Genomic DNA, 115,343 nt, shown 5'->3' on the forward strand with positions numbered 1-115,343 from the left:
TCAGGTTTCAGGTTTCAGGTTTCAGGTTTCAGGTTTCAGGTTTCAGGTTTCACTGTGCGGGGCTTCGACTTCGCTCAGCCTGACAAACGAGAACTAGACTAATAATAAATGTCATCCTGAGCGTAGTCGAAGGATAATCTCATTTCAAACTTGAAACCTGAAACCTGAAACTTGAAACAAATTTATTAACTTTACGAAATGAAAATAGAAATTTGGTCGGACATCATGTGTCCGTTTTGTTATATCGGAAAAAGACAGTTGGAATCGGCTTTGGCAGAATTTCCAAATGATGAGTTTGCAATTGAGTGGAAAAGTTTTCAGCTTGATCCAACTATTACGCCACAGTCTGGAAAAGACGTTTATACTTTTTTGGCTGAACGAAAAGGGATTTCAGTTGAAGAATCAAAAGAAATGCACAAAGGTGTCGTAGAACGCGCCAAAAGCGTTGGTTTAGAATATCATTTTGATAAAGCTGTTATTTCAAATTCGTTAGAAGCACATAGAATCATTCAATTCGCTAAAACTAAAAAGTTGGGCGATGCAATGGAAGAGATTTTCTTTAAAGCTTATTTTACAGAAGGAAGAGATTTAAATGACGGACCAACTTTAATAGAATTGGCTGTAAAAGCAGGTTTAGATCAAAATCAGGTTCTGGAAGTTTTAAAAGACGAGAATTTATTTTTACAACAAGTTCAGGACGATATTACCGAGGCACAGCAAATTGGTGTACAAGGAGTTCCGTTTTTTGTTTTTGATCGTAAATATGCCGTTTCTGGCGCACAGCCTATAGAAGCTTTTGTACAGACTATTAACGAAGTCAAAAAATAATTTTTAATGATATCGTTTCGATTTTAGATTCTCAGAAAAGTCAATTCTGAGAATCTAAAATCTTTTTTATTTATAAAATATACCCTAAATTACTACATTTTTCGATAGGCAACGATATATCGTTGCTAATCAAATTTTAACATTTTTAAATTAACTGCGCAATTATCAATACCTTCGTATAGCCAGTTTATTTACAAAATGAAATTTCCAAACAAATATCAAATTTCTCTCCTGTTTTTTCTTTTGCTTGCAATAGGAAAATTAAACGCGTTTACTGATTTTACTAACTTCGAAGAAGTAGTATTAGCAGAAAAAAATCTTTATTATCAGGAAGAAAATGCTGAAAAAGTAAAAACACTTTTAAATCTAAGTTATTGGTATTATCAGCACAATAAAAAGGCTGCCCCATCAGACAAAAAATCGCTCTTCTTTGCCTATAAAGCACTTTCTCTCAGCAAAAAAATAAAATACGATGAAGGCATTGCTGAAAGTTACTTTAAACTTTCTGTTATTTTACAAAGGGCAACAGATTATCAAAAAGCAAAAATCTGCGCCGCACAAGCCGTAAACCGATATTCGAAATTAAATTTTCAGGATCAGCTTGGAGAAGCCTGGGTCATGTATTGGTCAACAAGTTTTCTCACCGGAACATCGTATGAGGATAGAATACCTTTATTACAAAAGGCGGCAGATGCTTTTCATAAATCAGGCAATAAAGAACGCGAAGGCGACTGCTATAAAGAAAATGGTGATGTTTATCTCTTATTAGGAAATGCACCCGAAGCTGTTGGGGCACTAAAAAAAGCTTTGTCATTATACAAAAGTTCACTAACCGGCAGAAGATTATACGACAAAATTTATGCTGTTTATGATCTTCTTGGATCTTCTTACTTGTACATGGGTGACCATAAAACTGCCATTCAATACGGATTAAAAGCTGCCCAGTTAGGGGAAAAATTAGATAAAATAAGCCTTTATTTATGCACTATTTACAACAGGCTTGGAGTAGCATACGATGAATTTGGAGACTACAAAAATGCTCAGAAATATTATTTTAAATCTCTGGCACTGGCTGTATGGCACAAAAGTGATGATGCAATTATAGAGCTAACTTATAATTATACCAATGTTTTATTAAAACAAAACCAAACAGCGCACGCTTTGTCTTTTTTAAACTCAATGAAAAAGAAGTATCCGAAGCTTTATCAAATAAAATCAACATTAATAAACTGTCAGTATATTGAAATTTATATTCGTATGAAACAATATCAGAAAGCACAGTCGTATATAACAACCATCAAAGAAAATATAAAAAACACTCCTGATTATACTGATAAAATGATCGCTTATGATGTGATCATAAAACTCGCATTAATACAAAAGAATTATGCAGAAGCTGATCTTTATTCGTTGTATTATGAAAGCATGGCAAAAAAACTCAATAGCAAGAAATTTTTTGCTGCTTCTAAATTATTAAAATACAGCATTGATTCGGCGAAAGGAAACAATCTTTCTGCAATGAATAATTATCGGGAGTATGTAGAATACCTGAAAAATCTCTATGACGAAAATAAAACAAAGCAGATTAATCAGATGAATATTCTGTATGAAACAGAAAAAAGAAATAAAAATATTGCTGATCTTAAAACCAAGTCAATTGTACAAAGAAACAAGCTTCGTAATGCAAGTTTACTGAGTAATTTGATGATGGTAACTACCATATCATTACTTATAATAGTAATGCTTTTGTACCGTGTTTACCGATTGAAACAACGTACTAATAAAAAACTCAACGAGCAGCAAAACGAAATCTTTCAGAAAAATAATATACTCGAAAATCTGGTTGTCGAGAAAGAATGGCTGCTTCGCGAAATTCATCACAGAGTAAAAAACAATCTGCACATGGTTGTTGGCTTATTGGCGAGTCAGTCTGAATTTCTAAAAAATGCTGAAGCTGTTCAGGCAATAAACGACAGTCAAAACCGAATTCAGGCAATGTCGCTGATCCATCAAAAGTTATATCAATCAGAGAATTTGTCTATGATTAGTATGCCGTCTTATATTTTTGAATTGACCGAATATTTAAAAGATTCTTTCGATCTCAGAAAATCGATTCGTTTTGTTCTCGACATTGATAATTTTGATTTGCCTTTATCACATTCAATTCCGATTGGATTAATTTTTAACGAAGCAGTCACAAATTCTATAAAATATGCTTTTCCTGATAATGCCGAAGGGAAAATTTTTATTTCGCTTAAAGCGGAAAAAGACCAGGAAATAGCCTTAATAATTCAGGATAACGGAATAGGTCTTCCTGAAGAATTTGATCCTTACAATAATCCTTCATTGGGAATAAAATTGATGAACGGACTTTCTGAAGATATTAAAGGAAAGTTTGAAATAAAGAATGATAACGGCACGAAAGTGAGTTTAATATTCGTTTTAAATGAAACTACAATTGATTAATAAAATAAATTAGATAATATGGGAAAACCACTAAAAATTCTCATTGTAGAAGATCAATTTATAGAAGCAAATCACCTGAGATTGATGCTGAAAAAAGCCGGACATTCTATTACCGGAATGGCCAGATCGGTTGCAGATGCCAAATATTATATTGCGCAGGAAAGACCAGAATTGGTCTTGCTGGACATTTTTCTTTCGGGGAAAGAAACCGGTATTGATCTTGCCGAAATCCTTAGACAAGATCATATTCCGTTTATTTATTTATCGGCAAATTCAAACGAAGAAGTACTTAATAAAGCAAAATCTACACATCCGTATGGTTTTTTGGTGAAACCGTTTAGAGAAAAAGATTTATTGGTTACTATTGAAATTGCACAATATCATCAGGAACACGGAGTAGAATCTTCTATTAGAAAAGAACAATTGTTTCAGAAACAGCTCAAAATAATGTCGGGTAAAAACGGCACCTGGGACGAACGGGTACTCAATATTACAACTGCACTTCAATCGCTTATTTCTTTTGATCTGGTTATGGCTGTTTTTTCAGCAGATGATAAAATTCCGCACAGAGCGCTTGGTTATGCTAGAACGGGTTTGCATGAATATCAGAAAATAGGAATGGAAGAACTCCAGAATATCTGTGCGCTCAAAGAATCTGAAGTAAAAGAATTACAGCAAAAAAGCAAAATAGAAACAGAATTTGCATTCTATAACGATCAGGATTTTGAAAAGATCTGCAATAAGTTTCCCATCAAAAAAGTAATTGCAAATGCAATGAATATGAGATCTAATCTCGTATTACCCGTGCCGCTAACGCTGCATGAAAACGGTGGCTTTTATCTTTCCTTTTTTAGCAGACAATCCAATAACTATGGTAAATCTGATATTATTTTATGCGAAAGACTGCAAGAACCTTTAATTTATGCCATTGAAAATGTTTTAACCCGAGATAAAAAGTTAGATCAAGGTATAATTTCTAAAAATGCAGCAATCGAAAAAAACACAAAAGTTTCTGGTTTTGAAGGTATTATTGGTAAAAGTCCTATTTTGCTAAAATTATTCGATCACATAATACAAGTTGCGCCAGCAGATACAACGGTTTTAATTACAGGAGAAAGCGGTACAGGAAAAGAAAGTATTGCCAATAGTATTCGACAGCTTTCTCCAAGAAAAAATGAGCCTTTTGTAAAAATTAACTGTTCTGCCCTACCGCCAAGTCTTATTGAATCGGAACTCTTTGGACACGAAAAAGGATCTTTTACAGGCGCAACAGAAAGACGAATTGGTAAATTTGAATTAGCTAATAATGGTACTTTATTTCTAGACGAAATTGGTGATATGCCATTAGAAATGCAGGCAAAATTACTTCGTGCAATTCAGGAAAAAGAAATCGAGCGCGTGGGTGGCAATCTTCCCATAAAAGTAAATGTTAGAATTATTGCCGCTACAAATTGCAATCTCGAAAAAGAAGTAGCCGAAGGCCGTTTCCGACTCGATTTGTATTACAGGTTAAATGTATTTCCGATCCAGCTTCCTCCGCTAAGAGAAAGAAAAGAAGATATTGGTCTTCTTGCACGACATTTTATAGCAATTTATAGTGCCAGAACGGGTAAAAATGTAACCGAAATTTCTGAAACGGCTCTAAAAAGTCTCTTGTCGTATCAATGGCCCGGAAATATAAGAGAACTCGAAAATCTTATTGAAAGAAGTATTCTTTTGGCAAAAACAGATACTATTGAGCATATTCCGCTTCCGGTTTTAGATGAAATCAAAGTAAACAATACTTCAACTGAATGGTATTTTAAAACTATTCAGGAAAACGAAAGAGAACACATTATAAATGTTCTGGAAAAATGCAACGGAAGAATTAGAGGGACTGGCGGAGCATCAGAAATATTAGGTCTTCCTCCTACTACACTTGCTTCCAGAATGCAGAAATTAGGAATTAAGAGGAGTCATTTTTAGAGTTATTAGTTATGAGTTTAGAGTTATTAGTCCTTAGTTATTAGGGGCTGAGTTTTAGTTTAAACTTTAACCCATGAAAAAATAAACGATATAAAGTCGCCTGTTTTTCGTTTTACAACGAAATATGGTTTGATTCAAAAACCGCATACAATTTCAATTAATTAAAAATCAATAACTTAACTAAAAGGTCTGATTTTCGTTAACAGTTTGGCATAACATTTAAAACATGTAATATGCTATCCGAAAACCCGACTACAATTCTTTTTATCACTGGTGCATTTGTCAGCAATAAATGCTGGGACGAATGGACTGCTTTTTTTGAAAATAAGGGATTTAAAACTCTTGCTCCTGCATGGCCTTACAAAGATGCACCTGCAGAAGTATTGCGCGAGCGCCATCCCGATCCGCAAGTTGCAGGTTTACGTTTATCTCAGTTAATTGAACATTTTTCAACCATCGCAAAAAATCTACCGCAAAAACCAATCATCATTGGACATTCTATAGGCGGACTAATTGCACAAATTCTATTACAGCGCAATCTTGCTTCTGCCGCAATTGCCATACATTCTGTTCCGCCACAAGGAGTTATGACTTTCAAATTTTCATTTTTGAAAGCCGGCTGGGGACCACTTGGTTATTTTACTTCGACTAAAAAAACATTTATGATGAGTTTTAGTCAGTGGCAATATGCTTTTACAAACGGAATGCCCGAAGAATGGCAGGAAAAAGCCTATTACACATCGGCAATTCCAGAATCTAAACTCATCGTTCGAGATACTATAACGTCTGTTGCAAAAGTAGATTTTAGCGCACCTCATAAGCCATTATTACTTATTGCAGGATCAACAGATCATACCATTCCAGAATCGCTCAATTTATCCAATTATAAAAAATACACCGACAAAAATTCTATAACAGATTATAAAGTTTTTACAGGGAGAAATCATTTTGTTTTAAATCAGCCTGGCTGGCAGGAAATTGCTGTTTACATACAGGACTGGATTGCAAAATTACCAACACAAGTATAATAACCAATTATATTTTATTAATCAAGTAACTAAAATTTTAAATTATGAGAACAACCTCCATTTATTCTAAACAATTAAATTTCAAAACAAAAATAGCACAGCTATTCGCTTTTGGACTTTTATTAGTAACCTTACTTTCATGTAATAAAAAAGCAGAAGAAACTACTCCTGCAACAGAAACAAAACCTGCAGAAACAGAAACAACTGCTCAGGTTGCACCGGCAAACCCGCCAGAGAATTTTAAACATGCTACGGCAACTGTAAACGGAATCAAAATTCACTATGTAATTGGCGGAAAAGGAGATCCGTTGGTATTAGTACACGGTTTTGGTCAAAACTGGTACATGTGGAACCGACTTCTGCCAGAATTGTCTAAACATTTTACCGTAATCGCTCCCGATTTAAGAGGAGTTGGAGAATCTGATAAACCAGAAGGCGGTTACGACAAAAAAACTATGGCATCTGATATTCACGAATTAGTAAATCAGCTTGGGTATAAAAAAATCAATTTGGCCGGACACGATATCGGACTTATGGTAGCTTATGCTTATGCTGCACAATACGGAGACAGCGTAAACAAATTAGCACTAATGGATGCACTTTTACCAGGAATTGAACCAGTTTGGTCTTCTGTAAAAGGATCTGCATGGTGGTTTGGATTCTTTGCATGGCCGGCTTCTGGAGATATTGTAAAAGGAAAAGAAAAAGAATTCTTAACTAATTTCTGGCCTGTTGTAGGACACGCAAAAGATCCTTTTACAGCAGAAGAAACGGCTGAATTTATTAGAGCTTACGCTGTTCCGGGTGGTACAACATCTGCTTTTAAATGGTTTGGAGCATTTGACCAAGACGGAAAAGACAACCTGATTTTTATGAAGAAAAAACTAAAAATGCCTTTATTAGCAATGGGCGGCGAATATTTTGCAGCAGCTTTTCTTAAAGATCATTCTAAACTTGTTGCAGAAAATGTAACAGAATCAAAAATTGCAGGTTCTGGACACTGGCTGGTTCAGGAAAATACACCACAAGTTCAAAAAGATTTATTAGCTTTTTTTCTAGCGAAATAAATTAGAGAAATAAAACATGGTTTATTGTCGATGCTTCATTAGCATCGGCAATTAAACCAACTAATTTCTAAAAAATTTATATCATGAAAAAAGTATTTATACTGGCATTATTTTTTGCTGGTCTCATTCTGCACGCCCAGCAAAAAGCAGATTTGATTATTTATAATGGCAAAATTGCTACGATGCAAAAACAAGGAGAATTTGCACAGGCGATTGCCATGAAAGATGGAATTATCCTGGACACTGGAACTGAAAAAAGTATTCTGGCTTCTTATAAATCATCAGAAACAAAATTAATTGATGCTAAAGGAAAAACGGTAATTCCGGGATTGAACGACAGTCATATGCACGTTATTCGCGAAGGTTTAAATTATAATTCTGAATTGCGCTGGGATGGTGTAAAAACCTTAAAACGCGCAATGGAAATGTTGAAAGAACAAGCCGCAAGAACTCCAGACGGTGTTTGGATTAAAGTAATTGGAGGCTGGAACGAATTTCAGTTTGAAGAAAAAAGACAGCCAACAATTGAAGAGATTAATGCTGCCGTTCCTGATAAACCGGTTTTTATAACTTATCTATACGGAAAAGCGTTCCTAAACAAAAAAGGAATTGAAGTTCTGGGCTATACCAAAGATACCAAATACGAAGGAAGTCTTTTGGAACAAGATTCAAAAGGAAATCTGACCGGTTTAATGTACGCCAAAGAAACGCCAAAAGCCATTTACACTACTTTGGGATTAACTACAAAATTAACTCCCGAAGAAAGAATCAACAGTTCGATACAGTTTAATCACGAATTGAATCGTTTCGGATTGACCAGCATAATTGATGCCGCAGGCGGAAGCCAAAATTACCCTGCAGATTATGTTACTTCACTTGATTTGGCAAAGCAAAATAAACTAAGTCTTAGAATTTCGTATTATTTATTTGCACAGAAAAAAGGAACTGAATTACAGGATTATGAGAAATGGGTTGCCGAAACTCAAATCAACAAAAACGACAATCTGATAGTTCCAAATGGTTATGTTGAAGAAGGAGCGGGAGAAAATATCGTCGCTTCGGCTGCAGATTTTGAAAATTTTCTGGAACCAAGAATTGTTCTTTCTGATGAAATGGAAAAAGATTTGGAACCTATTATCAGAGTTTTAGCCAAAAACAAATGGCCGTTTCGTTTGCACGCAACTTACGGAGAATCTATTGACAGAATGCTGAATGTTTTTGAAAAAGTAAACAAAGAAATTCCGTTTAATGGTTTACGCTGGTTTTTTGATCACGCCGAAACCATTACGCCATCAGAATTAGAACGTGTTAAGAAACTAGGCGGTGGTGTTGCGGTGCAATTTAGAATGTATTATCAGGGAGAATTATATACCAAATTGTACGGAACTCCAAAAACACAGTTACCTCCTATCAAGAAAATGTTAGAAATGGGAATTCCTGTTGGCGCCGGAACCGATGCGACACGTATTTCGACTTTTAATCCGTGGATTTCATTGCATTGGCTTCTTACCGGAAAAACAATTGGCGGTATGCAATTCTGGCCAAAAGATCAAATTTTAGACAAATTCACCGCTCTTCAATTGTATACAAACGGAAGCGCTTGGTTTTCAGGAGAAGAAAAAGAAAAAGGAAAACTAATAAAAGGAATGTATGCCGATATGGCGATTTTATCAGACGATTATTTTTCGGCAAAAACAGATGATGTTCGCAAAATAGAATCGGTGATGACGATTGTAAACGGTAAAATTGTTTACGCTTCCGCGGAATATAAAGCGTTGAGTCCAGAAATTCCAGCCGTAATTCCAGATTGGTCGCCTGTGAAATATTTTGGCGGTTATCAAAAATAAAACACTGAATTATGGCACACGGATGATACTGATTTAACGGATAAACACAGATTTTTTATTATTTATTCCTTTAATTATAATCTGCGAAAATCCGTCAAACCTGTTAAATCCGTGTTCCATCTAATAAAAAACAATCATGAAAAATTATAAAAATATACTAATCGCACTGCTGTGTATAATTGCTTTTTTTTCGGCACAGCAAACGTATGCACAAATGCCCATGCCACCCGAAGTTCCGATTTGGGATGCAAATAAAGTAACCTTGCAGTTGCATAAAATCTCTGATAACGTTTATGCTGTTTCGCCATCAACAACAGAAACAGAAACTACAAAAGGGATTCCGCAAGCGACTTCGGCAGGATTTATTGTAGGCGATAAAGGCGTATTATTAATCGAAACGATGTTGAGCAAAAGATTGTACGATCAATTGTATAAACTAATTCGTTCTGTTACGCAAAAGCCAATTGTTTATGCGGTAAATACGAGTGATCACGGCGATCACTGTTTCGGGAATTATTTATTACCTAAAGAAACGATTCTGATTCAAAACGAATTCTGCAAAGCAAACCTTGCTAAGAATTATGAAGGAATCAAACAATTTATGATTATGCTTTTTGGAAAAGACCGCGGGATAGAGCAAAGTGTGTATCGTCCCGCAGATCTTACCATTGCCTTAAATCAAAGTCTAAAAATTGATATGGGAAGCGGAAAAATCGTAGAAATTATCAATACAGGAACAGCTCAGTCTCCAGCAGATTTGTTTGTTTTTCTGAAAGATTCAGACAAAAATGTATTGTGGGCAGGAAATCCTTTTATTGCTGAAAGTCCGGCGATTCCGTGGTTGTTTGACGGTTACTTTTTAGAACCCGTTCAAAACCTTCAAAAAATCTACGACATGGTTGGCGATAATGATGTTGTGGTTCCGGGTCATGGTAGAATTACCAATAAAAAAGGCATCAAATTTACGATTGATTATGTAAACGCTTTGAAGCAAAATGTAGAAGCCGCGGTTAAAAAAGGCGAAACATTAGATCAGGTAAAAGCATCGGTTACGATGAAAGAATTTGATAAAGGATATGTGCTTTTTAACTGGTTGCATTACAACTTTAATATTCCGAACGCTTACAACGACATTAAGAAAAACAGTTTAGGCAAATAGCCATGAAAAAATTTATAATACTATTTCTCAGTTGTTTTGGACTTTATGCCCAGTCGTATCCAGATTTTAAACCGATGCGTTTTGACGAAAATTATTCGGTTCTTCAAAAGGATACTACAAAAAATAACTGGTACAAAAGCATGAAATATATTCCTTTGTCTTCTTCCGGAGAAACTTATCTCAGTTTTGGAGGCGAAATTCGATATCAGTATTTCTATGCCAAAAACGAAAAATGGGGTGATGATCCTATAGACAATGATGGTTACATTCTCAACCGATTTTTGCTTCACGCCGATTTTCATGCAAGCAAATATTTTAGGGCTTTTGTACAATTACAAAGCAGTAATGCGAGTGGCAGAATCGATCCAAGTCCGGTAGAAAACGATCCGCTGGAACTCCATCAGGGATTTATTGATGTGAATATTTTATCAGATAAAAACAGTCAATTGCTTTTTAGAGCCGGACGCCAGGAATTGAGTTACGGTTCACAGCGTTTGGTTGCCGTGCGCGATGGGCCAAATAACCGCCAGTCTTTTGATGGTGTAAAAGCGATTGCAAGTTTTGGAAATTACCGTGCAGATGCTTTCTATAGTCATTATGTGGTAGCCCAAGACGGTATTTTTGATGATTATTCAAACCAAAAAAGACAATTTTGGGGAAGTTATTTCGTTATCAATAAAATTCCGGCAATTAAGAATCTGGACCTTTATTATTTAGGTTACGAAAGAGCTAACGCGAATTTTGACGATGCAGCTGGAAAAGAACTTCGCCATTCTGTTGGAACACGAATCTGGGGAAAATACGACAATTGGCGTTACGATGCCGAAGCCGTTTATCAATTTGGAGACGTTGATACCAAAGACATAAAAGCCTGGACGGTTTCGCTAAATACTGGATATAGAATCACTTCCGTAGTGCTTCATCCTGAAATTGGCTTTAAAGTAGAAGTGATAAGCGGAGATAAAACAAAGGGAGATAATAGTTTGGGGACATTTAATCCTTTATTTCCGCGAGGCGCTTACTTTGGATTGGCTTCTGTAATTGGCCCGTCAAATTTAGTCGATTTTCATCCGTCATTAAACCTTGAACTGGCTAAAAATCTGGAATGGGTTATTGATTACGACATGTTTTGGCGATACAGTAGCCAAGACGGAATTTACGGTCCGAACACAGCCATGATTTATCCCGGAGATGCTACAGATGAAAAAGAAATCGGTAAACAGCTTGAAAGCGAAATTATCTATCAGCCCAATCAATATCTATATTTTCGTGTAGAAGCCACTTGGTTTCAGGCAGGAGATTTTCTAAAAGCATCCAGCGCGGGTAAAAATATGTTTTTTACAGGCGTTACCATGCAGGTTAAATTTTAATTCAAATACTTTTTAAGTGCTTACTGAGGTCTTTTCTATCTATTAGAAAAGACCTCTTTTTATTGTACTAACATTTTAAATCTGCAGTAAAACAGTAAAAAATATTTAAGTAAAAAGCTACTTTAACCCTATCAATATCAAGTAGGTATTTAAATAAAAATCTCATATTCAAATGCTTAAAATAAAACAACAATTTCCTGAATATTTTATTGAGCTGCGAATAAAATTTTTTATTACTTTTCGGTTTTATTTCTAATAACATTACCCCAATGACAGCATTAAGAAATGATTTGACACGCTTTTTAGAAGCACAAAACAAACTTTATCTTAAAGCTCTAACCGAGCTTAAAAAAGGAAAAAAAGAAACACAATGGATGTGGTTTATCTTTCCTCAAATAAAAGGAATAGATGAAAGTGAAATGTCTAAAATGTATGCCATAGAAAATCTGGAACACAGTAAAGAATTTATGGCGCATCCCATTCTTGGAAAACATCTTATTGAAACTGCAGAAGTTCTTTTGACTTTTAAAATGAAATCTGCCGAAGCAATATTTGGAGAATCAGATGCCAACAGCCTTCAGTCTTCTATGACGCTGTTTAGTCTTACAGACAATACAAATCCGATCTTTCAGCAAGTATTAGATGCGTTTTTTTCAGGCAAATTTGATCCCGTTACTTTGTCTATTCTCAACGAAATGATGCATCCCGCTTTGCAATAAATAAATTTTTAAAGAAATAAAAAAGACTGCTTTGTTATATACGAAGCAGTCTTTTTTGTTTTATAATGAAATTATTTTTCCTCACATTGATTAAACGCAAATCTTATTAAAACATCTCTATTCACATAGCTATTCAAACATAGCCCACGGTTTCAACCGTGGGAAACGTATTGTGATGATGTATTGTGGTTACATTGCGTTCCCACGGTTGAAACCGTGGGCTATGTTTATCAAAAAAACGCAAAGCATTTTGTTATAATTTATAACACATCCCTAACATTTTTATGTTCTCGTCTGTATTAATTTTGCATTTTATAAAATGATTTTATTGAAAGTCAGCTGTATAGAAAGGAAATTTTTAGATGAAAAAACAAGAATATGCGATAGTCGATATTGAAACTACTGGAGGAAACGCCAGTGGCAGTCGTATTACAGAAATTGCGATCATCATTCATGACGGAAAAAATGTAATAGACCGCTGGGAAACGCTCATAAATCCCGAACGGGAAATACCGCTTCCTATTTTTGCTTTAACGGGCATTAATAATGAGATGGTTAAGAACGCTCCTATTTTTGATGATGTTTCTGATAAGATTTTAGAAATGCTTACCGACCGTATTTTTGTAGCGCACAATGTAAACTTCGATTATTCTTTTGTACGTCATCAATTACAGCAGGCAGGATTTAAATGGACAGCGAGAAAACTCTGTACCGTTCGCGCTGCGAGAAAAATAAAACCAGGACTTTCGTCGTACAGCTTAGGAAATCTCTGTACTTCACTTGACATATTTGTAAAAGACCGACATCGCGCTGGCGGTGATGCAGATGCAACCACTATCTTATTTTCCCGATTGCTCGAATGGGACGAAGAAGGCGTAATTGCAAAAATGATAAAAATGACTTCGCAGGATCAACGCCTGCCTCCTAACCTTCCGCCCGAAGACTTTGAGCAGTTACCAGAAAAACCCGGCGTGTATTATTTTTATAATGAAGTAAAAAAAGTAATCTATGTTGGCAAAGCGATTAACTTAAAAAAGCGTGTTGCTTCTCATTTTTCGGGGCATAATATAAAATCACAAAGGCAAAATTTCCTGCGTGACATACACGGAATTTCTTTTGAAGTCTGCGCTACAGAGTTAATGGCGCTTTTATTAGAATGTACTGAAATCAGAAAACTTTGGCCGACTTATAATCGAGCTTTAAAACGCTTTGAACCAAAATTCGGACTTTATCAATATGAAGCCCGAAGCGGTTACAAATATCTGGGCATTGGAAAACTGAGCAAATTTCAGGTTTGTATTGAAGTTTTTAATAGTGAATTTGATGCTATAAACCTACTCCGAAGCCTTTCTGAACAATTTGCAATTGATTATCGATTTTGTAAATATACGAAACCAGAAGAAGGAGAATTTGCGCCACAAAAAGAAGTTGCGAGTTTGCCTGATGTTAATACTCATAACGAACAAATAGAAAGTGCCATTGATTTTTTATTAGGTCAAAGATCGAGTTTTGCCATTATAGACAAAGGCAGAACCGCAGAAGAACGCAGCTGTATCTGGGTCGAAAACGGGCATTTTTACGGAATGGGTTATATTATTTTTGATGTTGGTTTTACAGAGCCATCAGATATAAAAGACTATGTTACACCTTACAAAAGCAATAATTATATTATGCATTTAATAGAAAACTATGCAGCAAAATATCCCCGTAAAGTTTTCTTTAGACAAGCTTCTAATAGTTTTTAAAGACTTTCTCAACAAACTAAATTGACGTTTTAAACAAAGTTATTCTTTCCTTATCGCCATAATTTTGCCTCATAACATTTAAATAAATAAAATGGCAACGAATAATTATCAAGGAAAGTTACAACAACCGTTAGGTTCTGGTTTTAACGCAAAATCTACAGCTGAAGAAGTAATTAAAGGTGTAAATCTTACAGGCAAAACAGCTATTGTAACAGGTGGACACACAGGAATTGGTTTAGAAACCACAAAAATGCTTGCATCTGCAGGAGCAACAGTTATTATACCTGCAAGAGATTTTAATAAGGCGACAAAAAATCTGCAAGGCATTGCCAATGTAGAAATTGAAACCATGGATTTAATGAATCCGGAATCTATTGATGCATTTGCACAAAAATTTCTGGATTCTGGCAGAGCACTGCATTTATTAATCAATAATGCAGGAATTATGTGGGTGCCGCTTCGCAGAAATATTCTCGGACACGAATCGCAATTGGCAACTAACTATCTAGGGCAGTTTCAGCTTACGGCTAGATTATGGCCGAGTCTTAAAAAATCGGGTGGCGCAAGAGTCATTAATGTATCTTCTTACGGACATCAAATGGCGCCGTTTAATTTTGATGATCCTAATTTTATTTATCGTGAATATGAAACACTACAGGGTTACGGACAATCGAAAACAGCTTGTAATCTCTTTGCGCTTGAATTAGACAATCGTGCTAAAGATTTTAATGTAAGAGCTTACTCGCTGCATCCCGGCAGTGTTCTGGGCACTGATTTGGGCAGAGAAGAACCTATTGAATTATTCAAACAAATAGGTACTCATGATGCAGACGGCAATATTAAACCCGAAGTTGCCGCTAAACTTAAAAATTTGTCACAAGGAACTGCTACAACTATTTGGTGCGCTACAAATCCTTTATTAAACAATATTGGCGGTGTTTATTGTGAAGATGCAGATGTCGCTGTTTTGGATTTAGGAAATATTGAGCACAGATTTGATGAACCTGCTACAATTTACGGTGTACAGCCCTATTCGCTAGATGAGGTAAATGCAAAACGTTTGTGGGATTTAAGCGAAGAAATGACCGGAATATCTTTTCAGGTTTCGTGATGCAGTTATTATTTAAGCTATTATATTTATAGTATTTAAGAAACTTATTGAATGAAGTAACTTTGTCAAAGTTTGAAACTTTGACAAAGTTACTTTACAACTACATAACTTTACAAAATGGATCATATCTCTAAATATTTGACAAAAGATATCAAGCTTTCTAGTTATGATGACAAACTTTTTAAATCTGATTTGATGTTTGAAGACCATATGCTGATCTGGTTTATTTCTGGAGAAACCAAAATTATACAGGCTAGCTGCACTTCAATCTTTAAAACAGGTGACATCTTTTTAATTCCAAGAAATCAGCTTGCAACAATAATTAATTATCCGAAAAACGGACTCCCACACAAGACTGTCGTCATGCATTTATCGGTAGAAAGACTGAAAAAGTTTTACGACAAAATAGATGTGAAAAGCAATATCAATTCTGAAAAAAAGATTTACAGTTTTAATAATCATCCTTTGCTGGAAAGCTGTCTGGCATCACTGATTCCTTATTTTGATTTGACAGGAGATTTTCCTGAAGATCTTGCTTCTTTAAAAATTACCGAAGCTATAACAATCTTAAGAAAAATCGATCCGAATGTCGATCGCATTCTGGCTAATTTTGACGAACCGGGCAAGATTGATTTAATTGGTTTTATGGAACGCAATTTTATGTTTAATATGCCAATGGAAAAATTGGGATACTTAACAGGCAGAAGTTTATCAACTTTTAATAGAGATTTTAAAAAGCATTTTAATACAACGCCTCAAAAATGGCTGACAGAAAAAAGATTAGAACTCGCGTATTATTATTTGATGCAGAAAAAGAAAAAACCAACAGAAATTTTTCTGGAAGTTGGTTTTGAAGATCTTTCCCATTTTTCTTTTGTTTTTAAAAAGAAATATGGCGTATCTCCAAATCAGCTTCCAAGGCTTACAACTTAAAAGCTATAAAAAGCAAAAGCTCAATTTATAATTGAGCTTTTTTAATTGTTTTTCCTGTACAAATTGGCAAGTTTAATATCTGACTTTTAAACTTTCAATTAACTTCGAAAAACAAAATCTAATCACAAAGAAAACTCACTGCTCCTAATAAAGCGGCAATTTCATTGTCGTTGGAAACAGAAACCTTAATTTCTATTCCAGATTCTTTTATTATTTTGTGGAATGAAGACAAAAACAATTCACTTCCGTTGGCAATTTTACCACCGATAATAATATGATCTGCAGCAAACTTTTTTATCCACGGAATCACAATTGCGGCCAAGTCTTCGCCCATTGTTTCAAATACTTTAATGGCTCGTTCATTGCCACTAATTGCTAAATTATAAAGCTCCAAGCCATTGTTGAGGTTATTACCGCTTAGAGTCTGGTAATGAGATAAAAGACCTCGAACTGACACATAATCTTCGGCAATGCCATTTTTGTATGGAAGGTTGTATATTTCACCATCTGGTGGCACCAGACTTCCAGCACTAATAGAGATTCCTTTATCAATAAAACAAGCACCTAATCCTGTTCCTAAAGTGATTGCAATTACCTTTTTAGTAAGATTTTCTTCTTCTTTAAAAACTTCTCCTTTTCCAAAACAAACAGCATCATTTTCAAAAAGTATCGGAAAGTCTTTCGTAAAATTAAGACTTTCCAAAAGCAGGTCTCGAATATTCAATCCATAAAAATGTTCGTATTTTGACTGCCCTTTTATCCAGCAAATTCCATTTTGATAATCAAACGGGCCGGGCATACAGACAGCCAATCCGGAAACACTTTCTATTTTAGAATTTTTGACAGCGTTGCAGATTACATTTTTCCAAATGCCCATCACCTGATCTACTGGCAGATTCGAATCGAATGACTCTTTGCACAAAGAAAAGTTTACCACTTTCATCTCTGTTCTATTTATAATTGCTGCAGTAATATGTGTTCCTCCAATATCCAGCCCAATGGCATATGATGTATTCATTTTTCCTTCTTTAACTTGCTTAATTCTAAATATTTTTATCTTTTAATACTTGAGGATAATGAATACTGGTATGTACAATCATTTCGCCAAATAATGTATTTGCCCAGGCAAACCATTTACGCGTAAATTTGGTTACATCATCTTTATGAAACGATTCGTGCATAAATCCCGTATCTGCATTTGTTTTTATTAAATTGCTGATACACGAATGAATTTCTTTTTCATCAACACTGGTTATAGCTCTCAAAACAATACTCATCGGCCAAATCGTGTCAACTCCTGTATGCGGGCCTCCTACACCTTCTCCTGCTTTTCCTTTGTAGAAAAATGGATTGTTTTCTGAAAGCACTACTTTTCTGGTATTCAAATAAAGCGGATCATTTGGTGCAATCGCTCCCAAATACGGCAATGACAATAACGAAGGAACATTGGCATCATCCATCATGTGAAAACTTCCATATCCGTTGACTTCAAAAGCTATAATTTTTCCGAATTTCGGGTGATCAATAATTCCGTTTTCTTTTAATCCTTTTTGTACTTGTTCTCTTAATTCTGTTGCTTTTGCTACTAAATCATTGTCTTTTAAAGCTGGCAAAGAGAAAATTTCGATTAAATAACCCAAAATTTCAATCGCAAACATATTACTTGGAATTAAATAGCCAAATAAAGTAGAATCGTCACTTGGTCTAAAAGTCGAAACAATTAAACCGCAAGGTTTTACCGGATAACCGTAACCTCCTAACGGAACGCCATCTGTCGCCCAAGCGGTCTGACGCTGAAAGGTGTAAGGGCCACCTTTTCCGTCCAGTCTTTGTTGTTCTTTAAAAGTCTGCAAAATCAAAAGCATTGCTTCTTTCCATTTTGCGTCGAACATGCTGATATCGCCCGTTTCTTTCCAATATCCGTGCGCCAGTCTTACCGGATAACACAAACTGTCAATTTCCCATTTTCTTTCATGAATTCCGGGTTTCATTTTAGTTAAATCGTGTTTCCATTCGCTTTCTTTGGTAAAATCTTTATAAAAAGCATTCGCATAAGGATCTAAAAGAATACATTTCGCTTGACGATTAATAACTCCTTTTACCAATTCTGCGAGTTTTTTATCTTCTTTTACAAACGGAATATACGGCCAGATCTGCGCTGTACTATCGCGAAGCCACATTGCATCGATATCTCCGGTAATTACATAAGTATCGGGTTTTCCGTCAATGATTTCAAAATCGACTGTAGTGTCTAAAGTGTTCGGAAAACAGTTTTCAAATAACCACGCCAATTCTGGATTTGCGATTTGTTTTTTGATGCGTACAATTGCTGCTTCTACTGCTGTACTGGTAAATTTTCTTTCTGCTAAAGGTGGTCTTTTGCTGATAAAATCTTTTAATGGCAATTGAAAAGCATCTGAATTAAGTCCGAAAACATCGGTTTGAATCGCCAATAATCCTGCTGAAAAAATGCCTGTATTTTTTATAAATTTTCTACGTGACTGCATAAATTTTATTTTGAAGTTGAATAAGAATAAGGAAACGCTTCTGGTTTTGTACCTCTTTGTAAATTTGGTGAACTGTTCATGTCAAAGTTTAACTCACCACCTTTTAATACCTCAAAATAATTGATATAGTTTTTGGTATTGGATGTATTATTCCATTTTAATTCGTTTACATATTTGTTGGTTTCAGAATTATTTGGAGCCGAAATAATAAGCTGTTTTCCGTTTTCTAATTGTAAAGTTGTTTTCTTAAACAATGGCGCGCCAAGAACATATTCGTCGGTTGCCGGACATACCGGATAAAATCCCATTGCAGAGAAAATATACCAAGCCGAAGTTTGTCCGTTATCCTCGTCACCGCAATAACCGTCTGGAGTTGGTTTGTACAAACGATTCATCACTTCTCTCGACCAATATTGTGTTTTCCATGGTTCGCCTGCATAATTGTACAAATAAATCATGTGCTGAATAGGCTGGTTTCCGTGCGCGTATTGTCCCATATTCATGATTTGCATTTCGCGTATTTCGTGAATTACAGAGCCGTAATAACTATCATCAAAAACTGGCGGTGTTGTAAATACGGCATCTAATTTGGCTGTAAATTTCTTCTCGCCGCCCATAAGATTAATTAAACCTTGTATGTCGTGAAAAACACTCCAGCTGTAATGCCAGCTGTTTCCTTCTGTAAATGCATCTCCCCATTTAAACGGATTAAAATTAGCCGGAAAACTACCGTCTTTATTGCGTCCGCTCATCAATCCGATTTCTGGATTGTAGAGATTTTTATAATTCATCATTCGTTTTTCGAATACACTGATTTCTTTTTTCGGACGGTTTAAAGCTTTGGCTAATTTCCAAATCGCAAAATCATCGTACGCATATTCTAAAGTTCGCGCAGCATTTTCGTTGATTTTTACATCATAAGGAACGTAACCCAAAGTGTTGTAATACGAAACGCCTTTTCTTCCCACAGCATCCATCGGGCCTTCATTGTTGGCACCGTGTACCAAAGCTTCGTACAAAGTATTGATGTCATAGCCGCGTAATCCTTTCGCGTAAGCGTCTGAAACTACCGAAGCAGAATTATTCCCAACCATTACATTTCTAAAGCCCGGACTTGACCATTCTGGTAAAAAACCGCCTTCTTTATAATCGTTGATTAATCCTTCCTGCATTTCTGTATTTATAGAAGGATAAACCAGATTTAACAAAGGATATAAAGCGCGGAAAGTATCCCAAAATCCGGTTCCTGCAAACATATATCCCGGCAGCGTTTTGCCATTGTAAGGGCTGTAATGCACAATTTTCCCGTTTGAATCTATTTCATATTGTTTTTGCGGAAAACAAGTCGCACGGTACAAACAAGAATAAAATGTTTTTAATTGATCTTGGTTGGTGTCTTCTACGGCAATTTTTCCTAAGACTTTATTCCATTCTTTTTTAGATTCCTGTACGGTTTCATCAAAAGATTTAGTTCCTAATTCGCTTTTTAAGTTTAATTCTGCTTGTTCAAAACTGATAAAAGACGAAGCTGTTTTTACATTTACTTTTTCTCCTTTTTTAGTTTTAAAGTCAATTATTGCACCTACGTGAATGCCGTTTAATTCTAATTTATCTTTTTCTAAAGTCTTGTCATTCCAAGTAGAATTTGTTGCAAAAGGTTTATCGAATACCAAAACAAAATAGTTTTTGAAATTCTCAGGAACACCGCCGCTGTTGCGTGTAGTATAACCGATAATTTTATTTTCTGATGGAATAATTTTGATGTACGATCCTTTGTTAAATGCATCAATTACAATCGAAGATTGCTCATTTTCCGGAAATGTAATCTGAAAATGTGCCGCTCTTTCTGTTGCTGTAATTTCGGTCGTAACATCGTAATCTGCCAAATAAACGCTGTAATAATATGGTTTTGAAACTTCTGCTTTATGGCTGAACCAACTTGAGCGTTCGTCTTCGGCGAAAGCCAATTTACCAGTAACAGGCATAATCGAAAACTGACCGTAATCGTTCATCCAAGGCGATGGCTGATGGGTTTGTTTAAATCCTCTGATTTTTTCGGCAGTATACGTATAAGCCCATCCGTCGCCCATTTTACCGGTTTGAGGTGTCCAGAAATTCATTCCCCACGGTCTGCAGATTGCAGGATACGTATTTCCGTTAGAAAGATTCGGCAGTGATTGTGTTCCCATTAAAGGATTTACATATTCTACAGGATCTAAGGTTTTTACTTGTGCATTTACAAAAACGCAGCACTGCATTATTCCTAAAAAAATTAAACTCTTTATTTTCATAATTCTTTATTTGTAAAATGTGTTTTTTGTACTCTCCAGCTTCCTGCAAGGTTTCCAAAACCTTGTAGGTATTAATTATACTTTTAGTATATCCAGATTCAATCTAGAGTTTATTTTAAATTACACTTTTAGTATATTGTATTTATACTTTAAATATAACTTACTATTGCTTTGTCTATAACTATACTACAACTACTTTGTCTATAACTATACCTACAAGGTTTTGGAAACCTTGCAGGAACGTGACGATAAAAACTAAAAGATCTAATTCTTCAATCTAAAATCTATCCCGAGGCTTCGGGACTAAAATCATAAATTATTGAGGTCTGTCTTCTTTTTTAACTCCAAAAGTTAAAGACGGTTTAGCTCCCATATATAATTTTAATTCGCCGCCTTTTACAATCATATCGTGTGTGATATAGGATTTTGTATACGGCTTCCCGTTGTATTCTGCTTTTTGAATGTATATATTTTCGGCGCTGTTGTTTACTGCATTTAAGGTAAATGAAATCCCTTCTTTATGATGAATTACAGCATTATTTACCAGCGGACTTCCTAAAACGTAAATTCCGTTTGCCGGATTTACAGAATAAAATCCCATTGAGGAGAAAACATACCACGCCGACATTTGCCCTAAATCTTCATTACCGCACAATCCGTCTGGTTTTGTAGAATAGAATTTCTCATCGATTTCACGGATTAATTTGGCTGTTTTCCACGGCTGTCCGGCAAAAGCATATAAATACGGAATATGATGATTGGGTTCATTTCCCTGCGCATATTGACCGATTAAACCGCTGATATCTGGCGAAACTTCTTCTCCTTCTACTTTATCGGTTAGGAAAAACAATGCGTCTAATTTGGCTAAAAATTTGTCTTCACTTCCAAACAAATCAATTAATCCGTACGGATCTTGTGGAACCAACCATGTATATTGCCATGCATTTCCTTCTACATAATCGTCTTTTCGGTGTGCAGATGAAAGCGGATTAAATGGTGTTCTCCAATTTCCGTTGGTTAATTTACCTCTCATAAAAGTGGTTTCTTTGTCGAAATAAAGTTTGTACAAATTGGCTCTTTTACTGAAATACGTATAATCTTCTGTTTTGTTTAATGATTTTGCCATTTGAGCTATACAATAATCATCGATTGCATATTCTAAAGCATTTCCAACAGATTCTAGCATTTTATCGGCAGGAATATATTCTAGTTTTTGTACATAATCCATTCCGTCGCGGGTTTGCATGGCGGTTTTTTTAATGGCTTCGTATGCCAATGCTGTGTCGTAATCTCTGTATCCTTTTAGGTATGCGTCTACAATAACAGCAATCGAGTGATTTCCGTTCATTGTATTGGTTTCGTTCCCCATTAAATGCCAAACAGGTAATCTGCCTTGTTGCTGATAAATGGCCAAAAATGATTTTACAATATCATTGATTTTATCGGGTTGTGTAATGGTGTATAAAGGGTGCAAACCGCGATACGTATCCCAAAGTGAGAAAGTAGTATAGTTTGTAAAATTGGCTTTTTCGTAAACTTTTTTATCGGTTCCTCTGTAATCTCCGTTGGCATCGTTGAAGATTGACGGCGCAAACATGGTGTGATACAATGAAGTATAAAAAACTTTCATTGTTTTATCGTTTGCTTTGATCTGGATTTTATTCAGTTCTTTGTTCCATTTTGAAGTGGCTTCTTTTACGGTTTTTTCAAAATCCCAAGTTGGAATCTCGGCTTTTATATTCGCTAAAGCGTTTTCTGAACTTACCGGAGAAATCCCCACTTTTACCAGAACTTGCTTGTTTTTTGGATTTTTGAAATCTAAAACAGCTTTCATTTTTAAACCTTCTCCTTCGTTTACTTTCACCGCTGCAATGCTGTCGTATAATGCGATATTGGCAATTGGTTCAGAAAATTCCATTGTAAAATAAACACGTTGATCAGTCGCCCAGCCCGCAGAATAACGGTATCCTGCAATGGTGTTTTCGTTTATTTTTTTAATGAAAGTTTTTACAGGTCTGTCCCATCCTATTCCGTCTGCAAGGTCTAATAAAACGTGATTATCGTTTGCAGATTCGAAGGTATATTTATGAAAACCAACTCTTTCGCTTGACGTTAATTCGGCTTTAATTTTATATTTATCTAAAATAACGCTGTAATAACCTGGCTTGACAACTTCATTTTTATGCGAGAAATAAGAACCGTAACCAGTCGTCATATTTTCTTTTGTGCCTTTGGTCAATGCAGTTTTTCCTGATGTTGGAAGCAACAAAATATCATTTAAATCTCCGATTCCTGTACCGCTTAAATGTGTGTGTGTAAAACCTAAAATGGTGTTACTGGCATAATTATAACCACTGCACCAATCCCAGCCTTCAAAAACATTTACAGGTCCTAACTGCACAGCTCCAAACGGAACATTTGCACCTACAAATACGTGTCCGTGACCCGCAGAACCTATTAAGGGATTTACATATTGAGTGTAATCTACGTTTTGTTTGCTTTTCTTTTGCTGCGAAATTGCATTGCCTGAGAATAATAGGCTGAATGTGAAAATCCCACTGATGATTATTTTATTGTACATTTTTATTTTTTATTAAATGGAACACAGATTAAACGGGTTTAACTGATTTGCACCGATTTTTTATTTTTTTTGTTTTGAATTGGAATTTTTATATATAACCTTTGAGCCTTTGTGTCTTTGTGGCTAAAACCTCAGAACCTCAGTAGCTTAGCTACTGAGTACTTTTTTAAAACTTCATAGAGCGAAACAACCTTAATTTCTGGCTTAGCTACTTTCCCTTCAAACTCAATTATTTTCTCTTCGCCAGCTTTTAAATCTATATAATTATCGCTCCATTTTTGGGTGTAGCCTTTCATGGAAATATAAACATATTTTGCCTGTTTTTCGGCTTTTAGAATGACTTTATTTCCTTTTATCCGCCAGCTTATTTTCGGATCTTCTAGTTTTAAATCTATTGGGCGTGTAAGGTCTATTTCTGGTTTTATGTCGTCTCTGTAAGCTTCTCGCATCGCATACCATGCAGCTTTGGGCTGTCGGTTATCATAATCGGTTACGCTCCAGCTTGCTACCGGCCAGCAGTCGTTGAGCTGCCAGACTAAAGTTCCCATATTATAGGGCGCTTTTGAGCGGTGAATGCCTATGATATTTTTTAGCGAATAATATTGCAGACATTGCGTGAGATAGGTATAATCTTCAACGTTCATCTTTTTGATTTTGGTTGAATCAATAAAATACCGATTTAAATAGGTATCTAATTTTATAAAACCTTTCCCTGCTTTTTGATGTGCCTGCAAAACATCTGAATATAAATAGCGGTCTTCTGGCAGTGTAAATTTTTCTATTGATGAATAATTTGGCATCGCCTGCATTCCGTATTCGCTCACAAAACGTCCGGTTTTTTTCTGTGTGACTTCTATATCTTCTAATCCCCACCAAGTTCCCCAATAATGACTGTCGCCTTGAGTGATACTTTTTTCTCTTGACCAATGAAATAAAGGCGAAGAACTGATATAAGGTCTTTTGCCATCGACTTCATTTACCCATTTTGGAATACTGTCTTGAAATAATCGAACGTAGTCTTTCCATAAACGGGTTGAATCTTGTTTGGAGATTTTAAAGGTTTTTTTCCAGCCCCAGTCTTTAAAAGCTTCGTCGCCTTCGTTATTACCGCACCATAATACAATGCTTTTATGATGACGCAGGCGTTTTACCTGATATTGTACTTCTGCTTTTACATTGTCAAAAAAGGCTTTGTCTCCGGGAATCATTGTTCCGGCAAACATAAAATCCTGCCAGACATTGATACCGTATTTGTCGCATAAATCATAGAAATAATCGTCTTCGTAAACACCACCGCCCCAAACGCGAAGCATATTCATATTGGCATCTTTCGCTAAAGCGATTATTTTTTCGTATTCTTTTTTGGTTACTCTCGACAAGAATGCATCAGACGGAATATAATTGGCGCCTTTCATGTAAACGGGTTTATCATCAATTCTAAAATAAAATGATTTCCCCAGACTATCGGGTTGTTGTACTAATTCTATTTTGCGATTTAAGACATACGGTTTTTCTGGCGCTTTTTTGTCGTAAGCTTCTAATCTTGGTGTTTTCCAAATACCGCAGGTTGTAAATTTTGGTCCCCAATCCCAACCGAAATGATATTGTGCTTTACGAACATACGCACGCGGGTTGTCTGGAATTATAAAAGGCAGCTCTTTTTTGGCTAATGAATCTACCACGTTTTGTGCGGATTGAAATACGATTACCAAATTATTATTTCCTGCTTTTAATGTCTTCTTGACATCTACACGCCACTGACGAAACATATTGTCGGCTTTTAAAACCAATTGATTATTGAGATAAACGGAGGCATACGTATCTAATCCGTCAAAAACCAGTTCTGTATTTTTCTTTTTCAGAGTTGATGCAGTTACCTGAAAAGTGGTTTTATACTCCCAGTTTTTGCGTTCTATCCATAATAGTTTCTTTTCGTTGTCTCTATAAAATGGATCTGGTATCGCTTTATTGTTCAGAAGATCGGTGTGAATTTCTCCCGGAACTGTGGCTGGATACCATTTTTCTGTTTTTTCTTCACGGTAATTCCAATTATTCTTCAAATCGAAATTTTGCGCAATGGCTGAAAAATTTGCAAGACAAATACAGATTAACCAACGAAGGTTTTTTTCATAATTCATTTTACGTTGTAATAAATATTAATGTTTTTTTGAAAAGACTTCAAAATGATTTTTATACAGACAATAATTTTAATTCATTTGGATCGTACTAAATCTATGTATTAATGAAAATATATCGGGAAAATTTTAAACACATAGGAACATAGTTTATAAACCGAAAAAAAGACGTTTCACTTATTGCAAGACACATAGCTATGTGTGAGAAACGAGTTTCTTTTTTGAAATCTTTTTTAAATGAAATCTATGTTTTATGTGTTAAAATATTTCTTTGATTTTAAAGCGCTTTATCTCTTCAACAATTTTTTATGTTTATTGAAAATTAATTCCATCTTTTTCAGCAGAAACGCTCTTTGTTGCTGCGAAAAAAAGGGTATTAAAAATAACCAATTAAATGCTTTGTATAAACTGCTTTTTTATAATTATTAAATAAGATTTAAAAATAAGCCGGGCAAAGGATTACCCGACTTATTTTAACTAACCAACCAAACTCTAAAACTATTGTTTATCCCACCAAACTCTGGTAGTCAATAAATCTAAACCTTGACGCTGAATTGCTTCTTTGTAATTTGCTGCATTAGTAAGAAGTTCAGACTGATCGTAAATTAATCTTCTCGGAATTGTTCCTTGTGTTTCTCCCGTTGGGTCATTTACAGGAACTAAAGTTGGATATCCAGTTCTTCTGTATTCTGACCAAGCTTCAAAACCATTAAACAATAATACTATCCATTTTTGAGTAATAATTTGTTCGATTTTTTGTGCTTCTGTTCCGGCAGTTTTAAAAGGATAAGTTCCAATATACGTGTTGTATTCTGCATCTGTAACGGCAGGTACTTTATCTCCAAAAATGGTTAAAACATTCATGGCGCCTTTTACTCCGTTTTCGTAATATTTCTGTGCTGTAGTTCCGCCTACGTTCCATCCTTTTACTGCTGCTTCTGCCAATAAAAATTGTACTTCTGCATAAGACATGATCAAAGTTGGTGCGTCTAAACGTAATACAGTTGATGTATTAGGATCTGAGAAAAGTTTTTTATCTCCGCCTGCAAACTCTTTGGCATCATTTGCCAAACCTTGCTGATGTGCAGGATTGTTGTCTCCTGTAGCTTCTAGTTTTGCATAGATTCTTAAACGCGGATCGTTTGTGTTTTTCAATAAATCAATATACGTTTTACTGAATTTAATATTTGATTCTCCGCCATTTAAGTCATTTCTAACCCAAGAAGATGTAATTGGGTTTGTTTTTACTCCTGCTGGACCTGCATCGTGTTTTAATACCAAACTATCATCGTTTGAAGCAAAAACGCCTTTTGAATATGCTTTTTCTACATATTCTTTTGCTTTTGCCGGATTTATTTTAGACAAACGCATTGCTACTCTAAGCATCAATGAGTTGGCTAATTTTTTCCATTTTGCAACATCACTTTGGTAATACAAATCGGCAGCGCCTACAAATCCTTTGTTTGCATCTAATGTATTTCCAGCTTCATCCAATTCTTTTAAAAGATCATTGTAGATCGCTTCTTGCGTGTCGTATTTTGGGGCAAAAACGTTTCCGTTGTATCCTTTTCCAGCGTCAAAATAAGGAACTTCACCATAAGTATCCGTTAGTTTTTGAAACAAGAATACTTTCATGATTCTTAAGGATTGAATCATATTTGTATTTTCCGGAGTATCTGGAACAACAGATAATAATTGGAATATTTGATTTAATCCTTTACCGTATGTTTCTCCAAATAATGCTGCAGAATATTCTGAAGCATAAGTATATTTTGAACCTGATCCTCCAAGAGAAGAAAACTGCTGTACAAATTGTGCTGCATAAATATTGTTTCCTCTTGTGTTAGAAAAATCTTGTCCGTCTACATAAATCTCAGCCAATGTAAACATTGATTTTACAGCCGGATCTGTTAAAGCATTTGGATTTGTATTTAAATCTTCGAATCCTTTGTCGCATGATGCTAATGTCATTGCACTAACTATTGCGACACAAAATATTTTTATATATTTATTTTTCATCTTTTTTAGTATTAGAATTTGACATTAAGTGTTACACCATAATTTCTTGTCAAAGGCATAGAAGCTCTTTCAAGACCTTGTGCATTACTATTAGAATAGTTTGACTCAGGGTCGATGTTTGGTACTTTGTCATAAATTGTCCATAAATTATGAGCAGAAAATGCTAAACTGATAGACTGAAATGGCGTTTTGCTTAAATATGATTTTGGGAAATTGTAAGCAAAAGAAATGGCTCTAAGTTTAACAAAATCAGCATCGTAAACAAAATTTGATGTTACATCACTGTAACTTCTCCAATAGTTATAAGCAGAAACAGTTTGGTTTACTGCATTTCCATTAGAATCTGTTCCTGTTACGGCAACACCGCCTTCACGACCCGGAAGTGTAATTTCTGATAATCCGTAACGAGTTCCTAATTGGTTTGTAGCAGAATAAATTTCTCCTCCAAATTTAGCATCTACGAAAACAGAAAGTGTAAAACTTTTATAAGTAAAATCATTTGAAAGTCCCATTGAGGTTGGCGCAACACCTTGTCCTGCAATGATTAAATCTCCTCTCATAAATCTACCGTCTGAACCAATTACAATATTTCCTTTTGCATCTCTTAAATAATCATACGCTTTGATTACACCAAAAGGCTGTCCTTTTTCTAAAACTACAGAAGCTCTTGCATCTCTGTTTCCTTCTAATGATTTGGTTGTAATTTTATCAGAAAGGTTGATAACTTCACTGTTATTATAAGCAAAATTATAGCCTACGCTCCAAGAGAAACTTGGTGTTTTTACTGCTTTTACATTAATAGCAAACTCCACCCCTTTGTTTAGGATTTCACCCACATTAATTTTGGTAGTTTTGTAACCTGAAGACACAGAAACGTCTGCATCTGTAATATCATTCGTAGTTCTTTTGCTATAGAAAGTCAAATCTGTACTCACTCTATTGTTGAAGAATGTGTTTTCAAAACCAAACTCTATTGTACTTACATTATAAGGTTTTAAAGTTCTGTTTGGAATCGTTTCTCCGTTTACACCTAAAATTGGCTGTCCAAGAGAATCTGTTTGTCCGTCTGGAGTTGTGTATGTTAATGCAAGAGCATAAGCTTCTGGTAATGCACCTCCTACGTTACCCCAGCCTGCTCTAATCTTACCGTAAGAAATCCATTCTGGCATACCAATTACTTCAGAATAAATAAAACTTGTACTTACAGATGGGTAAAAAGTACTGTTGTTTGCCGGATCTAAAGTTGAAAACCAATCCTCACGACCAGTTAAACTAAGATATAAGAAATCTTTGTATCCTAAATCTGCAGAATAAAAAAGAGAGTTTACTTCACTTTCAGAAAATAATTTTTCTGTTTTGTCTGGTTGTGTATTTCCGTAGAAATATTTGAACGGAACAATAAAGTTGTTTCCTTTCATTTTTATACCGTTGTATCTGTTATGCTGGCGGTTTGCACCAACAAAAGCATCTAAAGAAAGATCTTTGGCAATATCGCCTTTGTATCCTAAGAAACCAGAAGCATTAACCTCAGAACGAGATTCAATTCTGTTTTCGATAGAACCGCCCGGACTGTAGTTGATTCCTGTTGGCTCAATTTCGTTGTATTGATAGTTGATATCATCAATACCAATTACACCTTTTGCGTAAATTTTATCTGTAATGTTGTAATTTACTTTTGCAGAACCAATAAAACGCTTTCTAAGGTCATCGTTTAAATGTTCTTTTGTTGCAAAATATGGGTTTGTGTGGTAAACGTTTGCTCCTAAAAAGTCTTCTTCTCCTCCGTTTACATCGTACGGATTACTCAAAAGTCTAATATCTGTACCCGGTGTCATAAATGTAGTCGGGAAAGATGGATTTCTTGGTGAATCGTTCAAGTAAGGTCTGTTGTTACTTTTCTCGGTAATATATTGAGCATTTGTTTCAATACTTACTTTTTTGTTTGGAGCCGAATTTAAGCTCAAAGACACGTTATTTCTTCCGAAGTTCGTTCCCGGTAAAATAGATTCGTCTTTAGTATTTCCAAAAGATAATCTGAAATTTGTTGTTTCGTTTCCGCCAGAAATTGCTAAAGTATTACTGAAAGAATATCCAGTTCTGTAGAAATTTTCAACGTTATCTTTTCCGTAAGCTTTATATGGTTTAGTAGTTCCATCAATCGCAAGAGAAGGCGTTCCGTCATATTTATCTCCCCATGCAAAATAGTAAGAATCTCTAAGTTCCTGTAAATCTGTAAATCTCTGTGGCACTCCGTTTGCATCTGGTGCTCCCGCTCCGTATTGATCTTGCCAGTGCAAAAGACTTGCAGGAGTATTAAAAGTAGAATTTGTGCTAAAATCTACTCCAATTCCAGTACCGCTTTTTCCTTTTTTAGTTGTAATCAAGATAACACCGTTTGATCCTCTGTACCCGTAAAGAGCAGAAGCCGCACTACCTTTTAATACTGACATAGAAGCAATATCATCTGGATTAAAAGAAGACATACCGTCTCCTTTATCAGCACCTCCATACATTCCTGCATTTCCCTGCTGCGTATTGTCTATCGGAATTCCGTCTACAACGTACAATGGCTGGTTTAGTCCAGAAGCAGAAGTTGCTCCACGAATTACAACACGGCTCGAACCAGATGGCCCCGTAACCGGTGCAGAAACGTTGACCCCGGCAATTTTACCCTGCAGTGCATTTCCTAAGTTAATTTCTTTGTTTTTTGTCAGGTCATCGCCTTTAAGTTCTCCAACTGCGTAACCCAGACTTTTCTTTTGTTTTTTTACTCCAAATGAAGTGACTACAACATCTTTTAGTTCTTGTGTATTCCCTGTTAATATTACCGAAACTCTTGTTTCGTTTTCCTGAAGTACTACTAATTTTGACTCAAATCCCATTGAAGATACGTTTAATGTAACTTTACCTTCGGGTACATTCATTTTAAATCGCCCTTCAGCGTCTGTAATTGCGCTAAATGGTTTTCCCTGAACTTCTACTGATGCGGCAACAATTGCTTTGTTATCTGCATCTGCCACTACGCCTGTTATTAATCGGTTTTGTGCAGCGGCTCCTAAGCTGCTAAACAATACCATTCCTAACACTGCTAATATTCGTCTCATAAGCATTTTTTTTGGTTAATTTGTTTTGATTTTGTTTTGTTGTTTTAACGTTTTGTTTTTAATAATTAATAATAGTTTCAACTCAATTCTAAATAAGACAAACTTAGCTTTTTTGTGCGATGAATATCCATAAAAACGCAGTTATATCACGGTTTATCTTACATTCGAAATTCTAACACATCACATAATAGTAATGATATTAGATCGTAATTTTACTAAAACGATTTAGTAAAATAACTAAAAAAAAGCCCTCCAACTTTTTCTATCTTTTTAAATTTATTTGTAAAAAATTTATTCTAATTATACGGATTCTCTTAAAATCAATGTTCCTTTTTGAAGCACTTTTTCTATAGTAAAATCACTAAAATTTGTCATCTGACTCATCAATAATTGAATTGATTTTATCGCAATGTTTTCTATCGGCTGCGCTATTACCGAAATGGTCGGTGTATGCAGTTTAAAACTGTCGTGATCATCAAAACTAATTACCGAAATATCTTCCGGGATTTTATATTCCAGCTTTCTAAAAGCCTGAAGTCCGGCAAGTCCCATGTAATTGGCTAAAAATAATACCGCATCGATTTCAGGATGATTTTTAAAAAAACTTATTGTTGCATCAATCCTGGTCTGTTCATTGGTATGATAATCCAAATAAAGAACGCGGTCTTTATCATAAATTCCTTCTTCTTTTAAGGCTTCTGTATAACCTTTCTCTCTTAATTTCATCTGAATCATTCCAGACTTATTATTGACAACTGCTATATTTTTTCTCCCCTGACGGATTAGAAATTTTGTGGCTTCGTAAGAACCATCATAATTATCCATTGCAACATGGCTTACTTTCTGATTTGCAAAATACCTGTCGATCAATACTACTGGTTTATACATTTTTATAAGCATATCAATAGTTTTTTCAAGATTTTTTGTTGGCGTAATAATAAAACCATCTACGTTTGCCTGCAAAAGACTTTGTACCAATTCTTCAGAACGTGCTTCATCATCTCCTGTACTGCAATAAAAAACCCTGTAATCTATATTTTTTGCTTCATCTTCTATTACTCTGGCCAAATCGGCAAAAAACTGATTGGAAATATCTTCTACAATAAGACCAATTGATCTTGTTTTTCCGGTTCGCAGACTGCTGGCAATCATGCTCGGTCTGTAATCTAATTTTTGGGCAACTTCCTGCACCTTTTTTATTACTGCCGGACTTATTGCCATTTTCTCGCCTTTGCCATTAATAACAAAAGATACTGTCGATATAGACACCTCTGCCTTTATTGCAATATCTTTAATTGTAATTCTTTTCATTAAGCGAGTAATTTTATTAAAATGGATATTTAATTACATCACAAATATATAAAACGAAAGTTACAAAATCGTTTTAGTAAAATTTATTTTTAATAAAATGTTATTTTAATGCTAAAATAAAGTGATATAATCAGTAAAAACTTGGTTTTAATCAGTTATTGTCATTTTGACTTTTTACAGTGATTATGCGGTTTTTACGCTAATCTGCTTAATTTTTGAGCTTTAGGCTGCTTAATTTTAAATTTACATTGCATAAAAAAGTTGAAAATTTCTTTTAAAAAACATAAATATGCAAAAAAGCTTTGTCAAAGTTTTAAACTTTGACAAAGCCTCTTAACTTAAAAAAAGCCACACAATATCAAGAATGACATTTGCATGGCTTTTATTATATTATATTCAAAAGCATTGCTTATTTATACTCTTTTTCTTTTTCTGCATACCAATCTTTCATTACATAAAAAGCTTTCTTTTTTATTCCTTCGCTGGAAATTAATCCTTTTCGGTTAAAGAAATCCTGAATGTTTGGCAATTGACGTCTTGGTGATCTAAAGTCAACCAAAATCCACGGAGAAACTCCTGCAAGACCTTCTATACGATTAAACATTTGGGTATTTTGTTTGTATAATTCTTCCTGATATTCTTCTGTCCAGCGTTCTGTTTTGTCGCCGTGTCTTCCTTGCAAAGCTTCACCTCCAAACTCGCTTACAATTACAGGTTTGTTGTACGGAATTATCCATTGCATGTCTTTACAGGATTCGTTTGTCCCTCTGTACCAGCCTAAATATTGATTAAAACTCACGATATCTACATATTCGTTCATGTTATCATGTAAAGTATTTACATTGTTTGGACTTTTGGTAACCTCCATCGCCATACTAATTAAACGAGAATTGTCTTGTGTACGCGCATATTTTGCCAGTTTACTCAGGAAAATATCTCTATCATCGCCATGTGGCGTTTCGTTGGCGATTGACCAGATTACAACACCGCAGCGGTTTTTGTCTCTGTAAATCATATCATGAAGCTGACGTTCTGCATTGGCGTACGTATCTGGATTTGTCCATGAAATGGTCCAGTAAACCGGAACTTCAGACCAAACCATTAATCCCATTTTTTCTGCTTCGCGAACCATATTTTCGTTGTGCGGATAATGCGCCAGACGTACATAATTACAGCCTAATTCTTTTGCCCATGTAAATAATGTTGCAGCATCTTCTTTTGTCCACGCTCTTCCTTGTCTGTACGGCGCTTCTTCGTGGATACTGATTCCTCTTAAAAATACTTTTTTTCCGTTAAGGAGAATTTCTTTTCCGTGTGTTTCTATAGTTCTAAAACCTATTTTATCTGCAATATTTTCTCCTGATTTTTCGATCGTAACATCGTATAATTTCGGATTTTCCGGCGTCCATAAAACAGGATTTGTTTTTACTTCAAAATAAGCCATTCCGCTGGCATCGGTAATAATATCTTTTTTGATTTTTAGTTCCGGAATTTTAACCGAAATAGCTTGATTTGCTGCTGCCGAATTTAATTTTACCCAGCCCGAAATTTTCTTTCTGTCTTTTTTATCCAATTGTACCAAATAATCTTCCACATAAACATTAGGTACTTTTGATAAAATTACATCGCGCGTAATACCGCCGTAATTCCACCAATCCATATTAACTGTTGGTACATTATCTTTGTGGCGTTTGTTGTCTACTTTTACCACAACAAAATTATTCCCGTCGACTAAAACGTCTGTAACATCAAAATTAAAAGGTGTGTAACCGCCAACGTGACTGCCTACAAACTTTCCGTTTACATACACTTTGGCATCATAATTTACGGCTCCAAAATATAAGATTCCTTTTGTGTCTGAAGATTTTTTATAGTTGAAATCTTTTTGAAACCAAACTGTTCCTTCATAAAAAAACAATCTTTCATCTCTGCTGTTCCAGTCCGACGGAATATCCATTTGTGCTGAAGTTGCAAAATTATATTCTACTAAATATTGGGTTGAAAAGGCTTTGTTTTCGAAAAAACCAGTGTCTTTTAAAGGGAGTAAACGATAATCGTAATAACCATTTTCAAGCGGATCTACGATATAACTCCATTTTCCGTTTAAGCTGATGTTGTCACGAGAGAAAATATTGGATACTAAAGGAATTTCCTGTGCTGCGGTTTTCCCGATTACGGAAAACAGGAAACATAACATTATTAATTTTTTCATTTTCAAATTCATTTTATTTATAATTGTAAATCGTACTCACTTTATCTTTTATCAAAATAACGCGTTAATTCAAAAGCATTTTCATTGATAATTTTCATCTCTTTTAATAAATCACCATACGGCTCAAACTTGCTGTTTACGATGCCTTTGTTTGAATCTCTGTTAGAATAATCGGTACTTAAATCTTCGGGATCGTTATCCATATATTTAAACCAATGCCAGCCAACTGAATTCTTGTTTTTAAGGAGTTCCAGCGTAAAGTTCTGGTAAAAAAGCCCTCTTTCTTTCTGCGTGCGTACGAGCCATCCTGCGCCGGTATTATTTGGCAGTCCGGAATCTTCTCCTTTGGTGTACCATTCTGTAATAAGAAACGGTTTTCCCGACCATTCTCCCCAATTGTTCATTAATTCCTGATTGGGTTCCCATTTTCTGTAATGATTTATCGAAACGATATCCATGTACTTTCCAGCAACTTTAAAAATCTCAGGATTTGTTAATTCCTGTTCTTTATCCTGATTAAAACGACAGCCCAAATACATATGGTTTGGATCTGCTTTTCTAAGTGCCGTTGTTACTTTCTTCATGTACGTTTCAAAATAAAAAGCCGTAAACGCCATACGATCTTCCTGAGTTACATCTGAAATCGAAGCATTGAAACCTTTTCTTTGATCCAGCCACTCTTTTGCTGCAATATATCCTTGTTCATCTTTGGCCAATAAAGTTAAATGTTTATCCAAAGCGTCGTTATACCACGGCAGCTCATTATCGGTAAAATAACCCATCAAATACTTATCATTTTTGTATTGAGAAACCTCTTCTACCGCTTTTTCGATGTAAGTATCAAATTCTTTATCAAAAACCATCACCAAATCAAAACGATAATTCTGCCAGCTTGCTTCTTTATATTTGCCTCCAAATTTTTTAATATGATTGGAATGATACATACCCATTGGCGAAATAATTACAGTATAAACCAGCGGATTATCTGATTTTTTTAATAAATCGATATTAGACCACGCGCCTACTCCATTAAAACCATTATTGCGAAGTAATTGTGTTTCTTGTTTTAGCCAATTTTCGGGGCTTCCGTATTTTTTATCAAATGCCTTTTGCTGATTTACAGAACGTCCTGCATTAAAAACGGCTACACCTTTGTAAATAAAAGGATAACCTTCGGGGTCAATAATCCACCATCTGTTGTCTATTTTTTGTGTTCTAAAAAATCCTGTTGCTTCATTTTGCCAAACTTTAAATCCGCCATAAATAGATATTGCTTCTGGTTTTTTGGTTTTAAATCCGGGCAATTTATCAACCGTTTCTGCCTGATACGAAACCCATTTTGGATCTGTCGCATTTTGTCTGGCTTCGACTATTTGATAATTCCCTTTTGGCTGTGCCTGCAAAAAAATCTGACTTATAAAAAAACAGATTAATAGATAAATGGAATGTTTCATTGTGTATTGTTATTTTAAAATGAATGCTGAAAATGAAATTTTGGGACAGCATAACACTGTTCCGATTATTAAAGTATAATAATCCGTAGGTGTGATTATTTTAACACATAGAAACATAGATCATATTTTATAAGAGAAATTTATTTCTCCCACATAGCTATATGTCTTTTTGGAGTTTAGCAGCTTTGTCAAAGTTTTAAACTTTGACAAAGCTTACGCCGTAACTATGTGTTTTTATGCTAAGTGAAACGACTTTTTTAGCGCAAAAAAACTATGTTTCTATGTGTTAAATAATTACACCAACAGATTAAAGCAAACTATTGTTTTGATAAATAAATATGATCGATATTAAATGTATAATTGTTTAAAGCCCTTACGTCTTCTGGATCAACGCTTCTTAGAACCAAAATGTCTTTGATTTTTGTTAAATCTAAAAGCGGGTTTTGCTCTTTGTATTTTGCAATCGGAATTTTTACCATATTCCAGTTTCCGTCTCTTTTTAGTCCGTAAAGATTGCTTGTTGCATCAAACTCAACATAACCCGTGTTTGTGGCATCTTTCATTCTAAATCTGATTTTTCCTGTGCTCGTTGTCTGCACTGCCAGATTAAGATAAGTATAAGACGAAATATCGGTAACAGCTGTAAATTGTAGAATTGCCATTGCCCATTTGGCTTCTGTAGCCGGTGCAGCCGCAGGAAGTGTAAAGCTTTTGTAAGCGCCTTCGTAACCGCCGTCTGCTTTATCAGAAATGACAAACTGATTGCTCGAAACCCAGTTTAGAGTCGCTGCTGTTTTGGTAAAATCCGGACTGTCAGAATAAATTTTAAGTCCGTCTACAGGAACAACAACCGGCGGAATTGCAGGCGCTTCAACCTCAACATTAAATGTTTTTTTTTCTGTTGTATTATCAACATACGTTATTTCTAAAGTGGTGATGTAACTTCCTCCTTTAGCATATTTTACGGCAACTGTTGGTTCTATGGATGAACCTGGAGAACCGCCTTGAAATGTCCATTTTATAGCGCGTACTTTTGTCGAAAAATCGGTATAAGTTACTGTTTCACCCGCTTTTATAGCCGTATTTGTTGATGTTGCTTCTAATGTTCCTTTGTTATAAAGATAAACTTCTCGCACATCGCTTTCGCAGGAAAGTAAACTCATGCAAAGCATTAGAATTAAATATCTAAATTTTAATTGTATCATGTGGTTATTGGTTATGAGTTAATAGTTATGAGTTGTCGATTTTATTTTAATCCTGACAGAAAACCTTGATAGGCAGGTTTCTTATTGAACTCACTATCTAAAAGTAACGGATATTCTTTTGGATGCCAAGCTTCTGTAAGCCACGTAAACTTATCGGTTACGCCCCAAGTGGTGATAGCAAATTTTTGGTTTTGCGGTAACGCTTCATACATTGATGTTATGTATTTATACGTTTCTGACTGCTTTTGCGCTTCGGCATCTGTAAATACATACGAATCTGATTTTGCAGTGTTTACTTTAATGTCTAATTCTGAAATGTGAATTAATAATCCGGTGCTTGCCATGTCTGTAAAACCCGTTTGCATGGTTTGTTTGTTGGTGTCGTTTGCATAATGAAACTGATCTCCTACTCCATCAATTGGATATCCTTTGGCTTTAAACCGGGTTACCATTTTTTTAATGGCGCTTCTTTTACCTGCATCCAAAACCACATTATAATCGTTGTAAAATAATTTTGCATCTGGATCGGCTGCTTTTGCGTATTGAAAACATCTTCCGTAAAAACCTATCGGATCTTTAAAAATCGGCTTGATAATACTTTCTTCTCTCAGTGCGCCGCCATCTGCAAAAACTTCGTTTACTACGTCCCAGCTTTTTACTCTGCCTTTGTAACGTCCGACAACATCGGTAATAAAGACTTTTACTTTTGATTCAAATGCTATCGAATCGTATTTGGCATTTACAAACCAATCCGGAAACGATCTGTACCAAACCAATGTATGTCCGTGTACTTCAAGACTATTGTCTTTGGCAAAATTGACCAGATAATCGGCAGCTGTATAATTGTAAGCGGTAGAAGAAGTCCAGATATTTGCCATTTTCATTTCAAACTCTCCCGTTATCTGGCTGTAATGTTTGATTACGGCATTTTTATAATTAACGTCCTGTAAATCTTTCATCTTGACAGCGGCGCCAATTTTAAATTTTGCTTTTTCTTTTAATGTCTGCGTCGGAACGTTTGGATTTGTTCCGCTTTCGTCAGCATTTATAAAAACCACTTTTTCGTCGTTATTGCAAGACGCAAATATCAAAACGAAGAAGATTCCCCATATTATTTGTTTATTTATCATGTGTTATTTTTTTTAGTGTGATTGTTTTTAGCACATAGTCGTGGAGTAAGCTTTGTCAAAGTTTTAAACTTTGACAAAGCTGCCCAGCGAATTATTAATACCCAACATTAAACCCTGCTGGTTTTCCCATCAAATCAATCTGACTTTGCGGAATCGGCATATTAACCATTGCGGGAGTCATTTTTAATGGTACTTCTCCTGCAAGCGTTCCCGATGGACTTGAACGGAAATATAGATTTTGTCTTTCTACCAAAAGTCCTAACCTTTTTAGCAGAAACCATCTGTTGTTTTCAAAAGCCAGTTCTCTTGCCGATTCATCTAAATAAGTATTTAGTGTCCACACTTTAATATCATAAGTATCTACAGTACTTGTTGGATTTCCTGTGTAGCCTCTTCTTCTTACTTTGTTTAAGTATAAAAGTGCTTTTGTATCATTCCCCAGATTATGATAAGCTTCTGAAGCCAATAAATAAGTTTCGGCCAATCTGTAATACATATAATCTTTATAACTATTGGATGTATTAGGCAGTTTCTCAGAATCGTGATACTTTTTCAAACTCCAATGCCAAGCTCTGTAATTTCCAGCCGGAGCTGTAATTGCCGGATTCGTAATAGGCTGTCCCAGTTTTGGATTATTCGGATTTGTAATTTTATAGTCTAAATAGTTATCGGAATAATAATAGGTTTTAAACCTTAAATCGTTGGCTTGATCGTAAAGTGATTTCAAGTAATTGTTAGGAAAAAACCATCCTAAAGATTGTCCGCCGTAAGCAGCATCCTGAATACTTTCGCTTGCGTTTAATTCGTAAACCCTTTGGTTAAAAACACTGCCTAACCAAGAACCGCCGCCACCAGCCATATTATCATCCGGGCCAAGTAAAAAATCTTTTTGATACGTAAAAAGAGATTCTTTGTTATTGCCGTTTTGTCCCCAAACTTCCGCTAGCGGTACTAAGGCATGCGTTCCATCATTGATAATGGCATCAAATTGTGCGGCAGCTTCTGCATAATCATTCTGCCATAAAGCACTTTTGCCGCGCATGTGTCTCGCTACTCCCTGACCGTAACGTCCCGGATCTACTTTAAAAGGAAGATTGGCAATAGCATAATCAAGATCGCTGTCGATTAATTTATACACATCAGCATCTGTCGCTACTTTGTATTCTACAACATCGTTGATGTTTTCTGGCGTAGTGGGTATCGTATCGATAAGGATGCCGCCGTACATTTGTTTTAAGTCTAAGTACAATTCTCCTCTAATAACTCTGGCTTGTGCTACTAGCTTTTTCTTAGCAGTTTCATCCATAGAAATTGTTCTTGCAGCTGTGATAATCGCAGAACATCTGTCGATAATTTTATAACCCTGAATCCATTTTGAACCCGTAAAAGCAGATGGATTATGTCCTGTGCCGTAAGGTGTATTCCAGGTTCTGTGCAATCCTAAATCTGTGGCAGCCATAAAGAATACATTGGCCCACAAATCACTATTATCGCCAGACGGCACGTTGTAATAACGCATTTGGTTGTAAAGTGCATTTACCCCGACTTCTAAACCTGCGGGAGAATTGTAGATATAATCTACCGAAATCTGATCTTTTACTTCTTCTTCCAGAAAACTTTCGCATGAGGTAAGTCCTAAAGAAAACAGCAATATCAAAACAAATAGAAAATTTATATTTTTCATAATCTTGTTATTTTTAATTTTATTGAATGTCTAAAAAATGCGCTATTAAAAACCAACTTGTAATCCTATAACACAAGTAACTGGTTCTGGATAATCGCCTGCATTTTTTTCCGGACTGTACGACTGAAAATCTGTAATGGTAACCAAATTACTTCCCGTAACGTAAAGTCTTAAGTTTGTTAATCCTAAGGATTGAAGTGTGTTTTCCGGAAGTGTAAAGCCCAGCGATACATTTTGAAGACGTACATAAGACGCATCCTGCAAACCTAAAGTGTACATATAAGGCGGATCATTTCCATCTCTTGGTCTTGGCCAGTTTCCGCCCGGATTTTCTGGTGTCCAATAATCTTGTTTGATACCATTTTTTACACCTCTTAAAGATCCTCCCTGAACATAACCGTATAAATAAGGATTGTCTTTGGTAATACCCTGAACGGTATAAATATCTGCAGAGAAATCAAAACGTTTGTACGTCATATTCAATGAGACTGTCCCAAACCAATCCGGCATTTTTGAAGTAAGAACTCTGTCCTGATCCGGATTTGGAACCGCACCATTTGACGGATCTGCATCATACAATTTAATATCTCCCGGTAATAATGTCGTTCCCGGAACAACCGGAATATTTTCTCCCTGCTGATAAATTCCAACCGCTTTATATTGGTAATACACGTCTATTGGTTTTCCTATAAACCATAAGTTTCCAACAGCATCATCTTCTTTTCCGTCTCCGTTGGCATCTTTACCGTAGATACTTACAATGCTGTTTTTGTTTTTAGTGAAAGTGGCTCCAAGATTTAAACTGAAATCTTTCTTTTTGATCAATTCTGAATTTAAAGTCACTTCAAGACCTTTATTATTCACTTTACCAATGTTTGATAATTTGTTGGTATATCCGGTATTCGCGTTAAGTGTTTCGTAAATCAACAAATCTGAAGTGTCGGTATCGTAAACCTCTACCGTTCCGCTTAATCTGTTTTTAAACAAACCAAAATCTACCGCAAGGTTTAATTGTGTTGAAGTTTCCCATTTTAAATCTGGGTTCGACAATTGTGTTCCCGGTACATATCCAGAAACTTTTACGCCGTTAATAATATAATCTCTTTGGTTGGCAGTTGCCATACTCTGATAAGGATTTTGAGGCTGATTACCCACTTTACCATAACTGGCTCTTAATTTTAAATTGCTGATTACAGGAACACTTTCTTTTATGAAATCTTCTTTGTAAACATTCCAAGCCGCATTTACAGCCGGGAAATAACCCCATTTATTATTTTTTCCAAATACCGAAGAACCATCTGCTCTTCCGGAAACGGTAAAATAATATTTGTTATCAAAATCGTATTCTAATTTTCCTGCAAAAGAAACCAATGATCTTTCGCTTCCTGCAATTGTAGGCGTGTTTAGGAAAGCACTTTCTAAACCATAGATACCCAAAATATCACTTGGAATTCTGCTCGCCACATTTTTGAATTCGTTATACTGCGAAGAAGTAACTTCGTAAACTGCTGTTGCACCAAAATGATTTCTTTCGGCTGCTTTAAAATTATAATTGAAAATATTACTCAACTGATATTCTACATTATCCTTATAAAATATTTGTCCGCTTCCTTGTCCGGAATTGGCAATACCAGATAATGATTTTGATGAGTTATAAGACATTTCTTTATAATTCCATGATCTTCTGCTTGTATTCAACTTATATGTTAATCCTTTTAATAAATTGATATCCAGAAAAACATTCATAATATCATTTCTATTCAGCGCGTTTGTTCTGGTTTCATAAATATCAATAAGCGGATTTGGAGTTTCTTGTACACCTCCTGGCAATTGACGATACGAACCATCATCATTATAGATTCTTCCTAAAGGCGAAGTATTGATTGAATTATTCAAAATATTCCCCACATTCGGATTATTCGATTCTGAAAACTGAAGCGAAGCATTCATTCCGATTTTCAGCCAGTCGTTAACTCTTTGATCCACATTGATTCTCATAGCTACTTTCTCAAAATCAGTTTCCGGAACTACACCTGTGGTATTAATATAATTAAGACTGGTAAAAATGCTGGTTTTATCTGTTCCCGAAGAAACGCTTATACTATGATTGTTGGTTACTCCTGTGTTCAGAATATCTTTTTCCCAATCGATATATTTTCCAGATTGTACAGATTCTAACTCCAAAGGCGTGAAAACCTGATTGTCTGGTCTGTAAACACCATTATTACTAGTTCTGTAAGCTTCTCTTTTTAATTGGGCAAATTCTTCGCCGCTGTAAATATCAAAGTTTCTGTTGATCGTCTGCACTCCGGAGAAACCATTATAGGAAACTTTTGCTTTTCCTGTTTTTCCTCTTTTAGTAGTAATTAAAATTACGCCATTTGATGCTCTTGCTCCGTAAATAGATTGTGCTGCAGCATCTTTTAAGATTTCTAAAGAAGCAATATCATTGGCATTAATATCATTTATACTTCCTATAACTATACCGTCTGCAATTACAATAGGTTCGTTGCTTCCGTTAATGGATTTTTTTCCTCTAATTTGTATGGTAGAAGAACTTCCGGGACCTCCGTCTGCCAAAGTCACTTGTACACCGGCCGCTTTTCCTCTAAGCATCTCACCAACATCTGATGTGGCTACTTTTATCAAATCACCAGCTTTTACAGATGCTACAGAACTGATTACATCACTTTTCTTTTTTGTACCGTAACCCACAACGATAACCTGATCTAATGTTTGTGAACTTGGTTTTAAAGAAATGTTGTAAGTTGTTTTTGTTCCTACAAGTACCGAGACTTCATCCATCCCGATATAAGTAAAGACAAGTGTGCTGTTTGGAGCAGCAGGAATAGTAAAAACCCCGTCAAAGTCGGTTTGGGTGCTTTTATTAGTTCCTTTAATAATTACGTTCGCTCCTGGAAGTGGTATTCCGGCATTGTCAACTACTTTTCCTGTAATTGGATTTTGAGCGTTTATGCTGTTAAATAAGAAGCACATAAACAAAATTAAGCTTAGTCTTAAGTAATTACCACCAAGAAAAAGCAGGTTTGCATTTTTGTTGTTTTTCATTTTAAATGGTTTTCTAATGTTTGGTTAATATTTAGTTAGTTTCATAGATCTATTGAGAAATCTACAAAGCAAAAATCATGATTTGAAGGAGATTGAAAGGGAGGGTTTTATGCTTTTTTAGGGGTATGAACGTCTCTCATCTACTGAAAACGCTGACGTTTCTCACAAAATAAGGTTCTGAGATGCTGAGGCTCAAAGGAACAAAGTTTTTTTAGGAAGATTCAAAGCTTCTGAGGCGCTGAGACTCTAAGGCTTTTAGCTTCATTGGCAGCTTTGTCAAAGTTTTAAACTTTGACAAAGCTTTTCGCAGATGAATTGCCTCCAGCTTTAGCTGGAGGTTAAAATAAACTTATAGTACAGGGCTTTAGCCAAATAATCATTTTTTGAGCAAAAAAAAAGACCCTTTTTTTCAAAGGATCTTTTTTACTATCTATTCGGTTTCTGTTTGTGAACTTTTATACGCTGTGGGAGCATATTTGTAGAGTTTTTTAAATTCTTTACTAAAATGTTTCCTGTCATTAAAACCTACCATATAACTAACTTCTGAAACGGGATAATTGGAGTTTATCAATAAATAGGCAGCTCTTTTTAATCGCATATTTTTTATAAATCCTGCTACGGATTGATTGGTAAGTGTCTGCACTTTTTTATAGAGAACTGTTCTGCTCATTCCGATTTCTTTTACGAGATCATTGACATCAAAATTAGAATTATCAATATTGTCGTTTATGATTTGAGTTAATTTTTTTAAGAAAATGCCTTCTGGTGTTTCAAGGTTTTCGATTTCGGTATTCCCTATAAATTTCTCGCTGTATTTCTGACGCATTATTTCTTTTGCCGACAAAAGATTTATAATATTCAATTTTAAAACTTCAATACTAAAAGGTTTTGAAATATAAGAATCTGCTCCCGTTGATAAGCCTTCTATCCTATTTAAAGTTGAGGATTTTGCCGTTAATAATATCACCGGAATATGATTGGTATTTTGATTGGTTTTTAAAATTTTACACAATTCAAAACCATCCATTTCCGGCATCATTACATCGGTAATAATCAGATCCGGAATTTCTTTTTCCATAAATTCCAAAGCATCTGTAGCTTTTAGGAATTTGAGCACTCTGTAATCTTCGCGTAAAACATCATAAACAAAAGACAAAATATCTTCGTTATCATCTATAATTAAAAGTGTCTTTTTATTGTCTTCGTTTTCGTCGTTTATGATTTCTGCCGTATGCGATACAATTTCTGTTTTTACATCCGAAATTGGGTTTACAAACTCGGTTTCGATATTTTCGGATTCCACAATCTGGGACTTTTTTAAATGGTCTTTTCCTTTTTTCAAAGTAATAATAAAAATGGTCGAAAACGTTGCGTCTTTTTCGGTTTGAACCGTGATTTCGCCTCGATGCAATTCTACAATACTTTTACTTAAGGCCAGACCAATGCCGCTTCCTAAATTACTGCTTCCACGATCGTCCAGCTGAAAAAAGTTTTTGAAGATCTTTTTCTTTCTGTTTTCCGGAATTCCAAGACCATTGTCTTTCACTTTAATTTCGATCGTATCAGAATCTGGGCCTTTTTGTTCTACGGCAACCGTAATACGTCCATTTTTATTAGTGAATTTAAAAGCATTCGAAAGCAGATTGTAGATTACTTTCTCCATTTGGTTTTTATCAAAATAAACCGGAATCGAATTAATGTTAAGCACAAATCTGTAATCGATCATTTTCTCAACGGCAATTCCTCTAAAAGATTCGTAGATTTCAAAACAAAACGGCACAATATCCTGCTGTTCGCAATAGATTTTCATACTGCCTTTTTCTGCTTTTCTAAAATCCATTAACTCATTAACCAATTTTAATAATCGATCAGAGTTATTTTTTATGATTTTTAATTTGCTTTCGAGATTACTTCCTTCTTCAGACGAACGTAATAATTCTTCAACTGGGCCGCTTATCAGAGTTAAAGGCGTTCTAATTTCGTGCGAAACATTGGTAAAGAAATCCAATTTCATTTTGTATAATTCCTGCTGTCTTTCTTTTTCGGCCTGTTCTAAGAAAATCGTTCTTTTTAGTGCTTCCCTGTTTCTCATAAATCTGAAAAATAATACTAAAGAAGTAATAATCAAACTGGTGTAAAACAGATACGCCCACCAGGTTCTCCACCACGGCGGTAAAATGGTAATTCTAAACGTTTTAATCGACGGATTCCAAACGCCGTCTTCGTTAGACGTTTTTATTTTTAAATCATAAGTTCCAGAATACAAATCCGTTAGATTAATATGATGCTGTGAACCGATGTTGTGCCAGTCGTCTTTATCAAAAATACTTTCGAGTTTATACGCATATTCATTATTCTCTGGGTTTACAAAATTCATGGCGCTAAACTCAATCCCGATATAACCCTGACCGTATTTTAAAGTAATCTTTTGAGTTTCTGTAATCGAATTATCCAAAGGCCCGTCTGGATCTCCCGGATTTACCTCTTTATTGTTTATGATTAATTTGGTCAGCATGATTTCGTTGCTGTTCTCGTTTTTAATCATGTTCAGCGGATTAAAAAAAGTTAATCCTTTTGAAGAACCAAATACCAAATTGCCGTTGTTTAATTTTAAACTGCAATTATTTGAAAACTGTTTGGCTTTTAATCCGTCTTTAGAAGAATACGAAATGATTTCAAAATTGGAGGCTTTAAAAGGAACTTCAAACTTTTTTATTTTTATTTTGAATAATAAATCGTTCGCGCTCACCCAAAGATTTCCCTGCGCATCTTCAGAAATACTTTTTATGGTTTCGTCTGTAAAACCTAAGGCATTATTTATGGCATAAAACTTTCCGGTTTTGGGTTCAAGATAATTAAGACCGTCATATTCTGTTCCTATCCAAAGTCGTTTTTTAGAATCAGAAAATAATATGGTAAGGCTGTTGCTCGATAAAGAATTTGGTCCGCCGGATTTGTACACTTTTACAACCTGCTTCTTTTTTTTATCAAATAAGTCTAAACCAAACTGTGTTGCAATCCACAAAAAGTCACCTTCACTTTTTATATCAGTTATAAAATTATCACTGATAGCACCCGTAGCATCATCGTTAGAAAAGTTTTCTACAATTCCCGTTTTATTGACTTTCTTAAGACCGCTTCCATTTGTTCCTACCCAAATATCTTCGTTATCTAATATTAGAGAAGTAATGGGTCTTTCTGGCTTTTTGGAGACCTTTAGCGAAAGCGGAATTTTGGTAAATGTTCTGCTGTTTTTATTAAATCGAAACAATCCGTTGAAAGTACCGCAAAGCAAAGTTGAGGCATTTTGATTTACCATAGCGGTTATGGTATTTACGGAATTTTCAGAATCATTTGGATCTACTAAATACGAATAACTTTTGTTGTTTTTAAAATCCAGATAATTCAATCCTCCCGCATAGGTTCCGACCCACAATGAACCGTCATTTTCTTTAACCAAAGCATTGGCGAGTGTATTGCTTAATCCAAAATACGGACTGATGGTTTCGCCTATATTAATGAAATTCGAATTTGATTTATGAAAAAAGTTAAGTCCGCCACCAACTGTTCCCAGCCAAATACTATTATGTCGGTCTTTTAGAAGACATTTTACATCATTATCAGATAAACTGTAACTCGCCAAAGCACTATGTTTTTGACTAATAAATGCATTTTTATCTTTTTTGAAAATACACAATCCGTTTCTGGTTGCAAACCAAATCGTTTTATTGCCTATTAATAAAATATCACTAATCCAGTTGGATGAAATTGTATTTTTATTTTTCGGATTGTGCAAATAATTAATTAACTGATTCTTTCCTGCATCATACAAAAACACACCGTTTGTCTCGGTTGCAAACCATAAATTGCCGTTACTTTCTTTAACTATCTTAATAATTTTTGCTTTGGTAAAAGAAGAATCAGCGTTCCACACAAAAGGTAAATTACGCATTGCACCCGTTTTCGGATCAAAACAAGTCAATCCTTTTGAAGTTCCTGTCAAAACACCCAATTTCTTATCATAAAATAAAGACAGCACCCTGCTTTTCTTAAACGGTGAATTTGGATTTTTAGAAATATCCAATAATTTTTGATTTTCTCTATCGAGCTTTTTTACACCGCCAAAAGTTCCGACCCAAATATTGTTTTCCGGATCCTGAATAATAGATGAGATATAATTTGAGCCACCTTTTTTTTGAGATAAACCTATGCTGGTAAAATCGGTTTTATTGGTATTAAAAAGATTAAGACCGTGATTTGTCCCGATCCATAATTTTTTGTCATTATCTTCTAAAATTACATTGATATGATTGTTGCTAATACTATTTTTATCTTCTCTATTACGCAAATATCTTAGAAAGTTATAACCATCATAACGCACTAAACCATTTGCAGTACCAATCCAAATAAAACCTTCTTTGGTTTGATGTATACTCGAAATGGAACTCTGTGATAAATTCTGATCGTAATTGATGTGATCAAAATACAAATTGGTAACCTGCGCCTGTAGAAAATACGGACAGATAAAAAGTAAAATAAGGGCAATGTGGTATTTGAAACTCTTACTCATAAAATGAACGGAGATTATTTACTGCAAAAATTAATTTGAATGCAATGTAAAAGAAATGCGCTGAATATGTGCGTGCTTTTGTTCTTTTTATGGGGTGTAGATGTGTTTTTACGCTAAATTTAATAAAACAGCAATTCTATAAATCCTTCAATAATTATTAACTTTACATAGAAATTTAATCTTTCTAATGCAGTCAAAAAAAAACGAACACATTCCGCTTCTTGGTCTTCAGGAATTTCAAACCGACCAAAATAAAAGCAAAGAACAGCTTTTGTTTAATGAACTGCATGGGGAGCGGCATATTCATACACCGCACCAGCATGATTTTTTTATCGTTGTGCTTTTTGATCAGGCAAAAGGTGTTCACAATATTGATTTTGTAGATTATAAAATTGGCAATCACCAGATTCATCTTTTATTTCCCGGTCAGGTTCATAAATGGAATATTGAACCAGATACAACGGGTTATCAATTGATGATTGAACGTGATTTTTTTGAACGTTTTTCATCCAGTTTCCGGTTTTCTTTTGCCGAATATCATAATCACCCTGTTATACAGCTTGATTCGGATTCATTTCAATTAATTCATTATGAATTTGAAGCCATAAAAAATGAGCTTACAGCAAAAGATGCTCTTCATGAATTGATTCTTTCACGCACTGCTGTAATTGCTTCTATAATTAGTAAAACTGCAGCCAAAATATTTACCGATCAGGATGTTTTCCAGACAGAACCTCGAATTGTAAAATTTCAGGAGTTAATTGATGTTTTTTTCAAGGAAGAAAAACTGGTTTCTACTTATGCTGCAAAACTTCATATTTCGGCCAATTATCTCAATATTCTCTGCAAAAAATATTTAAAGATTTCTGCCACACAATTGATTCAGCAAAGAATTGTTTTAGAAGCCAAACGACTTCTAAAATCTACCACACTTTCGGTAAAGGAAATTGCGTTTGATTTGGGTTTTATTGATCATGCTTATTTTTCTAATTTCTTTAAAACCCAAACTGGAACTTCGCCTTCGGATTTTCGCGATCAGTTATAAATTCTTCAAGTCTTGGCATAAATCTTTCACGGTAAATCTTTATTTACAAATTAACTTTGCGTAAATAATAATTAGTATGAAAAACCCTGGTATATCGCGTAAAGATTTTTTAAGAAATTCTGTATTAGGAGCGGCAGGAATGGCTATTGGTTCTGGATTTTTAAATTCGGCTCAGGCTTCTGCATTTGAAACCAATACTGCAATAAATAGTACAACCGGTAAAAATTACACTTTAAAAAATGTAAAACTAGAAACGGGTTTTGAATATGAAAATGGAGAAGTTCTACATACTAAAACTGGATTATTCTGCATAGAAATCAGTGATGGAAAAATCAAATCGGTTTTACCCAATAAACCAAATTCTGAAGCAATTGATGCGAAAGGACTTTTAATGCTTCCTGCTTTTAGAGATATGCACATTCACCTTGATAAAACTTTTTATGATGACTGGCAGGCGGTAAAAAGAAGAACTGGCGGTGTAAAAGGAATGATTGCGCTTGAGCAGCAAATTTTACCTGAAATGCTGCAAACTTCGACACAAAAAGCCGAAAAACTAATTGGGTTACTACAATCTCACGGAACTTCGTTTGCCCGAGGTCATGTAAATATTGAACCTACATCAAAATTACAATCGCTGAAAAATCTTCAGACTGCTTTGGAGAATAAAAAGAAAACTTTTGGTACAGAATTGGTTGCTTTTCCGCAACATGGTGTTTTTTATACTGATTCTGTTCCGTATTTAAAAGAAGCTGCCAAAATGGATATTGATTTTATTGGCGGTCTGGATCCTTTTTCCATCGACGGTGCCATAGAAAAAACAATCGATTTTACAGTACAATTGGCTTTAGACAATAAAAAAGGAATTGATATTCATTTGCATGAATCTGGAGATTCCGGATTAAAAACGGTACAATATCTGATTGATAAAGTCAACGAAAATCCAAACCTTAAAGGAAAAACTTTTTTAAGCCATTGCTTTGTTCTGGGCAAATTAGAAAAAGCAAAACAAGAAGAAATAGCAGAAAAATTAGCAGCTGCACAAGTTGGAATTGTTTCTACAATTCCGTTTGGCGGTTTGATTATGCCTATACCTACTTTAATGCAGCGCGGTGTTACCGTAATGACCGGAAATGACAGTATTATTGATCATTGGAATACGTTTGGAACTGGAAGCGTTTTGCAAAAAGCCAATCTTGCAGCTCAATTATACGGACAAGTAACGGAATTTAATTTGTCGAGAATGCTAAAACTGGCTACAGCTGGTTCAATTCCTCTGGATGATAAAGGTATTCAGCAATGGCCAAAAGCCGGAGATGCTGCAGATTTAGTTTTAATTGATGCTAGTTGTTCTGCAGAAGCGGTATCGAGAATGTCTCCCGTACGCTCCTTAATTCATAACGGAAATATTGTTTACTAAAAAATTATTTAACACATAGAAACATAGTTTTATTGTGATAAAAAAGATGTTTCACTTTACATTAAAACACATAGCCTGAGAAAGCTTTGTCAAAGTTTTAAACTTTGACAAAGCTTAGCTTCTAAACAAACACAAAGCTATGTGTGAGAAACGAGTTTCTTTTTATATTCTTTTTTTTATTCTAAAAGCCTATGTTTCTATGTGTTAAAAATAATATGCTTTTAAATTAGCCACAATCATTATATCCTTAGGATAAATTTTCATTAAAAAATTCAATCGTACGTTTCCAGGCTAGCTCTGCAGCTGTTTTATCATAACGCGGTGTAGAATCGTTATGGAAACCATGATTTACATTTGGATAAATATAAGCCGTATATTTTTTATTATTTGCTTTTAAAGCTTCTTCATAAGCCGGCCAGCCTTCGGTAACTTTGGTGTCGAGTCCAGCATAATGCAGTTGCAAAGGCGCTTTTATGTTGGGCACATCTGTTGCTGCAGGTTGTCCTCCGTAATATGGCACGGCTGCTGCAAGATCAGGGATTCGTACTGCCATCATATTTGAAATCCATCCACCGAAACAAAAACCTACTACTCCAACTTTTCCGTTGCAGGATTTGTCATTTTTTAAATATGCTGCAGCGGCAATGAAATCTTCCAGCATTTCGTTTCTGTCTCTTTTACTCTGCATTTCACGTCCTTTGTCATCATTTCCCGGATAACCTCCAAGCGGACTAAGTGCGTCTGGTGCAAGGCTTATAAATCCTGCCAAAGCGGTTCTTCTTGCTACGTCTTCGATATAAGGGTTGAGCCCTCTGTTTTCGTGAACGACAACTACACCTCCCAATTTCTTTTTATTGTCTTTTGGAACGCACAACAATGCTCTTATGGTTCCTCCGCCTTTTGGTGACGGGTAATTGATATACGTTTCTGTTATTCTCGGGTCGTTTGCTTTTATCTGTATCGTTTCATTATAATCTGGCGTAAGGAAACTCAGCAAAGCTGGAACTGTTAAACTACCAACTGCATAAAGCGATAATTTTTGCACAAAATCACGACGCGAGAGTCTGTTATGCGCATAATCATCATATAAATCAAATACTTCTTGTTTAATCTCTTCTTTTTTTGGAGTACTCATAACATAGAATTTTTAGCTATGTTAAATGTAAAGAAATGATTTAATATACGTGTGATTTTTTTACCGCAAAGAGCGCAAACATTTACGCAAGGGTTCGCAAAGTTTTTTAAAGCTTTACTTATTAAGCCTTGGGTTTTCAATACAGCATATAAAATTAAAACGCGGATAAAACAGATTTGCTTTGCAAAAGCGCGGATTTAGACGGATTTTTTAGATACAATATAAATCTGTTTTTATCCGCGTCTTCGTGATAACGAATCCGTTTAATCTGCGTCAAAATATATGTTTTTGAATTACACTCAACGTATTATTTTACATTATTAGACCATAATACGGCATTACCGGAAACGTCAAGGCTAATATTTTTATTCAGAGCTTTTACTTTTACACTATGAGCACCTTGCGTTAAATTATTAGGGATTTCTATTCGCCATAAATGTGTACTTATAGTTTCTGGTTTTGGAAATTTGGAGATTTTCATACTGTCGTATTTTCCCTGAGTCTGCAAAAGATACTGTTTTTGAATATTAGGAGAAATGCCTTCATATTTTGTCATTTCAATCCAATTCCCTTTATCAATACTGATGTAGGCTTTTGTAAATTCATCGGCTGCGAAAATATTCGCATAAATAAAATTATCGTTTAGAATGTTTAGCGTTTTATCCCATTCGTTTACTTCTGGTACCGTAATATCCATTTGTTTGGTGTTTGGTGCGCCCGAAACTTTATAATCGTATGTATATTCATCAGCATTAATTCCTACTGTCCAATATCCTTTTGGAGTTCCGTCGTACATTATGGCAAAAGGAATTTGATCTCTGTCGTGCGGGCCTTCCCACCAAGAACCGCAAACAGCTCCGGCAACCAGTTCGTGAATCGGCTGTGCTCCTGCTCTGTCAAAATATTTATGATATTGTGTATGCGTATGTCCGGCACTTATCAGCACATTTTTAAAAGGTGCTAAAGTTTGAATAACCCACTCTTTGTCTTCCATTTCTTCTAATGGAATATGCATAAACAGCTGAATCGAATTAAAATTAGCTTTCTTTACTTCGATTAAATTTTTAATAAATTCTTTTTGGGTTTCATCCAATCTTCCAACATATCCTTTTTCGTTTACTGGGTAAATATTATTCAAAACCAGAAATAATTGATCTCCGTATTCAAAAGCATAATAAGACGGGCCAAAAATGTTTTCGAAACTTTTGTCTCTGTCCTCAAAAGCTTTTTTTTTAAAATTTAAATCGTGGTTTCCTATGGTGTAGAAAATCGGCGCTCCAATAAGTCCTAAAGTTTCTGATAAAGGTTTAAAAATTTCCAGATTATCAAAAGAAAGATCGCCAAGCGGTACAATAAAATCAATTTCTTTGTCCATCAATTCTGATGTTACCAATTTACCCACATGATGTATATCATCCATAACATCAACTTGTGTATCTCCTAATAAAACGATTTTCGATTTTTTATTTTCGGTATTTGAAAAGAGCGGAAAATTGTAATTTTTGGCTTCTTTTATTTCATCAAAAGGAACATAAAACTGTACACTATTCTGTTTGTTTTTCTTCGAAATATAGCTTTTTGGTTTAATTACAAAAACAGTATTTCCTTCAATTTTGGCGATGCTGTATTTTCCTTTTAAATCTGTTTTTACAATATCTTTTCCGTTAGAAATTAAAATGTTAGACAGTACTACTTCATCCTTATCATAAACATCATTTTTGTTACTGTCTGCAAAAACAATTCCCGATATTTTTTGTTTGGACTGACCAAAACCTAAAGAAAAACTGAATATTAAAACTAAACTTATAATTGCTTTATGCATACTATTATTTTTATTCTATTGTCTACAATTATTAAACACATAGGAACATAGATTTTATTAAAAAAAAAGGAAAAAAGACAAATTTATTTCTCACACATAGTCCCGAAGCCTCGGGATGTATTCAAACAAGTGAAACGCCTTTTCCTATTTACAATAACTATGTTTCTATGTGTTAAAAATAAAATTATAGGTTATTATTTAGCTGAAATCAACTGCATGATTTTAGTATAAATCTCTGTGTTTTGATAAACGCCCATAAACTTTTCTGCTCCGGGACCGTAAGCAAAAACAGGAACTGTAATTGAGGTATGATCGTTGGTGCTGAAACTTCCGTGTACGTAACCTTTTTCTATACTTCCGTCTATTAAAGAAAGTCCGCCCGTTTCGTGATCGGCTGTAATTATTAATAACGTTTCTGGATTTTTGTCTACAAACTCCATTGCCTGCCCCACTACGCGGTCAAAATCTAGCAATTCTCTCACTACATATTCTACATTATTACTGTGTCCGCCGTAATCAATCTGTGCGCCTTCTGCCATAATAAAAAACGGATTTTTTGATTTTGAAAAAGTAGTTGTTGCTTTCGCTAAAGATTTAGCTAAGAAATCGCCTCTTCCGTCTTTTTTAGAAACTACAGCTTCATTTTCTAATACTACAAAACGAGAATTTGTAATCGTATCTAAACTGCTGAATTTATCCGAAAAAGTATAACCTTTTTTCTTTAATTCTTCTGCTAAATTCTTACCGTCTTTTCTGGTTTTAAATTCGTTTACTCCTCCTCCAATCAAAATATCAGACGGGTTGCTTAAGAAATCTAAAGCAATCGGCTCGTTATAACTTCTTTCTGGCTGATGTGCGTAAAAAGCAGCTGGAGTTGCATCTGTAATATTTCCGGCAGAAATAATGGCGGTTTTATAATTCTTTTTGGCCAATTGTTGTGTAATCAATTCCAGCGGTTTTCCTTTTTCATCAACACTTATAAAACGGTTATTAGTTTTGTGTCCTGTTGCCATTGCGGTTGCGCCGGCAGCAGAATCTGTAATATAACTGTCTGAAGATGCGGTGATAGAAAATCCTTCTGTTGGAATATTAAACATGTTTAATTTTCCTTTATTGGCCGTATAACCTGCATAAATCTGAGCCAATCCCATTCCGTCGCCAATAAGAAGTATCACATTCTTTGGCTTTTTATTTTTAAAGTTATTTTTAGGAGTATAAGCATCATAAAATTCTGTGTTCTGATAAAAATTGGCTTTCAATTTTTTTAGAAAATCGGTTAAGGCCGAAGTATTATCTGTTCCGATAAAATCTACTTTCAGGTTCATCAGCGTCATCCAGGAATTTACATTATCTTGTGTCGCCCAAAATCTAACTTTTTTGTTCTGATCGTGTACTTTTTTAATAATGGCTTGTATTTTTTCTGAATCAGCTTGAGTTAAAACACCTTTACCGTTCCAAACCGTAATTTGGTGTAAATCTTCACTTATCATTTCTACGCGTGCTAATTCTTCTGGCGTGTATGTTTCGTTAAGTCTTCCGTCAAAATAAATAAAATTTGGATATTCATTCCATTTTGAAGGCAAAGGTCTGTTACCGGAAATAACAACTTTTAAGTTTTTGTTTGAGATTAATTCCGGATATGTTTTCAGCTGTTCTGCTATTGCTTTTAGCGTTGTTTCTGCATCAGATTTTATATCAATCATTAAGATTAACGGTTTACCGCTTTTATAAGCTTTTCCATCCAAAGCTTTAAATTTTACTAGAAGTGGATCTAAGTAAAGTGCTTTAAGCCAATTACTTGGTTTAATATCTTTTTCTGCATGAGAAACGATCAAATCATTTTTAACCAAAAAAACATCGGCTTCTATAACACCTGTTTCGTTGGCATAAGCTTCGTAAAAAGGAAGCGGACTTGCATAATCGTTATGCGAATGGATATTGGATGAAGTGTATTCCTGCGCTTGCACGAACAGTCCGATTTGAAGGCAAAAAAGGAGGATTATTTTTTTCATTTGTATTAAATTGTATTCATTACTGAAGCCGTAGGTAACTTTAAAAATGAATGATTGCTATAATTTTTTAAATGCATAAACCAGTCCTTTAAAAAGACTGGTTTTATTAAGTATATATAAATTGCTTCTTTTTCTTTACAACTGCAGACCCACAACAGTCTGCAGCGTAAAAAAAAAAACAAACGAACTAAAATGAATAATTACCAGCCTTGGTTTTGAAACAAAGCTCCTTTACTTACTGCAATCTCGTCTGGCGGTATTGGCCAAACATGGTGAATTGCAGGGTTAAAATTACGGGCAGGATAAATTACCGTTCCGTTATAATGGTGCAAAGGCTGTGCATAAACTGCTTTTGCATCGCCCCAGCGCACTAAATCAAAATGCCGATCTGTCCACTCGCCGGCAAGTTCGCAGCGTCTTTCTCTTTTTAAATTGGCTAAAGTAGCGCCTGTAATACTTGGAAGACCTGCACGATTACGAATCATATTGATTTCTGTATCTGCATTTTGACCTTTCATTAATTTGGCTTCGGCAAGCATCAAAATTACATCTGCATAACGTAAAAGCGGTACGTTTAAAGCTGTAGAAGGTTTATCTCCGTTTGCATTTACAAAACGAATATCGATAGCCCCAGAAGTCGTTTTTGGGTAACCGAATGGCTCCATGTATTTTTTAAACTGATAACCTGTTCTGTTACTAGAACTTACTACATATTTACCTTCGTTGAAAGTCGCTGTTTCTCCAAAATATTGAAATTTATCTCCTTTTTGTAAAATTGTTGCGCTTCTTCTTTTATCAGCAGGATCGTAAGTGTCAAATAATTCTTTGGTTGGATAAAAATTTCCCCAGCCGTTGTAAACTCCCCAGCCTTTATCTTCCAGACAAACTCCCGGAAAAATAGACCCTAAAGAAGTATTTCCTGCACTTGAAGTTACAGACCAAATGTATTCTGATGACCAGTTATTCTGGATTTTAAATACATCTTCAAAATTTGGAAGTAAAGCGTGTTTACCGCTCGCTACAATCATGTTTGCATATTTAATTGCATTGTCCCAGTCTTTTGCATACAAATACGTACGAACTAAATAAGCCCAAGCAGCAGTTTTATGTGCACGTCCGTAATTGTCTGTAGAAAGTTCATTAAAATAAGGAAGCAAATCTGCTGCTTTAATTAAATCTGCTGCAATGTATGCATAGTTTTCACCCACATTTTTGGTACGCGGCACGTATACATTTGTTGGGTCGTTTCTGTCCTGAATCGGGATTCCTGCACGATCGTCTCCATAATGATACGCTAATTCTAAATGCATTACAGCATGATTAAAATACGCTTCTCCCAACATCATGTTTTTCGTTTTATCATCCAAAGCTATATTCGGAATATTACGAATTACGTCATTACAACGTTTCATGATTTCGTAGTGTATTCTCCAGATATCTTTAGTATCAGATTCAGAACCATCAACAATAAAATTCTTGATACGTTCTGCATTTTGTCTCGGTTTAGTTCCAATATCGTCGCTGGCGTTATTCAGCCAGAAAAAACCACGACCGTACATATTATCATCAGAATATAAAGCGTAAATAGCATTTACCCCAGCTTTTGCATCTGCAGGTGTTTTCCAGAAATTCCCCGTAGAAGGAGCTCCCTGCGGTACCAGATCAAGTTCACTTTCACAAGCCGAAAAACCAATCAGCATTGAAAAACTCAATAATAGAATACTTATTTTTTTCATTTTGTTTGTTTTATATTTTTTAAAAAGTTGCATTTACACCAGTCATATAAATTCTTGAAAGCGGATATTTACCTAAATCCAATCCGAAATTATTAAGACCAACTTCCGGATCCATTCCTGAATATTTGGTAATTGTGAAAAGATTTTGTGCCGAAACAAAGAATCTTAAATTCGCTTTTCCGTTTAACCAACTGTCTTTTACCGTGTAACCCAGCGTAACGTTTTTCAATCTTAAGTAAGAAGCATTTTCAATATAGAAATCAGAAATTCTTCCGAAGTTATTGTTGTTGTCTGTTGCAGAAAGTACCGGAATATTTGATCCTGTATTCGTTGGCGACCAAGCATTTTTAGATTCTGCTAATAAATTATATCCAGGGAAAGAAGCATTTAAACCTGTATATTTTACAGCATTAAAAACGCTGTTGCCAGCTGCTCCGTTAAAAAAGATATTCAAATCAAGACCTTTGTATCTAAAGTTCGTGTTTAAGCTGTAAGTTGTTTTTGGAAAAGGATTTCCAAGTACCACGCGGTCGCTGTTATTGATTATACCGTCTCCGTTTACATCTTTAAACTTAATATCTCCCGCAACCGCATTTGGCTGATACACTACACCTGTACTGCTTTTGTAAGCTTGAACTTCTGCAGCGCTTTGAAATAATCCGTCTGTTGCATATCCGTAGAATGCTCCTACCGGACTTCCAACCTGATAAATATTCGCTAAAGGCAAACTTCTAACTCTGCTTAAATTAAGTGGTTCCAAAGAAGTTAAATCGTCTTTAATAGAAACAATTCTGTTATCCAAAAATGCTGCGTTTGCCGTAACATCAAATTTAAAATCACCGCGAGTTTTTTGGTACGTAAGACTTGCTTCAATACCTTTATTTTCTACATCTCCCGAGTTTACAATTCTTCCTAATGGTGTTCCAGAAACTCCAGGCAATTGATCACGAACCAACATGTCTTTGTTTTTCTTGATGTAAGCATCTACAGAACCTGTAATATGATTGTCAAAAAGTGTAAAATCTATACCGGCGTTGGTTTGTTCTGAACTTTCCCATTTTAAAGCAGGATTAGATAATTCACTTTCAGAATAACCGTAATTAATAACCGGAGTCTGCCCGATTAAAGATGAAGTCTGATTCAAAGGCACACTAAATTGGTATGGTCCTAAGTTTCCTAAGTTTCCGATTTGCCCCCAGCTTGCACGCAGTTTTAAACTGTTTACTGTAGAACTAATGCTTTTCATAAATCCTTCTTCAGAGACTAACCAACCTGCAGAAAGTGACGGATAAACTCTCCAGCGATTTGCAGAAGTTAATTTTGAAGTTCCGTCACGACGAACGATTCCTGAGAATAAATATTTTTGATTGAAATCGTAATTTAATCTTCCAACATAAGAAGAAATGATCTCTTCAGACAATCCTGCTCCGGTTTGCTGAATCAGTTTTGCATTTAATAAATAACGCTGAGATGGATCTTCATTGTCAAAACCTGTACCTTCTACAGAATAATATTCTCTTTTAGTATCTTGATAAGTATATCCTGCTAAAGCTTTGAAATTGTGTTTTCCAAAAGATTTATCGTAAGAAAGTGTTTGCTCACTTAATAAATCTGTTGTTGTTGAGGTAGATTGTGTTAATCTGTTAAAATCAAATACTTTACCCGGTTCTGTAATTTTAACCGTAAAATCTTTGTAATCATTTTGTATTCTGGTATAACCCCAGTTTGATTTGATTTTTAAACCTTTTACAATTTCCCATTCTGCATATGGATTGATCAAAATAGTAGAAATTGGGTTGCTGTTATCTAATCTTTTTAAGTAAGCAACCGGATTAATTACGTCTCCGTAAGAACCAATATATTTCTCTGGAACTCCACCAAATTGTCCAGAACCATCTTCTCTGTAAACCGTAGCATTTGGCGGATATAAAATAGCTCCTAAAATAGCTCCTGTATAGGCACTAGAAGTATTTCCGCTTTGTCCGTTTGTTAAAGAATACGTTAAGTTTTCACCTAAAGTAAAATTTGGCGCCAATTTAAAAGAAGAATTTGCTCTTGCTGTATAACGGCTTCCGAAAGTATTCAACAAAATACCTTCGTTTTTACGGTAACTTCCTGAAAGAAAGAAATTTGATTTTTCTGTTTTACCATTTACAGAAAGTGACAAATCTTGAATTTCTCCTGTCTGAAAAATTTCGTCCATCCAGTTTGTTTTGGTTGTTCTTGCTGTTGGTTCAAAAGCTGGATCAAAAGCCGGAACTCTTGGTAAACCTGCATTATCTCTGGCAGTGTTCATCGCGTCTGCATATTCTGCCGCGTTTAATACACCTAGTTTCTTAGCTACATTCTGAAAACCTCCCTGATAATTTACATTGATATTAATACGCTCAGAAGTTCCTTTTTTAGACGTAATTAAAATTACACCTCCAGAAGCTCTCGCACCGTAAATTGCTGCCGAAGCCGCATCTTTCAAAACACTTATAGAAGCAATATCATTTGGATTAATTGTGTTTAATGAACCGCTGTAGATAATTCCGTCTAAAACAATTAAAGGCGTTTCTGCGTTTAAAGATCCAATTCCACGAATGTTGATTGTTGGTTCGCTAGTTGGGTCACCACCATTATTAATTACGGTAACACCAGAAACCGTTCCCTGCAATAATTCTGAAGCTGAATTGTACGTTCTGCTAGACGTTTCTTTCATAGAAACAGATCCTACAGCGCCCAGAACTTCGCTCTTTTTTACACTTCCATATCCCATTACCACAACTTCCTGTAATTGTTTTACATCGGCTGCTAATTTGATACTTAGGTTTTTCTGAGACTGCGTTATTTTCATTTCCTGCGTAACGTAACCTACATACGAGAAAACAAGTGTCGCTTCAGAGGAATTGATTTCCATTGTAAAAGTTCCGTCAAAATCTGTTGTTGCGTTGGCATCAGAACCTTTATCCTTAATTCCAACGCCCGGAAGAGGCATTCCGTCGTCACCGCCAAAAACAGTTCCCGAAACCGTAATTTTATTTTGTCCGATTTTCAGATTTTTTTTGATGACAATATTATTACTGATAATCTCATACTTCAGAAAAAAACTAGAACAAATTTGGTCAAGCGCCTGCTCCAGCGTTACATTGTTTAGTTTTAAACTGATTTTTTGATTGGTATTAATTTGGTTGGCTTCGTACATAAAATGTACATCAACCTGATTTTCAATTTTTTGAAGAATATTTTTGATATTCTCATTTTCTACTTTTAATGTGATTCTTTTACTAAAATCAATTGTAGCAGCATTTGCCGTTAATCCGATAAAAAATAAAGCAGTGAAGAGGATCAATTGAGCCATTAGGCTTTTTTTAATGCTTTGACACTTTGCGACGTACCGCATTTGTTTTTCCTTCATAATTTTTTGTTTTGATTGTGTTTTTGTTTTTGGAGTTCTATTTTATTTTAAAATGTAAAAAGCTATTCGATCCTGTAAACTCCCGACTCGAGTTTATAGTTGGCATTAATGATATTACAAACCAAACCAATAACCTGATCGGCAGGAAGTTCTTTGAAATAAGCGCTGATTTTGAGATTGTTTAGATTCTTGTTTTCTACATCAACCGTAATATTATAATTGCGTTTTATGGTTGCCACAACTTCTGGCAGCGGTGTATCTTCAAAAACAATAATATTTTTACGCCATAGCGAAATAGAGTTCATCGGAATATCTCTAAAAGCATGCAGACTGCTGTTTTTAGATTTAAAAACTACTTTTTGTCCCGGCGTTACATACACATTTTCTTCTGTTACGGTAGATTTTACATTTACCCTTCCGGTTAAAACTGAAACTTCTTGTGTCGCCTGTTCCGGATAAGCCTGAACATTAAAACTGGTCCCTAAAACTTTGGTATCCATTTTATTAGTGTGAATGATAAAAGGATGTTTTTTATCTTTGGCAACATCAAAAAAAGCTTCACCGCTTAAATAAACTTCGCGTGTATCGCCTTTAAATTCACTTGGATATTTTAAAAGACTTCCGGCATTCAACCAAATCTGAGTTCCATCAGGCAATGTTATTTTTTTGTGTTCGCCCAAACCTGCTACAAATTGTTTTGTAGTAACAGCGCTTGATGAGATATAGAAAAATCCTAATCCGGCAAGAAGTAAAATCGAAGCCGCTATCATCCAATTTTTACTGTTTAGAAAAATGACTTTATTTTGTTTTTTGATTACTCTGATTTCTTTTTTTAGTTTTGAAAGATCTGATGCTATAACCACTTCATTTTCGTCAATTTTTTCTGGATGATCGTACCAGTTGTTCCACATTTCTTGTCCTTTTAGAGAAGTCTTATCTTCTAAAAAAAGTTTTATATCTTGATGTAATTTTTCAGGCATTATAATTTTTTTATAGCTTTAATAGTAAGTCTTTAGAATTCGAATTTCAGGTAGGCGGTTTAGGTTACGCTTTTGTTAAGAAAACAAAAGAGCCGTTTCCTGATAAAATCTGCTGTTAGTTAAATTCTCCCAAATACGTCCGCATAAATTTCAACGCATAAGAAATATGATACTTCACTGTTTCGTGCGAAACGTTAAGTTCTTCGGCAATTTCTTTGTTTGAATATTGTTGAATGCGGCTCAGGATAAAAACCTCTTTGGCTTTTTTAGGAAGCAGTGACGCAGCTTTATCGACCATTTCCTGAAGTTCGTCATGATAAATAGATTCTTCTGTAGCATTATTACTGCTTTCGATAATAGTATTTCGATCTGCAACCTCCTTTATATACTGATCTGTAATCATGTTTGATTTGATGTAATCTAAAGTCACGTAACGTACAGAAGTATACATATAAGCCGAGAATTTTTTCTGAATCACCAAAGTTTTGCGGCGTTCCCAAATGGTAGTAAAAACTTCCTGAACAATTTCTTCGGATATTGGAATGGATTTCATTCTGGAATACACAAACCTTACGAGTAAATCCCTATACCTAAAGTACAATTCATCAAAAGCTCTGTCTTTTCCTTGTCTCAATAATTCGACAAGTTCTTCGTCAGTATATTTTTTATACATGATGCATCGCTTTTGTTATGATTATCAAACAAATAATGCCTGTGAAAACATTAAATTGAATTGTTTTTCTGCGATGCATTCGTAATTTAAAAAATGACATATATACAAGTGTTGGTTTCTTCTATTATGTCTTCAAAATTAGAGCTGAGGGTAGGTCTAAAAGGTTACGTTTACATTAATAAAACTGTCTTTTTGCGAAACGTAATATTAACATTAAAGCCTTTATGTTACGGGTTTGTAATATGGAGTAAGGATTATTTTATAATTTTGAATATTCTTTAGCTAACTTGCATTAAAACACCAAATATGGACAATGAAACATTCCTTTCTTTTTTGAATGATACAGGTTTGATTTCTTTAGAATCAGCAAAAGAAATTGCCAGTCAGTTTACAGAAAAGACAATTTTAAAAAATCAATTTCTTCTTACCGAAGGCAAAACAGCCGATGATTATCTTTTCTTAAAAAAAGGATTTATGCGTGCTTTTGTGCATGATACAGACGGTAATGAAGTAACAACTGGTTTTTATTCTCAGGGAAATGTTTTATTTGAAGTTTCCTCCTTTTTCAACCGTACAAAATCAAAAGAAAATATTCAGGCACTTACCGATTGCGAAGGATTTTTTATTACTTATGAAGAGCTGAATATGCTGTTTCATACAATGCCTGAATTTAGAGAATTTGGTCGTGCAATGCTTGTAAAAGGTTTTGCAGGGCTCAAAAACAGAATGTTGTCTATGATAACCGAAACGGCTGAAGAACGCTACGCACATTTGCTGAAAAGCAACCCCGAAATTCTGGAAAATGCACCATTAAAACATATCGCTTCTTACCTCGGTATTACCGATACTTCGCTGAGCAGAATACGAAAAGAGTTTTCTAAAAGGTAAAATCATTTCTTGCCAAATGGCAAGATTCCGGGGTATTTATTTCATTTCCTTTGTCTTATAAAATTAATAAGCTATGGAACATTTACCTTTTTACATCAAATTAGTATTTATACTCACTACTTTTTTTACGCTTTTTTTATTGTACAAAGCTGCAAACCATTCAAAAGCAGTACTTACAATTATTTTAAGCTGGCTTGCTTTGCAGACCGTAATTAGTCTTACCGGTTTTTATACAATAACCAATGTAATGCCGCCAAGATTTGCATTATTAGTACTGCCACCACTCTTATTACTATTGGCTGTTTTTATTTCTTCGAAAGGGAAACAATTTATAAACCGTTTGGATGTTAAGACATTAACGATTCTTCACATCGTAAGAATACCGGTAGAAATTACTTTGTACTGGCTTTTTCTCCAAAAAACGGTTCCCGAAATCATGACTTTTGAAGGCAAGAACCTGGATATTCTATGTGGTATTACAGCACCAATTATTTATTATTTCGGCTATATCAAAAAAACCTTAAGTCCTAAAATAATATTGATTTGGAATATCGTCTGTCTTATTTCATTAGGAAATATTGTTACTACAGCCATACTTTCTGCTCCGTTACCTTTTCAACAGTTTGCGTTTGAGCAGCCTAATATTGCTTTGTTATATTTCCCTTTTGTATGGCTTCCTTCCTGTGTGGTACCAATTGTATTGTTCTCGCATTTGGCAGCCATAAAAAGACTTTTGAATTGAATTTTTTAACTTTAAATATATTATTATGAACACAGAAACAAAAAGCAATTTTGATAATAAAACAACTCAAAATGCACAAATGCCTGTAGATCTTTCTACTAAAACAACAAAAATCCTTGCGATTGGAAAATGGACGGCAAAAGGAAAAATTCTGGAAGACCGACTTCCTGTTATGATTAAAGAAGTTCCTGCAACTGTAAATCTTTATTTAACCGGCAAAATAGAACAATGGTACGTAAAGCCAGATATAAGCGGTGCTGTTTTTATTATGAATTGTACAAGTCCCGCCGAAGCACATGAACTTTTGGAGAAACTTCCTTTGGGAATCGCCGGAATGATGGAATTTGATTTTATCGAACTTGGGCCAATTATGCCTCTTCGTTATCTTCTAAAAGAATAATTTACTTTTAATTGCGCTTATTTTTATACCAATTGGTATAAAAATAAGCGCAATTAAATATTTCTAAAAGTTAATTCAAAAAAAATACGGAATGTAATTTATTCTTATTAATAACAGTTAACTTAGAGTTCAATACCAAAAAATCAATATCAAAATTCAATTTCAATCACAAAAATCAAATTCAATCTTAAATTGATATTGATTGTAATTGATTTTTGATATTATAATTGATATTGTAATTGATATTGATTTTTGAAATTGTAATTGTTATGAAAATACTCTGGAAATATTTAAAACCACACCAAAATCTTGTTTTTCTTGCCTTACTACTTGCAGGAACTGCACAATTATTAACGCTTGTTGATCCGATAATCTTTGGAAAAATTATAGATGAATACGCTACAAATAAACACAATCTTTCTGAAAATAAATTAATCTCAGGAATACTTTACTGGCTGGTAATAGCGCTTACAATTGGAATTTTTGCCAGACTCAGCAAAGCGGCACAAGATTATATTACGCGAAAAGCAGTTGCAGGATTTGGTATGTCTATTTTTAATGACGGATTAAAACAAACGCTCCGACTTTCTTATCAGGAATTTGAAGAAAGCAGAAGCGGTACTACTCTTTCGATACTCCAAAAAGTAAAAACCGATTGCGAGCGGTTTATCAATTCTTTTATTAATGTCATGTATTCTTCGCTTATTGGCGTTGGTTTTTTAATTTGGTACAGCATCAATAAAAACTGGCTACTTGTTCCGGTATTTTTTATTGGAGTTTTGTTGTTAGGTTCACTTACTGGATTGGTTTCTAAACGAATAAAAGGCATTCAGAAATCCATCAACAAACAAACCGACAAACAGGCGGGCGTAATTACAGAAAGCCTTCGTAATATAGAACTCGTAAAAAGTCTTGGTCTTACTTTTGCCGAAATTAAACGAATGAATCAGCAGACTTTAAAAATCTATAATCTTGAAATGATTAAAGCTAAAAAAGTCAGTGTGCTTTCTTTTCTTCAGGGAAATATGCTGAATCTTTTGAAACAATCCATCTTGTTTATACTGTTGTGGCTTATTTTTAGAAAAGTTTTGACAACGGGCGAATTGATAGCAATGCAGTTTATTTCGACGGCAATATTTACGCCTTTACAGGATTTGGGAAATATGATAATTCTCTACAGAGAGGCTGACGCTTCTCTAAAAACTTTCGACAGATTAATGAACCGACCAATAGAACAACGTCCGGAAAATTCTATTGAAGTTGAAAAACTGGAATCTCTTGAATTTAAAAATGTAGTTTTCAAACATAAAACTGCGACTTACAATGCAATAGATGATATTTCGTTTAAAATCCATTTAGGAAATACCATCGCATTTGTCGGTCCGTCGGGATCTGGAAAATCTACTTTAGTAAAATTATTGGTTGGACTTTATATTCCGGTAGAAGGCGATATTTATTTTAATGAAATAAATTCAGATCAGATACGATACAATCCGCTGCGAAGACAAATTGGTTTTGTTACGCAGGATACGCAGCTTTATGCGGGTTCTATTAAAGACAATTTACTTTTTGTAAATCCTGCCGCAACAGATGAAGAAATTGATGATGTATTGAAAAAAGCTTCGGCGACAGGATTAATTGCAAAAGCTTCTCACGGACTAAATACAATTTTAGGCGAAAGCGGTATGAAACTTTCTGGCGGAGAAAAACAACGTCTTTCGATAGCAAGAGCTTTATTGCGAAAACCACAACTGCTTATTTTTGATGAAGCGACTTCTGCTTTAGATTCTTTAACCGAAGAACAAATTACGGCCACAATTAAGGAAATATCATTGAGCAAAAAACGAATGACAATTCTTATTGCACATCGACTTTCGACAATCATGCACGCCGATACGATTTATGTTTTAGAAAAAGGAAAAATCTCTGAAACGGGTTCTCATGAAGAACTATTAGAACAAAAAGGTCTTTATTATTCTATGTGGCGTCAGCAGGTTGGCGAAAGAAGATAATACTTAAAAATTTTAGCAGCTTTGTCAAAGTTTAAAACTTTGACAAAGCTTACTCAAAGATTGGGAAACATAGCCCACGGTTTCAACCGTGGGATCCATGTTGTGGATATGCATTGTGTTCCCACGGTTGAAACCGTGGGCTATGTTTTTAAATGATGCGTTAAAATATTGGAATATTTTATTTCAACGTAGATTCTCGTTCAATAATATAAGTTGGCAGTTCTACCATTTGATGCACAACAGGAATATGTTCTTTGATCTGCACAATTTCATCAATTAAAATAGAAGCCGCACGATGCCCGATATCATAACCCGGCTGATCGATTGTAGTTAATTTTGGCGAAATCACCGTGCTCATAAACCAATTGCTGAAACCGAAAACCGCAACTTGTTCCGGCGTTTTGATCTGCTTGTCATTAAAATATTTAATAATTCCAATCGCAACCAAATCGGTAACGGCAAAAACAGCATCTACATCGCTGTGATCTTCCATTAGTTTTTGTGCATTTTCGTAACCGTCTTCAAAATCGGTATTATGATCACACACATATACTAAAGAAGAATCGTAAGGCAAACCGTGATCTTCGAGTGCTTTTTTATAGCCTAAAAAACGATCGATAGAATTCTGTGGCGTGTAAGAACCGCGAAAATGAGCAATTTTTTTAAATCCTTTATTTATTAAATACGTAACAGCATCGTAAGCCGCTTTATGATCGTTGATAACTACTTTAGAACAGTTTACTCTTTTTGCAATTTTATCAAACAAAACTACAGGCGTATTTTTTCGGATGGCTTCATTAATATGAAAAAAATCATCTGTTTCGTTAGAAAGCGACATCAAAATACCATCAACTCTTTTCTGAAGTAAAAGCGCAACTTGCTTTTTCTCCAATTCATATTTTTCATTAGATTGAAGAATGATAACCAAATAACCTCTATTTTCTGCCTCTTCCAGAATTCCGTTTAAAACATTAGAGAAAAAATGATGCACCGTTGCAGGAATAATAACTCCGATCGTTTTCGTTTCATTAGTACGTAAATTTACAGCAACAGAATTGGGCATATAATTCATTTTATCTGCCATTTCTATTACTCTTGCGCGGGTATTTTTGCTAATATCAGTATAGCCTTTTAAAGCTTTTGAAACCGTAGTAACAGAAATTCCTAATGCCGATGCTATATCTATTAATTTTGTATCATTCATGAAATAAATATACTAAAAATTCTTAACCGCAAGGTTCGAAAGATTTTTTCTATACTTTTAATATAGTTAATATAAGATAAACTGTATCTATTTTATACGCGGATGAAACGGATTCGCTATCGCGAAGACGCGGATAAAAACTGTTTTATATATTAAGACTGTAAAAAATCCGCGTCAATCTGCGTTTTCGCGATAGCGAATCCGTTAAATCCGCGTTCTAATTTTTTTAGCACATATATGTCGTAAAATCAGACCGCAAGATTAAAAAAAACATCCATATTTATAAAATTTAAAATTATCGAAAACGTTTTAGGTGATTTCGAAAACGTTTTCGATTTTTATTTCGCATTCAGGTTTTAATTAGTTACTAAGTTTACATCAATAACTATTTAAAATCACTAACCAAACCAAAAAAAATGAAACTGATAAACACTTATCTGGGCCGACTATTTATAATGTTGTGTCTATTTGCTGTGCCTGCCACTTTATCGGCACAAGAAAAAAATACTGTTTCGGGAAAAGTATTTGACGAAAACGGACAAACTGTTCCGGGAGCAAACGTATCGCTAAAAGGTACCAGCCTAAATACCATTACAGACGAAAACGGAGGATTTGTATTCTCTAATGTCGCTGCGGGAGATTACACCATTACAGCATCAAATGTTGGTTATAAAACTTTCGAGAAAAAAATAAGCGTAAAAGAAGGACAATCACTTCAGGAGAATTTACTTTTAGAAGGAGAATCTCAAAGCTTAAAAGAAGTAGTTGTAACAGGATCATCAAGTCCGAGATCTAAACTAGAATCCAGCGTTGCCATCACTTCTATGGGTGCAAAAGCTATTGAAGATCGCGCGCCATCGAGCACTGCGGCTTTATTGCAGACCATTCCCGGATTTGTGGTAGAAGCTTCTGGAGGAGAAATCGGAAACAACCTTTTTGCAAGAGGAATTCCGTCGGCTGGAGCTTATGAATATGTGCAGATTCAGGAAGACGGATTACCGGTTTTTGAAGACGGTGCTTTGCAGTTTGCTAACGCTGATACTTTTTACAGACTAGACGAAACGGTAAGCAAAATGGAAGCTGTACGTGGAGGCTCTGCTTCTATCTTTGCCAACAATGCTCCGGGCGGAATCATCAATTTTATTTCTAAAACAGGGCAAAATGATTTTCAGGGAAGAGCAAAATTTACAACTTCAGATTACGGAATGTTTAGAACAGACCTTAATTTATCTGGTGCTTTAATTCAGGATAAATTATTCTTTAATATTGGTGGTTTTTACAGATCTGATAATGGCGTTAGAAATACTGGTTTTCCAGCCAACAAAGGCGGACAGATTAAAGGAAATATTACCTATAAATTTGATGACGGAGATTATTTAAGAGTAAACTTTAAACATCTGGATGACAGAAACACTTTTTATCTTCCAATTCCATTAAAAAGCAACAACGGAAAAATTGAAGGTATAGATGGTTTTAATCCAAATTACGGAACATTGACTTCAGTAAACTTCAGCCATTTAAATGTTCCTCAATACGGCGGCGGTACTTTTAGCGCAGATTTAGAAGATGGTTCTCACCCCGTTATTAACTCAATTGGAGCAGAATTCAAAAAGAAAATCTCTGATAAAGTAACGTTCAAAAATGCATTCAAACAAACTTCTATTGATTTAAATTACAATGCAATTTTTCCAAATGGCGGGCCATGGACACAAGATGCGTATGCGACTGGAGTTCAAAATACTACTGCTGCAAACTTAACGTATTCTTATGTTGATAACGGAGAAACGCTAGATCCAAATGCTTTGATTATGAGAGCAGATCATTGGTACATTCATAAAAAAATGGACAATTTTGCGAATAATTTTTCTTTTGCTTTTGATCTTGATCCTGTAAAACTTACAGCCGGATATTACTATTCTAACTGGAAATCAAATCAATACTGGAACTGGAATTCGTATTTAGTAAACGTATCTGACAATCCGAGATTATTAAATGTTGAAGACAATACAACTGGTGTAAATCATACTTGGAACGGTGTAGAAAGAATTACATGGCTTGAAAGAGATGCACAAACTAAAGGTCTTTTGAATGATATTTATGCTGATGCTGAAATCAAAGCAACTGATAAACTGACTTTTAATGCCGGTTTACGTTACAACAAAGACAAATATTCTGGCTACAGAGACAATGCAAGATTTTTTGCCGAAGATTTAGGAGTTTTAGACAACAATACCGCAGATGATGCTGTAACAACGGTAAAAGGTAATCCGTACACGTATTGGAGATATGATGTAAGCGAATGGTCTTATACTGCTGCAGGAAATTATAAATTTAATGATAATATGGCTTCGTATGTTCGTTACAGCCACGGTTTTAGATCGCCAATTGAAGAGTCTTTTTATGATAATGCTGCTAATTTAAGCAAACTGGAAAATACAAAAGTAAATCAATTAGAATTGGGTTATAAATATGCAAATTCATTCTTCTCTGTAAATGCGAATGTGTTTCATATGAATCTTAAAAATGTTGCCTTCACGGATATTTTATCTGACGGAAGTTCTGAAAATAAATTTGCCGACGTAAACAATATTGGTCTTGAAGTAGAAACCAATGCCAGATACGAAATGGTAAAACTGAACTTTACTTTTACCGTTCAAAAACCGGAATACGATAATTTTACAGGTACAAATGCAGACGGTTCTACTTTTGATTTCAACGGAAATACGGCAAGAAGAATCCCTAAATTTTTCTGCAACTTAAGACCAGAAGTAGATATTACAAAAGATTTTACAGCGTATGTACAATTCTCTTATTATGACAAAAAATTCACGAATCAGGATAATAAACAAGTTTTGCCAGCTTACAAAGAAGTTGGTGCAGGTTTAAATTATACCTATAAAAATCTTCGTTTTGCAGTTGATGCTTCCAACTTATTCAACGAGATTGGTTTAACTGAAGGCGACCCGAGACAAACAACGTCTGCAGCAAGCGATGTGTTTATGGCAAGACCAATTTTAGGACGTGCTTTTAGATTCTCAGTAGCTGTTAATTTTTAATTGATTGTTAGTTAATTGATATTTTGACCAAATGCTGTTTAAAAACGGCATTTGGTATTTTTTGTAACTTTAAGCAGCTTTGTCAAAGTTTAAAACTTTGACAAAGCTAACTAACCAATCGAAATCCAGTAAATGAAAAACTTAGGAATAAAAATAGCACTCTATCTCAATTATTTTGTCTTTGCTATTTTATTAAACAGCGTAGGTATTGTAATTCTAAAATCGCAGAAAAATTACGGAGTTGATGAGGTACAAGCCAGTATTCTCGAAGCTTTTAAAGATATGCCAATTGCCATTGTTTCTTTTTTTATTGCTTCATTTCTTCCCAGAATCGGCTATAAAAAAGCAATGTTAATAGGTTTAGCTTTGGTAACACTCGCCTGTATTTCGATGTATTTTGGAAATTCATTCGACAACGCCAAAATATTATTTGCCACCGTAGGCGTTTCATTTGCTTTGATAAAAGTTTCTGTTTATTCCTTAATAGGAACCGTAACCGAAAATCAGAAAGAACACAATGCTTTAATGAGCAGTATCGAAGGCGTTTTTATGATTGGGATTGCATTAGCGTATTTTTTGTTTCCCGCTTTTAATAACGAAAATGATCCAAATTCTTGGTTAAATGTATATTGGCTTTTAGCCGGATTATCATTGGTTTCTTTTTTGTTTTTGTTCTTCACCAAATTTGAAGAAACCCAAGTAACAGCCGGAGCCAATTTTACAGATGATTTTCTGCAAATGTTCAAATTAATTGCCAAAATGCTGACGGTAGTTTTTGTAATCAGTGTCTTTTTCTTTGTCATGATCGAGCAAGGAATTCTTTCATGGCTGCCAACATTCAATACCAAAGTATTGCATTTACCAGAAAATATCAGCATTATGATGGCCAGTATTTTAGCCATTTCATTAGCGATCGGACGACTTGTTGCGGGAATTATTACCAAAACAATAAACTGGATTTGGGTTCTTAGTTTTTGTGTAATTGCAGCGATGTTAATTGTCTATTTCGTATTACCAAATGTTGTTGGTCTCGAAGTAAAAACGATTAATACATTCTCAGATATTCCGCTTATAGCGTTTGCATTTCCATTAATCGGATTGTTTATCGCCCCTATTTATCCGTTGCTAAATTCAATTGTATTGAGTTCACTGCCAAAAAACCTGCAAAGTTCCATGACAGGATTAATCGTTATTTTTTCTGCGCTTGGCGGTACATTGGGATCCAGAATTACGGGCTGGCTTTTTAAAAATGAAGGACCAGAAAAAGCATTTTATTTCACCTTAATTCCCATGTTTTTATTGTTGATCGCTTTTTTTATCCTTAAAAAAATTACTTCAAAAAATGAAATTTAAATTACACATAAATCAGACGCTGAGCCAATTACTGGAGCAGGAAGACACTGATGGAGACAAAAAGATAACGATTGACGACAAAGGCCCAAAAAGCTTTTTGATTCAGGATGAAAGTGGAAATTCGGTTGCAATTGAAGGTACATATCAATTGTCTAATTTGTTGCAGGAATTAGCATTAGCCAAAAAAGACAATACAGAATTTGCCGAAATAAACTTATCTGATATAACAGAAAATCCCGTAAACCGAATTTCAAAAAAAATAAAAAATCTTTATTGGAACGGTCTTACCAGAACAATTGATACTGATGGAGTAAAGAAGATTTTAGAAGATGATAAAATCGAAAATGCGGTTTCCTACTTATATGTTCCCGCGCGCGATACTTTTGCATTTGATTATTTTAAAAATTTAGAAGCTTCAAATCCGACTTTAAAAGTAGTTCAGCTGCCTGAAGATATTTCGCCCGAATATGTTTTATCCTTAAATAAAAAACCGGGGATTTTGGCATTAGCGCTTCAAACGGAAAACGGAAAAACTTCCGGCGTTCCTTTTGTAGTTCCCGGCGGAAGATTTAATGAAATGTACGGTTGGGACAGTTATTTTATTACAATGGGACTTTTGATTGATGATAAAATAGATCTGGCGCTTGGCATGGCAGAAAACTTTAAATATCAGATTGATCATTACGGTAAAATACTGAATGCCAATAGAAGTTATTATTTAACCCGAACGCAGCCACCATTATATACTTCTTTAATTATTGATATTATCGAAAAATCAAATCCTGATGTTTCGTGGATTGAAAGACATTTAAAAACTGCCATAAAAGAATATCAGACGGTTTGGATGGAGGAAGGAAAAAGATTGACTTCTAATGGATTAAACCGTTATAAAGCTGAAGGAATCGGACTTCCGTTTGAGGTTGAAGAAGGTCATTTTGATGATATTCTCGAAAAATATGCGCCAAAATACAATCTCTCGACACGAGAATTTGAAAAAAAATATCTGGAAAGAGAAATTCTTGATGCCGATCTTGATCATTATTTTACACACGATCGCAGCATGCGCGAAAGTGGTCACGATACAACTAATCGTTTGGTTGGAATTTGTGCCGATTTGAATACCGTTGCCATAAACAGTTTATTGTATAAATATGAAACTGATATTGCTTTTTTGATTAAAACTGTATTTAATGATGAATTTCAATACAATGAAAATCAAATGTATTCGAGTGAATATTGGAATGAAAAAGCGAATTTCAGAAAAGCAAAAATCAACGAATTGTGCTGGAATGAAAAACAGGGAATTTATCTCGATTATAATTTTGAATTAGAAGAACAGCATCCTTTTGAAGCCGCACCGACTTTTTATCCGTTATGGGCGAAAATTTCTTCACAAGAACAAGCTGCCGTTTTAGTCAAAAAAACACTGGCAAAATTTAAAATGAAAGGCGGTATTGCAGGAAGCACCAAATCGTCTATCGCAACCGTGGGCGAACATGCGCCAACTAGACAATGGGATTATCCGTTTGGCTGGGCACCGCACCAAATATTACTATGGAAGGGTTTGATCAATTATAACTTTCATGCTGAAACTCAGGAAATGGTGTATCGCTGGTTGTGGCTTATTACCAGAAATGCGGTTGATTATAACGGAACTATTCCGGAGAAATTTGATTTATCGATTAGTTCTCATAAAATATTCGCCGAATACGGAAACGTCGGTACTGAATTTAATTACATTACAGAAGAAGGTTTTGGCTGGATGAATGCCTCTTATCAATTCGGATTAACGCTTTTAAACGCAGATTTTAAACAAAAATTATCTGATTTAGTTGATCCTGATACTTTGTTTTAAATTATAAAGATCCGAAAGAAATATATGTCATTTTTTGACTTTTTTGTTAGATTAAATTCGTTTTTTATGTGTTAAAATTACACTTTTTAATTGTGTAGAAATATTTAATTTTGGCATTACAAAAGGCTTGAAAATATTGATTTTCAAGCCTTTTCCATTTTATTACACACTTAACTTTTCCGATTATAAAGTAGTATTTTTCATTCTATACCAAATTTCTAAATTATAAATCTTGTTTTTAGAGTATTTCACCGCATTTTGAAGTACCGCTTAGTCCAAAATATTCCTCATTTTTTTTTAACTTAGCGCAAGAAATTTAAACATTATGAACACATTTGATTTTGGTATAGTTGGGCTTGGTGTAATGGGCCGTAACTTACTTTTAAATATTGCCAGCAACAAATTTGCGGCAGCAGGTTTGGACTTAGACACAGAAAAAGTAAACTCTTTACAGCAGGAAGCTAATGCCGACCATAAAATTGAAGCCACAACAGACGTAAAACATTTTGCATCACTTATCCAGCGTCCGAGAGCAATTATGCTTTTGGTTCCGGCAGGAAAACCAGTTGACAGCGCTATCCAGAGCCTTCTGCCTCATTTAGAAGAAGGAGACATTATAATAGATGGTGGTAATACTTATTTTACCGATACAGACAGAAGATTTTTAGAATTGGCTGAAAAAGGAATCCATTTCTTTGGAATGGGAATTTCAGGCGGTGAAAAAGGAGCAAGATTTGGTCCTAGTATGATGCCTGGAGGAGATAAAAAAGCATACGAAAGACTTCGTCCGATTTTTGAAGCTATTGCTGCAAAAGTAGACGGAGAACCTTGCGTAGAATATTTAGGAAACGGCTCTGCAGGAAACTATGTAAAAATGGTTCACAACGGAATTGAGTACGGAATCATGCAATTGATTTCTGAAATTTATGACCTAATGAAAAGAGGTTATAATCTGGATGAAGACACAATCCAGAAAACTTTTGAAGAATGGAATCAAGGCGATCTTAAATCTTACCTGATTGAGATTACTGGACATATTCTAAAACAAAAAGACGAAGACGGTTCAAGACTTATCAACCAAATTTCAGATTGGGCAAAATCTAAAGGTACAGGAAAATGGACTTCGCAAAATGCGATGGATTTACAGGTTCCGGTTCCTACTATTGATGCCGCTGTAGTAATGCGCGACATGTCTAAAAGTAAACCTGAAAGAATTGAAGCTGCAAAAATATTAACATGGAATGCTAATCAGCAAGATGTAAAAACATCTGAAGCAATTGCTTCGCTAAAAGATACTTTGTTTTTTGCTATCCTTATTACTTATGCTCAAGGATTGGCACAGCTTAAAACTGCTTCTAAAGAATATAATTACGAATTAAATCTTGAAACGGTAACCAAAATATGGCGTGGTGGCTGTATTATTCGTGCTGATGTTTTGGAAGATTTTAGAAAAGCGTTTGCAGCCAATGCAGATTTACCAAACATTCTATTAAACTCTGACATTGCAAAAAAACTTACAGACACTCAGGCCGGAACAAGAAACGTTATTCAATTTGCTGTTCAAAAAGGATTGCCAATTGCAGGACTTATGAATTCTTTGGCTTATTTTGATGCTTACAGATCTGAAAATCTTCCTACTAACTTAATTCAGGCACAGCGTGATTATTTTGGAGCGCACACTTACGAACGTATTGATGCTCCCGGCGTCTTTCACACTCAATGGAATGATTAACTTTTAAGTAGAAACTAAATGAATAATGGTAAAACTATAAATCCAACAATCATTGTTATTTTTGGAGCTACAGGCGATTTAGCAAAAAGAAAACTCTTTCCTGCATTTCAAAACCTGTTTTTAGACGGTCGTCTTCCCGAAAAATTTCAAATAATAGCACTTGGAAGAGCCGAAAAAACTCAGGAAGAATTTAGCAGTTATGTAATTGAAAATTTAAATAATTTTTCAAGAAAACCTGCAGATTCAGATTCAAACACTGAAAAATTTATTTCGCACATAACCTATCTAAGACATGATATCGATAAAGAAGAATCGTATCGAGAATTGGATTCAAAATTAAATAGTATTGATCAGGGCTTTGGAGTACGTTCCAATCGTCTTTTTTATCTTTCTATTGCACCTTCTTTTATATCTACTATATCAGTATATATGAAGAAAATTGGCCTTACGGCGAATGTTAAGCAAGACCGAATCATTATCGAAAAACCTTTTGGTTATGATAAAACTTCTGCAATTGAGTTAAACGAAATGCTTTCGCAAACCTTTAAAGAAGAACAGATTTATCGTATCGATCACTATTTAGGTAAAGAAACTGTTCAGAATATTTTAGCTTTCCGTTTTGGGAATTCAATGTTCGAACCTTTATGGAGCCGAAATTTTATTGATTTCGTACAAATTACCGTAGCAGAAGAAGTTGGCGTTGAAGAGCGCGGCGGTTTTTATGAAGGTGTCGGAGCATTAAAAGATATGATTCAGAATCACTTGCTTCAAATTTTATGCATGACCGCTATGGAAGCTCCGGCATCATTAGCAGCAGATGATATTAGAAACCGTAAAGCCGATGTTCTAAAATCTATCAGACGTATAAAACCAGAAGAAGTAGAACATTATACGGTAAGAGGTCAGTACGATGCCGGTTTTATAAAAGATAAACCAGTACCGGGATACCGTCAGGATAAAGGAATTGCGCCAGATTCTACAACAGAAACGTATGTAGCAATGAAAATTTATCTGGACAACTGGAGATGGCAAGGTGTACCGTTTTACCTGCGTACAGGAAAAAGAATGCAGGAAAAACAATCATCGATTATTATTCAGTTTAAACCCGTACCGCATTCTACCTTTACTTACGGATCAGAAGGTATGACACCAAACAGGCTTATCATCAATATTCAGCCTGCAATGGATATTAAACTGCAGTTTATGACCAAAAAACAAGGTCTTTCTCTTGCATTGAGACCTGCAGAAATGGTTTTTGATTATTTTGCGTGTTCAACAATGTCGCCAGAAGCTTATGAAACTTTACTTTCTGATGCTTTGGCAGGAGATCCTACCCTATTTATGCGTTGGGATCAGGTGGAACAAGCTTGGGATGCAATTGATACAATTCAGCAAGTATGGAAAAATAATGCTCCTACAGATTTTCCTAATTACAAAGCAGGAAGCTGGGGACCGGAAGCAGCAGACGAATTATTAGCCCGTCAAGGTCATGCCTGGGTGGATAATACTTCTCATGTTGTAAATGAAAAAATTGAAAAAAAATGATAGAGATCTTTAATACAACAGAAGAGATTAATACTACTGCAGCAGCAATTTTTGCAGCAGCAGCTGAGAAAGCAATACAGGAAAAAGGCAAATTTACAGCTGTACTTACCGGCGGATCTTCACCAGCTGGTATTTATAGATTATTAGCCTCGCCTATTTATAAAATTGACTGGCAAAAAGTGTATATTTTTTGGGGTGATGAGCGCTGGGTTCCTCTTGATGATGATCTTAGTAATGCAAAAATGTCTTTTCATACGCTTTTAAGCCACGTTCCAATTCCGGAAAATAATATATTCCCAATGTACAGCGATGCTTTTCTACCAGAAGAGTATGCTGTTAAATACGAAGAAGATATTAAAAGTATTTTAGGAACAGACGGAAAGTTTGATCTTATATTACTAGGAATGGGCGACGATGGACATACAGCTTCACTTTTTCCTGGCGAAGCCGTATTGCAGGAACAAACAAAATGGGTTGCTGCTTATAGATTAGAATCTCAAAACATGCACCGTATTACTTTGACTGCGCCGCTAATAAACAAAGCAGCAAAAATCATCGTCGTTGCTTTTGGTGAAAAGAAAGCACACGCTTTGAAAGAAGTATTACATGGAGAATACAATCCAAATCTGTATCCTATGCAGTTAATTAAACCTGTTTCTGGAGAATTATTATTTCTTGTAGATAAAGGCGCTGCGGGAACGAATTAATACGTTTTCTTTAAATTAAAAATAAAAAACCTATGTATTTCTACATAGGTTTTTTGTTTTCTGAATTGTGCAATCTTTGTCAAAGTTTAAAACTTTGACAAAGGTCAAGTCGCATATTTCTTCAATCTCGTCATTTCTCTTTTCAGTAGAAATGACAAATAATGCGTAACATTTACCAAATTTCCATTTTTAAAATGAAAATTCTGTAACACCAAATCTTCTATTGTATAAACCATTTATTATCAAGAATGACGAACTTTACGATAAGTACATTATTTCAAATTAATAAACTTATTATTTTGGAGAAATTCTGCTTTAGATAAAAATCCTCTTTTGATTGTAATAGTTTTTGGAGGCAGGAATATTTAGTAATAAATAAAACAAAATCATTATGAGCGATATTGCCCGCCGTTTTCCCGAAAATCCATTATTAATGCCCAAAGACTTAAAAGCAAGTACAGCTGAACTACAGATTATAAGTCTTTTAAATCCCGGTGTATTTGTGTTTGAAAACAAAACATGGCTTTTGGTTAGGGTTGCAGAATCTATTACACAAAAAGAAGGCGTTATATTTTTTCCAGCAGTCAATGCGCTTGGTAAAGTAGAAATCATTGAGATTCCGCTAAACGATCCCGATTTGATTGCTAATGATGCCCGGGTTATAAAATACAAAGGCCTTGATTATCTTACTACTCTTTCGCATTTAAGACTTCTTGCAAGTGATGATGGAATCCATTTTTATGAACCCGAAGATACTGAATTACTAATGGGTTCAGGCATACTCGAACAATTTGGCATTGAAGATTGTCGAGTAAGCAAAATCGAAGAAACGTATTATCTTACGTATACTGCGGTTTCAGAAAACGGCGTTGGTGTTGGGTTAAGAACCACCAAAGACTGGAAAAATTTTGAAAACAAAGGAATGATTTTACCACCGCACAATAAGGATTGTGCCATTTTTGAAGAATTAATTAATGGTAAATATTATGCATTGCATCGTCCGTCAAGTGTAGAAATTGGAGGAAATTTTATCTGGCTTGCAGAATCTTTTAATGGTGTGCATTGGGGAAATCATAAATGTATTGCAAAAACCCGTCACGGACAATGGGACTCTGCCCGAGTTGGCGCGGGCGCCGCTCCTATTAAAACAGAAAAAGGCTGGCTCGAAATTTATCACGGTGCCAATGCCGAACATAAATATTGTCTTGGCGCATTTTTAATGGACCTTGAAGATCCTTCTAAAATAATTGCACGTTCTACAGAACCGATTATGGTACCACAAGAAAGCTACGAACTCAGCGGTTTTTTCGGTTATGTTGTTTTTACAAACGGACACGTTGTAAATGGCGATCAGCTCACAATATATTACGGAGCTGCAGATGAATTTGTCTGCGGTGCACATTTCTCAATTTCAGAAATTTTATCAACCCTTGAATTATAAAGGGTTTATAAATGGCGATTATTTCGCTTAATTTTTTAATATTATTATGGAAGATTTTTTACGTGACATTGTCGTTCATATAGAAAGCTATTACCAAAGTTTGGTCGATATTACACCAAAATTATTACTTGCAATTTTAATTGTATTAATATCCTGGTTCATCGCATCGCGAGTTAAAGTGTTTTCAGACCGAAGATTAAAACAAAAAATGCACGATCCGTTATTGGCTGCATTTATTGCCAATCTTATAAAAGCCGTACTTATTGTAATCGGGCTTTTGTTTATGTTTCGCGTTATTGGTCTTACGGGCGTGGCGCAAAGTGTTCTTGCGGGTGCCGGTATCTCTGCCTTTATCATTGGATTTGCTTTAAAAGATATTGGCGAAAATTTCTTGGCAGGAATTTTATTAGCGTTTAAAAGACCTTTTTCTGTTGGAGACATTATAGAAAGTAATGGCGTAAAAGGAAAAGTTGTGGCATTAAATCTCCGCGACACACAGATAAAAAGTGACAGCAAAAACATTTACATACCAAATGCACTGCTGATAAAAAATACACTTATCAATTTTAATAGTGAAGGTTTTCTACTTCAAGACTTTACAATCGGTTTAGAATATGGTTCAGATTACAGAAAAGCTATTGAGGTTATTACAAACGTAATAAAAGAAGACAGCGAGATTGTAGACAAGGGTTATTCTAATTCTGCTGTAGTGGCCGGAATTACAGGAAATACGGTGCAAGTTATTATTCGGTATTGGGTAAAAACAGATGTTTCTGTAAGTGATGGAAAGCATCGTTCTGAAGTAGTAATTAAAGTTTCTGAAGCGCTTAAAGCAGAAGGTTTTATCATTAAATAATATCGAAAATTAAATCTGTAATTCATTCAAAATGAATAACTAAACCTAACTGGCAATCCTATAAAATTTTAGATTAATGGTATAAGCATTCCCTTTGTTTGATTGAGTAATTTTGAGATAAACGACTATACTTATCTGATTTAGCGTTAATTACTAATTTCAAAATAAAACAAAATGAATTCAGGAACCATAACTTCAGGAGATAATGTTTCGTTTTGGATAGACTCTTCTCCTATCCTATCTTATAATACACCAGATCAAGATATTACTACAGAAGTTCTCGTTATTGGCGGTGGCATTGCTGGTCTTACAACTGCATACAATCTTCTTCAAAAAGGAAAAAAAGTAGTTTTAGTTGAAGACGGTTTTATTGGCAGCGGTGAAACGGGCAGAACAACAGCACATTTATCTAATGCACTGGACGACAGATATTATTATCTTGAAAATACACTTGGAGAAGAAGAAGCAAAACTCGCAGCAGAAAGTCACACCGAAGCAATAAATCGAATTGAAAAAAATGTCACTACTCTTGATATTGACTGTAATTTTAAAAGAGTAAACGGTTATCTTTTTCTGCATCCAAGCGATAAACCAGAAAATTTAGAAAAAGAATTTAATGCAACTCAAAAAGCAGGTTTACAAACTCGTTTGTTGCAAAGTACTCCCATAATAGCCGGCGGAGAACACATGGAAGCTCTTGAATTTCCTGATCAGGCGCAATTTCATATCCTTCAATATCTCAAAGGTTTAGCCGATACTATCGTTTCTCTTGGAGGAAAAATCTACACGGAAGCTCATGCAGAAAATATTTCTAAAGAAGGCGCAGAAGTCAATGGTTTCAAATTTTCTGCGGCACATATTGTAGTCGCTACCAACACACCAATTAATGATATTCTAACCATGCATACCAAACAGCATGCGTACAGAACTTATGTAATAGCAGGGAAAATTCCGAAAGGGACATTGCCTTATTCTTTATGGTGGGACACTGGCGATATGGAGTCAAAATGGGTTTCGCAGCCTTATCATTATGTACGTTTAGAAAATTTTGACGATAACTACGATTTATTAATTTCTGGCGGAGAAGATCATAAAACGGGCCAGGCTGATGAAGAAGATATTCCTGAAACGGAACGATATGATCGACTGGAAGCATGGACTCGAAATTATTTTCCGATGCTGGATGAAATCACGTATCGCTGGTCTGGGCAAGTTATGGAACCTGTAGATTGTCTGGGTTTTATGGGGAAAAATCCGGGCGATGATAACATTTTCATTATTACCGGAGATTCTGGAAACGGAATGACGCATGCTACTATTGGCGCTATGATTATCAGCGACAGCATTATAGGTGTAAAAAATAAATATGAAGATTTATACAATCCTGCCAGAATCAGTATAAAAGCTACTGGTGATTTCTTAAAAGAAGCCGGAAATATGGCGTCACAATATTTGGATTGGATTACAGGTGCCGATTTAGAAAATACTGCCGATTTACCAGCTGGTGAAGGCGGCGTGCTTTCTTCTGGATTGAAAAAAATTGCAGTTTACCGCGATTATGATAATACGTTAAGTGCATTTTCTGCCGTGTGTCCGCATTTGGGATGCATTGTAAAATGGAATTCGGATGAAAAATCTTTTGATTGTCCGTGTCATGGATCACGATTTGCAGCCGACGGAACTGTTACTAATGGTCCTGCGTTGACCGATTTAGCTAAAATTCATATTAAATAAATAATTATCAAATCTGAACTATAAACAAACTTTAATATGGAAAATTTATCAAACTATTTTGGACAAAATATAAAAGACAAACGTATTGTAATTACTGGTGGAACAACCGGAATTGGTAAAGCAATTGCGGATCTTCTTATTTCTCTTGGCGGGCGTGTGCTCACTTTTGGAAGAGATAAAGAGGATTTTAATCATGCTTTTACTGATATAAAAACGAAATTTCCGGATTGTGACTTATATGGTTTTCCTGCGGATATTACCAATAAAGAAGACGTAAAATTGATATTAGAAGAAATAGATAAAAAATTAGGCGGTATTGATATTCTGATCAATAATGCTGCATTATCGGCTGAAGGCGTTACAAAAGGCAATTTAGAAGATTGGCAATATATATTAGAAACGAATATTATGGGCTATTTAACTTTTTCTAAAGAAGCTGTTGATAGAATGACTGCTCAAAAATCGGGTCATATTATAAATATCGGATCTATGAGTGCCGAAAGCCGTAAACCGGAAAGTACAATTTATGTTGCAACAAAAACGGCTCTAAGGGGTTTTAGCACTTCGCTTCGCAAAGAAATTAATCCGCTTGGAATTAAAGTTTCTCTTGTAGAACCTGGCGCCGTTACCAGTGATATGCAACCTGATTCTAAAGCATCACAACAGAAAAAAATCGAAAAACTAGAAATGCTGGAAGCAGAAGATATCGCTATGAGCGTTTTATTCTGTTTATCACAGCCAAAAAGATGTGACATTGTAACAATGCAGGTTCGTCCGCATTTACAACTTATATAGAAATAGTAATGAATTTAAATTTTAGAAATTATGAATAATTTAAAAATTCAGAACGAGAATTTTGGTATCCAAGAAAATCAAAATTCCTATAATTGCAGCAGACCTCACAACGAAGAAACCGCAAACGAAAATGAAGCTATTGACGAAGAATTTACAACTGGTCAAGTTCCTGATACTGCACATCGTACTATTTATTAATTAAATAAATACTTCGATTCATTCAACAATAAATCTTCAAAACAAAAAACCTCTTTAGCAATGTTAAAGAGGTTTTTTAATTTATAGATAAACACTTAAATCACACAAAAAAGGTATATGTAAACATCGCCATTAATCCAAAAATAACATGTGCAATAAATAATTGAATATAATAACCTCCATCTGATGCTTTACCTTCAAAATGAGCTAGTTTAAACATAACAATCCAGCTTAAAATTCCGATTATGCCACTTAGAGCACCAAGCAAAATACCGCTTAAAATACTAACTGGAAGTATTTCTCGAGTCCAGAGAATGTGATAAAATAAGACAAAAATAAAACCGATTACGTAATGTATGAACCAAGCTAAAATTTCTCGTAATTTATCCGGAAGCGGTATGCTTAACCTGACAAGAACATATTTAAGCAATAAAGGCTCTTTGTACAATTTTCTAAAACTTGCAGATACTACATAACTAAAAAAAGTCATGGCAGAAGTGGCAAAAAAAGTGGTTACCAATAGTTGTATGAATGTATTCATTTTTTTTTTGATTTAAATGGATAATTAAGATTTCCAGCTTAGGTTTATTGTACTGTTTCCTTCTATTTGAAAATCAATTTCTTTTTTTGTTCTTCGTACAGCTTCAATTTTTGCTGTTTTATTTTTTAATGTGATTTCCGGCATTTCTTCTTTATCTGAAATAATTTTGACAAGAGAAGTAAAATCAGCACTTCCGATGATTTTAAATTGAAGTGAATTATTTGTTTTTTTAATATTGGTTAAAGGATATTCACAGAAAACAATAAGTCCAGTATTTGGAATTTTAAAATATTGTCTGGAAACAATGCCGAAAGGCAGACCAGCGCCATACACTTCCTGACCAATTTTACCACACAAATCCCATCCATCGTAAATATCTTCCAGCGGTATCCATATAGTAGAATTAATTTCTCCGGTTTTTACTTCTTTGGCCAAAGCATCTTTATGAAGCATTGGCGGGAAATAATACGGCAGTCGATGTACAGTATATTTAATAAATTCTGGCAATAAAACTTTTACAGCATCCAAAATCTTCAATCCTAATGCTTCTTTCATATAGTCGTAAAGAGCAGTATAAACTTCAAATTCTTCATAAGCTGCTCTGTAAGGCGCATCATTAAGAGGAAAAACACCAAAAAAGCTGTGATAATGTTTACTATATCCATAATTGGGTTCCCAGAGCTGTGCATTTTTTAATATTCCTGCCAGACATACGTAACTCAGCTGCAGGTATATTTCTTCTTTAAACTCTTTATACAATCTTAGTAAAGCCCCAGCAGCAAATGCGGTGTTATTGGCTTGATAAAATAAATCAAAACCTAAACCTTCTAATTTTTTTGATGCTTTTACGGCTTCATTGAGATAACGTTTCTGCTTGGTTAATTTCCAAACATTCAACATGAGATGCGCGTACGATCCGGGCACATCTTTTTCTCCGCCTTCTCCCGGCTGAGTTTCTGCTTTAATCACTTTTAGAGTATCCATTTTATAAAAAACCGGCCATTCATAATCAAAAAAATGAGCCACCCCAATGGCGTATTCTAAAGAATCCAAAAGCAGCTTTTCAGCATTTTTATCTCCGTCTAAAGCCAATCTGCTTAAATTCATCAACGGATGATAGAGATACCAGGAATCCATAACGTATTCTTTTTTCTGCTCTTCAGATTGATCAAGATTATCAGCCATAGCAGGAAGCCAGCGCGATATACATTTGATATTGCTATCATAAAAGGTATTCAATCCTTTTTTAAGATCGTTAATTACAGGTATATCTTTAGACAGCCACTTTTCGTATTCGCTAAGCGGTAAAATTACAGCGAGCTGCACCATAATTTCTGGCGGTGTTTTATAATCGCACAAATAGGCATTCAAATATGATAATCCGCAAGAATTAGTCCAGCAGCCTTTGTTATTAATAAGATCATGCAAAGCGGTTTTGGCAGAAGTCATCCAATTATGATAGGTCAATTCTGGTTTTGGAATATGACGGTACAATGCTCCTAAATGGGTTAGAAATTCCTGTGTTCCTTCTAAATTATCTTTTGGAATATTATTGCTCAACAACACATAAGCATCTGATAAAATCACTGGCTTATCTGGCAGCGGTTCTTCTATTACAGCTGGAAGACGAAATCCTAATTCGGGCCAGTCGCCTCCTACCGTTTCTGCGCCAGAAGTTTTGGTTGCTTCAAAAAATGGATTAATAGCAGAAAGATTTTGAAAATAAAATACAGAACCTGTTACTGGTTTAGTCAAGCTGAAATACTGCAAACCTGATCTTGCCCCAACTTGCTGTATATGAACTTTTCCTGCTGTATTTTCTATATTTCCGTTTAACGTCAGCGGTATTATATCACGCGGCCAAAACGGAATTAAAATTGGTTTATACGGCGTAAACTGTGTGATATAATGTACTATAGGATTTTTTGCATCTGAAAATTCAAGTGTCATTTTATAAGTTCCTAATGTGGTAGATAAAGAAATTTCTACCAAATCTTCTTTTTCTTTGATTTCTTCTAAATTAAAAGTTGAAGTTATAGCGTAGGCTGCTCGAAAAGCTATTCGTCCGTTATTGGGCCAAATGCATATAATAAATACAGAATTATCTGTGCATTTTACTTCAACAATAAAATTTAAAAAACTTTTTTCAAAGATTGGTGCTGTTGTACTTAGTTCGGACTGTACATTTATCGTCCATGCAGATATCGGATTCATCTCTTAATACATTTAATTTCATTTTAAAATTAGATCAAAACCAAGATTAAATTTTATAATTTTTGATACCCTGCTTATAAAATTTAAATCTAAAATATTCTACAAGGTTCTCTCTGTCAAGAGAATCTAAAAAGGAAAGTCCAGAATCTTACAAGCAAAATTCTGGACTTTCTTTTTTTAGAAAGCGTAATAGGAAATACTTTTAAGCTTCGTCTTCTTCAGCAGCATCAAAATTAATTGTATTGTAAGCAGCTTCTGTAAGCAAGGTATCCGCTTCTTTTTCTTCTGCTAAAGTTTTTTCAAGCAAGAGAACAGCATCATCTTCGCCAAGTGTTTGTGCAAATGCAGCCAAAGTACCGTATGTTGCAATCTCGTAGTGCTCAATTTTTTGAGAAGCAGCAATAATTCCTGCATCACGTACTGGACCAGCTTCTGTTTCTTCCATAATGCCTTCACCTTCTTTTATAAGACCTTCCATAGCATCACATTTTTTAGCTGCAGCTTTTTCGCCTACGCTTGCAAATACTTTTTCTAGTCTTGTAACTTGTTCTTGAGTTACAGCTAAGTGATCGTTAATAGCAGAAATAAGATTTTCTGATGTAGCATTTTTAGCCATTTTTGGTAAAGCTTTTACCAAAGCTTTTTCTGCCCAATAAATATCTTTTAGAGAATCTACAAATAGTTCTCTTAAACCATCGGCAGCATTAGATTTTGCTTTTACTTTTGCAGCACTATTAGATTTTGCTGTGCTATTTGATTTTGATGTACTTGTAGTTGCCTTACTTTTAGCAGTTGTTGTACTCTTTGTATTTTTCGTTGCAGTTTTCATGATTTTCGTTTTTAAATTTATAATTCCAAAATTATATCACAAGTCATCATAAAGTCTTACATAATTAATTATCAAACTTATAGGATTTGAAGATTTGGATTTTTAATTGATGAAGCACAAAATTTTCTCTTAATTTGAAATTATTGTAATCCATAATAAAATTGAAAACGTTGATTCTACATTTCTTTTTTTGAATAAATTTTAAAACCTATAACTTTCTATTTGAGAAAAAATCTCTTTGTAATGCAATACATAAAGTAATTTTTATCTTACAACTTAAAAGCGTCAATTTAAATTTATTTGAAAAATTTTAAAATTAGAATTTGGACTAAAAAACCCTAAACAATTAAATCTAATAACCTCAATTCTGATTTTCGGATTTTTCTTTCAACCCTTGATGTCATTGGATTTACAGCTAAAACACATTTTTATAATTAAGCCCAAATCTTAAATAAACACAACTACTTAATAATGAGATTATTATATTATGCCAGCATAGTAAATTTCTTATTTTTTAAAAATATAAAGTTATTGTCTTTTCCAAAAATTATCAACTTTTTAAAATTCATAAACAACTTAAAATAAAGGCCTTACAGGCATTTTAGAAAAATAAATCAGGTTTAAAAATGACTGATCTGTTTTTAAATTTTAACAATTTTAAGTCGCTATTTTTACGTTTTTATTCTATAAGAAAAAACTTAGTTAATTGTGCCTTGTTTTATGAAATAAACATTTCTTATTAATTATTTTTGAAGAAAGTGCAATTTTTCATTGTATGATTTATTAAACGAAAAAACCTAAATAAGTAGTTATTTAAATCTTACAATACCCAAAATATTTCCCTTTTCGGGAAATATTGCTTCTTAATTGCATTCAATAATCAACTTAATTTTTATACACCCCTAAAAAAAAATTACATGAACATTGATAAGTTAAGATTAGCCCTAATCTTTCTATTGTATCTGCCAATACATTCTTTTGCACAAGGCGGCGGTCCTCCTCCTCCCGGAGATCCAGATCCTACTCCTACTTTTTCTATCAATCAGGAAATTTGGATATTATTGGTCGCCGGACTACTCTTTGGCTTTTTTATAATTACAGCAAAAAGAAAATTATAAATGGCAAATACAATTACTAATTCCTTAATTAGAAAGGAACTTTCGCAAATTTTACAGGTTAATATTCTAAAAATGAAAATATGAAAAAAACTCTATTACTCTTTTTAATATTAAGTGCGACAAAATCTGTTTCTCAAATATACTTTAGCCCTAATGCCAGTATGTATGTAAAAAATCAGGTGCTTTTTGTAAAGCAAGACGTAAATCTGGCTGCAAATTCTAATTTGTATTTGCGAAATAATTCGCAGCTTTTACAGGGTTCAACTACGACTTCTACCAATGTTGGTTTAGGAACTTTGTCTGTCTATCAAGAAGGCTCGTCTGATAATTATGATTATAATTATTGGTGTTCGCCAGTGGGAATTGCTTCTGCTGCTGCTGGAAACCAAAATTTTGGAATCACAATGCTCAGCCGCCCAACAACTTCTACAGCTTCTACCACGGCAGTAATTTTACCTACAACAGATAGAGATGGTATTTCAATGCCGCTTTCTATTGCTTCCAGATGGGTTTATAAATTAGTAAATGCAAACAATTATTCGCAATGGTTACTTGTGGGCGGCACCACTGCACTTGGTCCTGGCGAAGGTTTTACAATGAAAGGTACAAGCGGAACAGACGCCATTGATCCCGCGGGAATGGGAACTACAAACAACCCTGGAGGTGCCCAAAGATATGATTTTAGAGGAAAACCAAATGATGGAAATATCGTAGTAACATTAGGACTTAATAATGCAACCTTAACAGGAAATCCATATCCGTCAGCATTGCATTTAAATGCATTTCTTCTGGATGCGACAAATGCTGCCATTACTGGTGGGATTGCTTATTTTTGGCAGCAGGACAAAGCCACAAACTCTCATTTGCTTAGCGCTTACAGAGGAGGTTATGGATCTTATGCTCCAATAAATTCAACTTCAGAAGGGCTTTACCTGCCTCCAACTTTTAAATCTTATAATCAGGATGGTACTGTAAATTCTGGAGTTGGCACAACAGGAAGTGTTATCGCACGTAGATATTCGCCTATAGGTCAGGGATTTTTGCTTAATGGAAAATCCAATGGAACTGTTACCTTTAAAAATATCCATCGCGTGTTTATCAAAGAAGGAGTTACTTCTCAGTTTGAAAAACATGCTGCAAAAACTACAGAAAAAAGTGAGGAAGCTGAACCTCTTTCTTATTTTAAACTCAACACGATTATTAACAATGAATTTACGAGACAACTGGCACTTGCCTTTGTACCAGAAGCAACAGATGGTGTTGATATTGGTATAGATGCTTTAAACATGACTACAGATCTTCCTAGTGATGTTAATTTTTGGATTGAAGATAGTAATTATGTTATTCAGGGAATCAATTTTGATGAGACCAAAAAAGTACCGCTAAAAGTAAAAGCAACGGAAAGTACAACATTTAAATTTTCTATTGCCGAATCAATAAACTTTGACGCATCGCAGGCTGTATATATTTATGATGCGCTTGACGGATCTTATCATGATATAAAAAATGGTTCTTATTTGGTTACAGTTGCTCCGGGAACTTATACAGACCGATTTAAAATCACTTTTACAGCTCAAACTCTTGGTGTTTCTGATAATGAAACTGCTAAACAATTTTTTGTTTTTCAGGATAATGCCAACAGCACTTTAAAAGCTTCTAATCCAAACAGTTTATCGATAAAATCATTTACGTTATATGACATTACCGGAAAAGTTATTTTATTTAAAAAAAATCTGGCAACGGATTTAAATTACACTTTTTCTACCAGCGGTTTAAGCCACGGTATTTATATAGCCGAATTCCTGACTGCTGATAATGAAAAACTGACTCAAAAGGTTTATATCTCCAATTCTGGGAAATAATGTACGATAGATTCAATAAAAAAATTCAACAATAAACTAATACTATACTTATGATCACTAAATCTACACTCCAAAATCATAAAAGATTATCAGTACTGTTTTTCTTTCTGATAATAGTAACTGCAAATGCTCAGATCGGAATTGGAACTGTTTCGCCTAATGCCACTTCTATATTGGATATTACATCGACCACACAGGGTTTATTGACACCAAGAATGACTACTGCGCAAAGAATTGCGATAGCAACTCCTGCCGAAGGTTTATTGGTTTATGATACCGATTTAAAATTATTTTACTATTATTCCGGAACATGGAATCCGCTTAATAGTACAGCAAGCGGAAGGTTAAATTTTAAACGTATCAAATCTACAGATGTATTGGCAACAGTTTTGGCATCAGAACTTTCAGCTGGAGGCGGTACTAAATATGTTTTGAATACCAATACTTTATATGAAATAAACGGAACGGTAAATTTTACTCTTCCTATAGATTTAAATAATGCCTACGTTACCGGACAAGATGCAAATGAAGATGTAATAAAATCAACGGCTTCGGCCATTTTTCAGGGTAATACTGGCGGAAGTATACGATTTCTTACCTTACAAGGAGTTAGTGCTTTTGCTCTTACAGGTCCTGGAGCTGCCACTGCAAGCTCTCTTTTGGTTCAGAATGTTATTATAGCCGGTATGACGACTAGCGTGGGAAATATTTCAGGCTTTGGATTGTATTTTGGTAATATTGTTCAGTTTGTAGGTAATGCAAATGGAATTCAATATTCTAATATTGGAAATTTATTACTTAGTAATCAAGCATGGACGAGTTCTAATAACGGAACTTTTGAAACTTATTACGGCACTTTTGGTTTAATCCAAAAAAATAGTGGTTTTAGCACTTTAGATGCATCAGATGTTGCCATAGATGTAACTGGTACTCTGGGAACTCTGGCCGTAGGAACTGGAATTATATTCGGTACGGTTTTTTCGGGTACAACTTCAAATTCAACAGGTTATGTAAAAGGTTATGCGGCCGCTTCGACCTACCCGGGATATTATTTTAGCACTGCCTGGTCTGTAGATGCACCTGGTTTACCTAGAGAGGGTGATAGTGATTCTACTGGTGATATTAATTTTGCTGCTGCTGTTGGTTCTGGTGTAACGACAACATTTACTGGTACTGGAACAGGAAGTAGAATAAAAATTGCTGGCACTACCAATTCTAGTAATTTATTTCGATTTACTAAAGATGGAGATAACCGAATAACTTACAGAGGTAATAAAACAAGATATTTTCAGGTAGCGGGTTCTGTTTCTTACCAAGGAACTGCCGCTGATATGACTTTAATTTTATATATAGTTAAAAATGGTGTTACAGTGCTTACAGATACCAAAGTATACGGCCGACCGTCTACAGGTTTTTTCTCCTCTGCTGGAATTTTGGCCTTACCAATTGTCGGTACAGTTCAGATGAAAACGGGTGATTTTATTGAAATTTGGGGAGAACGTTATGACGGAACTGGAAATATTTCTGTAGTATCTCTGAATTTAACTGCAAAATAAAAGTAGTGATTTCATAAAAAACAAAAAACTCTCAACAATGTTGAGAGTTTTTCTTTTTACATATAAAGAGTTAAATATTAAATTAACTCATAACTTATAACTCATAATTAATTTGATTTTACTCCTTCAAAAGCACTTCTTTAGACTTTACTAATTTACTTACTCTCCAAATCAAAAATATTGAACATAAAGAGACAACTGCAATTACATACCCTAATACATCGTAATTTTCCAGTGGAGACGTTTTCGTTTCCTGATGCACGATAAATCCGGCACAAACTGCCGCAATTCCGCCTGCAATCTGCTGTAATGACGAAGTTATAGACATATAAGCACCACGATCTTTCATTTCCGGAATTCCGGTATTTAATGTAGTAGCAGGAATCATACGACTCATAATCCCCATAAACAAAATCATATTAATCACCACTATTTCCCATAACGGTATAGGATTAAGATTGGTATAAATCAAAATCATGATTATTGAGAGTAATGAGCCGGCTGTAAACAACTTAAATTTGCTCACTTTATCACTTAACTTCCCTACTATTGGCATTATAAAAAGTACTGAAAGTCCAGTAAAGAAAAACACCATTGGCAATTGAAGCTGACTTATATGAATATTATTTACCAAAAAAGCACTTCCAAAAGGCTGTAACATAAAACCTCCCACAGAAAGTAATGCAATTGCTGCAAAACCAATCTGGTAATTTTTATCACTCAAAGTATGCCAAAGATGAAGAAAAGGATTCTTGTCTGACTGTAATTCTAAATGCTTTATAATAGGCTGCATTTGGGTAAATATCGCCAATAAAATCAACAATCCTAAAACTGCTATCATAATAAAAGCCGAATGCCAACCCCAGTTATTGGCAAAATAAAGACCAAGAGGTATTCCTAAAATCTGACTTGTTGCATAGGCCATTTGTATAAAACCCATAACGCGTCCTCTTTGCTGAATTACAAATAAATCGGTAACAATAGCAAGAGAAACGGAACCAATGACACCGCCAAAAAGTCCTGTAAAGATTCTGGCAAAAAGCAGCGTTTCGTAACTTGTTGCCAGTGCGCAAAAAGCTGTACCCAAAATAAATCCTGTATAAAAGAAAATCAAGAGTTTTTTTCTGTCAAATTTGTCTGCAAAACCCGCTGCGAGTAATCCGGAAATTCCTGCGCTAAAAGCGTAAGCAGAAACAGTAAATCCAAATTTGGCTGTAGTCATATCAAGGGTTTTCATTAAGATATCTCCCAAAGGAGAAATAATAATAAAATCTAGTATAACCGTAAATTGTAAAAGAGCCAGAATGGCAATAATAATTATTTGTTTAAAAGTAAAAGGATCGCTTTTTACTGTAGTTTTTTCCATTTTGTAATGATTTGTTTTAATTAAAGCAATTCCTGACATTCATGACCGAAATCATTAATCATGGTAATAATTGCTTTTGGTTTTAATGATTTTGAAACTACACGCAGTACACAATCTACATCTTCATGATCAATGCTCCATTGCTGAACATCGCTGTGATTATCAAGTGTTTCCCGCATAGGACAATTTGGTTTTATTTCCGTAATATTTGTTTTAAAAATATGTATGGTATTTAAATTGGTTTCCATATTTTCTCATGGTTTTAAAGCTTTAATAACTGCTTGAAATGCCTCTTTCATCATTTCTTTAGTAAGCGTAAATGGTTTTCCTCCCATACTCCTGCCCTCAGTATGAAAGTTTAATAAATTGTATAATGGTCCGTAGCCAATAGACCAAAAAACTTCGAATGTAAGCGGTATGAGTTCGTTATTCTCCAAAGCTTTATCAATAAACCGCGTCATGATTTTTCTAAAATCAGAAAATTCATTAGTAGAATTTAAGATAATTTCTCCGTGAGGCGAGTGTTTGATAATTTCAAAAAAAGAAACTTTTTTAGGATACTTCATGGTAAATTCAGCCCTGTTTAACCATTGAATCCATAATCCTTCTTCAAAAGACATTTCCGGAGAAAAATTCTTAACTGTGTTTGAGAAGAATTCAAGTGCAACTTCTTTTCCTATTTTTTGAATTAAATCGTCTTTGTCTTCATAATAAATATAAAGTGTTCCTACAGAAATATTACAAGCCTTTGCAAGCTTATTCATACTGAAACCCTGAAATCCGTCTTGTACAATTTGATCGATCGCATTTGCAACTACCAGTTTTTCTTTATCAATATCTCTTATTCTCATACCGAAATTTTTAACAAAGATATAATAATAAATGAATGAACGTTCTTTTATTATTATTTTTTGTTTGTTAATTTTTTTAGCGCTGTTTTTTACGTATTTCTTGTCATTACTGTAAAGGTTACTTATTTCGGCAACATTTTTTTCGTACACGTTCCTGCAAGGTTTTCAAAACCTTGCAGGTATAAATAAGTTTGATTACCATAGTGAATGGAAAATAGAAACCTACAAGGTTTTGAAAACCTTGCAGGAAGCGTGAAAATGTCGAAAATTAGAATGGAATCTCCTTGCGATTTCTTGTTCGTCAAAAGGACAATATTGGAGAATTCGGGAGTTTTATCCAAAAAAAAAGAGCATCATTACGACGCTCTTCTTTTATTTTTAATGAAATAAATTTATGGACAAGGTATATAAATATTAAAAGTAACACCTTTCATGGGTTCGCCTACTGCATTTACATAACCATTATGATTTTCAACAATTTTCTTCACAATAGCAAGTCCAATTCCTGTTCCTTCATAAATGTCTCTGCCGTGTAGTTTCTGGAAAACACCAAATATTTTTTCGTTATGTTCCGGTTCAAAACCAATTCCGTTATCCTGAAAACTAATGTGGCAGTAATTAACTTCTGTTTCAAGTTTTTCTATTCGAATTTCTGAAATATCAACAAGACGGCTTTTTATATCAATTTGCAATGGCAGATTGGGCTGTGCAAATTTTATCGCATTATGAAGCAGATTCTCAATCAATTGTATGAATTGAAAAGGAATTATTTTGACTTTATCGTGAAAATCAGTTGTAATGACTGCATTTCTTTCTAATAGGTTTTCATGCAAAGCTTCTTTTACATCCGCAACTATAGTACTCAAATCTATTATTTCAAATTTTCGGTCAACAAGAGTTGCTCTCGAAAATGTGAGAAGACTGTTGATAAGCTCCCGCATTCTATTGGTTGCGTACAAAATTCTATTAAATTTAAGCTTACCATCTTCCGATAAATTGGGATATTCGTTGGTAAGTAGAATATTAGAAAAAGTCTGAATTTTTCTTAATGGTTCCTGAAGATCATGACTCGAGATATAAGTAAAAGCATCGAGCTCCATATTTTTCTTTCTCAGCTCTTCAGCGTGTTTTTCGATTGCTGCATTCTGAAGCGCAAGCTCACTATTGGCTTTTAAAATAATCTCATTAAGCGCATGCGTTTCTTCTTCTTTCTTTTTTAATTCCTGATTTTTTCTGAACAATTCGGTAAAAACCATCACCTTCGCTTGCAAAATTTCCGGCGATAAAGGTTTAATCATATAATCAACAGCGCCAGATTGATAACCTTTGAATATATATTCGGTTTTATCCATATTGGCTGTCAAAAATATAATAGGAACATTTTTGAGTTTTTCGCTCTGGCGAATTAATTCAGCCGTTTCAAAACCGTCCATCAACGGCATTTGAACATCCATAAGTATAATAGCAAAATCCTGATTCTTCAACAGAATCCGCAAAGCATCTTTTCCCGAGGTTGCTTCTACAAACTGATAACCACGATCAGCCAGGATAACTTGCAAAGAAAGTAGGTTTTCTTTTTTGTCATCCACCAATAAGATTTTAATTGCGCTATCTCCCATTATAGTGTTGTATTGAATATAAATGTATTAAATTATTTAAGCCAAACACGCATAAGCGAAGACAATTGTTCAACATTTACCGGCTTTGTCATATAATCTGAGGCTCCTGATTCTATGCAGCGCTGTCTGTCTCCTTTCATGGCTTTTGCTGTTACGGCAATAATGGTTAGATCTTTATGTTTAACATCTTTTCTAATATTTTTCATGGTTTCGTAACCGTCCATTTCCGGCATCATGATATCCATAAGAACGATGTCAATATTTTTATCTTCGTTTAAAATATCAATAGCTTCCTGACCGCTTTCTGCACTAATAACGTCTAATCCGTAACGTTCTAAAGCTGTTGTAAGGGCAAAAAGATTACGAACATCATCATCTACCAATAACACTTTTTTGCCAGGAAGTACATCTTCTTTTAAATAAAATGATTCTATACTTTCTCGCATTGCATCTGGTAATTCTTTGTGAACACGATGCATGAATAAAGCCGTTTGGTCGATCAATTCATCCATAGAATTGGCACTTTTTGTAATGATACTGTGCGCAAATCGATTCAATTTTGTTTTTTGTTTCTTGCTGACATCTCCAGCAGAATGTATGATTATCGCTGTTTCCTGTCCGGCAAGATTATTTTCAAGATCCGTAATAATATCCAGACCATCGGCATCTGGCAGTTTTAAATCTAATATAATACAATCAAACGAATGATCTCGAATTAATGCAACTGCTTCTGTAGCCGTTTTAGCACTGTAAACAGAAATATCGTCACCATCTACAGCATTTAAAATTCGCTCTAATTCCGTTGGATTATCATCTACAACAAGCAGGTTTTTTGCTTTTTTGTTTTTAAAATCATGAATATCATTAAACAAATATGTCAATGAATCGTTCTTAACCGGTTTCAGGAAGAAGTTTCTCGCACCGCGTTTAAGTCCTTTATTTCTTTCATCTTCTCCGGAAATAATATAAACCGGAATATGACGCAGATTAAAGTCCGTTTTTAAACGGTCCAGAATTTTCCATCCGCTGGTATCCGGCATATTCAAATCCATTGTTATGGCGTGCGGATTAAACTGATTTATAAAATCAATTACATCATTTCCTTTTGTAGTCACAATGGCTTTAATTCCGTTGATATGCGCCTGCTCCAGCATAATTTTTGCAAAGGTTAAATTATCCTCGGCAATCAATAATACTTTATCGTTTGGCTTAATATCCGTTCTGTCATCGCCAACCTCATCAACAAAGAACAAATCAATATCAGATCGGTTGAATTTTTCTGAAGGAAGTGATTTTATACGGCCTTTTGTATCTTTTACTTCGGTGTCTTCACTTACATCAATGTTTTCAATTTCAGCAATATGAATGTATTTTAACGGAAGGAATAAGGTGAATTTACTACCTACATTCATTTCACTTTCCAGTTCGATACTTCCGCCTAATAAATCCGAAAGTCCGCGGCTGATAGACAATCCTAAACCAGTTCCGCCATATTTACGGCTGGTAGAACCTTCTGCTTGCTGGAAAGCTTCGAAAATGATATTTTGTTTTTCTCTTGAAATTCCAATTCCCGAATCTGAAATTTCGAAAGCAACAACAGCTTCGGCATTATCAAGACTGACATTGGCTGTTTTCCAGTTGTTTTTTGCTTTGTATATTTTAAGCTGAACTTCTCCTTTTTCTGTAAACTTGAAAGAATTGGATAATAGATTTTTTAGAATCTGATTTAACCTTTGCGAATCGGTTTCGATCAATTCAGGAAGATCATCATCCATACTTATTTTAAAGCGAAGATGTTTAGCTTCTGAAATCGGATTGAATGTTGACTCCACAAATCGGCTGATTTCTGCAAAACTAATCGGGTTGTAATCCACAGAAATATATCCGGATTCAATTTTGGAAAGATCCAGAATGTCATTAATTAACTGAATAAGGTCATCCCCGCACGAGTTGATGGTTTTCGCAAACTGAATTTGTTTTTCGGATAAATTTCCGTCTCTGTTCGCAATTAATTCATTCGCCAAAATCTGCAAACTGTTCAACGGCGTTCGAAGCTCGTGTGACATATTCGCCAGGAACTCCGATTTATATTTTGATGTTAAGGTTAACTGGTCTGCTTTTTCTTCCAAAGCTTTTCTTGCTACCTCAACCTCTTGGTTTTTCAACTCTACTTCTTCTTTTTGGTTTGCCAATAAGAAAGCTTTTTCTTCCAGTTCTTCGTTGGTATTTTTCAATACTTCCTGTTGGCTTTTTAGCTCTCCGGCTAATGATTGAGATTGTACCAAAAGCTCTTCTGTTCTTGAATTCGATTCGATCGTATTCAATACAATTCCGATACTTTCTGTTAATCCTTCCAAGAAATCTAAGTGTGTCTGACTGAAAGTATCAAGTGATGCTAATTCAATAACTGCTTTAAGTCTTCCTTCAAACAAAACCGGAAGAATAATTACGTCCTGAGGCTTGGCATCTCCCAATCCTGAATTGATTCTGATGTAATCTTTTGGAACATTACTCAGAATAATTCTTTCTTTCTCGATCGCCACCTGACCGATAAGTCCTTCTCCCATTGCATATTGCGTTGGAGAATTTTTTCTTTTAATGTATGCGTATGAGGCAATTAGATTCAGTTTAGAATCCATAAAATCCTCATCTTCCTGTAAAATATAGAACAATCCGTGCTGCGCGGTTACAACCGTTGCCAGCTCCGAAAGGATTTTTTTGGTAACCGAATTAAGCTCTTTCTGCCCTTGAAGCATTTGTGTAAATTTCGCTAAATTCGATTTCAACCAGTCTTGTTCCTGATTACGTAATGTAGTTGCTTTTAGGTTCGAAATCATCTGGTTAATAGTATCCTTTAATGCTTCTACCTCACCTTTTGCTTCAACACCAATTGTTCGCGTTAAATCTCCTTGTGTTACCGCAGAAGCTACCTCAGAAATCGCACGTACCTGCGTCGTTAAATTCGCCGCGAGTTGATTTACGTTTTCTGTTAAGTTTTTCCATGTTCCAGAAGCTCCCGGTACATTGGCCTGACCTCCCAGTTTTCCTTCTGCTCCAACCTCACGTGCCACAGTTGTTACCTGATCCGAGAAGGTTGCGAGCGTATCAATCATTTCGTTGATTGTATCTGTTAATTGTGCAACTTCTCCTTTTGCATCAATGGATAGTTTTTGTTTTAGGTTTCCTTTTGCAACCGAGGTTACAACTTTTGCAATTCCACGTACTTGTGAGGTTAGATTCGATGCCATTAAGTTAACCGAATCGGTTAAATCTTTCCAGGTTCCGGCAACTCCTTTTACTTCAGATTGCCCTCCAAGTTTTCCTTCCGTACCAACCTCACGCGCCACACGGGTTACCTCAGAAGAAAACGAGTTCAGCTGTTCCACCATCGTATTAAAGGTGTTTTTCAAGTCAAGGATTTCTCCTTTTACGTCAACGGTAATTTGTTTCGAAAGGTCGCCATTTGCTACGGCTTTTGTTACATCGGCAATATTACGTACCTGAGCGGTTAAGTTACCCGCCATCTGATTCACCGAATCCGTTAAATCTTTCCACGTTCCTGCAACTCCGGGTACAAAGGCTTGTCCTCCCAATTTTCCTTCTGTTCCTACCTCACGCGAAACCCTTGTTACCTCCGAAGCAAAACTTCGAAGCTGATCCACCATCGTATTTACGGTTTCTTTTAATTGAAGAATCTCTCCACGAACGTCAGCCGTAATTTTCTTGGACATATCCCCGTTGGCTACGGCGATGGTTACCTCGGCAATATTACGTACCTGAGTCGTTAAGTTACCCGCCATCTGGTTAACAGAATCTGTTAAATCTTTCCATGTTCCGGCAACACCCGGTACATTTGCCTGTCCTCCTAGTTTTCCTTCCGTACCAACCTCACGAGCCACACGAGTTACCTCTGATGCAAACTCACGAAGCTGATCCACCATCGTATTCAGGGTTTCTTTTAACTGAAGAATTTCCCCACGTACGTCAACGGTAATTTTTCGGGACATATCTCCATTTGCTACGGCAATCGCCACATCGGCAATATTACGTACCTGAGCGGTTAAGTTACCCGCCATTTGATTAACAGAATCTGTTAAATCTTTCCATGTTCCGGCAACTCCAGGTACATTCGCCTGACCTCCTAATTTCCCTTCTGTTCCTACCTCACGCGAAACCCTTGTTACCTCCGAAGCAAAACTTCGAAGCTGATCCACCATGGTATTAATTGTATTTTTAAGCTCTAAGATTTCTCCTTTTGTATCTACGGTAATCTGGAGCGATAAATCGCCTTTTGCTACCGCTGTTGTTACTTCGGCGATATTACGTACCTGACCCGTAAGATTCGATGCCATCTGGTTTACCGAATCCGTTAAATCTTTCCAGGTTCCACCAACACCTTCCACCTGCGCCTGTCCTCCCAGTTTTCCTTCTGTTCCTACCTCACGCGCCACACGGGTTACCTCAGAAGCAAATGAATTTAGCTGCCCCACCATCGTATTAATGGTGTTCTTCAACTCCAAAATCTCTCCTTTTGTATCTACGGTAATCTGGCGTGATAAATCGCCTTTTGCTACGGCTGTTGTTACCTCGGCAATATTACGCACCTGTCCGGTTAAGTTAGATGCCATTTGGTTAACAGAATCCGTTAAATCTTTCCAGGTTCCTCCAACTCCTTTTACTTTTGCCTGACCTCCCAATTTTCCTTCTGTACCAACCTCAAGTGCCACACGCGTTACCTCAGAAGAGAAAGAGTTCAGCTGATCCACCATCGTATTAATGGTTTTCTTTAACTCTAAGATTTCCCCTTCCGCTACGGCGGTAATTTTTTTAGATAAATCCCCATTTGCTACCGCGGTTGTTACCTCGGCAATATTACGTACCTGGCCCGTAAGATTCGATGCCATCTGATTCACCGAATCGGTTAAATCTTTCCACGTCCCACCAACTCCTTTTACTTTTGCCTGACCTCCCAGTTTTCCTTCTGAACCCACCTCACGTGCCACACGGGTTACCTCGGCACCAAAGGAGTTCAGCTGATCCACCATGGTATTAATTGTATTTTTAAGCTCCAGGATTTCTCCTGCAACGTTTACTGTAATCTTTTTAGATAAATCGCCTTTTGCTACCGCGGTTGTTACCTCGGCAATATTACGTACCTGTCCGGTTAAGTTACTCGCCATTTGATTAACCGAGTCGGTCAAATCTTTCCAAACTCCACCAACTCCTCGTACTTTCGCCTGACCTCCCAGTTTTCCTTCCGATCCTACCTCTACCGCCACACGCGTTACCTCAGAAGAAAACGAGTTCAGCTGATCCACCATCGTGTTGATGGTATTTTTAAGTTCAAGGATTTCTCCTTTTACGTCTACGGTAATTTTCTTCGATAAATCTCCTTTTGCTACCGCCGTTGTTACATCTGCAATATTACGTACCTGACCCGTTAAGTTACTCGCCATCTGGTTAACTGAGTCCGTTAAATCTTTCCAGGTTCCTCCGACACCTTTTACCTGTGCCTGTCCGCCCAGTTTTCCTTCGGTTCCTACCTCACGCGCCACACGGGTTACCTCAGATGAAAACGAGTTCAGCTGATCCACCATCGTGTTGATGGTATTTTTAAGTTCAAGGATTTCTCCTTTTACGTCAACAGTAATTTTTTTAGATAAATCCCCTTTTGCTACCGCGGTTGTTACATCGGCAATATTACGTACCTGCCCCGTTAAGTTACTTGCCATTTTGTTTACCGAGTCGGTCAAATCTTTCCAAACCCCACCAACACCTCTTACTTTTGCCTGACCTCCCAGTTTACCTTCTGTACCTACCTCACGTGCCACACGCGTCACCTCCATCGAGAAAAGGTTCAGCTGTTTTACCATTCCATTTACCTCTTTTGCAATTCTAAGAAATTCTCCCTGAAGCGGGTTTCCTTCAATAGAAAGTGGCATTTCCTGAGATAAATTTCCTTTTGCTACGGATGTAATTACGTGTGCAATCTCAATTGTCGGGTGTACCAGATCTGAAATCAAAGTATTAACCGAATCAACACAAGAACTCCACGAACCTCTTGCGCCGTCAAGCGAAACACGATTGGTTAATTTTCCTTGTTTACCAATACTTTTACCTACCTTTTGAAATTCAAAAACCATTCGTTCGTTAAGATCTATGATTTCGTTCAAAGTTTCGCAGATCGATCTTTTCGTTCCATTTTGATCTGTTGGAAAACGCTGCGTAAAATTTCCGTTTTTAACTTTCAACAGAATTTTCAAAAACTCTGCATCTGTCAAAATAGACTCTTCAGGTTCTGCTTTTTTGATTTTAGCTTTTACAGGTTTATCTGCAATAACCGGAAGCACAAGAATCGACTCGGTCTTTTCGGTATTTATTTCTTTTGTTTTTTTCATGTTATCAATTCTTTATTCGAATGATTAAAAAAATCTGGTATATTTTAAAACGTAATGTAATTTCAATTCAATAGAATAACCCCATTATTAATTGCTTTCTTCATTTAATATTTTCCTTAAATGAAATTGAACAAAAGCATCCATAGAATCTGAGCGTTTGGTGTTTTCGGTATAATTTAAAGGTTTAATGATATAACCTGATATTCCCAGTTTTTCTGCTTCTGTACGATCATTTCCTTCAGAAGAAGTGGTCATTATAAAAACCTTTAAACTTTTCAAATCTGCATCTTCTCTTATCACCTGCAAAAATTCTATTCCATTCATTCTTGGCATATTAATATCCAAAAGAATTACATCCGGAATTAATTTATTATTTTGATCTCTTAAAATCTTTAATGCTTCAATTCCGTTATAAGCCGTATGCAGTTCATATTCGCTTTCTAATTTCTTTAGAGAGCGCTCAACACTTATGATGTCCAGTTCATCATCTTCAATTAATAAAATTGTTGGTTTCTTCATAACTTAATTATTTCTCCAGGTAAAAATAAATTCCGTTCCTTTTCCTAGTTCCGATCTTACGGTAATATATTCCTGGTGGTCATCAATTATTTTTTTTACAATCGCGAGTCCAACTCCTGTGCTTTCTTCTTCATTTTGTTCACGAAGTGTCTGAAATATTTCAAATATCTTTTTATGGTAATCTGCTGCAATTCCGATCCCGTTATCTTTTACACAGAATTCATGAAAATGCATATACGTTTCGCAGCTTATCTGAATCAGTCCATTTTCGTGCGGCGTATATTTTACGGCATTACTTATCAGGTTCGTAAAAACCTGTTCTAATTTAATTCTTTCGGTAAACAAATCCGGCAGATTGCCTATTTGAAGTCTAAAATTTCTTGGTACAATAGAATCTGCAATTTCATGCACCAAAGTATTGGTATCAATATATTCAGGAGCGGTTTTTACATTTAATCGCGCATAGTCAAGCAATCCGTTAATAAGGGCCTCCATGCGTCTGGTTTTTTGCGGAATGATTTTAAGATATTTTCTAAGCTCTGGCGATAATTCGTCGTCATGATCTTCTTCTATCCAGCTTACCACATTATGAATACCGCGAATTGGCGCTTTTAAATCATGAGAAACAACATAAGCAAACTTATTAAGCTCTGCATTTCTATTTTGCAGTTCGTGAATGTTTTTATCGAGTTTTCCCGACATACTGTTTAATGAAGTGGCCAAAGCCGTCAATTCATCATTACGAGTATCTTCTACAATAGTAAAATTTCCTTTTGAAATATTTTCGGCAAGACGCACCATTGCAGTAATCCTTTTATTAGTTATAAACATTATAAATATAGTGCTTAATATGCCAACAATTATGGTTAGGGTAAGAAAAACGAGAGAAAAACTTCGGGTATATCGCAAAGAAGTCAGCAGCATTTCAGTATGGTGTTTTCTTCTTTTGTATTCTATTTTATCAAATCTGGAGAATTTTTTAGAAATGGCGTCGTTTATTATTTTTCCCACATGCTTCTTTAAGGAATTTTCAAATAAACTTTTATACGATTCCGGCACATCTTTTCTCGATTTTATTAATTCTTCTGAATATAGAAGCCAATTACTGTGCAGTGAACTTATAGAATCTAATATGGACCGTTGTAAATTTTGTTCTCCTACAAGAACCTGTTCTTCTTTTATTAAATCCGGAACTTTCTTAAGCCCTTTATAATAAGTATCCAGAAAGGTTTGATCTTGTGTAAGCAAATAACCGCGAAAGGCACTCTGCATCTCAATAATCGCTTTATGGGTTTTATTAGAATTACGAATGATTTCTTCTGATCTGGCAAGAAACTGCGAATTGAGATACACCTTTTTAGAAAGCATATAATTGGTGTACGAGTCTGCCACAGACAACAAAATTACAAGCGTAAATGCAAGAAGAATTTGAGTTGATAATTTCATTCAGTTAAGATTATGAAGCGCCCAGAGCATAATATGTTTTTATTATCTAATAAAAATAATAAAAAATAAAATCTTTTCTGAATAATTTTTTAACACAAAAATTGTTGTAAATAAAACCTGTAATTACGAGAGAATATGCCGGCTAATCTGCCACAACATATTGCTTTAAAATATTCTTTAACTCATTAAAATTATTCGGTTTTGAAATAAAATCCTGTGCTCCATACTCTTTGGCTTCACGAATAATATCTTCCAGCTGCGAAGTAGAATAAATAATAATGGGAATTTCTCTCAATTTTATATCCTTTTTTATTTCGGTTAAAAACTCTATACCAGACATAATTGGCATATTCAAATCCAGAAATATAATATCTGGTTCGATTTCTTTTTGAAGAAGTTTACGGAGTGCCTCAATAGGATTATAAATAGCGGTGTAGTTTACAGTTGAAACTGCTTCTAATGCTTCCAGAAACAATTCGCAATCGTCTGAATCATCATCAATCTGAAGGATTCTGTGGTAAGACATAATGTTTATTTTTTTTTAAGTTAATCCAAAAAGCCATTCTTATGCTTTTACTATCAGGACATTCCTTAAGTTTCCTTAATAAACATTCTAATGAATACATCAATTGCTCATTGGTACTTTAGACCAATGTATATTAAATATCTTTTTATAAATTTAATACTTTTTAATGGATATAAGACTCAATTTTGATTAAAATAAATTGAAAAAACTGAGTTTACAAAAAAAGGAAAAATTCGAAATATCAGACCAGATACCGATAAGTAGTACTATTTTCTTAAATTTTTCCTTTTTCGAGTGCTCTTTAGATAGTTTTAAAATCTTTATGTTTACTTTGCGGCTGACAAAATTATGTTATGCGAATAGTTAATCTTTCAGCCTAGCCAATTAAATAAAGTAGTCAAAGATGGAAAAACATATCGTATCAATATCACCTATAAACCTGGATGATACTACTATACTCGATACTCAAATAATAAAGGCCGATTTATTACCCGATTCAGGATCACAATTAGATTCTACGGAAATGAAAGAAAGACCTATTTTAGATTCTAGTATTCCGTATCGGGATTTAACCAACACCATTACCAAAAAAGAAAGTATTGCGCAGCTGATTGCTAAACTAGATGTTGAAACTAATCTTAGATACCAGAGAACGGTAGAAGACACGTATTGTAATGTGTACTCTTACGATTTTTGCTATTTCTCTAAAGTATATCTTCCAACGGTTTGGTGGACGGATGAGGCATTGCAAGATATAGTGCAAGGACAGGAAGTAAAAGCTGTTTTTGATGATACTGTTTTACGCATTTATTCTAGTGCCATACACGATTGGTTTCTGGAATGGAGCGGCTTTTTTGGATGGGAAAGAATATTTTCTGTTGATGAAATGCAGCAGAAAGTAAATACGAACGGCGGAATTGGTATAATCTGCGCCAAAAGAAAAGAAAAAGGACTTTCCGGACACATTGTTCCTGTTGTTCCCGAAACGGATCTGCATAAAGCATATCGCGAAGACGGAATTGTTGTGTATCCGCTTCAATCTCAAGCCGGAAAACTGAATTATAATTACTTTTCGGAAGTTAGAAAAGACTGGTGGAATGATGAATTATATTCTTCCCATGTTTTTTATTATCATGAATAAATAAGGCAATTAAAACAATTGCAGCTATCTTTTAAAAAATTATTGATTTTCAGCACATTAACCACTTGGAAATGATATAATAATATATTACTTTTGCAACTTGGAAAAAACAAGTATAGCAAAAGTCGCAATTTAGCTATTCTTCGCCTTAAATTATTGATAGAAAAGCAATTAATAAAAAATAGCGGTTTTATAACCCAATTGTAAAATTTTATTTTTTATCAGGCTTTCAGACGATTTAAGCGGAACTTCCAAAAACAATATTATTCCTATAATTTTAAAAGTAAATAAAACTTATAATGGAGCTGCAAATATGCTTTATCCATTAAAAGATTCCGTCTCCGATATAATCGGAACAGATTTTTATTGCCGAATAACCAAATTTTAAAAGTTTAATTAATCATAAAAAAAGAAAGATCGTATAAATGAAAGACAATCAGACAAAAAAATATTATTGGGGAATTGGATTAGAAAACGAAACCTATATGCAATTTGAGGAATCCCTTTTAGTTTCTGGTGAATTTATACAAGAAAAAATTGGTTTTGAAAAATATAGCATTGACTATAGAAAATGCTATAAACCAGAAAGCTTGGCTCCTATGCTAAAAAAAGCTTTTAATTTAAACGAAACCTACAAAGTGAGCAGAATGATGAACAGTCATTCGCTTGAAAAACTAGACATCAACTATCAGCACAAAACTTTGTCGGCGGCAAAAACTACAGCTGGTACTGGCGAAGCAAATCCACAGCCACTTGAAAATCCTGAGTATTTAGGAAAATCTATCATGGAACTTTTCCTTGAAGATCAGCCATACAATATTCAGAGCATGATTACGCAGCGAAATAAAACAATGGGTTCTGTACATTTTGATGGGGATTCTATCGAATTTGTTACTAAATATTTTGAAAACAGAACGATTGCTGATTCCTGCAAAGAACTGAAAGCGACTAAAAAGTTATTTCTGGATAAAATCAATGAATCTTCTGTTTTAAACGGAAAATTAAACTTTCCGGATTATAACAATGGTCTTAATATGTTTATGACGAATCAGGAAAATCTGGTTTTGTTTAATAACGGAACGTACCATTTTCATATTACTTTGCCTTCGTTAACAGAAGACAGCAGAATTGTAGATTATAATGAGTTTGAAAAAACACATGCCAATGCGATTTACTTGCTGCAATGGTTTGAACCTTTTTTTATAGCAACGCTTGGAAGTCCTGATATTATGGGCGTAATAAGTGACAAATTTGGTTTGGATAAAAAATTTACTTTGGGTTCTATGAGAAATGCTATGTCTCGTTACATTGGCGTAGGAACTTATAATAAAGCGATGCCAAAAGGTAAAATCTTAACTTATAAAGTGGATGATTTTAGAAAACTACTCAAATTTGAAAAGGAAGAAAACATTTGGTGGCGCGATCAGATTGAAGCTGAAATGGAATATGAAATGCTTTCGGAATTAGGTCTTGATTTTAATCAGGAAAAAATGTACCAAAGTGGTTTTGAATTCAGAAGTTTTGATGAATTTCCGGCGGCATACTTAAACGATGTTCTTTTTTCTATTATTTTAATTTGCGAGCATTCTCTAAATCTTCCTGATGTACAATGGGGACATGACAGTAAGGCTTGGAATAACTTGGTTTTTAAATCTTTAAAAATGGGTTATTCAACAGAAATTAATGAAGTTGAAAAGAAAGAGGTTTTGGATTTACTGCAATTATTAAATCCTTCAGACGCTAATTATGACACGCTAAAAGCTGAATTTGAAGCAATCGTAATGTTAGACGAATTCTTCTTTAAAATACTAGCTGTTTTACATGAAAAATACAAAGACAATAATATTTGTCTGGATGCGATGTACGGACAAAAAACAAGTTCTCCGCCAAAATGGGATAACTTTAATAAATATCAAACAGAGAAACATTTACAGCAAATTGGTTCTTTGAATTAATTTTTATTTAATTATTGAAATATAAATCCTCATTATTGTTAGAGCAATAGTGGGGATTTTTTATTTTAAATCTCGATTTAATCTTTGTCAAAGTTTAAAACTTTGAAAAAGATTGCGTGAAAATAATTTTCTCAATCTTATCATTTCGCAATTGAAAAACTAAGAAAGAAAAAAATATTTTGTAAATTGGAGAAAAGAATCAATTCTAAAATCTCATGAAAATAGCCACTTATAATGTCAACGGAGTTAACGGACGTTTGAATGTTCTGCTAAAGTGGCTTGAAGAAACTGCTCCGGATGTTGTTTGTCTTCAGGAATTAAAAGCGCCTCAGGATAAATTTCCGGAAAAAGCTATTGCAGATGCTGGTTATAATGCAATCTGGCACGGACAAAAACAATGGAATGGCGTGGCTATTCTGGCTCGTAATATGGAGATTAACGAAGTAACGCGCATTCTTCCGGGCGATGATGAAGATATTCAAAGTCGTTATATTGAAGCGCTTATAAACGGTGTTGTTATCGCTTGTTTGTATCTTCCGAACGGTAATCCTGCACCCGGACCGAAATTAGAATATAAATTAAAATGGTTTGACAGACTTCATGATCGTGCTGCAACTCTTCTAGATTTGAAAGTTCCTGTAATTCTTGTAGGTGATTATAATGTTATGCCAACAGAATTGGATGTATACAAACCAGAGCGATGGCTAAAAGATGCGCTTTTTTTACCCGAAGTTCGTAAAGCTTTTCATGATCTTGTGGCTCAGGGATGGACAGACGCTATTCGGAAATTATATCCTGACGAAAAAATATATACTTTTTGGGATTATTTTAGAAATGCCTACGAGCGTGATGCAGGTCTTAGAATAGATCATTTTCTGCTGAGTCCGCAAATAGCAAAAAAATTACTTTCTGGAGGTGTTGACCGTCATGTGCGAGGCTGGGAAAAAACCAGTGATCATGCTCCGGTTTGGATAGAAATTGATCTAAAGTAATATTTGAACTTTAATCTTCAACAACTTGTAACTGCGATTCCATAAATTTTCCGGTAACAATTGTGCCGTCTTCGGCTTCCCATTCCGTAATGACATTTTCTATCAAATCGGGTTCAAAGCCAATTACTTTCATGATTTGATTTCCGAATTCCTGCTGTACATTTTGACCTTTTGCAAACATCTTCTTTAGTTTTAATGTTATAAAATATTTCATTTATAAAATTAAAGTATCGACTGGAGAAAGGTTTATAAAATTTCCAACGTTTATTATATGTTTACAAGGGAAGTTTACCTTGGCAGATAAATGTAAAATGTAGTTCCTTCTCCGGGCTGGCTTGTAAAGTTAAGCGCGCCATTATGGTTTTCGATAATTCTTTTGCAAAGTGCTAAACCTATGCCGTTTCCACCATATTGATCTCTGTCATGCAGTCTTTGAAACATATCAAAAATACGTCCGGAATATTGACTGTCCATCCCGATTCCGTTATCAGCAATTTTGATCAAATGATAATTTCCTTTTGGCATAAATTTATCTGTATCCTCAACACTTTCTGCTGTAATAAAAGATGCTGTAATCGTAACTGTTGGTTGTCCTGAATTGAATTTCAAGGCATTATTTATCAAATTAAAAAACAACTGACGAAGCTGTGTGCTCAATCCTGCAACTTCTGGAAGTTTGCTTAGATTTATTATAGCGTCTTTCTCTTCAATAACTAAACTTAAATCGTTTAGCGTTTCATGTATAATTTCGTTAAGATCAACTTTGGTAAGCACTTGCAGATTATTGTCTACTCTGGAGTAATTAAGCACATCGGTAATAAGATCAGACATTCTGCCTGCAGCATTTGTAATTTTGTCAAAATAATATTTATTTCTTTGTTCTTCTGTTAAACCTTCACCTGCCCTAGAAAGCATTATTCTGATTTTGCGCAGTGGTTCCTGAAGATCGTGACTTGCTATATAAGCAAATTGCTGTAATTCTCTATTTTTGAATACAAGTTTTGAATTGGCGTTTTCTAACTCTCGCTGTATTACTTTTAATTCTGAGTTATTTTTAAGAGCTTCTTCAACTGTTTTCTGTCCATGAATATCTACAAAATAAACCAGCCAGCTGTTAAATGTTCCGTCTTCTGCTTTATTTGGAATAATAGAAATTAAATGCCATATATAAGCATCATCTTTTTTGATGCGGGTTTCCCCAACATACTGCGATTTATTTTTCTTTGTTTTATTCCAACGTTCAATTAGATCGTCTACATCATCAGGATGAATAAAACTTTTTATTTCTTTTTTGTCAAAAACATTAAAAGGAGCCTGCAGATAATCCCTAAGCGAATCATTGGTAAGCAAAACCTGATTACGATCATTGACAATACAGATTAAAACCGGAATTGTATTAGACAAATGCCTATATCTGTTTTCACTTTCTGTGAGTTTTTCTGAAAGCGCAATAAGCTCAATGTTTTTCTTTCTAATTTCATCATAAGGAGACAAGGGCGGTTCATATTTAAAATAATCCGCCAGTGTCTTTATTTTTGCTTCAGAAAGAAGACCCGGAGTGGGTACTTTTTGACTTAATTGTGTTATTGAATAGTCATTTGCATAACTGTATTCGAGATTTTCTGAGATTTTAGCAGCATATTTAAAAGCTTCGGGATTGCATTTTTTAAGATCTACGGTATCATTAATTATAGCCACTATCTCTTTATGAGTAGTTTTTATAATATTGATTCCTAATGTTAATAATGAATTTTTTCCATTAGCGATAGAACATCTTGCAACCTCAGATACGGCTGTAGAAAATCTGGTTTGTGCAGATGATGGCATACCGCACATTTCTGCAATTTTCATAGATCGCTTATGGGCCAGAATAAGGTCCATTTCATTATCAAGATTAATCTTTACAATCTCTTTCATAGCCCTTAAATTATTTTACCTACCAAGATTGTTGCATCATCTGTACCTCTTAAATTATCTTTGTACAATGATGCTGCAATTACGTCGGGACTTTGTTTAATGATCGACATCAAATCGTTGAGATTCCATCTTGTGCGTAATCCATCGCTGTGCATTACAACAATCTGATGTTTTTGGTAAGGAACAATGGTACTATTAATAGTTCGCGGAATATTAAGACCAATAATTCCGTTATAAGGCGAATATGTTTTATTTTCCAAACCTCTAAAAATACGAGTATTAATATTTCCGATGCCGCAGATATTCCAGGTTTGCGCCTTATAGTCAACCACAGCAACTGTAGCAACCAATCCCCTGCTCTTTTTTACACCTTCATGAATATCTTTCAGTATCATTGCGGCATCTGTTGCTGTAGAGTGCTCAAAGGCTTTTATGGCCAATCGCACAGCTTCATGAGCATTAACTCCATGACCAAGCCCATCACCCACAAAAATCTGAAAACCATTTGTAGAATACTTAATATGATAACCATCTCCACAAACTTTTTCTCCGGGATAATTTACACTTAATACAGCATGACTAAAAACTGGCGGCCTTGCACTAACTTCTTCATATGCTTTTTCTCCAATTTTTATATACTGCACAGTTCCCCATCCTTTTTGAGAATAAATTTGAAAGTTGTTACTTAATCTTTTAATTGCACCCAAACCATGTCCGAGAGTATTAGAAGTAGAGTAACCGTCATTCATTATTTTGGCAACATTATCAATTCCGACACCATTATCCAGACAAAATATTTCGATCTCCTTTCGTTGATCATTTTGACAACATCGATACAAAAATTCTCCGCCGCCGGCATATTTTATTAAATTAGAAGTTAATTCTGCAACAATAATATCTGTTTCTGCGGCGCGATGAGGACTAAACCCCGATTGAAGCGCCAAGTTGTGTATTTCTCTCTTTATAAAAGCAATCAGACTTCGATCTTCAATTTTGTAACTGGAAAAAGTACTATCCATTTTTCCATTTTATTATAGTAACAGTTGTTCCAACTCCCATTTCCGTTTTTATATCAAATTCATTTACGAGCCTTTTAGTTCCTGGTAAGCCCAGACCTAAACTCTTTCCTGTACTATATCCGTCCCTCATAGCCAAATCAATATCAACTATTCCCGGACCATTATCTATAAAGGTAACACGAACGCCTTTGTCCCGGCCATTCGTAACTTCTTCTACCATAACTTTTCCGCCTCCTCCATATTTTAAAAGATTACGAACAAGTTCACTAGTCGCTGTAATTAGTTTGGTTTGATTTAAAATACTCATCCCTACTTTTACACCATAATCACGAACGCGGTTACGCAATGGCACCACATCCTGTTCTTTTATAACTGGAATTATTTCTTTATTCGTCGTCGTTATCATCTATCTGCTCTTCGTTATCGCCATTATACATTTTTGCGCGAAGCAGATCCATCCCCTTTTCAACATTTAGCGCACTAATAACGCCATTAAGTGACAATCCTAATTCTACAAGTGTAATGGCAACAGCTGGCTGCATACCTACAACCACTGTTTGAGCGTCCATTATTTTAGCCATTACTGCAATATTCCCAAGAATACGACCCATAAATGAATCTATAATAGAAACAGCAGATATATCAATTAACACCCCTTTTGAGTTGTGTTTATTAATTGTATTTATTAAATCAGATTCTAGATTTTCTGCCAGCTGATCATACAAATCAACTTGTATGGTTACCAGCAAAAAATCTCCCATCTTTAGTATAGGAATTCTTTCCATATCATTAAAAATCTAAGTCGATTATTTTCTTTTCACAACAGTAAGCTGCAACATATTAAATGCTGTTTGAAGAGCACTTGCCAAGGTAGCTTTGGTAATTATTCCTGTAAGGTCTATTCCTAAATGTACAACAGTCTGCGCAATCTCAGGGCGAATACCACTAATGATACATTCTGCACCCATCAATCTAGTTGCACTTACGGTTTTTATTAAATGTTGTGCTACAAGAGAATCTACGGCCGGTACACCAGAAATATCTAAAATAGCAATAGAGCTTTCTGTATCTACAATTTGCTGTAAAAGATTTTCCATCACGATTTGAGTACGTGAACTATCTAATGTTCCAATAATCGGTAAAGCCACAACGCCATCCCAAACACGGATAACAGGTGTAGAAATTTCGCTGATTTCGTCTGTTTGTCTTGAGATCACATCCTCACGGCCTCTCATGAAAGACTCAAAAGTCATGATAGTCAAGTTATCTACAATTGCGTTTAATTCTAGATTTGCAGCATAAAGTGTTGCTTGATCTTTTTCTATTTCTGAAAGAATCTGTGAAGCAGCTTCTTTAAAAGAAATCATATATTGTCCGGTTTCTCTAGGTGAAAAACCACGTTTTGCTCTTGAAATTGAAATTCCTGTAAGTAAATCATAAAGTTTTTCGAAAGCATGAGAATTTAAGTTCTCACTATTGCCTCCCTGCTTTAGAGCGTCTAATAAAAGTGAAGTAAATTCTTTTGATTCTTCTTCTTCCGTAACTCCATCAGTCGATCCTCTCTCCATTAGAAGTTTTGCCCAGATAGTATTTATTTTGCTTTCGTGCTCTTTTAAGCCCCCTAAGACGTTGTTTTGCATTTGTAGTGATATTTGGATTCATAACAAATATAATAATAAATAAGAGCTCTATGTTAAAATAATACAATTATTCCTAAAAATAAAACACAATCATTTAAAATACTAAATAATACAACAATAATAATTGAAATAATTAAATCTAAAATATTAAACAATAAATACTTACAGATAATGCAACCCTTATTTCGTTCCGAATTTTACAATTTGCAATTTTAAATTGTGCAGAATATTTACGTCAGTTTTTATACCGTTTTTGAAGAACTCCCGACGGAATTTCTCTATTAATAACACATAGAAATGTAATAAAACTGAACACGACTAAATAGCGACATTGATTCTATTTTTGCGCCATTTTCAGTTTTAAAACAGTTACAGAATAAGCCGCCAAATTTAATGGAGCATTTTCGCCTTTTAATATATATTCACTTTCTTTTGGACTTATTTTTTTAGGAGAAGCAAAAGTATTTTCATCTTCTAAATTTGGGCTTGTAAGTGTAATAATAGTTCCTTTTGAAGCAAATTTTGTTCCTTTTAAATCAACATTCACTTCCTGAGATTTTGAAGAAGTATTGATTAATTTTACAATTACTTCTTTACTGTTTAAATCTTTTACCGCCGAAGCATACAAATCGTTTTGTCCGGTTAATGGTTTTCCGTCTTTTGTAATAGACAATAAATCTGTTCCTTTATTGGTAGAAAAAAGTTTTTGAACATAATAATTGGCAGAACCATACGCCTGTAAATTATTAAACCAAATCATATCCGGTGTCCATTGCCAAGCATCTTCGTGCGCCATTAGCGGTGCGTAAGAAGTAAGATTTACAACTTCGGCATTTCTTTCTAATCCGGTCATAAAAGCAGCTTCAGAAAACGCACATTCCCAATTGTTTCTATTGTTTGGATTGGCTCCCGAAACACTTTGCGCAGCATATTCTCCAGCAAATATTTTTGGACCTTTTCGGTCGTAATTATCGTAACGCGTTGCATTTTCTCTAAACCATTGCGGACTTTTGTAATAATGCTCGTCTATAAGCTGTGCATTTAGTTTTTTAAGTTCAGCCATTCCAAAATCAAAATGTTCACCATCTGGCGATGGGCCGCTTCCAGAAACTATAATAATGTTGGGATATTTTGCTTTAATGGCTTTTTCAAAAACTTTATATCTTTCTATATAATCTGGGCCCCATTGCTCATTTCCAACACCAATAAATTTTAAGTTGAAAGGTTTTGGATGTCCCATATCAGCGCGTAACTTTCCCCAAGCTGTATTTTGATCGCCATTGGCAAATTCAATTAAATCTAAAGCATCTTGAATATAAGGGTCTAAATCTTTCATATCAGCCAATTCTCCTGTATTATATTGGCATGCCATACCACAGCTTAAAATAGGAAGCGGACTCGCGCCAATATCTTCCGATAATTGAAAATATTCGTAAAATCCTAATCCAAAACTCTGGAAATAATCAGGAGTTTGTTTATGGCTAAATTCTACGTTCCAACGATTGATCATCGTTTTTCTTTCTTCAACTTTCCCAACCGATTTTTTCCATTGATAACGATCTGCCAAAGTTCTTCCTTCAACAATACAACCGCCCGGAAAACGTAAAAATCCTGGTTTCATATCATATAAAAGCTGTACAAGATCAGTACGCAATCCGTTTTTTCTGTTTTTCCAGGTATCTTCCGGAAACAACGAAATCATATCTACATCGATAGTTCCCGTTCCTTCAAAAGTTATTCTTAGTTTGGCTTTTGCTTCTGTCTCCGTTGCGGTAAATTCTGCCGTATAATTTTTCCAGTCATTTGAAGTTGGAATAATACTCGTTTCGCCAATAACCTTTTTGTCTTTATCAATAAACTGAAATATGATTTTTTTGATCGCTCCGTCGTGATTTGCAGCTTTTAGAGAAAGATTGTATTGAGCATCTTTTTTAACCCCCATCCCTCTAAAACCTTCATTGATAATTTCGTAGCCTTTAGCATCATTGATCAGGATTCGGCAAAAATTAGAATTGTTTTTATTTTCTACTACATTTATTGGCGTTGCGGTTCCCGAAAGCATATTCAAAGAGGATCTTTTTGTATTCGGCTGCTCCCATCCCATCAAAGGTTTATCAAACTCAAAAGATCTGTTTTTAATCATTTCTGCATACAAACCGCCGTCTGCCGCAAAATTGATGTCTTCAAAAAACAAACCGAACATCGTAGGCTGAATTTTCGTAATAGTTTTAGCAACATCAACTTCTAAAATCGTTTTTTGTGCATTGGCATACAAACCGCTGAATAGCAATCCGCCAATAATTATTTTTGTAATGGTTTTGTTTTTCATTTGTTGCTGTTTTCACTCTTCCTAATTATTTGATTATCTTGTAGTTGTATCTCTCGCAGATTTTGCAGATTGAGCAGATTAAATTCTTTTGTTTTTTCTCAATTTGTGAAAAAAAATTCGTGAAATTCGTGGCAAAAAAATCCTTTTAATCCTATCAATCTGTGGCAAAAAAGTTTCTCGCAGATTTGGCAGATTGAGCAGATTTTATTTTTTCATGATTTTTATTCTTTCAAAACACATTGCTATGTGTGAGAAACTAGTTTCTTTTGATATTCTTTTTTTATCAAAAGAAATCTATGTTTCTATGTGTTAAAATAATTATTGTTTTTTTACTGCTTCGTACTTATCTGGAAAAGCGGCTTCTCCGTCTAGATTATTCACTTTTAAAACATCTACATTCTTGCTTTCTACCGCATATTTAAAATAATCCTGCTTGTTCTTTCCCCAAGTTACAGAACAATTCTGAACTTTAATATTTTCTGCGGTATCAAAATAAAATCCTGATGTACTACCTTTTATAAAACCTTCTGCCTTTAACGGACGTCGGTCGTAAATACCACCCGGAATATTAGAGAATTTATCTATCGAAACATTCACCCCTTCAAAAACTATATTTTTAATTTTATCTTTTGATTCGCCGCTTACATACACTCCGTTTTCTCCAAAACATTGAATATTAGTAAAATAAATATTACTGATTGCGCCAACTTTTCCTTCTGTCGCTCCTTTAGGAAAACGCCAGTTGGCATCTTTATGATTCCCGCTTGCACGGCTGTACGCCGTTACATAAATAGGTTCTGCTTTTCCCCACCAAGTATCTGTCGTTAAACGTCCTTCGACAATCATATTTGAAAATATAACATCGCTTACCGTTCCTTCATCTCGATTCTGAATCCCAACGCCGCGATTGCTGTTTTTAATAATACAATTATTGAAAACGACTTGCCTGATCGCATCCATATTTTCTGAACCAATTTTGATCGCGCAGCTGCTGCTCGTCATGGTGCAATTGGTAACCGTTATGTTTTCGCAGGCACCAAATTCTTCAAATTCTCTTCTGTTTTTTAGGCAGATACAGTCGTCGCCGCTTTCGATATAACAATCGCTGATACGAACATTTTTAGAATGATCTAAATCAATTCCGTCGCTGTTACGGACTTTTAAGCTGTTTAATAAAGTAATACCGCTGATTACAACATCATTACAACCCACAAGATGAATGGTCCAATACGCAGAATTACCAATATGAATGTCTTT

Annotated in this window: 77 protein-coding genes (1 of these 77 running past the window's edge); 35 read left to right on the forward strand and 42 right to left on the reverse strand. The window is 34.9% G+C overall.

Features of this window, described 5'->3' with window-relative positions; translation table 11 throughout:
- Nucleotides 1-198: 198 nt before the first annotated feature.
- From EV144_RS22730 to EV144_RS22785, 12 genes are all read left to right on the forward strand, one after another.
- Nucleotides 199-828, forward strand: coding sequence for a DsbA family protein (locus EV144_RS22730; protein ID WP_134151436.1), 630 nt, complete (start codon nt 199-201; stop codon nt 826-828).
- A 198-nt stretch (nt 829-1,026) separates the two neighbouring features.
- Nucleotides 1,027-3,294 (forward strand): sensor histidine kinase, encoded by a 2,268-nt coding sequence (locus tag EV144_RS22735; protein ID WP_134151437.1) that lies wholly within the window; start codon nt 1,027-1,029, stop codon nt 3,292-3,294.
- An 18-nt stretch (nt 3,295-3,312) separates the two neighbouring features.
- Nucleotides 3,313-5,259, forward strand: a complete 1,947-nt coding sequence (locus EV144_RS22740) for a sigma 54-interacting response regulator (RefSeq protein WP_134151438.1) — start codon at nt 3,313-3,315, stop codon at nt 5,257-5,259.
- Between the two features lie 233 nt (nt 5,260-5,492).
- Nucleotides 5,493-6,287: an alpha/beta hydrolase gene (locus EV144_RS22745; protein ID WP_134151439.1), complete on the forward strand. Its 795-nt coding sequence runs from the start codon at nt 5,493-5,495 to the stop codon at nt 6,285-6,287.
- 44 nt (nt 6,288-6,331) lie between these two features.
- On the forward strand, nt 6,332-7,354 hold the full coding sequence (locus EV144_RS22750) for an alpha/beta fold hydrolase (RefSeq protein WP_134151440.1): 1,023 nt from the start codon (nt 6,332-6,334) through the stop codon (nt 7,352-7,354).
- Nucleotides 7,355-7,437: 83 nt separating this feature from the next.
- The gene (locus EV144_RS22755; RefSeq protein ID WP_134151441.1) at nt 7,438-9,201 is read left to right on the forward strand and encodes an amidohydrolase; all 1,764 of its coding nucleotides are present in this window, start codon (nt 7,438-7,440) and stop codon (nt 9,199-9,201) included.
- A gap of 136 nt (nt 9,202-9,337) precedes the next feature.
- A complete protein-coding gene (locus tag EV144_RS22760; RefSeq protein WP_134151442.1) occupies nt 9,338-10,360 on the forward strand; it encodes an MBL fold metallo-hydrolase in 1,023 nt (340 codons plus the stop codon).
- 2 nt (nt 10,361-10,362) lie between these two features.
- Nucleotides 10,363-11,730 (forward strand): alginate export family protein, encoded by a 1,368-nt coding sequence (locus EV144_RS22765; RefSeq protein ID WP_134151443.1) that lies wholly within the window; start codon nt 10,363-10,365, stop codon nt 11,728-11,730.
- Between the two features lie 269 nt (nt 11,731-11,999).
- Nucleotides 12,000-12,449 (forward strand): DUF1810 domain-containing protein, encoded by a 450-nt coding sequence (locus EV144_RS22770; RefSeq protein ID WP_134151444.1) that lies wholly within the window; start codon nt 12,000-12,002, stop codon nt 12,447-12,449.
- A gap of 362 nt (nt 12,450-12,811) precedes the next feature.
- Nucleotides 12,812-14,194: an exonuclease domain-containing protein gene (locus EV144_RS22775; RefSeq protein WP_134151445.1), complete on the forward strand. Its 1,383-nt coding sequence runs from the start codon at nt 12,812-12,814 to the stop codon at nt 14,192-14,194.
- Nucleotides 14,195-14,285: 91 nt separating this feature from the next.
- A complete protein-coding gene (locus EV144_RS22780) occupies nt 14,286-15,305 on the forward strand; it encodes an SDR family NAD(P)-dependent oxidoreductase (RefSeq protein ID WP_134151446.1) in 1,020 nt (339 codons plus the stop codon).
- 117 nt (nt 15,306-15,422) lie between these two features.
- A complete protein-coding gene (locus tag EV144_RS22785; protein ID WP_134151447.1) occupies nt 15,423-16,238 on the forward strand; it encodes a helix-turn-helix domain-containing protein in 816 nt (271 codons plus the stop codon).
- Nucleotides 16,239-16,356: 118 nt separating this feature from the next.
- Here EV144_RS22785 and EV144_RS22790 read toward each other — a convergent pair whose 3' ends face one another.
- From EV144_RS22790 to EV144_RS22860, 15 genes are all read right to left on the reverse strand, one after another.
- Entirely contained in the window at nt 16,357-17,256 is a 900-nt protein-coding gene (locus tag EV144_RS22790) for an ROK family protein (protein ID WP_134151448.1), read from the reverse strand.
- Between the two features lie 25 nt (nt 17,257-17,281).
- Nucleotides 17,282-18,745, reverse strand: coding sequence for a glycoside hydrolase family 125 protein (locus EV144_RS22795; RefSeq protein ID WP_134151449.1), 1,464 nt, complete (start codon nt 18,743-18,745; stop codon nt 17,282-17,284).
- Nucleotides 18,746-18,750: 5 nt separating this feature from the next.
- The gene (locus tag EV144_RS22800; protein WP_134151450.1) at nt 18,751-21,036 is read right to left on the reverse strand and encodes a GH92 family glycosyl hydrolase; all 2,286 of its coding nucleotides are present in this window, start codon (nt 21,034-21,036) and stop codon (nt 18,751-18,753) included.
- Between the two features lie 316 nt (nt 21,037-21,352).
- Entirely contained in the window at nt 21,353-23,617 is a 2,265-nt protein-coding gene (locus EV144_RS22805; protein WP_134151451.1) for a GH92 family glycosyl hydrolase, read from the reverse strand.
- Nucleotides 23,618-23,748: 131 nt separating this feature from the next.
- Nucleotides 23,749-25,677 carry a beta-mannosidase gene (locus EV144_RS22810; protein WP_243854733.1) on the reverse strand — a complete coding sequence of 643 codons (1,929 nt, stop codon included), beginning with the start codon at nt 25,675-25,677 and terminating at the stop codon, nt 23,749-23,751.
- A 573-nt stretch (nt 25,678-26,250) separates the two neighbouring features.
- Nucleotides 26,251-27,771, reverse strand: coding sequence for a SusD/RagB family nutrient-binding outer membrane lipoprotein (locus tag EV144_RS22815; RefSeq protein WP_134151453.1), 1,521 nt, complete (start codon nt 27,769-27,771; stop codon nt 26,251-26,253).
- A gap of 11 nt (nt 27,772-27,782) precedes the next feature.
- The gene (locus tag EV144_RS22820) at nt 27,783-30,875 is read right to left on the reverse strand and encodes a SusC/RagA family TonB-linked outer membrane protein (RefSeq protein WP_243854734.1); all 3,093 of its coding nucleotides are present in this window, start codon (nt 30,873-30,875) and stop codon (nt 27,783-27,785) included.
- Nucleotides 30,876-31,175: 300 nt separating this feature from the next.
- Nucleotides 31,176-32,186 (reverse strand): LacI family DNA-binding transcriptional regulator, encoded by a 1,011-nt coding sequence (locus EV144_RS22825; RefSeq protein ID WP_134151455.1) that lies wholly within the window; start codon nt 32,184-32,186, stop codon nt 31,176-31,178.
- Nucleotides 32,187-32,595: 409 nt separating this feature from the next.
- Nucleotides 32,596-34,398, reverse strand: a complete 1,803-nt coding sequence (locus tag EV144_RS22830; RefSeq protein ID WP_134151456.1) for a glycoside hydrolase family 2 protein — start codon at nt 34,396-34,398, stop codon at nt 32,596-32,598.
- Between the two features lie 41 nt (nt 34,399-34,439).
- A complete protein-coding gene (locus EV144_RS22835; RefSeq protein WP_134151457.1) occupies nt 34,440-35,852 on the reverse strand; it encodes a hypothetical protein in 1,413 nt (470 codons plus the stop codon).
- 317 nt (nt 35,853-36,169) lie between these two features.
- Nucleotides 36,170-37,057, reverse strand: coding sequence for a hypothetical protein (locus tag EV144_RS22840; protein ID WP_134151458.1), 888 nt, complete (start codon nt 37,055-37,057; stop codon nt 36,170-36,172).
- 41 nt (nt 37,058-37,098) lie between these two features.
- Nucleotides 37,099-38,187 carry an endo-1,4-beta-xylanase gene (locus EV144_RS22845; protein ID WP_134151459.1) on the reverse strand — a complete coding sequence of 363 codons (1,089 nt, stop codon included), beginning with the start codon at nt 38,185-38,187 and terminating at the stop codon, nt 37,099-37,101.
- 94 nt (nt 38,188-38,281) lie between these two features.
- Entirely contained in the window at nt 38,282-39,871 is a 1,590-nt protein-coding gene (locus EV144_RS22850) for a RagB/SusD family nutrient uptake outer membrane protein (protein ID WP_134151460.1), read from the reverse strand.
- Nucleotides 39,872-39,916: 45 nt separating this feature from the next.
- Nucleotides 39,917-42,940: a SusC/RagA family TonB-linked outer membrane protein gene (locus EV144_RS22855; protein WP_134151461.1), complete on the reverse strand. Its 3,024-nt coding sequence runs from the start codon at nt 42,938-42,940 to the stop codon at nt 39,917-39,919.
- 430 nt (nt 42,941-43,370) lie between these two features.
- Nucleotides 43,371-47,510: a two-component regulator propeller domain-containing protein gene (locus EV144_RS22860; protein ID WP_134151462.1), complete on the reverse strand. Its 4,140-nt coding sequence runs from the start codon at nt 47,508-47,510 to the stop codon at nt 43,371-43,373.
- A 187-nt stretch (nt 47,511-47,697) separates the two neighbouring features.
- Between EV144_RS22860 and EV144_RS22865 the strand changes: the two genes are divergently transcribed.
- Nucleotides 47,698-48,555 (forward strand): AraC family transcriptional regulator, encoded by an 858-nt coding sequence (locus EV144_RS22865; RefSeq protein WP_134151463.1) that lies wholly within the window; start codon nt 47,698-47,700, stop codon nt 48,553-48,555.
- A 76-nt stretch (nt 48,556-48,631) separates the two neighbouring features.
- Nucleotides 48,632-49,972: an amidohydrolase gene (locus EV144_RS22870; protein ID WP_134151464.1), complete on the forward strand. Its 1,341-nt coding sequence runs from the start codon at nt 48,632-48,634 to the stop codon at nt 49,970-49,972.
- A gap of 247 nt (nt 49,973-50,219) precedes the next feature.
- Here EV144_RS22870 and EV144_RS22875 read toward each other — a convergent pair whose 3' ends face one another.
- From EV144_RS22875 to EV144_RS22905, 7 genes are all read right to left on the reverse strand, one after another.
- Nucleotides 50,220-51,107: a dienelactone hydrolase family protein gene (locus EV144_RS22875; protein WP_134151465.1), complete on the reverse strand. Its 888-nt coding sequence runs from the start codon at nt 51,105-51,107 to the stop codon at nt 50,220-50,222.
- A gap of 307 nt (nt 51,108-51,414) precedes the next feature.
- Nucleotides 51,415-52,929, reverse strand: a complete 1,515-nt coding sequence (locus tag EV144_RS22880) for a calcineurin-like phosphoesterase C-terminal domain-containing protein (RefSeq protein WP_134151466.1) — start codon at nt 52,927-52,929, stop codon at nt 51,415-51,417.
- A gap of 194 nt (nt 52,930-53,123) precedes the next feature.
- Nucleotides 53,124-54,941 (reverse strand): alkaline phosphatase, encoded by a 1,818-nt coding sequence (locus tag EV144_RS22885; RefSeq protein WP_134151467.1) that lies wholly within the window; start codon nt 54,939-54,941, stop codon nt 53,124-53,126.
- A gap of 200 nt (nt 54,942-55,141) precedes the next feature.
- Nucleotides 55,142-56,677 carry a RagB/SusD family nutrient uptake outer membrane protein gene (locus EV144_RS22890; protein WP_134151468.1) on the reverse strand — a complete coding sequence of 512 codons (1,536 nt, stop codon included), beginning with the start codon at nt 56,675-56,677 and terminating at the stop codon, nt 55,142-55,144.
- Nucleotides 56,678-56,696: 19 nt separating this feature from the next.
- Nucleotides 56,697-60,020, reverse strand: a complete 3,324-nt coding sequence (locus EV144_RS22895) for a SusC/RagA family TonB-linked outer membrane protein (protein ID WP_243854735.1) — start codon at nt 60,018-60,020, stop codon at nt 56,697-56,699.
- Nucleotides 60,021-60,139: 119 nt separating this feature from the next.
- Nucleotides 60,140-61,057, reverse strand: a complete 918-nt coding sequence (locus EV144_RS22900; protein WP_134151470.1) for a FecR family protein — start codon at nt 61,055-61,057, stop codon at nt 60,140-60,142.
- A 115-nt stretch (nt 61,058-61,172) separates the two neighbouring features.
- Nucleotides 61,173-61,730, reverse strand: a complete 558-nt coding sequence (locus tag EV144_RS22905) for an RNA polymerase sigma-70 factor (RefSeq protein ID WP_134151471.1) — start codon at nt 61,728-61,730, stop codon at nt 61,173-61,175.
- Between the two features lie 306 nt (nt 61,731-62,036).
- Here EV144_RS22905 and EV144_RS22910 point away from each other — a divergent pair, with 306 nt between their 5' ends.
- The 4 genes from EV144_RS22910 (at nt 62,037) to EV144_RS22925 (ending at nt 65,772) form a co-directional block, all read left to right on the forward strand.
- Entirely contained in the window at nt 62,037-62,618 is a 582-nt protein-coding gene (locus EV144_RS22910; RefSeq protein WP_134151472.1) for a Crp/Fnr family transcriptional regulator, read from the forward strand.
- A gap of 73 nt (nt 62,619-62,691) precedes the next feature.
- Nucleotides 62,692-63,360 carry a hypothetical protein gene (locus EV144_RS22915; RefSeq protein WP_134151473.1) on the forward strand — a complete coding sequence of 223 codons (669 nt, stop codon included), beginning with the start codon at nt 62,692-62,694 and terminating at the stop codon, nt 63,358-63,360.
- Nucleotides 63,361-63,385: 25 nt separating this feature from the next.
- Complete coding sequence (locus EV144_RS22920) at nt 63,386-63,760, forward strand: hypothetical protein (RefSeq protein ID WP_134151474.1); 375 nt, start codon at nt 63,386-63,388, stop codon at nt 63,758-63,760.
- Nucleotides 63,761-64,029: 269 nt separating this feature from the next.
- Complete coding sequence (locus EV144_RS22925) at nt 64,030-65,772, forward strand: ABC transporter ATP-binding protein (RefSeq protein ID WP_134151475.1); 1,743 nt, start codon at nt 64,030-64,032, stop codon at nt 65,770-65,772.
- A gap of 178 nt (nt 65,773-65,950) precedes the next feature.
- On the opposite strand, the gene EV144_RS22930 is transcribed toward EV144_RS22925, so the two are convergent.
- Nucleotides 65,951-66,976: a LacI family DNA-binding transcriptional regulator gene (locus EV144_RS22930; protein ID WP_134151476.1), complete on the reverse strand. Its 1,026-nt coding sequence runs from the start codon at nt 66,974-66,976 to the stop codon at nt 65,951-65,953.
- 416 nt (nt 66,977-67,392) lie between these two features.
- Between EV144_RS22930 and EV144_RS22935 the strand changes: the two genes are divergently transcribed.
- From EV144_RS22935 to EV144_RS24255, 11 genes are all read left to right on the forward strand, one after another.
- Nucleotides 67,393-70,032 (forward strand): TonB-dependent receptor, encoded by a 2,640-nt coding sequence (locus EV144_RS22935; RefSeq protein WP_134151477.1) that lies wholly within the window; start codon nt 67,393-67,395, stop codon nt 70,030-70,032.
- A gap of 132 nt (nt 70,033-70,164) precedes the next feature.
- Entirely contained in the window at nt 70,165-71,385 is a 1,221-nt protein-coding gene (locus EV144_RS22940) for an MFS transporter (RefSeq protein WP_134151478.1), read from the forward strand.
- Nucleotides 71,375-73,240: an alpha,alpha-trehalase gene (locus tag EV144_RS22945; protein WP_134151479.1), complete on the forward strand. Its 1,866-nt coding sequence runs from the start codon at nt 71,375-71,377 to the stop codon at nt 73,238-73,240. The genes EV144_RS22940 and EV144_RS22945 overlap by 11 nt, the downstream gene beginning before the upstream one ends.
- A 325-nt stretch (nt 73,241-73,565) precedes the next feature.
- Nucleotides 73,566-74,972 carry an NADP-dependent phosphogluconate dehydrogenase gene (gene gndA / locus EV144_RS22950; RefSeq protein WP_134151480.1) on the forward strand — a complete coding sequence of 469 codons (1,407 nt, stop codon included), beginning with the start codon at nt 73,566-73,568 and terminating at the stop codon, nt 74,970-74,972.
- Nucleotides 74,973-74,990: 18 nt separating this feature from the next.
- Nucleotides 74,991-76,517, forward strand: coding sequence for a glucose-6-phosphate dehydrogenase (zwf, locus tag EV144_RS22955; protein ID WP_134151481.1), 1,527 nt, complete (start codon nt 74,991-74,993; stop codon nt 76,515-76,517).
- Entirely contained in the window at nt 76,514-77,224 is a 711-nt protein-coding gene (gene pgl, locus EV144_RS22960) for a 6-phosphogluconolactonase (protein ID WP_134151482.1), read from the forward strand. Before zwf ends, pgl begins: the two co-directional genes overlap by 4 nt.
- A gap of 391 nt (nt 77,225-77,615) precedes the next feature.
- On the forward strand, nt 77,616-78,665 hold the full coding sequence (locus tag EV144_RS22965; protein WP_134151483.1) for a glycoside hydrolase family 130 protein: 1,050 nt from the start codon (nt 77,616-77,618) through the stop codon (nt 78,663-78,665).
- Between the two features lie 46 nt (nt 78,666-78,711).
- Nucleotides 78,712-79,521, forward strand: coding sequence for a mechanosensitive ion channel family protein (locus EV144_RS22970; protein WP_134151484.1), 810 nt, complete (start codon nt 78,712-78,714; stop codon nt 79,519-79,521).
- Nucleotides 79,522-79,695: 174 nt separating this feature from the next.
- Nucleotides 79,696-81,255: an FAD-dependent oxidoreductase gene (locus tag EV144_RS22975; RefSeq protein ID WP_134151485.1), complete on the forward strand. Its 1,560-nt coding sequence runs from the start codon at nt 79,696-79,698 to the stop codon at nt 81,253-81,255.
- A 36-nt stretch (nt 81,256-81,291) separates the two neighbouring features.
- Nucleotides 81,292-82,050 (forward strand): SDR family oxidoreductase, encoded by a 759-nt coding sequence (locus EV144_RS22980; RefSeq protein ID WP_134151486.1) that lies wholly within the window; start codon nt 81,292-81,294, stop codon nt 82,048-82,050.
- Between the two features lie 30 nt (nt 82,051-82,080).
- Complete coding sequence (locus EV144_RS24255) at nt 82,081-82,248, forward strand: hypothetical protein (protein WP_166670625.1); 168 nt, start codon at nt 82,081-82,083, stop codon at nt 82,246-82,248.
- A 100-nt stretch (nt 82,249-82,348) separates the two neighbouring features.
- Here the strand turns inward: EV144_RS24255 and EV144_RS22985 are convergent, their stop codons facing one another.
- From EV144_RS22985 to EV144_RS22995, 3 genes are all read right to left on the reverse strand, one after another.
- A complete protein-coding gene (locus tag EV144_RS22985) occupies nt 82,349-82,789 on the reverse strand; it encodes a hypothetical protein (RefSeq protein WP_134151487.1) in 441 nt (146 codons plus the stop codon).
- 24 nt (nt 82,790-82,813) lie between these two features.
- Nucleotides 82,814-85,003, reverse strand: coding sequence for a hypothetical protein (locus tag EV144_RS22990; RefSeq protein WP_134151488.1), 2,190 nt, complete (start codon nt 85,001-85,003; stop codon nt 82,814-82,816).
- A gap of 202 nt (nt 85,004-85,205) precedes the next feature.
- Nucleotides 85,206-85,832 (reverse strand): ferritin-like domain-containing protein, encoded by a 627-nt coding sequence (locus tag EV144_RS22995; RefSeq protein WP_134151489.1) that lies wholly within the window; start codon nt 85,830-85,832, stop codon nt 85,206-85,208.
- Nucleotides 85,833-86,749: 917 nt separating this feature from the next.
- Between EV144_RS22995 and EV144_RS23000 the strand changes: the two genes are divergently transcribed.
- From EV144_RS23000 to EV144_RS23010, 3 genes are all read left to right on the forward strand, one after another.
- Nucleotides 86,750-86,950 carry a hypothetical protein gene (locus EV144_RS23000; RefSeq protein ID WP_134151490.1) on the forward strand — a complete coding sequence of 67 codons (201 nt, stop codon included), beginning with the start codon at nt 86,750-86,752 and terminating at the stop codon, nt 86,948-86,950.
- An 80-nt stretch (nt 86,951-87,030) separates the two neighbouring features.
- On the forward strand, nt 87,031-88,812 hold the full coding sequence (locus EV144_RS23005; protein WP_243854736.1) for a T9SS type A sorting domain-containing protein: 1,782 nt from the start codon (nt 87,031-87,033) through the stop codon (nt 88,810-88,812).
- A 50-nt stretch (nt 88,813-88,862) separates the two neighbouring features.
- Nucleotides 88,863-90,368, forward strand: coding sequence for a hypothetical protein (locus EV144_RS23010; RefSeq protein WP_134151491.1), 1,506 nt, complete (start codon nt 88,863-88,865; stop codon nt 90,366-90,368).
- A 118-nt stretch (nt 90,369-90,486) separates the two neighbouring features.
- On the opposite strand, the gene EV144_RS23015 is transcribed toward EV144_RS23010, so the two are convergent.
- From EV144_RS23015 to EV144_RS23050, 8 genes are all read right to left on the reverse strand, one after another.
- Complete coding sequence (locus tag EV144_RS23015; RefSeq protein WP_166670626.1) at nt 90,487-91,734, reverse strand: MFS transporter; 1,248 nt, start codon at nt 91,732-91,734, stop codon at nt 90,487-90,489.
- Between the two features lie 20 nt (nt 91,735-91,754).
- Nucleotides 91,755-91,982, reverse strand: a complete 228-nt coding sequence (locus EV144_RS23020; protein WP_134151493.1) for a hypothetical protein — start codon at nt 91,980-91,982, stop codon at nt 91,755-91,757.
- 6 nt (nt 91,983-91,988) lie between these two features.
- Nucleotides 91,989-92,585 carry a TetR/AcrR family transcriptional regulator gene (locus EV144_RS23025; RefSeq protein ID WP_134151494.1) on the reverse strand — a complete coding sequence of 199 codons (597 nt, stop codon included), beginning with the start codon at nt 92,583-92,585 and terminating at the stop codon, nt 91,989-91,991.
- A gap of 392 nt (nt 92,586-92,977) precedes the next feature.
- The gene (locus EV144_RS23030) at nt 92,978-94,204 is read right to left on the reverse strand and encodes a sensor histidine kinase (RefSeq protein ID WP_134151495.1); all 1,227 of its coding nucleotides are present in this window, start codon (nt 94,202-94,204) and stop codon (nt 92,978-92,980) included.
- A 32-nt stretch (nt 94,205-94,236) separates the two neighbouring features.
- A complete protein-coding gene (locus EV144_RS23035; RefSeq protein ID WP_134151496.1) occupies nt 94,237-100,602 on the reverse strand; it encodes a HAMP domain-containing protein in 6,366 nt (2,121 codons plus the stop codon).
- An 87-nt stretch (nt 100,603-100,689) separates the two neighbouring features.
- The gene (locus EV144_RS23040; protein ID WP_134151497.1) at nt 100,690-101,121 is read right to left on the reverse strand and encodes a response regulator; all 432 of its coding nucleotides are present in this window, start codon (nt 101,119-101,121) and stop codon (nt 100,690-100,692) included.
- 3 nt (nt 101,122-101,124) lie between these two features.
- A complete protein-coding gene (locus tag EV144_RS23045) occupies nt 101,125-102,567 on the reverse strand; it encodes an ATP-binding protein (protein ID WP_134151498.1) in 1,443 nt (480 codons plus the stop codon).
- 142 nt (nt 102,568-102,709) lie between these two features.
- Nucleotides 102,710-103,093, reverse strand: coding sequence for a response regulator (locus EV144_RS23050; RefSeq protein ID WP_134151499.1), 384 nt, complete (start codon nt 103,091-103,093; stop codon nt 102,710-102,712).
- Between the two features lie 403 nt (nt 103,094-103,496).
- On the opposite strand from EV144_RS23050, the gene EV144_RS23055 reads away from it, so the two are divergent.
- From EV144_RS23055 to xth, 3 genes are all read left to right on the forward strand, one after another.
- A complete protein-coding gene (locus tag EV144_RS23055) occupies nt 103,497-104,234 on the forward strand; it encodes a hypothetical protein (protein WP_134151500.1) in 738 nt (245 codons plus the stop codon).
- A gap of 425 nt (nt 104,235-104,659) precedes the next feature.
- Nucleotides 104,660-106,189 (forward strand): hypothetical protein, encoded by a 1,530-nt coding sequence (locus tag EV144_RS23060; protein WP_134151501.1) that lies wholly within the window; start codon nt 104,660-104,662, stop codon nt 106,187-106,189.
- Nucleotides 106,190-106,404: 215 nt separating this feature from the next.
- Nucleotides 106,405-107,181, forward strand: a complete 777-nt coding sequence (xth, locus tag EV144_RS23065; protein ID WP_134151502.1) for an exodeoxyribonuclease III — start codon at nt 106,405-106,407, stop codon at nt 107,179-107,181.
- Between the two features lie 10 nt (nt 107,182-107,191).
- On the opposite strand, the gene EV144_RS23070 is transcribed toward xth, so the two are convergent.
- The 8 genes from EV144_RS23070 to EV144_RS23105 form a co-directional block, all read right to left on the reverse strand.
- Nucleotides 107,192-107,395: a hypothetical protein gene (locus EV144_RS23070; protein ID WP_134151503.1), complete on the reverse strand. Its 204-nt coding sequence runs from the start codon at nt 107,393-107,395 to the stop codon at nt 107,192-107,194.
- 74 nt (nt 107,396-107,469) lie between these two features.
- Nucleotides 107,470-109,098 (reverse strand): sensor histidine kinase, encoded by a 1,629-nt coding sequence (locus EV144_RS23075; RefSeq protein WP_134151504.1) that lies wholly within the window; start codon nt 109,096-109,098, stop codon nt 107,470-107,472.
- Between the two features lie 5 nt (nt 109,099-109,103).
- Complete coding sequence (locus EV144_RS23080) at nt 109,104-110,117, reverse strand: SpoIIE family protein phosphatase (protein WP_134151505.1); 1,014 nt, start codon at nt 110,115-110,117, stop codon at nt 109,104-109,106.
- On the reverse strand, nt 110,110-110,523 hold the full coding sequence (locus tag EV144_RS23085; protein ID WP_134151506.1) for an anti-sigma regulatory factor: 414 nt from the start codon (nt 110,521-110,523) through the stop codon (nt 110,110-110,112). The genes EV144_RS23080 and EV144_RS23085 overlap by 8 nt, the downstream gene beginning before the upstream one ends.
- Nucleotides 110,504-110,866, reverse strand: coding sequence for an STAS domain-containing protein (locus EV144_RS23090; protein ID WP_243854737.1), 363 nt, complete (start codon nt 110,864-110,866; stop codon nt 110,504-110,506). Before EV144_RS23090 ends, EV144_RS23085 begins: the two co-directional genes overlap by 20 nt.
- A 57-nt stretch (nt 110,867-110,923) precedes the next feature.
- On the reverse strand, nt 110,924-111,757 hold the full coding sequence (locus EV144_RS23095; protein ID WP_134151508.1) for an STAS domain-containing protein: 834 nt from the start codon (nt 111,755-111,757) through the stop codon (nt 110,924-110,926).
- A gap of 337 nt (nt 111,758-112,094) precedes the next feature.
- Complete coding sequence (locus EV144_RS23100) at nt 112,095-114,086, reverse strand: alpha-L-arabinofuranosidase C-terminal domain-containing protein (RefSeq protein WP_134151509.1); 1,992 nt, start codon at nt 114,084-114,086, stop codon at nt 112,095-112,097.
- A gap of 318 nt (nt 114,087-114,404) precedes the next feature.
- Nucleotides 114,405-115,343 carry the 3' portion of a glycoside hydrolase family 28 protein gene (locus EV144_RS23105; protein WP_243854738.1) on the reverse strand. Its footprint extends 501 nt past the window's final position, so 939 of the gene's 1,440 nt are visible here — the last part of the coding sequence; the start codon falls outside the window, past its right edge — the gene reads right to left on this strand; it ends in the stop codon at nt 114,405-114,407.

The sequence above is a fragment of the Flavobacterium sp. 270 genome, from assembly GCF_004368785.1.
In the GTDB taxonomy this organism is placed as follows: Bacteria; Bacteroidota; Bacteroidia; order Flavobacteriales; family Flavobacteriaceae; genus Flavobacterium.

Excerpts from the sequence above, each read along its gene's own strand:
- EV144_RS22845 (WP_134151459.1), bottom strand. The coding sequence starts at position 38,187 with ATGATAAATAAACAAATAATATGGGGAATCTTCTTCGTTTTGATATTT.
- EV144_RS23075 (WP_134151504.1), bottom strand. The coding sequence starts at position 109,098 with ATGAAAGAGATTGTAAAGATTAATCTTGATAATGAAATGGACCTTATT.
- EV144_RS22820 (WP_243854734.1), bottom strand. The coding sequence starts at position 30,875 with ATGAGACGAATATTAGCAGTGTTAGGAATGGTATTGTTTAGCAGCTTA.
- EV144_RS22770 (WP_134151444.1), top strand. The coding sequence starts at position 12,000 with ATGACAGCATTAAGAAATGATTTGACACGCTTTTTAGAAGCACAAAAC.
- EV144_RS22740 (WP_134151438.1), top strand. The coding sequence starts at position 3,313 with ATGGGAAAACCACTAAAAATTCTCATTGTAGAAGATCAATTTATAGAA.
- EV144_RS23030 (WP_134151495.1), bottom strand. The coding sequence starts at position 94,204 with ATGGGAGATAGCGCAATTAAAATCTTATTGGTGGATGACAAAAAAGAA.
- EV144_RS22945 (WP_134151479.1), top strand. The coding sequence starts at position 71,375 with ATGAAATTTAAATTACACATAAATCAGACGCTGAGCCAATTACTGGAG.
- EV144_RS22940 (WP_134151478.1), top strand. The coding sequence starts at position 70,165 with ATGAAAAACTTAGGAATAAAAATAGCACTCTATCTCAATTATTTTGTC.
- EV144_RS22980 (WP_134151486.1), top strand. The coding sequence starts at position 81,292 with ATGGAAAATTTATCAAACTATTTTGGACAAAATATAAAAGACAAACGT.
- EV144_RS23015 (WP_166670626.1), bottom strand. The coding sequence starts at position 91,734 with ATGGAAAAAACTACAGTAAAAAGCGATCCTTTTACTTTTAAACAAATA.
- EV144_RS22975 (WP_134151485.1), top strand. The coding sequence starts at position 79,696 with ATGAATTCAGGAACCATAACTTCAGGAGATAATGTTTCGTTTTGGATA.
- EV144_RS22995 (WP_134151489.1), bottom strand. The coding sequence starts at position 85,832 with ATGAAAACTGCAACGAAAAATACAAAGAGTACAACAACTGCTAAAAGT.
- EV144_RS22990 (WP_134151488.1), bottom strand. The coding sequence starts at position 85,003 with ATGAATCCGATATCTGCATGGACGATAAATGTACAGTCCGAACTAAGT.
- EV144_RS23100 (WP_134151509.1), bottom strand. The coding sequence starts at position 114,086 with ATGAAAAACAAAACCATTACAAAAATAATTATTGGCGGATTGCTATTC.
- EV144_RS23080 (WP_134151505.1), bottom strand. The coding sequence starts at position 110,117 with ATGGATAGTACTTTTTCCAGTTACAAAATTGAAGATCGAAGTCTGATT.
- EV144_RS22920 (WP_134151474.1), top strand. The coding sequence starts at position 63,386 with ATGAACACAGAAACAAAAAGCAATTTTGATAATAAAACAACTCAAAAT.
- EV144_RS23040 (WP_134151497.1), bottom strand. The coding sequence starts at position 101,121 with ATGAAGAAACCAACAATTTTATTAATTGAAGATGATGAACTGGACATC.
- EV144_RS22870 (WP_134151464.1), top strand. The coding sequence starts at position 48,632 with ATGAAAAACCCTGGTATATCGCGTAAAGATTTTTTAAGAAATTCTGTA.
- EV144_RS23000 (WP_134151490.1), top strand. The coding sequence starts at position 86,750 with ATGAACATTGATAAGTTAAGATTAGCCCTAATCTTTCTATTGTATCTG.
- EV144_RS23045 (WP_134151498.1), bottom strand. The coding sequence starts at position 102,567 with ATGAAATTATCAACTCAAATTCTTCTTGCATTTACGCTTGTAATTTTG.
- EV144_RS22900 (WP_134151470.1), bottom strand. The coding sequence starts at position 61,057 with ATGCCTGAAAAATTACATCAAGATATAAAACTTTTTTTAGAAGATAAG.
- EV144_RS22985 (WP_134151487.1), bottom strand. The coding sequence starts at position 82,789 with ATGAATACATTCATACAACTATTGGTAACCACTTTTTTTGCCACTTCT.
- EV144_RS22965 (WP_134151483.1), top strand. The coding sequence starts at position 77,616 with ATGAGCGATATTGCCCGCCGTTTTCCCGAAAATCCATTATTAATGCCC.
- EV144_RS23025 (WP_134151494.1), bottom strand. The coding sequence starts at position 92,585 with ATGAGAATAAGAGATATTGATAAAGAAAAACTGGTAGTTGCAAATGCG.
- EV144_RS22745 (WP_134151439.1), top strand. The coding sequence starts at position 5,493 with ATGCTATCCGAAAACCCGACTACAATTCTTTTTATCACTGGTGCATTT.
- EV144_RS23020 (WP_134151493.1), bottom strand. The coding sequence starts at position 91,982 with ATGGAAACCAATTTAAATACCATACATATTTTTAAAACAAATATTACG.
- EV144_RS22790 (WP_134151448.1), bottom strand. The coding sequence starts at position 17,256 with ATGAATACATCATATGCCATTGGGCTGGATATTGGAGGAACACATATT.
- EV144_RS22970 (WP_134151484.1), top strand. The coding sequence starts at position 78,712 with ATGGAAGATTTTTTACGTGACATTGTCGTTCATATAGAAAGCTATTAC.
- EV144_RS22905 (WP_134151471.1), bottom strand. The coding sequence starts at position 61,730 with ATGTATAAAAAATATACTGACGAAGAACTTGTCGAATTATTGAGACAA.
- EV144_RS23050 (WP_134151499.1), bottom strand. The coding sequence starts at position 103,093 with ATGTCTTACCACAGAATCCTTCAGATTGATGATGATTCAGACGATTGC.
- EV144_RS22930 (WP_134151476.1), bottom strand. The coding sequence starts at position 66,976 with ATGAATGATACAAAATTAATAGATATAGCATCGGCATTAGGAATTTCT.
- EV144_RS22730 (WP_134151436.1), top strand. The coding sequence starts at position 199 with ATGAAAATAGAAATTTGGTCGGACATCATGTGTCCGTTTTGTTATATC.
- zwf (WP_134151481.1), top strand. The coding sequence starts at position 74,991 with ATGAATAATGGTAAAACTATAAATCCAACAATCATTGTTATTTTTGGA.
- EV144_RS22760 (WP_134151442.1), top strand. The coding sequence starts at position 9,338 with ATGAAAAATTATAAAAATATACTAATCGCACTGCTGTGTATAATTGCT.
- EV144_RS22735 (WP_134151437.1), top strand. The coding sequence starts at position 1,027 with ATGAAATTTCCAAACAAATATCAAATTTCTCTCCTGTTTTTTCTTTTG.
- EV144_RS23085 (WP_134151506.1), bottom strand. The coding sequence starts at position 110,523 with ATGATAACGACGACGAATAAAGAAATAATTCCAGTTATAAAAGAACAG.
- EV144_RS23095 (WP_134151508.1), bottom strand. The coding sequence starts at position 111,757 with ATGCAAAACAACGTCTTAGGGGGCTTAAAAGAGCACGAAAGCAAAATA.
- pgl (WP_134151482.1), top strand. The coding sequence starts at position 76,514 with ATGATAGAGATCTTTAATACAACAGAAGAGATTAATACTACTGCAGCA.
- EV144_RS22860 (WP_134151462.1), bottom strand. The coding sequence starts at position 47,510 with ATGAGTAAGAGTTTCAAATACCACATTGCCCTTATTTTACTTTTTATC.
- EV144_RS22850 (WP_134151460.1), bottom strand. The coding sequence starts at position 39,871 with ATGAAAAATATAAATTTTCTATTTGTTTTGATATTGCTGTTTTCTTTA.
- EV144_RS22890 (WP_134151468.1), bottom strand. The coding sequence starts at position 56,677 with ATGAAAAAAATAAGTATTCTATTATTGAGTTTTTCAATGCTGATTGGT.
- xth (WP_134151502.1), top strand. The coding sequence starts at position 106,405 with ATGAAAATAGCCACTTATAATGTCAACGGAGTTAACGGACGTTTGAAT.
- EV144_RS22935 (WP_134151477.1), top strand. The coding sequence starts at position 67,393 with ATGAAACTGATAAACACTTATCTGGGCCGACTATTTATAATGTTGTGT.
- EV144_RS22805 (WP_134151451.1), bottom strand. The coding sequence starts at position 23,617 with ATGTACAATAAAATAATCATCAGTGGGATTTTCACATTCAGCCTATTA.
- EV144_RS23005 (WP_243854736.1), top strand. The coding sequence starts at position 87,031 with ATGAAAAAAACTCTATTACTCTTTTTAATATTAAGTGCGACAAAATCT.
- gndA (WP_134151480.1), top strand. The coding sequence starts at position 73,566 with ATGAACACATTTGATTTTGGTATAGTTGGGCTTGGTGTAATGGGCCGT.
- EV144_RS22785 (WP_134151447.1), top strand. The coding sequence starts at position 15,423 with ATGGATCATATCTCTAAATATTTGACAAAAGATATCAAGCTTTCTAGT.
- EV144_RS22830 (WP_134151456.1), bottom strand. The coding sequence starts at position 34,398 with ATGAAAAAATTAATAATGTTATGTTTCCTGTTTTCCGTAATCGGGAAA.
- EV144_RS22835 (WP_134151457.1), bottom strand. The coding sequence starts at position 35,852 with ATGAAACATTCCATTTATCTATTAATCTGTTTTTTTATAAGTCAGATT.
- EV144_RS23070 (WP_134151503.1), bottom strand. The coding sequence starts at position 107,395 with ATGAAATATTTTATAACATTAAAACTAAAGAAGATGTTTGCAAAAGGT.
- EV144_RS23035 (WP_134151496.1), bottom strand. The coding sequence starts at position 100,602 with ATGAAAAAAACAAAAGAAATAAATACCGAAAAGACCGAGTCGATTCTT.
- EV144_RS22855 (WP_134151461.1), bottom strand. The coding sequence starts at position 42,940 with ATGAAAAACAACAAAAATGCAAACCTGCTTTTTCTTGGTGGTAATTAC.
- EV144_RS23010 (WP_134151491.1), top strand. The coding sequence starts at position 88,863 with ATGATCACTAAATCTACACTCCAAAATCATAAAAGATTATCAGTACTG.
- EV144_RS22880 (WP_134151466.1), bottom strand. The coding sequence starts at position 52,929 with ATGCATAAAGCAATTATAAGTTTAGTTTTAATATTCAGTTTTTCTTTA.
- EV144_RS22895 (WP_243854735.1), bottom strand. The coding sequence starts at position 60,020 with ATGGCTCAATTGATCCTCTTCACTGCTTTATTTTTTATCGGATTAACG.
- EV144_RS22885 (WP_134151467.1), bottom strand. The coding sequence starts at position 54,941 with ATGAAAAAAATAATCCTCCTTTTTTGCCTTCAAATCGGACTGTTCGTG.
- EV144_RS22755 (WP_134151441.1), top strand. The coding sequence starts at position 7,438 with ATGAAAAAAGTATTTATACTGGCATTATTTTTTGCTGGTCTCATTCTG.
- EV144_RS22750 (WP_134151440.1), top strand. The coding sequence starts at position 6,332 with ATGAGAACAACCTCCATTTATTCTAAACAATTAAATTTCAAAACAAAA.
- EV144_RS22800 (WP_134151450.1), bottom strand. The coding sequence starts at position 21,036 with ATGAAAATAAAGAGTTTAATTTTTTTAGGAATAATGCAGTGCTGCGTT.
- EV144_RS22765 (WP_134151443.1), top strand. The coding sequence starts at position 10,363 with ATGAAAAAATTTATAATACTATTTCTCAGTTGTTTTGGACTTTATGCC.
- EV144_RS22865 (WP_134151463.1), top strand. The coding sequence starts at position 47,698 with ATGCAGTCAAAAAAAAACGAACACATTCCGCTTCTTGGTCTTCAGGAA.
- EV144_RS22775 (WP_134151445.1), top strand. The coding sequence starts at position 12,812 with ATGAAAAAACAAGAATATGCGATAGTCGATATTGAAACTACTGGAGGA.
- EV144_RS22815 (WP_134151453.1), bottom strand. The coding sequence starts at position 27,771 with ATGAAAAATAAATATATAAAAATATTTTGTGTCGCAATAGTTAGTGCA.
- EV144_RS23055 (WP_134151500.1), top strand. The coding sequence starts at position 103,497 with ATGGAAAAACATATCGTATCAATATCACCTATAAACCTGGATGATACT.
- EV144_RS24255 (WP_166670625.1), top strand. The coding sequence starts at position 82,081 with ATGAATAATTTAAAAATTCAGAACGAGAATTTTGGTATCCAAGAAAAT.
- EV144_RS22875 (WP_134151465.1), bottom strand. The coding sequence starts at position 51,107 with ATGAGTACTCCAAAAAAAGAAGAGATTAAACAAGAAGTATTTGATTTA.
- EV144_RS22795 (WP_134151449.1), bottom strand. The coding sequence starts at position 18,745 with ATGCAGTCACGTAGAAAATTTATAAAAAATACAGGCATTTTTTCAGCA.
- EV144_RS22780 (WP_134151446.1), top strand. The coding sequence starts at position 14,286 with ATGGCAACGAATAATTATCAAGGAAAGTTACAACAACCGTTAGGTTCT.
- EV144_RS22915 (WP_134151473.1), top strand. The coding sequence starts at position 62,692 with ATGGAACATTTACCTTTTTACATCAAATTAGTATTTATACTCACTACT.
- EV144_RS22910 (WP_134151472.1), top strand. The coding sequence starts at position 62,037 with ATGGACAATGAAACATTCCTTTCTTTTTTGAATGATACAGGTTTGATT.
- EV144_RS22925 (WP_134151475.1), top strand. The coding sequence starts at position 64,030 with ATGAAAATACTCTGGAAATATTTAAAACCACACCAAAATCTTGTTTTT.
- EV144_RS22840 (WP_134151458.1), bottom strand. The coding sequence starts at position 37,057 with ATGATACAATTAAAATTTAGATATTTAATTCTAATGCTTTGCATGAGT.
- EV144_RS22825 (WP_134151455.1), bottom strand. The coding sequence starts at position 32,186 with ATGAAAAGAATTACAATTAAAGATATTGCAATAAAGGCAGAGGTGTCT.
- EV144_RS23060 (WP_134151501.1), top strand. The coding sequence starts at position 104,660 with ATGAAAGACAATCAGACAAAAAAATATTATTGGGGAATTGGATTAGAA.